Consider the following 115,343-nt stretch of genomic DNA (forward strand, 5'->3'; position numbering starts at 1 on the left):
TCGTCGTCACGGACATCGACCGAGAGCGGCGCAGGCTGACCCTCTCCCGACGACAGGTGTCACCTGACTCTCGGTGACACCTGCGCGTCACCGTCACAGGGATTCCACTACACGAGTGCCCCGTGCCCTGGGGCGAGGCCATGCCCAGCCTGGCGAACCTACGCGGTCACAGCACTGGGGGCTGTCTCCCGGAACAGTCCATGAGATCGTCGTGCCCATGATCGAGTCCTGGGTGATCGATGGTGGCAGCACCGTCCCGGTGTCGTTCGAGGTGGTGCTGAAGATTCTTCGTCCGAGGATCGGTGGAGGGCAGCTCGAGACGTGGCTGACCAGTTCGTCCGGACGGTCGTTGGCGTTCGTGACGAATACCGCGCGCGCGATGGTGATGTTGCTCGATGGAGAGGGTGACCCCGGCGAGCATGCTGTGGATCCGGGAGCCGATGGATGGAGCGAGGGATTCGTTCTCTCCAACGGGCAGCATGACGCGTACCCGGACGAAGACACCGTGCCGATCGGTGAGGCTTTCAGGATTGTGGAGCACATTGTCAGCACGGGATCTTGGCCCGCGGACGCACGCTGGGTGGCCGATCGCTGAAACCGCGGGCTGCCCCCGAACCCAGATGAGAATGGCGGCGAGGTGGCGTGCGGCCTGGTAGGCGATGGCGAGCTTGTCGGTTCACATGGCCAGGCCGCGCCACTGTTCGAGCCGGTCGACGCACCGTTCGACCGCATTGCGCTGCCCCTGTGCCTCGGCATCAAAAGCGGGCGGGCGACCGCCGGCGCGGCCTCGCCGCAGACGGTGACCGACCTGGCCGGACGGCTGAGGGATGACGGCACGGACTCCGCGCCGACGGAGATGACCGCACATCGCACGGGACGAATCCGCGCGATCAGCCAGGACGGCCTCCGGTCCGGTTCTCGGTCTTCCGAGTCCGCTTCGCGGAACCCGCACGCTTGCCATCGCGGCCTCGAAGGCCGGTGCGACACCAGCCTGGCCCGCAGTGACGTGGAGGGCCAGGGGCCGTGCCTGACTGTCGCTGGCGAGATGGACTTTCGTCCTCAGGCCGCCGCGGGAGCGTCCGAGCCCGTGATCGTCAGGTTCGGCCCGGCCCGATGAACGGCTGATCAGGCGGGCCGTGGACGGTACCTGGAGGAGGATCCTCGCCGCGGTCCCGGCAATGGCCGACCAGCAGGCCCACAAGCGCCGCAACGTGGTGGAACGACGCTTCAACCACCTCAAGCAGCGGCGCGGCAGCGCCACCCGCTACGAGAAGTCCGCCGAGTCCCACCAGGCAGCCGTCACCCTCGCGTCACTGCTGGAGTGGGCGTGCCGCGTGACGACACCGCCTAGGAAGCCGAGGCGGAGCGGGTGCCGATGATCACGTGCGCGTGCCACTCCTCCGACACCGCCACCCGCGCGGTCAGCCCGCCGCGGCTGAACGCCTCCGCCGCGAGCGGTGCCTGGCGTGCGCTCGTCTCGACGAACAGGCTGCCGCCTGGTGCCAGCCACCGCGCCGCCCCGACCGCGACCCGTCGCAGTACGTCGAGGCCGTCGGCGCCTCCGTCGAGGGCGATCGGTGGCTCGTGATCGCGGGCCTCCGCCGGCAGCAGGGCGATCTCGCCGGTGGGGACGTACGGGACATTCGCCGCGAGGATGCCGACGCGCCCGCGCAGGGTGCCGGGCAGCGCCGCGAAGAGGTCGCCCTGGTGGACGTGACCGCCGAAGGGGGCGACGTTGCGGCGGGCGCAGTGCACGGCCGCCGGGTCGACGTCGGCGGCGTGCAGTTCGGCGCCGTCCAGGCGGGCCGCCAGGGCCGCGCCGACCGCGCCCGAGCCGCAGCACAGGTCGACCACGACCGACGCTCCGGGCACGGCGGCCAGCGCCTGCTCGACGAGGAACTCGGTACGGCGCCGGGGCACGAAGACCCCTGGGGCGACGGCGATGCGCAGTCCGCTGAACTCGGCCCAGCCCAGGACGAGTTCGAGGGGCAGGCCGGACGCGCGGCGGTCCACCATGGCGGCGGCCTCGTCCGGGGTGTGGGCGGTGGACAGTATCAACTCCGCCTCGTCCTCGGCGAAGACACAGCCGGCGGATCGGAGGGCGGCGACGACAGCGGACGTCGGAAGGGGTGGCATGGTGCCGAGAGCCTTTCGGTGGGCGAAGGGCGCTCTCGCGTTGCCTACCGGCGGCGCACCGCGCCGCTCCGGGGTGAGAGCACCCGACCTGACACTGCGGTGATCGGTCCCACCTCCTCGGTGACATGACGGCTTGACGACGTGACGACTGGCCCGGCCACCCTACTGCACGACCGGTACCAATCCGCCCCCGTCCCCCGGGCCGCCTCCGTTCCAGTGCTCCTCGCCTCACCTCGGCCCGCCTCGCCTCGACCTGCGCGGCCGACCTCGCCCCCGTCCGGGTCCACGTCACTACCCGGCGCCCACCACTTCCCCCCGCGCCGCTTCGGCGGGCACTCGGGCCGTCATGAATCTGGTTCTGCGCCGCAGTACGAAGCCCAGCGTCTCGTACAGCCGGATGGCGCCGGTGTTGTCCGCGCCGGTGTGCAGGAAGGGCGTCTCACCACGTTCCCGGATGCCGTGGGCGACGGCGCGGACGAGCCGGCCGGCGAGGCCCTGGCCCCGGGCGTCGGGGTGGGTGCAGACCGCGCTGATCTCGGTCCACCCCGGCGGGTGCAGCCGCTCGCCCGCCATCGCGACGAGGACACCGCCCCGGCGTATGCCGAGGTAGGTGCCGAGCTCGACGGTGCGGGGCAGGAACGGTCCGGGCCGGGTGCGCTCCACCAGGTCGAGCATTTCGGGCACGTCGGCGGGTCCCAGCAGGACGGCCTCCGAGTCGGGCGCGGCGTCGACGCCTTCGTCGACGAGCTGGACGCCCTCGGCGTACCAGCTCAGCTCCCAGTCGTCCGGGACCGCCCCGTTGAAGCCGAGCAGCGGCACCTCGGCTCCGGGACCCGCCAGCGCGGCGAGCACGTCCCAGTCACCGGCGTCCGGCTCCTCGGGCAGGGCCACCCACGGGGTCACGTCGACGGGGTAGCGGAGGATCCGGCCGTGCCGCTCCGCGAAGCGGGCATGGGGGCCGGTCAGCGAGGTGAGGGCGGGGTGATCGAGGACGTGCGCCGGGGGGCGGCCGGCGCCGTGCGCGCGGTCCGCGACCGTGGTACGGCTCATACGGCGGCCTCGGCGACCTCGATCACGATCTTGCCCGTGGCGTGGCCCTCCTCGACCGTGCGCAGCGCCTCGGCGGCCCGGTCCAGCGGGAACGTTTCCGTGACGTACGACCGCAGTGCGCCGTCGACGACGAGCCGCACCACCTCGTCGAGCACGGCGGCGGTACGCGCGCGGGCGACCGGCGCGCCGCCGAGTTCCGCCACGATGTCCTTGCCGCCCGCGGTGATCAGCTTCGTCCGGTCGGACAGCAGCCCGGCCGCCGTCCTGAGGACGTCGCCGCCGACCAGGTCGTAGACCGCGTCCACGCCCTCCGGCGCGGCCGCCCGCACACCCGCCGCGAAGTCGGGGCCGGAGGGCACGTGCACCGCGCCGAGCGACTCGACGAGGTCCTTCTTGCCCGCGCTCGCGACACCGATCACCCGCACACCGAAGGCGCGGGCGATCTGTGCGGCGGCCACACCGACGCCGCCGCCCGCGCCCGTGACCAGGAGGGTGGCGCCGGCCGGCAGATCCAGCTGACGGACGCCGTCGTACGCCGTGGCCGCCGCGACGGGCAGGGCCGCGGCGTCCGTGAAGGACACTCCGGCGGGCTTGTGCGCGGTCACCGTGACGGGCAGCAGGGCGTACTCGGCGTATCCGCCGGCGACCGGGTTGCCGAAGACCTCGTCGCCGACGGCGAACCCGGTGACGTCAGGGCCCACCTCCTCGACGACCCCGGCGACCTCGTTGCCGAACACGGCGGGCAGTTCGCGCGCGCTCTCGCCCGGGCGGGCGTGCCCGGTGCGCTGCTTCCAGTCGACGGGGTTGACGCCCGCCGCGCGCACCGCGACGAGCAGTTGGCCGGGGCCGGGGGCAGGCCGCTCGATCTCGACGAGCGCCTCGGCCTCCGGGCCTCCGTACCGTGTGAAGACGTACGCCTTGGACATGGGCTGTGTCCCTCCCTCTCCTTCGCTTGTCACACCGTGGCCGTGGCCGGCACCAGCGGAAAGAGAGACCGCGCGCCGGCTATTCCCGTACCACCGGTGCGTTCACGAGGCCGCAATGATCATCCCAGGTGCGGGAACGGCGGAACAGCCGGGGGACGGACGGAGCACCGTCCCCCGCCGCGTACGGTGGTAGGAGTCGCACACACGATCACACCCGGCCCGCGCACCCTCCGCACGGCCGGCCTGGAGGCACCGCACCGCCATGCACGTCACCCGAGGCTTCACCGGGCGCCCACGCGTCCCCGACGCCGGACTGCCGCCCGGCCAGTACGACGCCAAGGACGACTGGCCCGTCCTGTCGGCCGAGGTCACGCCGGACCTCGCGCCCGCCGACTGGACGTTCCGGATCGACGGACTGGTGGCCGAGCCGCACACCTGGGACTGGGACGCGGCGCACGCGCTGCCCTCCTCCTCGTACGAGGGCGACATCCACTGTGTGACGGGCTGGTCGAAGTTCGGTACACGGTTCGGAGGTGTCTCCCTGGACGCCTTCCTGGATGTGGTGCGGCCCCACGCGACGGCGACCCATGCGGTGGCGTACGCACACACCGGGTACACCGCGAACCTGCCGCTCGCCGACCTCAGGGGCGGACGGGCCTGGATCGCGTTCGCGTACGACGGGAAGCCGCTGCCCGCCGAGCACGGGGGACCCGCGCGGCTGCTGGTGCCGCACCTGTACTTCTGGAAGAGCACCAAGTGGATCGCCGGCCTGCACATCCTCGACCACGACGAGCCGGGCTTCTGGGAGCGGAACGGCTACCACGCGCGCGGCAACCCCTGGGAAGAGCAGCGGTACGCAGGTGACTGAGATCGTGACCGTTCCGACGACCGCTCCCAGGACCGTTCCGGCGCCCTTCACTCCCCCGACGCGTTTCGCCGTGCCCGGGCGGATCGGCGTGAGCGAGCAGGCCGCCTCGATGTGGCAGACCGCGACGCTCACCGAGATCCGCCGGGAGACGCCGCGCGTCTCGACGTTCCGGTTCGCCGTGCCCGCCTGGGCGGGGCACCTTCCCGGCCAGCACCTGATGCTGCGGCTGACCGCCGAGGACGGTTATGTGGCCCAGCGCCACTACTCGATCGCGTCCCCGCCCGACGACACCGGGCACATCGAACTGACCCTGGACCATGTCGAGGACGGCGAGGTGTCGGGCTGGTTCCACACGGTGGCCCGGCCCGGCGACCGGATCGAGGTGCGCGGCCCGCTCAGCGGGTTCTTCGCCTGGCCGGGCGACCGGCCCGCGCTGCTGATCGGTGCCGGCTCCGGAGTCGTGCCGCTGATGTCGATGGTGCGTCACCGGCGGGCACGGAGCCTGTCCGTGCCCGTACGGCTGCTGGTGTCCGCGCGGGGGCCCGAGGACCTCATCTACGCGCGGGAGTTGGGGCCGGAGACGACGCCGGTGTTCACACGCCGTGCGCCCGCGGGTGTGCCGGTGGGACGTATGGCGGCCGCACATGTGGCGCCGCTCCTGGCCGAGCAGCCTCCCGGTGGGTGGGAGGCCTATGTGTGCGGCTCCAACGCCTTCGCCGAGCACGCCTCACGGCTTCTGGTGGAGGCGGGTCAGCCCGTGGACCGCATCCGTATCGAACGGTTCGGCTGATCCGGCCACACACCCCCGTACCCGGCCTCGGAGAACATCGGTACAGCGGCTCGGTTTCGCGGTCGCCGCGCCGGCTGCTGCCCGCCGGAGCAGCACCTTCGACCGGCGCCGCAGCCGTCCGGAGGAACCTTGCCCGGCACGGGTACCTGTGCCGCTTCCGGCGCTTGGTCCTCAGCCGGGTCGCTTGGCCATGACGACCACACCCGGCCCGGTGTCCTCATCCGCGGGGAGCCGGAGTTCGGCGACCGGGCGCAGGCCGGCCTGCTCGATCAGCTCCACGAGTTGTTCCGGCCGCCATTTGTGTGTCGTCCAACGAACGGGTACTCCTCCGTAGGCCTCGGTGCGCGCCAGGTCTCCGTCGCCGACGTGGGTCGCGGTGATGAAGTGTCCGCCCGGCTTCAACGCGCGCGCGAACATGGCCAGCACCTGAGGAAGGACGTCACGGGGGAGGTTGAACAGTGACCACCACCCGAGCACGCCGCCGAGGGACGCTTCGTCAAGATCGAGGTCGGTGGCGGAGGCGACACTGAAACGGCATTGCGGATGAAGACGGCGTGCGTTCTCGATCATGCGAGGAGAGAGATCCACTCCGGACACGTCGAGTCCGCGCTCGGCGAGGTAGGCGGTCACCGTTCCGGGTCCGCAGCCGACGTCGAGCACAGGGCCGAGTTCGCTCACGCTGTCGGCGAAGGCGTCGATCGATGCCTTGAGCCATGGATGGCAACGGATGTCGCCGATTCCCGTCGTCACCACCATGTGGACGTAGTTGTCGGCCACCCGGTCATACGACTCACGAACCACGTCGAGGTCGGCCGGGCGATCAATACCGTGTGTGTGCATCGGCCAACAATAGGACTGCGCGACGGTCTTGGGGCTGGTACAGCGGAGAAAGACGTGCAGGGTGCAGCCCTGGCCACGCCGTACGGTCACGCCTGTCACCAGCGTCGCCACGGTGGGCTGAGCCGCCGGTACCGGGCGGTCCGAGTGGAACCAGGCACGGTCGGGCCGAACCGGGCAGAGCCTGCCGGTACCGGGCAGAGCTCGGCGGAATCGGGCAGAACTCGGCCGACCCGGCGGACCGGGCCCGGGTTTCGGGGTGGTCCGGCTGGGAACTCCGGCGGCAGAGGAGGGCCGTCGCGACAGCCGCGCCGTGCAGCGCAGTGGCGCGCCGTGCAGCGCAGTGCCGTGCACTGCCCGTGCCAGGGGGCGGGTCGGCCCCGCCGTACCCACCGTACGGACGCGGCGCCGAGGAGGTGGAGGTGCTGATGCTGAGCCCGTTGCGCGGCTGGCGTTGGCGCCCCAACCCGCTGCGCCGCCGCTCGGACGTGATGGAGGCGTGGACGACTCTGGTCGTGACGGTGCTACTGGTCGTCGGCACGCCCCTCGCCGGGCTCGTCGCGGGGTGGTGGGCACACACGGACGCACAGGCCCGGGTCACCGCGGAACGGGCCGCACTACGCCGGGTGAGCGCGGTGGTACTGACCGACGCCCCGGCCGCGGTCCCCTCCGCGAACGGCGGCAGTCAGCCGGTGTTCCGGGTACAGGCGCGCTGGACGGAGCCCGCTGCGGGCACCGTGACCGGCCCGGCCCGGGTGCCGGCGGGCACACGGGCCGGTGATCTCGCCGAGGTCTGGCTGGACGGGCGGGGACGGAGCGTCGGCCCGCCGGCGACCGGGGCCGTGGTGTGGCAGCACACGCTGGCGATGGGGGCCTGCGCCGCGGGCGGCGCCGCCGTCGCCGTCCTCGCCGGGCACCTCGTGGTGCGCCGGGTCGCCCTCCGGCACCGTATGGAGGAATGGGACCGGGAGTGGGCGCGCACCGGGCCCGAGTGGGCCCGCCGCTGGGCCTGACCGGCACCTCCGGGGCGACCGGCACCCCCGGGCCGATCGGTCGACCGATTGACCGGTTGACCGGCATACAGCGCTGCTCATCGCCCGTGCACAGTCCGGGAGTCGTCCGCGCGTCCCCCATGTACCGGCCGAGCCGACGTCCCGTCTTTCCCCATGTACCGGATGTACCGGATGTACCGGCCGAGCCGACGTCCGATCTTTCCTCATGTACCGGCGAGCCGACGCCCGGCCTGTCCCCATCTACCGGCGAGCCGACGCCCGGTCATTTCCCACGCGAGGTCCGAGCCGGCGTCCGACCATTCCCCACGTACCGCCCGAGCGCCTCCCCGGTGTCCCCCGTGCACCGTCCGTGTGCCCGGGCGCGGGGTCCTGACTCTCTGGCGGCGCGCGCCCCGGCACCGTACGGTGTGATCACTCGCACCGGTCCGATTCCGAAGGTGTACACCCATGGCCCAGTTCGATCTGCCCCTCGACCAGCTTCGCGGTTATCGAAGCGCTTCAACAGAGCCCGCGGACTTCGACGCCTTCTGGACGAAGACGCTTCAGGAGGCCCGGGAGCACGAGCTCGACGCCGTCTTCACGCCCGTCGAGACGCACCTGAAGACGGTCGAGGCGTACGACGTGACCTTCGCCGGTTACGGCGGGCACCCGGTGAAGGGCTGGCTGGTCCTGCCGGCGGGGGCCGCCGCGCCACTGCCCACGGTCGTCGAGTACATCGGGTACGGCGGCGGCCGGGGTCTGCCGCACACGCATCTGCTGTGGGCTTCGGCGGGCTTCGCGCACTTCGTCATGGACACCCGCGGGCAGGGCAGCGGCTGGGCGGGCGGCGACACCCCGGACCCGGTGGGCAGCGGGCCCGCCTACCCCGGCTTCATGACCCGCGGGATCGAGGACCCGGAGACGTACTACTACCGGCGCGTGTACACGGACGCGGTACGTGCCGTGGAGGCGGCCCGCGCGCATCCGCTGACCGACGCCGCGCGGACGGCGGTCGTCGGCGCCAGCCAGGGCGGGGGCATCGCCATCGCCGTCGGCGGCCTGGTGCCGGACCTCGCCGCGGTCGCCCCGGACGTTCCCTTCCTGTGCGACTTCCCGCGCTCCACGACGCTCACGGACCGCGATCCGTACCGCGAGATCGGCAAGTACCTGAAGACCCACCGCGGCCGCACCGAGCAGGTCGGGCGCACGCTCGCCTACTTCGACGGCGTGCACTTCGCCGCTCGCGGACGGGCGCCCGCCCTGTTCTCCGCGGCGCTGGAGGACATGACGTGCCCGCCGTCGACGGTCTTCGGGGCCTTCAACGCCTGGGCGCACGACGACAAGCGGATCGAGGTCTACGACTTCAACGACCACGAGGGCGGCGGCCCGCACCAGGAGGCGGTCAGGCTGGCCTGGCTGCCGTCGCACTTCTGACTCTTCCATGCCTGCTCTTCCGTCCCTGCTCTTCCGTCCCTGCCCTTCCTCACTGTCCGACCAGTCGGTATGTTCAGGGTGCCCGGGCACGCGCCGGGCACCCTGTGCGACGAACGACCGGACAACCGGACGACGGAGGGCTCATGTCCCAGGTTCACGGCCACTGCGACCCACGTTTCGAGGCGGTGCGCACCGCGTTCGAGGAGAACTTCCGCGACCGCGACGAGCTGGGCGCGGCGGTGGCCGTGACGCTCGACGGCACGACCGTGGTGGACCTGTGGGGCGGCTGGGCCGACCCGGCGCGCACCCGGCCCTGGGAGCGGGACACCCTCGTCAACGTGTGGTCCACGTCCAAGGGGCCCACCGCGCTGTGCGCGCACATCCTGGCCGACCAGGGTCTGCTCGACCTGGACGCGCCGGTGGCCGCCTACTGGCCCGAGTTCGCGGCGGCGGGCAAGGAGGGCGTCCTCGTACGGCATCTGCTGTCGCACCGGGCGGGGCTGGCCGGGCTGCGCGAACCGCACTCCCTGGAGCAGCTGTGCGACTGGGAGCTGACGGTCCGGCGCCTCGCCGCGCAGGAACCCTGGTGGGAGCCGGGGACCCGGTCCGGGTACCACGCGCTCACGTTCGGCTTCCTGGTCGGTGAGGTGGTCCGGCGGATCACCGGCATGCTGCCGGGCGCGTTCCTGGAGCGGGAGGTCACCCGGCCGCTCGGCATCGACTTCACCATCGGGCTGCCGGAGAAGGAGTGGGGCCGGGCGGCCGAGCTGGTGGCGCCGCCGGCCGTGCGGCGCGACCCGCAGGCCGCGGTGTCCGCCGAGCCGGCACCCGTCGCGATCGCCGCCCTCGCCAACCCGGTGGTGGGCGCCGCCGGTGCGGTCTCCCCGCGGTGGCGGGCCGCCGAGGTCCCCGCCGCCAACGGCCACGGCACCGCCCGGGCGGTGGCCGAGCTGTACGGGATCCTCGCGCTGCGCGGCGCGTGGGGCGGGCGCCGGGTGCTGTCGCCCGAGGCCGCGGAACGGGTCCGCGAGGGTCAGGGAAGCTGCCGTGACCTGGTGCTCGGCGCCGGGTTCGCGCACGAGACGGAGATCGGTCTCGGGTTGTGGCTCAGCGGCCCGAACGGCAGTTACGGTTCCAATCCGAGAGCCTTCGGGCACGACGGTTACGGCGGCTCCTGCGGGCTCGCCGATCCCGAGGCCGGGGTGTCCGTGGGGTACGTCATGAACCGCATGGGCCCGCACATCGCCGACGATCCGCGGAAGATGGCGCTCGTGGAGGCCGTGTACGGCTGTCTGTGAGCCCGGCGGGGCCAGGGGGCCTCAGCCCCGGCGAGGCCCTGTGACCGTCAGCCCGGCAAGACCGTGGGACCGTCAGCCACCTGCCGGGCGAGTCGCCACGACCAGCCGGCACCGCGGGCCGCCGTCGGAGCCGCGTCCGAACTCGGGCAGCGCGTACAGATCCACGTCGAAACCGGCCCGTTCCAGCTCCGGCCGTACGAGCCCGAGCCGGAACGGCCGGTAGTACATGACGAACGGCGGGCGCCATACGGCGTTGCGCACGCGCATCGCCGTGTCGAAGCCCAGCGTGGCCCAGTACGGGAGGGAACCGGGCGGGGCGGGCGCGGGCAGCGGGAACGCGAACCGCCCGCCCGGCCGCAGCACGGAGTGGGCCTGCGCGAAGAGCGCGGGCAGTTCACGCGGCAGGAAGTGCCCGAACGCGCCGAAGCTCACGACCAGATCGAAGACGGGACCGAAGGGCAGGGCGAGGGCGTCGCCGCGCACCCAGGCGACGCGGGCCCCGGCGGCACGCGGCCCGGCGGCACGCGACTCCGCAGCGCGCGACCCAGTTGCCCGCGACCCAGTTGCCCGCGACCCCGCAGCACGCGCCCCCGCAGCACGCGGTTCCGCAGTCCGCGGCCCGGCGGGGATGCCTGCGCCCCGGCCCGGGCCGACGGCCGCGAGGCCCGACCGCTGCCTCCCCGTCGTCAGCATGCCCGCGCTGATGTCCACCCCGGTCACGCTCTCCCGGCACACCTCGCGCAGTACTTCCATCCCGGCGCCGGTGCCGCAGCACAGGTCCAGCCCGTGGTCGAACGGGCCCATGGCGGACAGTGCCCGTTCCACCGATTCCAGGATCGCATTGGGCGTACGGAACGGCGTGTGGTCGAACTTCGGCGCGAGCAGGTCGTAGCCGTGCTCGACGGACGACAGCGCCTGGACGGCGAGTTCGCGGAGGCTGGGTCCTTGAGGGGAGAACATCCCGCTCAGCTTACGGCCGGCGGGCGCGGAGGAGCAGCGGGGGTGCAGGACAGCCCTTCGCGGCGGAGCGGCGGAGCGGCGAGGTGCCGGGCGGGCCCGCGCGGCGGGGCAGCGCCGTCCGGGCACGTCGGCCTATCGTCGGCAGCATGACCACGTTCCGTCCCGCCCCCGCATGGCTGGCCGACGCCGTCTTCTACCAGATCTATCCGCAGTCGTTCGCCGACTCGAACGGCGACGGCATCGGCGACTTCAACGGCATCACCGAGCACCTCGACCACCTGGTCTGGCTGGGCGTCGACGCCGTCTGGCTGAACCCGTGCTTCGCGTCGCCGTTCCGCGACGCCGGTTACGACGTGTCGGACTACCTGAACATCGCGCCCCGCTACGGCTCGAACGACGATCTCGCCCGCCTGGTCGACGAGGCGGCCCGGCGCGGCGTCCGCGTCCTGCTCGACCTCGTCGCCGGCCACACCTCCGACGAGCACCCCTGGTTCCGCGCGTCCATGGACGACCCCGACGATCACCGCTACATCTGGGCGCCCGAGAGTTGCGGCCGCCCGGAGGGTTTCGTCGCCTCCCCCGGCACCCGCCCGGGTGCGTACCTGCCGAACTTCTTCGACTCCCAGCCCGCCCTCAACTTCGGCTACGCGCGCGACAACCCGGCCGAGCCGTGGCGGCAGCCGGTCGACGCCGAAGGGCCGCGCGCCAATCGTGAGGCACTGCGCACGATCATGGACCACTGGCTGCGCCTCGGCGTGTCCGGCTTCCGTGTCGACATGGCGTCGTCGCTGGTCAAGGATGATCCCGGCAAGGTGGAGACCGCACGCGTGTGGACGGAGCTGCGGTACTGGCTGGACGGCGCGCACCCGGACGCGGTGCTGCTGTCGGAGTGGGGCGAGCCGGAGGTGTCGGTCCCGGCCGGCTTCCACGCGGACTTCTTCCTCCAGTTCGGCGGGCCCGCCGACGGACTCGCCCTGCGCTCGCTGTGGAGCAACGGCGACGGCACGGTGAACGAGGCCTGGGACCCTCTGGACTGCTTCTTCGACGCGAGCGGCAAGGGTTCGCCCCACCTCTTCGTCCAGGCGTGGCGGCAGGCGACCGCCGCCGTCGGGGACGCCGGGTTCATCGCCCTGCCTACCGCCAATCACGACTTCTCCCGGCTCAACTGCGGTGCCCGCACCGCCGAGCAGCTCCCCGCCGCGTTCGCGTTCCAGCTGACGTGGCCCGCGCTCCCCGCGATCTACTACGGCGACGAGATCGGCATGCGCTATGTCCCGGACCTGCCCGACAAAGAGGGCAGCGTCCTCGGCCCCCGCTACAACCGGGCGGGTTCACGCACCCCCATGCAGTGGGACGACGGCCCGGGCGCCGGCTTCTCCACGGCCCCCGCCGACCGTTTCTACCTGCCGCTCGACCCCTCCCCGGACCGCCCGTCCGTCGCCGCGCAACGCGCCGACGACACCTCTCTGCTCCACCTGGTGCGCCGGCTGATCGCCCTGCGGGACAGCACTCCCGAACTGGGCTCCGGCGGTTCGGTGGAGGTGCTGCACGCGGGCTGGCCGTTCGTGTACGTACGGGGCGGGCGGTACCTCGTGGTGGTCAATCCGCGTCGGGAGGAGGCGAGCTGGCCGTTCGAGGGGAACGGTGGGGTCCTGGAGGCGTCGGGCGTGGCCCTCGGCGCCGGTACCGTCAAGGCACGGGGATTCGGTTTCGGGATCTTCGCGCTCGACCGCTGAGGAAGGTCCGGTTTCCGGCTTTTCTCAGTGGGCCCGTGCGGAAGCCGGAGCCGGAGTGGAGGCGGGCGTGGGCGCCCCCGCGCCTCCCTCCGGCTGCGGCCCGTACGCCGTCAGGAAGCGGTCACGGAAGGCGTCCATCCGCCAGACCGGAGTGTCCCGGCCGGGTTTCAGGCCGTCGGCCCAGCCCCAGCCGGCGATCCGGTCGAGCACCTCCGGATCGTGGGCGACGATGCTGACGGGCACGTCGTGGCCGGCGCCGTTGCCGCTGACCCGGGCGACGGGCTGATGGTCGCCGAGGAAGACGAGCACGGTGTCGTCGGTGCCGTAGCGCTCCACGTACTCGATGAGGCAGCGCAGCGAGTACTGGATGGACCTGCCGTACTCCCGTTTCACCTCCGTGCCGTCGGAGAAGACGTCCGCCGGATCCTTGCCCGCCTTCTCGATGTCCCGGTAGACGGATCCGTCGCCGACGTCGTCCCAGTCGAGCATCTCCGGCAGCGGCGCCCAGGGCTGGTGGCTGGAGGTGAGGATGAGCTCCGACATCAGCGGCTTGTCGTGCTTCCTGCCGTGTTCCAGGCGTTCGTACGCGGTGAGGGCGTACTGGTCCGGCATGGTCGACCAGCTGAACTTCGGCCCCCGGTAGCCGAGGTCACGGGAGTCGTAGACCCGGTCGAGGCCGTAGAAGCGGCCCTCGGGCCAGTTCTTCGTGACGCCCGGCATGACGCCGACCGTGCGCCAGGCGCCCGTGCGCCGGAAGGCGCCCGTGAGGGTCAGCCGCTCGCCGGTGGTGACGGTGCGGTAGCGGCTCTGGTTGTCGATCCAGAGTCCCGTGAGGAAGGTGGAGTGACCGAGCCAGCTGCTGCCGCCGTACGTCGCCGAGGTGAGCCAGCCACTCCTGGCGGAGTACCCGGCCTCGCGCAGGCTCGCGGTGCCCGCGTCCAGCACGGCTCCGACTCCCGGCGCGGTGGCCTCGTCCTCGATCGCGCTGCGGCCGTAGCTCTCGATGAACGCGAAGATGACGTCCTTGCCGCGCAGCGCGGTGAGCAGTTCGTCGGGCGGCACGTCCGCGAAGGCGTCCTCGCGCACCTCTCCGGCGAACTCGGCCTCGTCCCGCAGCACCGCCCGCACTCGCTGTCCCCGTTCCTCGACGAGCGCGAAGGTGTTCCTGGTGGCGACCGACGTGGCGCCGAAAAGCTGCAGCCCCAGCGCCGAGCAGGTGATCCAGACGGTTCCCGCGATGACGACCGTACGGACCGCGGTGTTCCTGTTGCGGGTCATGAGACCGGCGAGCCGGAGCACCGCCAGCGGGAACGCGACGAGCAGGGCCAGGCCCAGCACGCCGGCCCCGACCACGGCACCGAGCGCGCCCGTACGGCCGGCCGAGTCCTGGAGGTACGACACGGTGTCGTCGAGCAGTTCCCAGTCGAGCACGAGGTCGAAATCCCGTCCGAGGAACTGGTTGAACCCCATGTCGAGCAGCTTCAGGACCACCAGCAGGGCCAGGCCGACGCCCATCAGCACGGCGACGACCGCCCTCGGCCGCCGGCGCGGCAGTACGACCAGCAGCGCCGCGCCGAGGACCGCCTCGGCCGGCAGCCGCAGGAACTGCCTCGGCCGGAAGTACGCGACGTCGCCCGGCATGAGCAACGCGAACATCACGGCCACAGCGGCCAGCACACTGACCGACCGGGCGAGAACACGGGCGCCTCTCGGGTACTTGGCCCACAGACCACGCGCGACCGAGCCCCGAACAGGGACCGCACCGGGGGTCGGCTTGTCCGGTGTCTGCTTGTCCGGTGTCTGCTTGTCCGGCGTCTGCTTGTCCGGCGTCTGCTCGTCCGATGTCTGCTCGTCCGGTGTCGACTCAGCCGGGGGCGGATCGTCGTCGCGGATCGGCTCGTCTTTGCTCTGACCGTCCTTACCCGGCCCGTCTTTGCCCGGACCGTCCTCACGCGGCCCGCCTTTGCTCAGCTCGACGCGGATCGGCTCCTCTTTGATCGCCTCCTCCCGGCTCGGCTCACCCTCGGTCGACTCGATTGAGGTCGCCTCGTCCGGAGCCTCCTCCGGAACCGGGTCGTCCGAGACGGGGTCGTCCGTGGTCGCCCTGTCCGGGTCGGGCAGGTGGCGGAAGCGCGTGAAGAGCGGCACCCCGAGTGTCCTTCCGATGGGTAGCGCGGTGGCGGCACGGCGGACCGGCTCGGGAAGCCGGGGCCGCCCTTCCCTGTACGGTTCGCACGCGGCCGGAGTTCAACCGGCGGGGAGCACGTCTCGGCCGCGGATCTCCCCGCACAGCCACTCCATCCGGTGTTACAATCTGACGAGTACGCGTGTGCGCCTGGTCCAAGGCGCCGCTGCCTTCTGCATCTCCGCCCGTTGACCTTGCCGCCCGTTTAAGTCCGGCCAGGCGCAACGGCTTCCGTATCACCACGTCACACGCACGGCCGCGGGTCCGGCCGCCGCACGAGGCGCCGTACCGAGGCGTGCTCATCGCGTTCACGGCGTGGTGTCTTCCGCCGCACATAGGCGTGTCCCTTCCGCCTCCGGCAGCTCTCCAGTTCTCCAGCCCTCCAGCTCTCCTCTTCCCCTGCCCCCCTGTGCCTGTCCGCGCAGTTCCGAAAGGACGTTCCTCCATGACCACCACACTCGAAACCCCCTCCACCCCAGGGCGGCTGACGTCTCCCGTCTCCGGCGTCCTCGACATCGCGCGGGACGGCCAGGGCCATCTGCGTACCGAGGGCTGCCTGCCCTCCTCGGGCGACCCGCAGGTGCCCGCCGCGCTCATCCGCCGGTACGGCCTGCGCAAGGGCGACACCGTCGACGGTGTACGCGGCGGCGGACACACGCTCGCCGAGGTCGCGCTGATCAACGGCCGCACGCCCGGAGAGCTGCGCGACCGTCCTCGTTTCCATGACCTCACCCCGCTGCACCCGCACGACCGGCTCCGTCTGGAACACCCGGCGAGCGGTCTCATCGGACGCCTCGTCGACCTGGTCGCGCCCGTCGGCAAGGGCCAGCGCGGCCTGATCGTGGCACCGCCGAAGACCGGCAAGACGGTGCTGCTCCAGCAGCTGGCCGCCGCGATCGCCGGCAACCACCCCGAATGCCGTCTGATGGTGCTGCTGCTCGACGAACGTCCCGAGGAGGTCACGGACATGCGGCGCTCCGTACGGGGCGAGGTGTACGCCTCGACGTTCGACCGGACGCCGAAACAGCACATCGCGCTCGCCGAACTCGTCGTGGAACGCGCCAAGCGCCTCGTCGAGCAGGGCGAGGACGTCGTGATCCTGCTGGACTCGCTGACCCGGCTGTGCCGGGCCCACAACAACGCGGCCGCCGCCGGGGGCCGCACCCTGAGCGGCGGTGTCGACGCCGCCGCGCTGCACGGCCCCAAACGGCTCTTCGGCGCCGCGCGCCGCACCGAGGAGCGCGGCTCCCTCACCGTTCTGGCCACGGCGCTGGTGGAGACCGGCTCACGCGCCGACGACTTCTTCTTCGAGGAACTGAAGAGCACAGGCAACATGGAGCTCCGCCTCGACCGCGGCCTCGCGGACCGCCGTGTCTTCCCGGCCGTCGACATCGTCCCCTCCGGCACCCGCCGCGAGGAACTGCTGTTCACCGCGGGCGAATTGACCGCCGTACGAGGGCTGCGGCGCGCCCTGCGGTCGCGGGACGGCAAGACGCAGGCACCCCTCGAAACGCTGCTGGAGCGGCTGCGCGCCACCCCGGACAACGCGGCGTTCCTGCGCCAGGTCCAGCCGACGTTTCCCGCCGCCGCCTGAACGCTGGGCACGCCGCCCGGGCCTTGATGCATCCGAGTGCTCGATGCCCGCACTCGGCCACGGCACCCGGACGGGCGCGGCAGGCGTTCCTACGTTGGCGCCATGACCATCGGATTCTCGGCCCGCGCCGCCGTCTCCTGCGCCGCCGTCTGCCTCCTCGGGGCGCTGGCTTCCGCTCCGGGTGCCGCCGCGGCTCCTCCCGCGTCGGGCCCGCGCGCGACGAGATCCACGGCCCTGTCCCCGTCCCTGTCCCCGGCTCCCTCCCTGTCCCCGGCTCCCTCCCCGCCCTCGTCCCCGTCCCCGTCCTCGTCACAGCGGACGTCGCTGCACCGGCCCGGGACCCAGGTGCGGCCGCGGCCCGGGGCGCCGAAGGTCCCGGACGGGCTCTCCGCGCTGTCGTGGCTGGTGGCCGACGCCGGCACCGGCGAGGTGCTGGCCGCGCACGACGCGCACCGCAGACTGCCGCCCGCCAGCACCCTCAAGACCCTCTTCGCGCTCGCCCTGCTGCCGGCCCTGCCCCCCGGCGCCCGCCACACCGTCACCGAGAAGGAACTGGCGGACGTCGGCGCCGGCAGCAGCCTGGTCGGGGTCAAGGAGGACCGCACCTACCGGGTGGCGGACCTGTGGCGGGGTGTCTTCCTCAGCTCCGGCAACGACGCCGTGCATGTGCTGGCCGCGCTCGGCGGCGGCCGGCGGGCCGCGGCGGCCCGGATGCAGGAAACGGCCCGCGCCCTGGGCGCCCACGACACCCATGTCGTCTCCCCCGACGGCTACGACGCGCCGGGTCAGGTCTCCTCGGCGTACGACCTGGCGGTCTTCGGCCGGGCCGGGCTGCGCAACCCGGAGTTCGCGCGGTACTGCGCCACCGTCCGGGCCAGCTTCCCGGCGGACGGCTGGTCGTACGGCATCCAGAACACCAACCGGCTCCTCACCGGTGACGGCGTCGACCGGTACCCGGGACTGATCGGCATCAAGAACGGCTACACCAGCCGAGCGGGCAACACGCTCGTCGCCGCGGCCCGCCGGGACAGGCGCACCCTCGTCGTCACCGTCATGAATCCGCGGCGGGGCGGCAGCCTCGCCGTCTACGAGGAGGCGCGTTCGCTGCTCGACTGGGGCTTCCGGGCGGCGGGGCGCGTCGACCCGGTGGGCTCAGTGCTGCCACCGCGCTCCCGACCGCCGACCGGTCCCGGCTCACTGCCCGGGGCCGGAGCCGGGGCCGGGGCCGGAACCGGGGCCGATCCCGAAGCCGGACCCGCGGGCGTGACCGTGGTGAAGGGCGGGGAGACCGGTCCGGGCTGGTCGGCGGCGGCCGCCATCGCGGGCGCCGCCGTGGTCGGCGCGGGCGCGGTGGCGCTGGTGCTGCGGTTGCTGCGGCTGAAGGGCGGCCACTCCGGGCGCGGTTGACCGACGGGCAGTCCCAGCAGCAGTCCGAGTGTGATCCACACATATGTGTTGCCACCCAGGAAGCCGGCCGCTGTGTGTGGGGCGTCGACCCACAGCCAGACGACACTGGTGCACAGCAGCGCGTACGCACAGGCCGCCACCCCCACCAGCCGCCGGTGCCGCAGCAGTACGGCGAAGGACGGCAGCACCCACACCAGGTGGTGCACCCAGGTGATCGGGCTCACGAGGCAGGAGGCCAGCCCTGTCACCGCGAACGCGCCGGTCCAGTCCCCGGCCCGCGCTCCCCGGCGTGCCTGCCACGCCCACACTCCCAGGACGCACAGGACCGTCACCGCCCAGACGGCCCGGTCCGGCTCTCCGAGCCGGGCCAGGACCCCCTGGAGGGACTGGTTGGAGACGTAGTCGAGGCGGCCGATCCGGCCGGTGTCCCACAGCGCCTCGGTCCAGTAGAAGCGGGAGGCGTCCGGCGCGATCCAGGCCGCCGCCGCGGTGGCGGCCGCGGCGACGGCGGTCGCGCGCCCGGCGGCCCGCCACCGCCCGGCGATCAGAAGCAGTCCGATGAACAGCGCGGGCGTCAGCTTCACCGCCGCGGCCAGGCCGATCCCGACGCCCGCCCGCTTCTCCCGGCCGGTGGACAGCAGCCAGGCGTCACCGAGCACCACGGCCAGCAGCAGGAGGTTCACCTGCCCGAAGCTGACCGTGTCCCGGACCGGTTCGAACAGCGCGAGCAGGCACACCGCCAGCCCGGCGCCGAACCGGCCGTACCTGCGCAGCAGAGGACCGAACAGGACGTACAGCACGGCCGCCGACGCCAGGAGGTTGAGCAGCAGACAGAGCACGACGGCCGTGCCCAGTCCCACCAGTGCCAGCGGGAGCATCGCGACGGCAGCGAACGGCGGATACGTGAAGCCGTACGCCGTCCCCGGCACCCGGTAGTCGTAGAGACGGCCCCCCTGGTGCGTCCACGCGTGGACGGCGCCGTGGTACACCCGCAGGTCGAACCAGTCCCGCAGGAGGGGAACGGTGGCGGTGAAGAGCGTGACGGCGCCGACGAGGAGGAGCAGCAGCAGGAGCCGCCGCCGGTCGGTGGCTCGCGGCCCAGCTGTCATACCGGGGGATCCAGGTGTCCTACCGGGGAGTCCAGGCGTCATACCGGGGAGTCCAAGTGTCGTGCCGGGGGTCCAAGTGCCGTGCCACGTGGAAGAGGTGTCGTGCCGCGCGGTTCAGACGTCATGCCGCGCGCTCCAGCGCCGGTGGCCATGCCGTCTGGCGGGCCTGCCAGAGCACGACCAGGGCGAGGGCGCCGCCGGACACGGCGAGGGCTGTCTGCGCGGCGTCGGGCGGCCCGCCGGCGGGCAGGACGGCCAGCGCGAGGACAGCGCTGACCGCGCTGACGGCGGTGACCCGGCCTCGCGCGGAGCCCTTCGGCGCCGCCGCGGCGATGAGGAACAGTCCCCACAGCGCGTACCAGGGCCGGATCGCCGGGCCGAGCGCCGCCAGCGCGGCCAGGCTGAGCCCCAGGGCGTACACCGGACCGGGCCGCAGCCTCAGCCAGATGAACAGCACGACGACGGCGCCCGCCAGGAGTCCGGCCAGGTGCCACAGCGGCAGCGCGAGCGGCGCCAGGTCGCTGCCGAGGCGGGCGAGCAGGGCGCCGGTGGCGCGGCCGAGGAGGCTGGTGGGCGACCAGTTGCCCGGTGACACCGGGGTGCGCAGGGCGGCTATCCATCCGTGTCCCGTGCCGGTCACCGCGGTCGCCGCGGCGGTCGTGGCGAGCGCGACGGCCGCGACGGTGACGGCGGTCCGCGGCGCGCGGGCGCGCCCCCGCATCACCACGACGGCGAGCAGCCCGAGCGCCGCGGGCGCCTTGACCAGCGCGGCGAGCGTCACGAGGACGGCGCCCAGCGGATACCGGCGGCCCCGCGCGGCCACCAGGCCCATGCCGAGCAGCCCCAGCATGACGGCGTCGTTGTGCGCTCCGGCCACCAGGTGCAGCAGCACCAGCGGGTTCAGGGCGCCCAGCCACAGCGCGGCGGCCGGGTCGGCGCCGCAGTGCCGGGCGAGGCGGGGCAGCGCCACCGCCATCAGGGCCACCCCGGTGAGCGCGACCAGCCGCAGGGCGAGCAGCCCGGCCGGCAGGTCGCCGGGCAGGACACCGGACAGCCCGGCGACGATGCCGAGGAAGACGGGCCCGTACGGGGTGGTGGTGTGCCGCCACACCGGCGCGACCTCGTCGGCGAGCGGCCCGCCGAGCCGTGCGGGCCCGTGCGCGTACACGTCGATGCCCGCGTCGACCATGGCCCCCTGCGCGAGATAGCTGTAGACGTCCCGGCTGAACAGGGGCGGCGCGAGGAGCAGCGGGGCCGCCCAGACGGCCAGCGTCACCAGCAGGGCACGGGGAGCCGGCGGCCGTGGTCCGCGCACGACGCGGCCCAGCAGCACCCACGCGGCGATCAGCAGGACGACGCCGAAGTAGACGCCGACCAGACCGAGCGCCGCGCCCGCCGACGAGGGCGCGGGAAGCTCGCGGACGGGAAGGGCCCCGGCGGTCTCGCCGCCCAGCGCGAGGACGGCGGAGCCGACGAGGCCGAGCGCCCGGCAGTGGCGCAGCCGGACGGGAGAAGCCATGGCCCACACGCGGACAGGATGTCGGCGGCGGATGACCGGGAGGGGACGGGCCGCCCGCCACGGGGCGGCCTGTGCGTGACCGCCGTGTGATCAGTGCCCCGTATGCCCCCGCGCGACGGACGAGGAGAACAAGAAGCGAGAAGAAAGAGGAGGAGCCCGGTGAAGCCCGGTGAAGCTGCGCGCCCCGCCCGCACCGGCATCCGCATCCGCATATGCCCGGGGCGGCACCCCCGCCCCGTGCCGACCGTTGTCGAAGCGGACGTGGTGAGGGGGCGGGGACGGGCATCACGAAGGAAGAGAGACGTCAAAATCTTGCCCTTTTCAAGATGTTGACGTCCCGGTACAGCACGGCGTCCCGCACGGCCTGTGCGTGTTCACCGGCCAGGCCGACCATCCAGTGAGACGATCCGGAGCGCGGACGGGGTGTAAGGCGCCGTATCCGCCGCACAGCAGGCCGGAGCCGAGGTCACCGGCGGACGGCCGGACGGCCGGTGAGCCCGCGGTTTCCGGTTCCGCCGGGGGTCCGGCCGGCCGGTCACGACGGCCGGCCGCGGTGGCGGTCCCTCCGCCTGGCGGCGCATCGGCGATTTTCAGCTGTAGCTCCGTCACGGGCCAGCGGCACATGCTTGGCGGCGTCATCGGCTGTCCCGGGCACCCCTCCCGTACGAGACGAGACGGAGAACACGACTATGGCGTCCAACCTTCTCACCCCCGCCCGACTTGGGCAGCGCACCTTGATCCTCACGACGGCCGCGATCCCGTTGACCGGGTGGACCGTCCACGCCGTGGCGCTGCACCGGCGCCTGGCCGCCGCCCGCCGCGACCCGCTGACCGGGCTGCTGCGGCGCGACAGCTTCACCGCCAAGGCCCGCCAGCTGCTGCGCCGCCACGGCGACGACGTGCTGGTGGTCCTGGTCGACCAGGACCACTTCAAGACCATCAACGACACGCTGGGGCACGCGGCGGGCGACACGGTGCTCACCGCCACGGCCGCCCGGCTGCAGGCCTGGGCGGGCCCCCGCGCGGCCGTCGGCCGCCTGGGCGGCGACGAGTTCGCGATCGTCCTGCGTGTCGAGCCCGGACGGCGGGAGGTGCGGCTGGAGCAGCTGGTGCGCATGCTGCACACCCCCGTGAGCCTGGACGACGGGCAGACGGTCGACGTGGCCGCCTCGGTCGGCGCCGCCGCCCCGGACACGCTGGGTGTACGTGATCTGTCGCAGCTCCAGCGGGCGGCCGACGCCGCGCTGTACGACGGCAAGCACTCCGGCCGCGCGGTCCTCGCCCATCTCCGGCACACGCAGGTGCCGTCCATCAACGGACGCCGCGCCGGCCGCCCCGGCACCGCCGTCTGGGGACGCGCCGCATGAGCCCGGCCGCGCTCCGCCACGGTGACGGAACCCGCGGCAGCACCCTCCGGCAGCCGTGGCCCACGGCTGCCGGACACACCCCGACCTGCGCCGGAACGGCCGCGAGCAGACCGCCCGCGGCCCGTGCGCGGTCGGGGCCCGCCGTACGCGGGCCGGCGGACCGTCCTGCGGCCGGCGCGTCCGGCGCGGGCTCGCCACCGCATCACCCGGACTGACGCGCCGGGGAGGCCGGACCGGCCTCCACCACGCTTCCCGCTCCGGTCGCACGCCCGGCACGAACGTCGCCCACACGCTTCGTCCACCCACTTGGATCACCGTGAGGAGAGCCCATAATGAGCCGCATAATGAGCCGAAGAGAGGCCCGGCACCCGTCTTCCGGTCACTCTCCGTACTGCTCGTCGGGGTCGACCGACCGTTTTCAGCCGACCGCACGGCCCGGCGGCGCCGTGCATCGGCGGCAGACCGCGGGTGCGCCGGTGCACCCGGGCGAACCGTGCGGCGCCGGGGTACCCGGCGGCAGCACCGGCCCACGCCCGTGCCCCGCCCTGCCGTCGGCCGCTCCCAAACCTCACAATCTCGCCCTTGTGGTGAGCCGTGCGGGCCCGCCGCCCCTTCGCGGCGCCGCCCGCTGTCGCGGCACCACCGGCCGTACCGGCCGTCGCCGTCCCTAGGCCCACAACAGCCGGGCGAGCGCCGTCCCCACGCAGGCGGCGGCCAGTCCGACCGCCACGCTCACGGTCACGTTGGCGGCGGCCTGCCACCGGGCACCCTGCCGGGCGAGGGTCAGCGTCTCGTACGAGAACGTCGAGTACGTGGTCAGCGCGCCGCACAGCCCGGTGCCGAGGAGCAGCTGCACGCGCGAGTCCGCGGCGCCCGCGGCGACCGCGCCGGTGAGCAGCCCGAGGACGAGCGACCCGGCGACGTTGACGGTGAACGTGCCCCAGGGGAAGTCCGTGTCGTGCCGGGCCTGCACCGCGCGGTCGGTGAGATACCGCAGGGGCGCGCCGGCCATTCCGCCGAGCACGACGAGGACCCAGTTCACGACGGCGTCCCGTCCGCCCGGCCGGTGCGGGCGTTCTGACGGGACACGAGGAGCCGTCGGGTCGCCGACGACGCCGTCCAGACCGCCGTGAGGGCCGCCAGTGGGGTGGCCGCGAAGCAGGCCAGGGCGGTCACGGCGTGCCCGGCGTCGAGCAGCCGCTCGACGTCGACCGCGTACGTCGAGAACGTGGTGAACCCGCCGAGCACCCCGGTCCCGAAGAACGGCCGCACCAGCCGATGAGCCGCCCACGCCTCGGTGATCACCACCATGAACACTCCGATGACGGCGCACCCGACGACGTTCACACAGAACGTCGTCCACGGGAATCCGCCCTGCCGCGTGGGCCACAGCAGGGACGCGCCGTACCGGGCCGTCGCGCCGATGCCTCCGCCGAGGGCGACCACCGCCACTACGGATGCCTGTCCGTGCCACGGTGACGGCCGCCGTGCATACGGCTGCCGTACGGGCACCCGCACGGGCGCGTCGGGGGCCCTCTCGGGGGGCGGAACGCTCATGGGGGTGCGGCTCCTACTCGCCGGCCCGGGCGCCCCGGGCATGGTCGATCGCAAGCAGGGACCGTCGGCGGCACCGGTGCCACGGTTCGGGTACGGCGGGCCCCACCGCCGCGCCGCGGGGTCCCGCGGGCGCGGGTCACGGCCGATGCCAGGGTAACTCCTGGGGTTCCCCGGCATTCGCCCTGCCCGGCCCGCGTGCGCGGCGAGGGGTGCCGCGGCCTCCCTCAGCCTCCCTGGTGCTCCCCCGGCAGCTCGCACACCGCGACCCCGCGTTCCCACACGCTCCCCAGGACGAGACGGTCCTCGGCCCGGCACACGCTGGTGACCATGCGGAACCCGGAGCGCCGGCGCGTGAGGTCGTGGACGATCCGGCCGGTGTCGTCGACCGCGATCACCCCGGCGAACCCGCCGGGCCGGAAGGGCGCGCGGAGCGCGACCCGGGCGGCGGCACGCCGCACGGCGGCCGGGGCGGCCCGGTGCGCGGCGTCCAGGGCGGCAACGCGCGGACCGGCCAGCGCCACCCACGTCAGCCCGTCCGGGCCGCGCCACAGGTTGTCGGGCGCGCCCGGCAGGTCCTCGACGAACGGCTCGCTGCGGCCCGTGTCCGGCCCGGTGAGCCAGTACCGGGTGAGCCGCCGGGCACCGGTCTCCGCGATCACGAGGAACGATTCGTCACCCGAGAGGGCCAGCCCGTTGGCGAACTGGAGTCCGTCCAGGAGCACATCCGGCGTGTCCTTCCCGGGCGCCAGGCACAGCAGCCGTCCCGTCCCCGAGTGTTCCACCAGGTCGCCGACCCAGTGCTCCAGCGGGTAGCGGCGGCTGGAGGCGGTGAAGCAGACGGTGCCGTCCGGCAGGGCGACCGCGTTGCTGCAGAAGGCCAGCGGTTCACCGGCGACCGAGTCCGCGAGCACCCGCACGGTGCCGTCCCCGACCGCCACCCGCAGCAACCCCATCCGCGCGTCGCAGACCAGCAGGTCGCCGTCGGGCAGGAGTTCGAGCCCGAGGGGCCGGCCACCGGTCTCCGCCAGCACCTCGACCCGCGTGCGGACGGGATCGGAGATCCGGCTCAGCCGCAGGATGCGCCCGTCCTCCACACCGGTCAGCACCCTGCCCCGGTCGTCGGCGACCACGTCCTCCGGTCCCCGGCCGCCGATGCCCACGTACGCCAGCGGTACGAGCCCGCCCCGTGACCGATCCATGTCCGCCTCCCGATGCGCTGCCCGGTTACGGCGGCCCATCCTCGCGTACGGCGGGTGCGGCGACGGCCGACTCCGGCAAACCCGCCACGATCAGGCGTCGCTCGCCGCGAACCGTTTCCGCGCCGCGCACCGTTCCCTCGACGCCGTCCGTCCCCGTACGCGGCACCGTCCGTTTCATGCCTGACGCGCCCGGCGCACCGGGACCCGGAGATGTACGCCCGCACACGCGTCCGCGCCGTCCGCACCGTCAACCCTCGCGCGCCCACCGTGAGGGTGATGTTCCTTTTAGTGACCATTCACTCACTATGAGTAAGCAGACGGTCGACGGGACCGTCCGCGACCAGAGGAAAGGGCATCCGATGGAAGAGCAGAACACCCAGGCGGTCTACGAAGCTCCCGAACTGATGGAGGCCGGCGACTTCGCCGACCTCACCCTCGGAGGCTTCGGTCCCGACATCGAGACATTCACCATTTTCGGTCTTCTCTGAGGTTCGCCTGTGGTACAGGACATGACATTCGTGCTTCTGCCCGACAGCGACGTGGCCGACGGAGCGGCGCGGTCGGTGTGCGCGTCACCCGGGGTCCGGGTGATCGCCCATGCCTCCGGGCGGCCGTGGCTGGTCGGCCGCTGGCCGGCCGGCCGGGTCCGGGTGGCCGCGGCCGGGCAGGCGCGCGTGGCGGTGGCCGGGTTCTGCCCGGCCTCCGGCCAGGAGCTGACCGCGGCGGCCGGGCGCCTGCGCAGCCTGGCCGATCTCGACGCGGTGGCACGGCGGTTCGGCGGCAGCGCCCATCTGCTGGCCTCGGTCGGCGGCCGGGTCCGGGCGCAGGGCACCGCGTCCGGCGTACGGGCGGTGTTCCACGCCGAGCTGGCCGGTGTCACCGTCGCCGCCGACCGGCCCGACACGCTCGCCCGGCTGATCGGTGCCGAGGTGGACGACGAGGTGCTGGCGCTGCGCCTGCTGACCCCGTACGTGCCCCATCCGCTGCTGGACCGGCCGGTGTGGCGGGGGGTGCACCAGGTGCCCGCGGGACGCTGCCTGGTGCTGAACCGCGACGGTGTGGCGCGTACCGCGACCTGGTGGAGTCCGCCCGAGCCGGTGGTTCCGCTGCGCGAGGGGGTGCCGGCCGTCCGTGAGGCGCTGACCGACGCGGTGCGCGGCCGGGTGCGGGCCGCCGCGCGGGTGGTCAGTACCGATCTGTCCGGCGGCCTGGACTCGGGTACGGTCACCCATCTCGCGGCGGGCGCCGGCCCACGTCTGGTGACCGTGCGCATTCCGCAGCTGGACGCCGCCGGGGACGACGCGGAGTGGGCCTCCCGTACCACCGCACGGCTGCCCGGAGCCGAGCATCTGCTGCTGGAGTACGAGCAGGCGCCCACGATGTTCGCAGGACTGGACGGCGGTACCGGCCTGACCCTGGCGAGCGAGCCGCCGTTCTGGGTACGGGCCGGCGCGCGGCTCGTCGACATCGCCGGGCGCGTCGCGGCCCGCGGGTCCCGGCTCCATCTGTGCGGACACGGCGGCGACGAGGTGTTCCACGCCTCCGCCGTCTCGTTGCACACCCTGGTCCGGTCCCGGCCGTGGGCCGGCGCGCGCCTGCTGCGGGAACGCCGTGCGCTGGGACGCTGGCCGCTGGGGAGCACGGTGCGGGGCCTGGCCGACTCCCGGTCGTTCCCGGCATGGCTCGCCTGCGCCGCCGATCAGCTGCCCGGTCCGCTCCCCTCCCCGTTCACCCCGCACCTGGGCTGGACGCCGCCCTTGCGGATACCCGCCTGGGCGACTCCCGACGCGGCCGCCACGGTGCGCGATCTGCTGCGGCAGACCGCGTACGAGGAGCCGAGGCCCCTGGGCCACGGCCGCGCGGCGCACACCACCGTGGAGGCCGTCCACCGCGCCGGTGCCATGGTCCGGTACGCGGCCGGACTGACGGCCGCACACGGCGTGGACTTCGCCGCGCCCTACCTGGACGACCGGGTGATCGAGGCGGCGCTCGCCGTCCGCCTGCGCGAACGTGCCCGGCCGCGCCGCTACAAGCCGCTGCTCGCCGAGGCCGTGCGCGGCCTGGTCCCCGAGGACCTGCTGCGGCGCTCCACCAAGGGCGACTACGGGGAGGACGTCTTCGACGGGCTCCACCGCCACCGCGCGAGCCTGCTGCGGCTGTTCGACGGTTCGCTGCTCGCCCGCCGCGGCCTGGTCGACGAGGCCGCGGTCCGCGCCGTACTGAGCGCCGACCACCTCTTCACCCTGCCCCTGCAAGCCCTGGAACCCACGCTCGCCTGCGAGGTGTGGCTGCGCGCCCTGCCCGCCCCCGTCCCGCAGCGGGCCTGCGCCGAAGGAGCGCTGTGAGCACTGTGACCTTCACCCTGGCACCGGACGTGGTCCCCACCGACACCGAGCACGGAACCGTTCTCCTCGACGAGCGGCGCGGACGCTACTTCAAGCTCAACGCCACCGGCACGCTCGTCCTGCGGGCGCTCCTGGACGGCGCGAGCGGCGAGCGGGCGGCGGCGCTCCTCCAGGAGCGGTACGGCATCGACGCCGAGCGGGCGCGGGCCGATGTGTCCGCGCTGATCGACGCCGTGTGCGCCGCTCGGCTGGCCCGCGCATGAGCGCGCCGATCGCCTTCGGGGAACGGTACGACCTCCCGCCGCGCCGGCGTCTGGCCGCCCGGCTGGCGGTGGCGTCGGCGCGCGCGCTGGCGGCCCTTCCGCCACGGCGCCTCCGCGCCGCCCTCCACCTGGTCAGGACCGGCGCCCGGCCGGCCCGCGCCGCACAGACGCTGGGCGCCCGGGACGCGGTCGTGGCCGTCAGCGCCCGCTGCGCGGGCCGGCACTGCCTCCAGCGGTCCCTGGCCACCGCCCTGCTGTGCCGGATGGCCGGTACCTGGCCCACCTGGCGCACAGGGGTGCGTACCGCTCCGTTCCGCGCCCACGCCTGGGTCGAGGCCGACGGCCGGCCCATCGGGGAGCCCCATCCCGCCGGCTACTACACCCCCACCCTCACCGTCGGCCCGGCGAACCGCTGAGCCGCCCGGCCGCCGCGCCCGCGGTGTCGTCGTCCCGTGAACCGCGGGCGCGGAGGAGGGGTCCGGCCGCACACAGCGGCCGGACCCTGTCCATACGGGGGCTCCTGGACCCTGCCTGGCTCAGCGGTGGCGGAACCACTCCATCGCCGGCAGCGCCCTGTCGTCGTACCCGAACAGGGCCTGGTTCTCCCAGCCGTTGCCGGAGGTGGGATCGGCCGGGTCCCAGCCGTTGCCGGTGACGGCGGTCCAGGTGGACTCCCAGTAGAAGACACCGAGTCCACGGCCGTTGGGCACCGCCTCCACGATGCTCGCGACGTCCTTCATCCAGGCGGTCTGACCGGCCGTCGACGCCGGGTAGCCGGCGACGAGCTCACCGCTGAGGTCGATGATGTTCTCGTGGGTGTCCTCACTGTCCAGCCGGAAGGGGTAGGCGGTCTCGGCGACGTAGACCGGCTTGCCGTAGCGGGAGGCGGCGTCGTCGAGGGTGGTCTGGAAGTCGACCAGCGAGCCGTGCCAGTAGCCGTAGTACGACAGCCCGATGACGTCGAACTTCACGCCGTTCGCCACCGCGTTGTCGAACCACCAGCGGGTGCCCGCGAGGTCGCCGCCCTTGGCGAGGTGCAGGGCGACGGCGGTGGAGGAGTTCACCGCCTTGACCGCGCTGTAGCCGGAGTTGAGCAACCCGGCGAGCTGCGGCCAGTTGTCGGTGGAGCCCTCGTCCCAGAGCATGCCGCCGTTGATCTCGTTGCCGACCTGGACCATGTCGGCGGTGGTGCCCTGGGCCTTGAGCGCGCTCAGGACGTCGTACGTGTGGTTGTACACGTCCGTCTTCAACTGGCTGTAGGAGTGGCCCGCCCAGGCGGTCGGCTTGCTCTGGGCGCCCGGGTCGGCCCAGGTGTCCGAATAGTGGAAGTCGACCAGCAGCTTCATGCCCTGCGCCTTGATCCGCTTGGCCAGGGAGAGGACGCGGGCCTTGTTGTTGTAGCCGTCGGCGGGGTTCACCCACACCTTCACGCGCGCGTAGTTCTGCCCGGCGGACTTCAGGATGGCGAGCGGATCGCCCTTCGTGCCGCTGCTGGTCCGGTACGTGCCGCCGAGCGCCTCGCTCTTGGCGAGCGACGACACGTCCGAGCCCTTGACGGCGAGACCGGTGCGGCCCTTGGTGAACGTCAGGTCGTCGACGTTGATCCAGTTGCCCGCGTCGGCGTCGGAGTTGACGCTGATGGTGCACTGGTTGTTCGTCACCGCGACCGAGGCCACGATCCGGATCCAGCCGCTCGACGAGACCGGCAGGTCGGTGCGCTGCTCGGCGCCGCCGCAGTTCTTCAGGGCCAGGTAGGCCGACTTCTGGCCGCCGCCCGAGCGCACCCAGGCGGTGAGGGTGTAGTCGCCGTTGGTGAGGCCGGACAGGTACTGGTACGTCTCCACCTTGTAGGCGGAGGACGACCAGTGGGTCAGGCGGTAGCTCCCGCTGCGGCCGCCGGCCTCGGTGAACGAGGCCGCGTTCTGCCCGGCCGCCGAGTACGTCGACCAGCCGGCCGGTGTCGCGGTCCCGGTGCCGTCGGACTCGAAGCCGCCGTTGGTGAGGGTGCTCGCGGCGGAGGCACTCTGTGCGGGCAGGGCGGTGAGGGCCAGCCCGGCGGCCAGGGGCAGCAGCAGGGTCCGCAGTATGCGTCCGGAATCGCGTCCGGAATCGCGTCTGGGATGGAACATCGTCGTCCGTCGTCCCTTCGACGTGATGGAGATGGATGCCCCGGAGGTGGTCCGGGACAGGGGGTTTTCGCCCCCGCCGCCCCTACCCGATCCCGTCCCCTGGGGGCTGCCGCCCCCAGACCCCCGCTGCCGGCCTGAACGGCCTCGTCCTCGAACGCCGGACGGGCTGGGAACTTTCATCGCCGACCTGCACGATGCAGTGCTCCCGCGTCCGAGAAGCGGGCTGGGGAGCCGGCTCCCCGGCGGCGCCGGGGCGGAGCCCCCGTGGACCTGAATCCGGGGCTGCCCCCTGCACAGGTCCCGGGGGCCGACTCCGGACGGGGCCCGGGACGGTCCCCGTGGATCCAGGACCGAGGGCTGACCCCGACGGGGCCCAGGGACTCGCTCCCCCAACGGAGGTCCGGGACGGAGGAGCCCCGCGGATCCGGGACCGAAGGCAGCCCCCGAACCCGAGCGAGAGCCAAGCCCCCGTGGACCCGGGGCCGAGGGACTCCCCCGCTCAAACCCCGGAGGCTGACCCCGACGGGAATTGGGGCGAAGCCCCACGGATCCGGCCGGGGCGAAGCCCCCGAACCCGGGACCGAAGGCAGCCCCCGAACCCGAGCGGGGGCCAAGCCCCCGTGGACCCGGGGGGAGCAGGGGGCGCAGCCCCCTTGGCGGGGTTGAAGGGGCGGAGCCCCTGGGGATGGGACGGGTAGGGGCGGCGGGGGCGAAAACCGATCCGTGCTCAGCCGTCGAGTCGTACGACCCGCACGGCCCCCGCGGGCACCGCCAGGTGTCCCGCGGCGCGTTCACCCGTCAGTACCTCGGTGCCGTGCCCGTCCAACGGCACCTTGGCATCCGAGGAACTGTGGTTGATCACGAACAGATAGGTGCCCGACGCACCCGCGCGGCGGACCACCTCGACGTCCCGGGGCAGATCGGCACGCGGCGCGATCCGCGCGTCGTCGGCGGCCCAGCCCAGCAGGGCGTCCAGGCCCTGGGCGTCGAGGCGGGTCGACACGTACCAGGCGGAGCCCTCGCCGAGACGGTGCCGGGTGATGGCGGGGCGGCCGGCGGTGAGCCCGTCGGCGTACTCCCACACGGTCTCGGCGCCGCGCGGCACCACGAACTCGGTCCACACGTCGCCGGTGAGCTCGGAGCCGTCGGGCCCGGTGAGGCGGACGCCGTCACCGGCGAGCAGCGGTGAGAACTCCTCGACGGTCAGGCCCAGCACGTCGCGCAGGGCGCCGGGGTACGGGCCCTCGTGGACGGCGTCGTGCTCGTCGACGATGCCGGAGAAGTACGAGACGACGAGGGTGCCGCCGTTCTCGACGTACTCGCGCACGTTGTTCCCGGCCGCCTCCGTCATCAGGTACAGCGCGGGGACGACGACAAGGGGATATGCCGACAAGTCGGCTTCCGGGTGGGCGAAGTCGATCGTGAGGTGGCGGTCGTAGAGGGCCTCGTAGAAGGCGTCGGCGCGCTCGCGGGCGTCGTGGTCCTCGCTGGGGCGCCACTGGAGGTTCTGCGCCCACCAGGAGTGCCAGTCCCACAGGACGGCCGCGTCGGCGACGGTGCGGGTGCCGCGGATCGTGGCGAGGGAGTCGAGGGACGCGCCGAGTTCGACGACCTCGCGCCAGACCCGGGAGTCGGTGCCGGCGTGCGGCACCATCGCCGAGTGGAACTTCTCGGCGCCGCGCCGCGACTGCCGCCACTGGAAGAACATGGCGCCCTCGGAGCCCCGCGCCACGTGGGCGAGGGAGTTGCGGGCCATCTGACCGGGGGCCTTGGCGGGGTTGCGGGGCTGCCAGTTGACGCCCGAGGTGGAGTGCTCCAGGAGCAGCCAGGGGGCGCCGCCCGCGACGGAGCGCGTGAGGTCGGCGGCCATGGCGAGGTTGACGTGGGTGCGGCGGCCGTCGGTGATCAGGTAGTGGTCGTTGGTGACGAGGTCGACCTCGCGGCCCCAGGCCCAGTAGTCGATGGAGTCGCACTGGCTCAGGGCGGTCATGAAGTTGGTGGTGACCGGGACGCCCGGTGAGAGGCGGTGCAGGATGTCGCGCTCCGCCACGAAGTTCTCGCGGATGGTGGCGTCGGCGAACCGCTTGTAGTCCAGGGCCTGGCCGGGGTTGCCGACGGTGGGGGTCACGCGCGGCGGGTTGATCTGCTCGAAGTCCGTGTAGCGCTGACCCCAGAAGGCGGTGCCCCAGGCCTCGTTGACCGCCTCCACCGTGCCGTACGTGGTCGCCAGCCAGCGGCGGAAGTGCGCGGCGCACGAGTCGCAGTAGCAGGCCGACACAGGGACGCCGTACTCGTTGTGCACGTGCCACATGGCGAGGGCGGGGTGGTTCCCGTACCGCTCGGCGAGCTGTGTGGTGATGTTCGCGGCGGCAGCCCGGTAGTCGGCGTTGCTGTGGCAGATGGCACCACGTGAGCCGAACTCGTAGCGGGTGCCGTCGGCGGCCACGGGCAGCGCCTCGGGGTGGGCGCGGTAGAACCACACGGGCGGGACGACGGTCGGGGTGCCGAGGTCGGCGCGGATGCCGTTCTCGTGCAGCAGGTCCAGCAGCCGGTCCAGCCAGCCGAAGTCGTACGTCCCCGGGGCCGGTTCCAGCAGGGCCCAGGAGAAGATGCCGACGCTGACCATCGTGACGCCCGCCTCGCGCATCAGGCGGACGTCCTCGTGCCAGACGCTTTCCGGCCACTGCTCGGGGTTGTAGTCCCCACCGAAGGCGAGCCTGGTGAGGCCCTTGGGGTTGGTCTCCGGCATCGACTCCGGCATGGGTCTCTCCCGTTTAATCGATCATTTGGGAACGTGCACACACAGCGCCGACGGCGCGGAGCCAACATAACCGCACAGCAACAACCATTGACAAGTGTCGAGAGTGTTTCTCTACTGTGAACGCTCACAGAAGCATGGCAGGTTCTCGCAGCAAGGCGGGAGCCACGGTCAGGGGAGATTCGATCCATGCCCACCAACACGAAGCACCGCCGCTTTGTGGCCACCGCTGTCGCCGTGACACTCGGCGCCACCACGCTCGCGGCCTGCGGCTCGTCCGACGACGACAGTGATGCGCAGTCCGGGCCCGCGAAGCTGACGTACTGGACCTGGACGCCGGGCATGGACAAGGTCGTCGACCTGTGGAACAAGGGCCCCGGCAAGGAGCAGCAGATCACCGTCACGGTGAAGAAGCAGGCCTCCGGCGACACCCTCGTCACCAAGATCCTCACCGCGCACAAGGCGGGCAAGGGTCCCGACCTGGTGCAGGCCGAGTACCAGGCGCTGCCCACGCTGGTCAGCAATGACGCGGTCGCCGACATCGCGGGCGAGGCCGGCGAGGCGGAGGGCGACTTCGCCGAGGGCGTCTGGCAGCAGACGACGCTGGGCACGGACGCGGTCTACGCGATCCCGCAGGACATCGGGCCGATGATGTTCTACTACCGCGAGGACCTGTTCAAGGAGTACGGCCTGACGGTGCCGACGACCTGGGACGAGTTCGCCGAGACCGCGCGGAAGCTGAAGGAGGAGGCTCCCGATGTGGACCTGACCACCTTCTCCGCCAACGACTCCGGACTGTTCGCGGGCCTCGCCCAGCAGGCTGGCGCCAAGTGGTGGACCACCGAGGGCCAGAAGTGGAAGGTCGGCATCGACGACGCGGCGACGCAGAAGGTCGCCGACTTCTGGGGCGGTCTCGTCGAGGAGGGCGCCATCGACAACCAGCCGATGTACACCCCCGCCTGGAACAAGGCGCTCAACACCGGCAAGCAGATCGCCTGGGTGAGCGCCGTGTGGGCGCCGGGCACCCTGACCACCGCCGCCCCCGACACCGCGGGCAAGTGGAAGATGGCGCCGCTGCCGCAGTGGTCGAAGAGCGAGGACGTGACCGGCAGCTGGGGCGGTTCCTCCACCGCCGTGACCACGGACTCCAAGCACAAGGAGGCCGCCGCCAAGTTCGCCACCTGGCTGAACACCGACCAGGAGGCGCTGGCCGCGCTGGCCAAGGAGGGCGGCATCTACCCGGCCGCGACGACCGCGCAGCTCAGCGAGGCGTTCGCGGAGCCGCCGGCCTACTTCTCGAACCAGCCGGACTTCTACACCCGGGCCGCCGCCATCGCCAAGACCACGGCGCCGTCGGCGTGGGGTCCCAATGTGAACGTCGCGTACACCACCTTCAAGGACGCGTTCGCCGCCGCCGCGAAGGACAGGTCCGACTTCGGTGCCGCCCTGACGACGATGCAGGACGAGACGGTCGCCGACCTGGAGAAGCAGGGCTTCGAGGTCGCCGAGTGACCAGCACGCGCAAGGAGCCGTCCGGGGTCGTGGGGACCCCGGGCGGCCGCCCCACCCCGGTCGCGCGTACGTCCGGCGGCCGTCCCTCCCCCGCCCGTGCCCGCTCCCGCGGGCGCGGCGGCGCACCGTATGTCTTCCTGCTCCCGGCGACCGTCCTGTTCGCCCTCTTCTTCGCGCTGCCCATCGGCTACGCGCTCTGGCTGAGCCTGCACAAGGTCGAGGTCAAGGGCCTCGGTCTGGGCGCGGGGGCGCGGCAGGAGGTGTGGGCCGGCCTGGAGAACTACGCCGACGCCCTGACCGACTCCGAACTGCTGGCCGGCGCGCTGCGCGTGGTCGGGTACGGTGCGATCGTGGTCCCGGTGATGCTGGGCCTGGCGCTGGTGTTCGCGCTGATGCTGGACAGCGAGAAGGTCCGGCTGACCCGCTTCACCCGGCTCGCGATCTTCCTGCCGTACGCCGTCCCGGGCGTTGTCGCGGCGCTGCTGTGGGGCTTCCTCTACCTGCCGGACGTGAGCCCCTTCTACTTCGTCCTCGACGAGCTCGGGCTGCCGCAGCCGGACCTGCTGGACGGCGGGCCGCTGTACCTCGCCCTGTCGAACATCGCGGTGTGGGGCGGCACCGGCTTCAACATGATCGTCATCTACACCTCGCTCCAGTCGATCCCGAACGAGGTGTACGAGGCCGCGCGGCTGGACGGCGCCACACCGCTGCAGATCGCGCTGCGGATCAAGATCCCGATGGTGGCGCCGTCGCTGGTGCTGACCTTCTTCTTCTCGATCATCGCGACGCTCCAGGTGTTCAGCGAGCCGACCACCCTCAAGCCCCTCACCAACTCCGTCTCCACGACGTGGAGTCCGCTGATGAAGGTGTACCAGGACGCCTTCGGCAAGGGCGACATCCACGCGGCCGCCGCGGGCGCGGTGCTGATCGCCGTGGCCACGCTGGTCCTGTCCTTCGGCTTCCTGCGGGCCGCCAACTCCCGTTCCAAGCAAGAGGAAGCACGATGACCCAGCAGGAGGCAGCACGATGAGTACTCTTGCCGTCCGCAAGTCCGCACCGGCCGCGGGGACCACGCCCGGCACCGCCCAGGGCCCGCCCGCGCGCCGCCGCCGTATCGCCCTCGTCCCGACGCTCACCCTGGTGCTGGGCGCGCTGTACTGCCTGCTGCCGGTGGCCTGGGTGGTGATCGCGGCCACCAAGTCGGGCCGTGAGCTGTTCTCCACGTTCACCTTCCTGCCGGGCACCGGCTTCGCGGACAACCTGTCCGACCTGAACGCCTACCGCGACGGCGTCTACTGGAAGTGGATGGGCAACTCCGCGCTCTACGCCGGCCTCGGCGCCCTGCTGTCCACCGCCGTCTCCGCGGTCAGCGGCTACGCGCTCGCGATCTACCGTTTCCGGGGCCGCGAGACCGTCTTCAGCATCCTCATGGCGGGTGTGCTGATGCCACCGGTCATCCTCGCGATCCCGCAGTACCTGCTGCTGGCGAAGGCGGACCTGACGGACTCGTACTGGTCCGTGCTGCTGCCGCTGGTCCTCTCCCCGTACGGCGTGTACCTCGCCCGCATCTACGCAGCCGCCGCCGTGCCCGGTGACGTGGTGGAGGCCGGGCGGATGGACGGGGCGGGCGAGTGGCGGATCTTCACGCGGATCGCGCTGCCGATGATGGTGCCGGGGCTGGTGACGGTCTTCCTGTTCCAGTTCGTGGCCGTGTGGAACAACTTCCTGCTGCCGTACATCATGCTCAGCGACGACGAGAAGTTCCCGATCACGCTGGGTCTGTTCACGCTGCTGGAACAGGGATCCAACACCCCGGCGCTCTACACCCTCGTCATCACGGGCGCGCTGCTCGCGGTGCTGCCGCTGATCGCCCTGTTCCTGGCGGTCCAGCGGTTCTGGAGCCTCGACCTGCTGTCCGGGGCCGTAAAGTCATGACCATGAGCAACACGGGGGGCCGGCGCAGGCCGCCGACGATCCACGACGTGGCGCGCGAGGCCGGGGTGTCCCGGGGCACGGTGTCACGCGTCCTCAACGGCGGCCACTACGTCAGCCCCGCGGCCCAGGAGGCCGTCAACGCGGCGATCCGCAAGACGGGTTACGTCGTGAACCGGCACGCCCGCTCACTGATCACCGGGCGGTCGGACTCGGTCGGCTTCCTGCTGACGGAGCCCCAGGAGAGGTTCTTCGAGGACCCCAACTTCAACGTCCTGCTGCGGGGCTGCACCCAGGCCCTGGCCGCCCACGACATCCCGTTGCTGCTGATGCTGGCGGGCACGAAGGACGAGCGGCGGCGCATCACGCGGTACATCACCGCCGGACACGTCGACGGGGTGCTGCTGGTGTCCAGTCACTCCGGGGACCCGGTCGCCGAGGAGCTGCGCGAGGCGGGCGTGCCGCTGGTCGCGTGCGGCAAGCCCATCGGGCTCGGCTCGAAGGTCAGCTATGTGGCGGCGGACGACCGGGACGGCGCCCGCGACATGGTGCGCCATCTGCTGTCACTGGGCCGTCGCCGCATCGGCGTGGTGACCGGGCCACTGGACACCCCGGGCGGTGTCGAGCGTCTCGCGGGCTACCGGGAGGTGCTCACCGAGGCGGGCGTCGGCGTGGAAGAGCGGCTGATCGTCTCCGGCGACTACAGCCGCGCCAGCGGTGAGGCGGGGGCGGAACGGCTGCTGGCACAGGCACCGGACGTGGACGCGGTGTTCGTCGCGTCGGACCTGATGGCACAGGGCGTGCTCAGCGCGCTGCGCCGGGCCGGCCGGCGGGTCCCCGAGGACGTGGCCGTGGGAGGTTTCGACGACTCCCCCGCCGCCACGGCCGCCACCCCGGCCCTCACCACGATCCGCCAGCCCTGGGACCGGATCAGCAACGAGATGGTGCGGGTGCTGCTGGCGCAGATCGGCGGGGAGGACCCGGCGGCGGTGATCCTTCCGACGGAACTGGTGCGGCGGGACTCGACCTGAGGCCGCGGGGGCCCAGGGCCGGAAGCCGGGACCCCGCACGTCGTTGCGCACGCATTAGTTGCATGGTCAACGAACATGCCCAGGTCTGTTACCGTGCACGCATGGCAGCCAACACGGCCGGCACCCGGCTCGAGGATCGGTGGCGGGACATCCTGTCGGTGCACGCGCGCACCATGTGTGAGATCGACCGCGCGCTCCACCCGCACGGCCTCGGCGCCAGCGACTTCGAGGTGCTCGACCTCCTCGTCTCCGCCGCGGCGGAGAACTCCGGGGAGGCGTGCCGCGTACAGAACATCGCCTGCCGGGTGCATCTCAGTCAGAGCGCGCTGTCCCGGCTGATCGGCCGGCTGGAGAAGGACGGCCTCGTGGAACGCTCGATCTGCGAGGAGGACCGGCGCGGGGTGTGGGTCGCCCTCACCGAGAAGGGACGCGACCTGCACGCCCGGGTGCTGCCGCTGCAGCGCGCGGCCCTGTCCCGCACGCTGGACGGCTGACCGCGGCCGGCTCGGCCGTACGGCCTCATCAGTCGTACGGCCTGGCCAGCAGGGTGCGGACCCCCTGGGGGGTCAGCGTCAGGCCGTAGGGAGAGGTCGCGTCTATGGTGAGCGACAGATCGCCGTCGGGCCACTGCGCGGCGAGCGCGCCCAGCGGCACCAGGCGGTAGCGCTCCACGGACGGCAGCAGCCCCGCCATCTCCGTCTCCGAGGTGAAGACGGGCACCACCTGTTCGCCTCCCGGCTGCTCCAGTACGGGCAGCGCCACGACCGTCGGATCGGTGGCGTCCTCGTCACTGGCGTCGTCCGGCACGGGGATCAGTACGTCGCTGTGGGCCAGCGTGTCGAGTGCGACCGCGTCGCCGGTGTCCTCGGCGAGCGTCGTCAGCGCCCGCTGCGCCGCGGTCACGGACTCGGGCGCGATGTGGTCGTACGCGGTGTGGTCGTACGGGGGTGTGTCCATGGCGGATCCCGGGGTAGTGGCGAAACGGACCACCCGGGACGGGGTCCGTTCCGGGCGCAACGGGGGTCGCGTACCCGAGCGGGCGACGGGCATGCCTGTGCACGGCCATGAGGACGGACGGCACGCTTCCGTACAGCAGGGCGTTCCGCTCTGCAGCCGGTGACCTGTGGCTTTCGCCTCCTTGGTCAACTCTTGACTTGGCCGGGGCCGGAGCGCAGCATTCCCGTAACACAGTGAACGATAGTTCACCGAGCGAACCGAATCCTCCGGAGCCGCACCATGCCCATCACCCGCGACCTGTTCATCGGCGGCAAGGACGTCCCCGCAGCCTCCGGGCGCACCGAGGCGGACGTCAACCCCTACACCGGCGAGGTCTACGCCACCGTGGCCGCCGCCGGGCCGGAGGACGTGACGCGGGCGGTGGACGCGGCGGACGCCGCCTTCCCCGCATGGGCGGCCCTCTCCCCCTTCGCCCGCCGGGCGATCTTCCTGAAGGCGGCCGACCTGCTGGACGCGCGGAGCGGCGAGGCGGCCGACGTCATGGCGTACGAGGCGGGCGGCACCCGTCCGTGGGCGCACTTCAACGTGGCCCTTGCGGCGAACATCCTCCGTGAGGCCGCCGCGGCGGTCACCGCGCCGCGCGGCGAGGTGCTGAACGCGCAGGAGGAGGGCGTCCTCGGTCTCGCGGTGCGCGAACCGCTGGGCGTGGTCGCCGCGTTCGCGCCCTGGAACGCGCCCCTCATCCTGGGCGTACGGGCGGTCGCCGCGCCGCTGGCCGCCGGCAACACCGTGGTGGCCAAGCCCAGCGAGGACGCGCCGATCGCCTGCGGGCTGCTGATCGCGGACGTACTGCGCGAGGCCGGCCTGCCGGACGGCGTGCTCAACGTCGTCACCAACGCGCGCGAGGACGCCGCGGTGGTGGCCGAGACCCTGATCGCCGACCCGCGGGTGCGTGCGGTCAACTTCACCGGCTCCACCGGCGTGGGCCGCGTCATCGGCGAGCACGCGGCGCGTCACCTCAAGCCCGCCGTCCTGGAGCTCGGCGGCAAGAACTCCGTGATCGTGCTGGACGACGCCGATGTCGACCACGCCGTGAACGCCGCCTGCTTCAGCGTGTTCATGAACGCCGGGCAGATCTGCATGTCCGGCGACCGCATTCTCGTCCACGAGTCCCTCGCGGAGGAGTTCACCGCCAAGTTCGTCGCGAAGGCCGCCGCGCTGCAGTCCGGCGACCCGGCGGACCCGACGACCGTGGTCGGCCCCCTGGTCACCAGGAAGTCGGCCGAGCGCGTGGCCGCCCTGGTCGCGGACGCCGTCGCCAAGGGCGCGAAGGTCCTCACGGGCGGCACGGCGCCGGAGGGCGCGGTCCACCCGGCCACCGTCCTCACCGACGTACCGAAGGACGCCGACCTCTTCCGCACCGAGTCGTTCGGCCCGCTGTGCGTGCTGACGACCTTCTCGGACGACGACGCCGCGATCGCCCTCGCCAACGACACCGAGAACGGCCTGACCTGCGGCATCATCACCGAGAACGCCACCCACGGCCTGACCGTGGCACGCCGGATACACACCGGCATCGTGCACATCAACGACCAGTCCGTGGGCGACGAGCCGCACGCGCCGTTCGGCGGTGTCAAGGCGTCCGGCTACGGCCGGTTCGGCGGACGCTGGGGCATCGAGGCGTTCTCGAACACCCGTTGGGTGACCATCGCCACGCAGCAGGCGCACTACCCCTTCTGACGGTACGGCGGCATCGTCGTCACCGGACGCGGGCAGCCATGTCCGCCGGGTGAGACCGTTCGTTCGAGTCAGGGGAGCCATCGATGAGCGTGACGGACCGGCCGCTGGCGGCCACGGCGGCGGGAACCGTGCGGGGTCTCTCCGAGGACGGCCTGGCGGTCTTCCGAGGGATTCCGTTCGCCGGGCCGCCGGTCGGTCCGGCCCGTTTCCTCGCACCGCGTCCCGTGGACCGCTGGGACGGCGTACGGGAGGCGACCGCGTTCGGCCCGCCGCCCCCGCAGGAGGCCATGACACCGGGGACGCCGCCGGCCCCCGGGCGGGCGGCGGGCGGCGGTGACGACTGGCTGACCGTCAACGTCTGGACGCCCGCGCCGGACCCCGCCGCCCGCCGGCCGGTGCTGGTGTGGATCTACGGCGGTGCCTACAAGTTCGGCTCCTCGGCCGAGCCGGGCTACGACGGTGGCCGGCTGGCCCGCGACGGCGGCCTGGTCGTGGTCAGCTTCAACTACCGCGTCGGTATGGAGGGGTTCGCCCGCATCCAGGGCGCTCCGGCCAACCGCGGGCTGCTCGACCAGGTCGCCGCCCTGCGGTGGGTGCAGGAGAACATCGCGGCCTTCGGCGGCGACCCGGACGAGGTCACCGTCTTCGGCGAGTCGGCCGGTGCCGGGTCGATCGCCGCGCTGCTGGCCATGCCCCGTGCGAAGGGCCTGTTCCGGCGGGCCATCGCCCAGAGCGTGCCCGGCACGTACTTCTCGGACGCGCTGGCCGCCGACATCGCCACCGCCCTGGCCCGGGAGGCCGGCGTGCGTCCGACAGCGGCCGATCTCTCCCGCGTGGACCCGTACGAGCTTCCCGAGGCCGTGGCGGCGCTCGACATGGGCCGGCACACCGGGCGCTGGGGCACGGTCGCGCACACCCCGACGCCGTACTCGCCCGTCGTGGACGGCGACGTCCTGCCGGTCGCGCCCTGGCAGGCCCTGGCGGACGGAGCCGCCCGGGACGTCGAGCTGATCGCCGGTCACACCCGGAACGAGTACCGGCTGTTCATCGCCCTCGACGGAGACCTCGGGCAGATCGACGACGTACGGGCGGCCACGGCGCTGCGCGTCTTCGGCCCCGGCCCCGATCCGGTACGGAGTTACCGTGCCGCGTTCCCCGGCGCCTCGGCCGAGCGCCTCTACGAACTCGTCCACTCCGACTGGCTGTTCCGCATGCCCACGCTCCGGCTCGCGGAGGCGCACACCGCCGGCGGCGGCCGGGCCCACGTCTACGAGCTCACCTGGCCCGCTCCTGCGTTCGACGGCTGTCTGGGCGCCTGCCACGCGCTGGACCTCCCCCTCACCTTCGGCACCCTCGACGGCAACGAACTGCTCGGGCCGACACCGCCCGCCGAGGCCGAGAAGCTGTCGGCGCACATCCGCGCCGCCTGGACGGCCTTCGCCGCCACGGGCGACCCCGGCTGGCCCGGGTACGACACGGCGCGGCGCCTCACCCACGTCCTCGACGTCGAGCCCGTGGTGGCGGCCTACCCGGAGGAGGCGTCCCGCCGTCTCTGGGAGGGGCATGTCTTCGGGACGCTGCCGTTGACGGCGGGGTGACCTCGTCGCGGGCCTACCTTCAGAGCCATATCAGAGGTGCGGTGTGATGCCCAAAAGAGCGGGGGTTAACATGTGAGCGCCGCCTAGCTCGAAAGATATGCCTGTGACTGTCAAAGACGACTCGTTCACCAACTGGATGCGCCGCGAGGAGATCGCGGAGTCGATGATCCCGATCATCGGGAAGCTGCACCGCGAGAGGGACGTCACGGTCCTGCTCCACAGCCGCTCCTTGGTGAACAAGTCGGTGGTCAGCATCCTCAAGACCCACCGATTCGCCCGCCAGATAGCCGGTGAGGAACTGTCGGTCACCGACACCTGGCCGTTCCTGCAGGCCCTCACCACGCTCGACCTGGGCCCCTCCCAGATCGACATCGGCATGCTCGCCGCGACGTACGCGACGGACGACCGCGGCCTGACCGTGGAGCAGTTCACCGCCGAGGCCGTCGCCGGCGCCACCGGTGCCGACAGGATCGAGCGCCGCGCCCCGCGTGACGTCGTCCTCTACGGGTTCGGCCGCATCGGCCGCCTCGTGGCCCGGCTGCTCATCGAGAAGGCCGGCTCCGGCAACGGACTGCGGCTGCGCGCCATCGTGGTGCGCGGGGACGCCGCCCGGGCCGGCGGTGACCTCGTCAAGCGGGCCTCGCTGCTGCGCCGGGACTCCATCCACGGCCAGTTCCAGGGCACGATCACCGTCGACGAGGCGAACCGCACGATCGTCGCCAACGGCAACGAGATCAAGGTGATCTACGCGAACGACCCGTCCGAGGTCGACTACACCGCGTACGGCATCAAGGACGCCATCCTCATCGACAACACGGGCAAGTGGCGCGACCGCGAGGGCCTGTCCCAGCATCTGCGCCCCGGCATCGACAAGGTCGTCCTGACCGCGCCGGGCAAGGGCGACGTGCCCAACATCGTCCACGGCGTCAACCACGACACGGTCAAGCCCGACGAGCAGATCCTGTCCTGCGCGTCCTGCACCACGAACGCCATCGTCCCGCCGCTGAAGGCGATGGAGGACGAGTTCGGTGTGGTGCGGGGCCATGTGGAGACCGTCCACTCGTTCACCAACGACCAGAACCTGCTGGACAACTACCACAAGGCGGACCGCCGCGGCCGTTCCGCGCCGCTCAACATGGTCATCACCGAGACCGGTGCCGCCTCCGCCGTCGCCAAGGCGCTGCCCGACCTCAAGGCGAGGATCACCGGCAGCTCGATCCGCGTGCCCGTCCCGGACGTCTCGATCGCGATCCTCAACCTGCAGCTCGCGCGCGAGACCACCCGCGAGGAGGTCCTCGACCACCTCCGCGAGGTGTCGCTGACCTCGCCGCTCAAGCGCCAGATCGACTTCACCACCGCTCCCGACGCGGTCTCGAGCGACTTCATCGGCTCGCGCCACGCCTCGATCGTCGACGCCGGCGCCACCAAGGTCGAGGGCGACAACGCGATCCTCTACCTCTGGTACGACAACGAGTTCGGCTACTCGTGCCAGGTCATCCGGGTCGTCCAGCACGTCTCCGGGGTGGAGTACCCGACGTACCCGGCGCCGGCCGTCTGAGCCCGGCTCCCGGCGCACGTGCCGCCGGTCCGGCACCCCGCCGTCGGGCGGGGCGCCGGACCGGCGATCGCTTCACCGGGTGGCTCGCGGTCAGGCGGTGGCGCAGCTCGCCCCGTTGAGGGTGAACGCGGCCGGAGCGGTGTTCTTGGCGCTCTTGGTCGCGATGAACCCGGCGGTGACCGAGCCGCCGGCCGGGATGGTGGAGGTGTACGACGCGGGGGCGACACTCACCGCGCCGCCGTTCTGGGTCGGGGTGCCTCCCCACATGTTGCTGACGGTCTGGCCGTCGGCGAACGTGAACCCGAGCGTCCAGCCGCTGACAGCGGCCGTGCCGGTGTTGCGGATGGTGATCTCACCCTGGAAGCCGCCCGGCCACTCCCCCACGACGCTGTACTTGACGGAGCAGGACGTACCGGGGGTGCCGCCGCTCTCGTCGGTGGTGACGTTCACCGTGGCCGACCGGGCGGAACGGTTGCCCGCGGCGTCGCGCGCGTAGACGGCGAAGGTGTACGCCGTGTCGGCGGTGAGGCCGGTCACCGTGACCGTGTTGGTGGTCGCGGCGGCGACCGTGGTCTCGGAGCCGCCGCTGACGCGGACGACGTCGTAGCCGGTGACGCCGACGTTGTCGGTGGAGGCGGCCCAGGTGAGGGTCACGGACGTGGCGGCCACGGCGGAGGCGGTGGGCGTGCCGGGGGCCGTCGGGGCCTGGGTGTCACCCGGGGTGCCGCCGCCGAAGACGGTGGCCTCGCGGGCGGTCTGTGCGATGCCGTTCGCGCCGTGGAAGATGCGCTCCCCCCACGAGCTCGTCCGGCTGGGGTCGAAGTCGAGCACGAGGTCGAGGATCGGGTCGGTGTTGCCGCTCCAGGACCAGGCCAGATAGCCGAGGTCGAGCCGCTCGGCGGCGGCCATCATGGTGTCCTCGTCCGGGTCGCCGTACTGGTCGGCCGGGCCGCCGAACTCGCCGATGAGGATGGGCAGTCCGGCGGCGACGAAGGCGTCCAGGTAGTCGTTGATCTCCTGGGCCGTGTCGAACACGCTGTACATGTGGATCGAGAAGATCAGGTTGCCGGTGGGGTCGGCGTCGTAGACGGACCGGGCGTTGGCTCGCATGACGCCCTGCCAGTCCTGGCCCCAGTTGGGCGCGTCCACCATGATCGTGTGCTCGAACCCGGCGTTCCGCAGCTTCTTCACGGCCGCGATGGTGGGGTCGGTCCAGCCGGCGGGGTCGGTGTTGCCCCAGGGCTCGTTGCCGATGTTGACGATGATGTAGTCCTCTTCGCCCGCGAGGACGCCCTTCAGGCCGATCCAGTAGTCGGCCGCCTGGTCGAGCGTGGCGGCCGCGGCCTCCTCGCCGTAGCCGGTGGTGTCGTGCACCTCCAGCACGCAGATGAGGCGGTTGGCCTTGCACTGGTCGACGACGTTCGCCACGTCGGCGGCGCTGTTCGCGGCCCAGCGCTGGCCGCTGGCGAGGACGACGCGCACGGTGTTGGCACCCGTCGCCTTGATGTCGGCCAGCGACTGCGTCGTCTCGCCCTGGTACCAGGTGTGGGCGTGGTTGACGCCCCGCATGACGAAATCGTTGCCGTTGCCCTCCAGCAGGCGGCCGTCGCTGATGTGGAGGCCGGTGGCGGCGGTGCCCGGCGGATCGTCCTGGGCCTGGGCGACGGCCGGGCAGAGAGCGCCGAGGACGGCGAGGCCGAGGGCGGCGACCAGACCGGTCAGCAGGCCGGCCAGGGGGCGCTGTCGTGTCGTGCTTCTTGTAGTTCTCACTGCGACTCCTGGAAGTGAGCGCCAAGAAACATGGGCATCGGTCGGTGACGTGGATGGGAGCGCTCCCATGAACCCATCTAGGCAGGTCCACGTCAAGAGTCTTCGTGTGCTCTTCCCGGACGTGAACGACACGCCGGGCTCCCCGCCCCCATGACGGGACCGGCGCCCGCCACGAGTGCGGCGGGCGCCGGTCGCTCACTGGGCCGGGCCGGAGTCCCAGGTCAGCAGGGGTTGATGTCGAGTCGGAAGGTGGTGGTGTTGCGGATGTTCTCGGCGTTGTCGTTCATCCGCAGGCAGTTGAAGGTGGCCTCGCCCACGGCCGGTCCCTGACCGGGTTCGGGCATCTCGTTGGCCCAGACACCGATGCCGGACTTGGCGTCCCAGGCGTCCCCGCTCCGGCGGGCCCCGGTGATCGAGATGTCGGTGAGGACCGTGTCCTTGACCGGGTTCGCCGGCTGTCCGCCCACGTACTGGGTCTGGAACATGATTCCGCTGTAGGTGGGGTCGACGATGTCGACATGGCTGACCCGGATCCCCTGGAACACCTTGGATGCGGAGAACAGCCAGATGCCGGGGAAGGTCTGGTTCCCCCAGAAGTGTCCGCCGGCCCGCACGACGGAGACGTTCTCGAAGGTCGTCGGCCCGGTCCCGAAGCCGTTCATCGGGTAACCGAAGTCGAGGGACGAGATGGTGACGCCCGAGTAGACGAGGGTGTCGGCGATGTGGATGTTGCGGAAGGTGTTGTCGTAGCCGCCGTAGACGGCGACGCCCGCGGCACGCCAGGTCAGGGTCGAGGTCAGGTTCTCGTAGACGTTGTTCTTCATGTCCGCGCCGCCCGCGTCGATCGCCGAGAACAGCGCGAAGCTGTCGTCCCCGGTGGCCCGGGCGTCGTTGTTGGACACGAGGTTGTCCGTGGAGCCGTTGGTCATGTTGATGCCGTCGGCGAACATGTTCCGGATCCGGGAGTTCCTGATGGTGATCCGGTCGGTGTTGGCACCCCAGTAGAGGCAGACCATGTGCTCGTTCCATATGTCGTCGATCACTATGTCCGAGACATTGGCGAAGTCGAACACCTTGCCGGGTCCATCGATACGCGAGGTGTAGTTGCCGAAGTAGGCGAAGCCCTTGAAGAGCGAGCCCTTGGCCGAGGCTTCGGCCCGGAAGCCGACGTCGGTGTTGTCCTGCGTGGTGGGCGCGTGGAACGTCGTGTACCACGGGCCGGCGCCCACGACCTTCACCGCCTTGCCGTACACCTGGAACTTGCCCGAGGTCTGGTAGTCGCCCGGCGGCAGGTAGACACCGGCCAGCTTGCCCGTGGTGTCCATGCGCACCCGGTCGAGCGCGTTCTGCACGTCCTGGTGCGTGAAGCCGGCCGGCACGGTGTACGTGGCCGGGTCCGGGTTCGCGACCGGGGCGACCTTCTCCGTGTTGACGAAGTCGATCGCGTAATGGGCGGCACTGTTGGCGGCGTCCTTCTGCAGGCGGATCCTGCTGCCCGCGGGGATGTTCTCACCGAACATCATGTGCGCCTCGTCGTAGATGTGCCGCGGGGCACCCGCCCCCGGGCTGTTGCCGGGCGCGGTCTCGGCCCCGTACAGCCAGGCGTACTTCGACGTCAGCGGGAGCGCCTTCCTGAAGACATCGTCGACGTAGACGTTGAGGGTGGTGTCGATGCCACCGCCGCCCGGGGCGTCCGGCACGGAGAACCGGGTCACGAGGGTGTTGGTCTCGGCGCGGGTGGTGAACTCGACGTACTCGCCGGTCGCGTCGAGGGTCACCGCCTTGCGACCGGACGCCTCACCGGCGATGTCGCCGACGGTCCGGTTGGGCCCGACGACCTTCGCGCCGCCGCCGGCGGTGCCGTCCTCCGCCTCGTACATGTCGTACGGCATGTCGGCGCCGCGCCCGACGAACAGCGGCTGGGTGTGGGTGTTGTTCTCCCGCTTGACCGGCGGCTCGTCGGTGTCGGCGGCGAGGACCGTCCTGACGGTGTACGAGCCGTTGACCGCCGTCCAGGGGCCGAGGCTCACCTGGGCGGTGGCGCCCGGGGCGATGACCCCGGTGTGCTCACCGCTCAAGGTCCTGACCGTGTCTCCCTGCTCGTCGAGGAGGCTGAGTGTCACCCCGTGGCCGCCCGCCGCGGTCGGCTCGGTGCCCTGGTTCCTCACCGCGACCTTGAACGTGACGCTGTCACCGGCGGCCGGGCTGGAGGGGGAGGTCGTCACCGAGCCGGCCACCAGGTCCGAGCCGGCGACCGGCTTGACCACCAGGGCGGTGGGCCTGGTGTAGGTGTTGTTGCTCTCGTTCTGCTCGACGACCGCACCGGCCTCGTCCGCGACCGCGCTCAGCTCGTACGAGCCCGCGTCGCGGGTTCCGAGCGATGCGCTCACCTTGGTCTCGGCGCCCGCCGCCAGGGCGCCGACCTGGGCGGTGGTGACCTCGGTGCCGCCGAGGCGCAGCGCGACCCGGCTGGCCGGGGCGGCGGCCGGACCGTCGTTGCGGACGGTGGCCGACACGGTGATCTCGTCCGACTCGACCGGGGCGGCGGGCGAGGTGGTCAGATCGGTGACGACGAGGTCCGGGTTGGGTGCGGGGACACCGATGACCTGGAACTCGGCGAGCTGACCGGCCGGGGAGCCGGAGTTGGCGGTGAACCTCAGCCGGACGTCTGCGACGCGCCCGGAGACCGGGACGGTGACGGTGTTGCCGCTCGCCGGGTCGAAGGTGTAGCTCTTCGCCGCGACCAGGCTGGAGAAGCCGCTGGCGCTCTGCTCCCTGCCGAGCACCTCGATCGTCTGGGAGCGGGCGGACCACACGCTGTCCGGGTTCAGTCCGAGCACGAGCCGGTCGACGTCGGCGTTGGCGCCCAGCTCGACGGTGAGGAGGTTCGGGTAGCTGCCGCCCGCGCCCTCCCAGTAGGTGGCGGTGTTGTTGTCGTTGGCGTTCGCCGCGACGTAGGTGTGCACCGTGGAGGAGGCGTCGATCGGCTTGCCGACGGCGAGATCGGAACCGGTGCCGCCGCTGCCGTTGCGGGTCACCCGGTTGCTCTCGGCCGACCGGTTGCCGGCCGCGTCCCTGGCGCGGACGTGGTAGGTGACGGTGCCGGAGGCCGGCTGTGTGTCGGTGTAGGTGGTGGTGTTCCCGGCCACGCTGCCGCGCAGGACGTTGTTCGCGTAGATGTCGTAGCCGGTCACACCGACGTCGTCCGTCGAGGCCGTCCAGGTCAGCTTCACCTGGCCGCTCGTGGGCTCGGTGAGGGCCAGGTCCGCCGGCGCCGTCGGGGCCTGGGTGTCGCCGCCGTCGCCGATGCGGGTGACGGTGTTGCTGTCGCCGGACTGGTTGCCGGACGCGTCCTTCGCCCGTACGCGGTACGACACGGTCTCGTCGGCCGGCCGGTTGTCGGTGAAGGTGGTGACGTCACCGGCGACGCCGGTCAGCAGGGCGCCGTTGGCGTAGATGTCGTAGCCGGTCACACCGACGTCGTCGGTCGACGCCTTCCAGGTCAGCCTGATCTGGCCGGCGGCGGGCTCCGTGAGAGCCAGGTTCGCCGGCGCCGTCGGCGCCTGGATGTCGCCGCCGGTCGGCCCGTAGACCTCCAACTCGCCGATCTGGGCGGCCCGCTGGACCGAGTTCGCCGTGACCAGTACGCGTACGTACCGAGTGCCGGCGGTGTCGAGAGTGATCGTCGCGGTGTTGCTGTTCGACGCGTCGAAGGTGTGGCGCTGCTCGGCCGACAGGTCGGTGAAGTTCTTGCCGTCGGTGCTTCCCTGGATCTTCAGGGTCTGGCTGCGGCTCTCCCAGCCGGCGGGAAGGCGCAGGACGACTCGGTTGACGCCGACGGTGGCGCCGAGGTCCGCCTGGAGCCACTGCGGGAAGGAGTTACTGGCGCTCTCCCAGTAGGTGGCCCGGTTGCCGTCGTTCGCCTGGGAGGCCGTGTAGGACTGGGTGTGGCTGCTCGCGGTGAGGGTCCGCCCGGCGGCGAGGTTCGCCGAGGAGCCGTCGGCTGCGTGCACCTCCAGTTCGGAGAGCTGGGCGGCCTGCCAGCCGGTGTTGGCGGTGATGTCGACCCGGACGAACCGCGCCTGGGACGCCGGGAAGGACACGGTGACGGTGTTCCCGGAGCCCGGACTGAAGGTGTACGCGGCGGAGTTCTTGAGCGTGGTGAAGCTGGTGCCGTCCGCGCTGCCCTGCACGGACAGTGTCTGGCTGCGGCTCTCCCAGCCGGCGGGGAGCTTCAGCACGACCTCGTCGACGCGGGTGGCCGTCCCGAGGTCGGCCTGGACCCACTGGGGCAGGTTGGAACCGGCGCTCTGCCAGTACGTTCCCTGGTTGCCGTCGGTGATGTTCCGGGCGCCGTACTCGCTGTGGGAGCTGCTCGCCGACGCGGTGTCGCCGAGCGCGATGTTCGGTCCGCCCGCCGCGCGGGCGGTCACCAGCGGACCGCCCAGCATCAGCAGGCTCGTCATGACCACGGCGCACACGCCCCGTGATCTCCGGATGGGGATGGTCATCGGTCCTCGCTTCGTGGACGCGCACCCTGTCAGCGCGCGATGCGGCTCGGTGATTGCCGTCGCCGGTACGGCGGCTCGCGGAGCGGAGCAGGGCGGGCCGCCGTACCGGTGTCGAGGGGAGTCAGTCGCGCCTGATGACGAACTGCGAGCCGGGCTCGACGCAGACGTCGCTCTCCGCCGAGTCGGTGATGGTCACGTCCGTCAGGGTCGCGCTGCCCCGGGCGCCGCCCATCGCGAGGACGCCGCAGCCGTTGACCGACTTGTCGATGCGGACGTCTGTGATCTTCACGTCCGGTATCGCGCCGCCACCCGTCTTGAACTGGATGCCGTCGTAGGTCGAGTCGTGGATGTCGGTGTCCCTGATGGTGACCCCCGGGATGTCCGGCCCCTGCGCGAAGAGCGTGACGGCGCCGAACTCCTGGTCCTCGTTCCAGAAGGCGCCGCCCGTGCGGTACAGGCCGTTGTTCGTGATGAGGGTCCGGCCGGAGAAGGGCAGCGGGTCGTGGTCGGTGGCCAGCATGATCCCCGGGTAGTTCATGGTGTCGGAGACCAGGTTGTTCTCGATCGTGTTGCCGTACCCGCCGTAGACCGCGATGCCGTTGGCCCGCCAGGGCAGCTGGATCGTGTTGTTGCGGAAGTGGTTGTCGTGGCCGATGTCGACCGAGGTGTCCTTCACGTACTTGCTGGCCCACACCGCGAGCGCGTCGTCACCGGTGTTGCGGAAGGAGGAGTTGAACACGGTGGAGTCGCGGGTGCCGTTGGCGAAGTTGACGCCGTCGGCGTAGGTGTTGCGGATCCGTACGCCGCTGAACTCGACCCCGTCACCGGGGCCCCACAGCTCGGGGATGTTGGCGTAGTCGCGGCCGACCCAGGCGCCGACGTTGGCGTGCTCGATCCACACGTTGGTGATCTTCGTGTCCTTGCCGAAGCGGCCGTTGAGCGCGACGCCGCCCTCCGCGCCCCCGTCGCCGCCCCGGATGGTGCCGGAGCCGAAGATCGCGATGTCGGAGATCTTCGTGTTGTCGTCGATGTCGAAGCCGAAGTTGCCCTCGTGCGGGTGGTTGATGCCGCCGGCCTGGTGGGGCGGGGTGAGCGAGTACAGCTGCGCGTGCCACATACCGGCGCCGCGGATCGTCACGTCACGGATGCCGACCTGGTTGTACTGCCCGCGGTTCTGCGGGTCGTCGGTCAGGATCTTCCTCTCCTGGCGCCACTGGCCGGCCGGGATCCACACGCAGTCGATCTCGCCCTTCTGGTCGGCGGTGACGGCCCGCTGGATCGCGTCCGCGTCGTCGATGCCGTCGTTGGGCACGGCGCCGTACTGGGTGATCGAGGTGCACGCCGCGGGCTTGGCGGCCGGGGCGGCGACCTGCTCCAGGTCGATCAGGTCGATGACGTAGAAGGCGGCGGTGTCGCCCGCGTCCCGCTGGAGGCGGAACTCGGTGCCCGCCGGGTAGGTCTCGGTCAGCAGCGCGTTCGACTCGTCGAAGAGCCGGCGCGCGTCGCCGCCCGGGGTGTTGGTCAGGCCCTCGGGGTCGTCGGTGGTCCCGTAGAGCCAGCTGTGCCTGGACGAGAGCGTCAGCTTCCGGACGAACTCGTCGTCGGCGTAGAGGCTGATCGTGGCCTCGCGTCCGCCGCCGGTGGCCGAGTCCGGGATCGAGTTGCGTACGACGATGGAGTTGGCGGCGCCGGTGGAGGTGAACTCCACATGGTCACCGGTGTCGTCGAGACGTACCGACCGGCGGCCGGAGGACTCGGTGGCGAAGTTGGTGTGCCCGAAGGTGCGCTGCTTGTCGGCGGTGAGGAGGGTGCCGTCGTAGCGGCCGTCCTCGGCCTCGTACTCGGTGTACGGGACGGCGGCGCCGCGTCCGACGACGAGGGAGCGGGCGAAGACGTTGTTGTTCTCGTCGGTCTCCTCGACCGTGCCGGTCGCGTCGGCCGTGGCGGTCAGGGTGACGCCGCCGTTGGTGGCCTTCCAGGTTCCCTCGACGGCGACGGTGGCCGTGCCGCCCGCGGCGATGGCTTCGGTCGTGCCCTGGAGGGTGGTGCCGCCGACGGTGAGGCGGGTGACGGTGCCGGCGGGGACGGCGGTGGTGCCGCGGTTGTTCACCGCCACCGTGAAGGAGACGGACGCACCGGCCGCGGGCGACGCCGGGTCGCTGGTGATGCCGGTGACCCGCAGGTCCGGGCCCGGGCTCTGGGCGACGGTCAGCTTGTTGTCCGCGGTCCGGCTGTTGTTGCCGTTGTCCAGCTCGGCGACGGTGTCCGTCGGGTCGACGACGGCCGAGACGGTGTACGAGCCCTGCGGGCGCCTGCCGACGGGGACGGAGACGGTCGCGGACGCTCCGGCCGGGAGGGAGGCGACCGGAGCGGAACCGGCGACGGCGCCCTCGACGCTGACGTTCACCGCAGTCGCGGAGGCGGTCGCGGTGCCGGCGTTACGGACGGTGGCCTTGACCGTCACGTCGTCCTTCTCGGACGGGGCGGCCGGGGACCAGGTCAGGTCGGTGACGAGGAGGTCCGGGCTGGGCGCCGCCCTGCCGAGCACCTGGAGTTCGGCGACCTGGGCGCCGGGGGCTCCGGTGTTGGAGAAGAAGGACAGCCTCAGGTCCGCGACGCGGCCGGTCACCGGGATCACCACGGAGTTCTGGCCCGACGACGGGCTGAAGGCGTAGTCGGCCCTGGCCTTCAGGGAGGTGAAGGCGGAGGCCCCCTGCGCGCGCCCCAGGACCTCCAGGGACTGCTTCCGCGGCCCCCAGACCTGGTCCGGGTTCAGCTTGACGACGACGGCCTCGACATCCGCGTCGGCGCCGAGCTTCACGGTCAGTCCGGCCGGGAAGCCCGCCGACTCCCAGTAGGTGCCGGGGTTGGCGTCGTTGGCGTTCTTCGCCAGGTGGTTCTGCGTCGTGGACGTCGCCTCGATGGGCTTGTTCCGCGCCAGGTCGGTGCCCTCGACCGGCGGGTCGACGGGGCCCCCGCCGTCCTCGCCGTAGATCTCCAGCTCGGACAGCTGCGCCGCGTTCCAGACCGAGTTGGCGGACACCTGCACCCGGACGAACCGGGCGGTGGCGGAGGGCAGGTCGATGTTCACGGTGTTCGCCGCGGACGGATCGAACGCGCGAGCCTGCGCCCCGGCGAGCGTGGTGAAGGAACCGCCGTCGGAGCTGCCGAGGACGGCGAGCGACTGGGAGCGTCCCTCCCAGCCGGTGGGCAGCTTCAGTACGACGCGGTCCAGGTCGACCTGTGCGCCCAGGTCGACCTGCACCCACTGGGGGAAGGAGCCCGCCGGGCCCTCCCAGTACGACTGCTGGCTTCCGTCGGTGACGTTCGTCGCCGGGTAGCCGCCGTGCGCTCCGCCGGCCGTCGCCGTCCTGCCGAGCGCGAGATTGGGGTCGTCGTCCGCGGCATACGCGGGGGCGGGCAGCGGTCCGACGGCGAGCAGGCCCGCTGTCAGCAGGCCGACCCCCCATCGTCTGCCCGGATGTGTGCCTCTCATGGTGGCCTTTCCGCAAGGAGCCCGGGGAGAGAGCTGACAAGGTCATGTGCCGGGAGCCCAACATGACTCCGACAAGAACAGCGGCAGCAAGCCAACTTCTTGAGTGATTCTGTGACTTGTTTGCATTGCCGGAGTGAGAGGTTTCTACTGCGTGATGGGTTTGTCAACGGTTCCATCACGAACATGACAGGCGGTATGCCCGGAAACGCCGACGGCACCGGTATCGGCGCCGCTCGAGGCGGCGGCGATACCGGTGCCGAAGGGGTGATATGGGGTCAGCGCGCCCGGGTCAGCGCGCCCGGGTCAGCGCACCGGGGGCGGTGCGGTCGATCCGCGGACGACGAGCTCGGGCTCGAAGAGGAGCTCCCCCGGGTGGGGATGGGTCCCCTGGATCTGGGCGCACAGCAGATCGACCGCCGCGCGGCCCATCGCCTCGATAGGCTGGCGCACGGTCGACAGGGGCGGCTCCGTGCACGTCATGAAGGCCGAGTCGTCGAAGCCCACGACCGACACGTCCGCGGGAACGGAGAGCCCGCGCCGGCGGGCCGCCCTGATGGCCCCCAGCGCGAGCGGGTCACTGCCGCAGACGATGCCGGTGACGCCTTGCTCCAGGAGCCGCGCGGTCGCCGCCTGCCCGCCTTCCAGCGAGAAGATCGACCGCTGCACGAACTCGTCGGGCAGTTCCGTGCCCATCGTCTTCGCCGCCACCCGGGCGGCGTCCAGCTTGCGGCGCGACGGCACATGGTCGGCGGGCCCGACGACGAGGCCGATCCGTTCGTGCCCGAGGGAGGCGAGGTGGCGCCACGCCTGTTCGACAGCGACCGCGTCGTCGCACGCGACACACGGGAAGTCGAGGCCCTCGATCGACGCGTTGACGAGGACGACCGGGACCTTGCGCTCGGCCAGCAGATGGTAGTGCTCGTGCGGCGCGTCGGCCTGCGCGAAGAGACCGCCGGCGAAGACCACCCCGGAGACCTGCTGCTGGAGCAGCAGGTCCACGTAATCGGCCTCGGCCACGCCTCCCTTGGTCTGCGTGCAGAGCACGGGCGTGAGTCCCTGTTGCGCGAGCGCGCCCCCGATGACCTCCGCGAACGCCGGGAAGATCGGGTTCTGCAGCTCCGGCAGTACGAGACCGACGAGCCGGGCGCGCTCCCCGCGCAGCTGCGTCGGGCGCTCGTACCCGAGGACGTCCAGCGCCGTGAGCACGGACTGCCGTGTCGCCTCGGAGACACCGGGCTTGCCATTGAGGACACGGCTGACCGTGGCCTCGCTGACCCCCACCTTCTTCGCCACCTGGGCCAGTCGTCGCGTCATGTACGCAAGACTAACGCAAGACCCGCAAGTAGTTGCAGGTTCCTTCCGTCCTCATGTCAGTTCCGGGAGGCCTTGCCCGCCCCGTCCGCGTCGTACGGCGCGGACGGGGCTCAGGCAGCGCGGAGGGTGGACGGGAGGTCACGCCCGCAGCCACACGGCTGTGTCCTCCGGCAGCGTTCCGTCGGCGTGCAGGGGGCCGCTGGCGAGGAGGAGCCGCTCGTACGGCGGAAGGGCGGCGGGCGCGTCGGAGAGGTTGACGACACAGACCAGACCGTGGGTCCGCCGGAAGGCGAGGATGCCGTTCTCCGTGGGCAGCCAGGTCAGGGGGCCGTCGCCGAAGCCGGGCTCGGCACGGCGCAGGAGGAGGGCCTCGCGGTAGAGGGCGAGCATCGAATCCGGGTCGCCGCTCTGCCGGTCGACCGCGTAGCGGGCCCAGTCCGCGGGCTGGGGCAGCCAGGGTTCGGCCGCCGTCCCGAAACCGTAGGCCGGTGCGTCGGCCTCCCAGGGCAGTGGTACGCGGCAGCCGTCGCGGCCGGGGTCGGTGCCGCCGGAGCGGAAGTGCATGGGGTCCTGGATGCGGTCGAGGGGGATGTCGGCCTCGGGCAGCCCGAGTTCCTCGCCCTGGTAGAGGTAGACGGAACCGGGCAGGGCGAGGGTGAGCAGGGCGGCGGCGCGGGCGCGCCGGGTGCCGAGATCGAGGTCGGCGGGCGTGCCGAAGCGCTTGGTGGCGAAGTCGAAGGCGGTGTCGGCGCGGCCGTAGCGGGTCACGGTGCGGGTGACGTCGTGGTTGCACAGGACCCAGGTGGCGGGGGCGCCGACCGGGGCGTGGTCGGCGAGTGTGTCGTCGATGGCGCGGCGCAGCCGGCCGGGATCCCAGGGGCAGGTCAAGAAGGTGAAGTTGAAGGCCGTGTGCAGTTCGTCGGGTCGCAGGTAGCGGGCGAAGCGCTCGGCGTCGGGCAGCCACACCTCCCCGACGAACACACCGCCGTACTCGTCGGCGATCGCTCGCCAGGAGCGGTAGATGTCGTGGATCCCGTCCTGGTCGATGAAGGGCGACGGGTCGGCGCCCTCCTCGAAGTCGGGCAGGGCGGGGTCCTTGACGAGCAGGGCCGCGGAGTCGATGCGTACGCCGGCGACGCCGCGTTCGAACCAGAAGCGCAGGATGTCCTCGTGTTCCTGCCGCACCGCCGGATGGGCCCAGTTCAGGTCGGGCTGCTCGGGCGTGAACAGGTGCAGGTACCACTCGCCGTCGGGGACGCGGGTCCAGGTGGTGCCGGCGAACTGCGACGGCCAGGCGTTGGGCGGCAGTTCCCCGTTCTCGCCTCGCCCGGGCCGGAAGTGGAACAGCTCCCGCTCCGGGCTGCCCGGGCCCGCGGCGAGCGCGGCCCGGAACCAGGGGTGCCGGTCGGAGACATGGTTGGGCACGATGTCGACGATGGTGCGGATGCCGAGCTCACGGGCCTCGGCGATCAGCTTCTCGGCCTCGGCCAGGGTGCCGAAGGCCGGGTCGATGGTGCGGTAGTCGGCCACGTCGTAACCGCCGTCGACGAGCGGCGAGAGATACCAGGGGGTGAACCAGACGGCGTCGACACCGAGCTGCGCGAGATAGGGCAGTCGGGCGCGCACGCCCGCGAGGTCCCCGGTGCCGTCGCCGTCGCCGTCGGCGAAACTGCGTGGATACACCTGGTAGATGACGGCGTCGCGCCACCAGTCGTCGGTGCGGTGCGGGGTGGGGGCTGCCACGTGACGGTCCTTTCGGGCAGGGTGGATCTTCACCGTCGGCCCGGACAGCGGGGCGTCGGACGGGCCGGCGGCGAAGGCTTTCGCGGGTGAGGGGCGAGTGAGCGGTCGGGCGGCGGGGCGGTCGGACGACGGGGCGGATCAGCCCTTGAGGCCGCCCGCGGTGAGACCGCTCATGATGTTGCGCTGGAAGATCAGGAAGATCAGCAGGGTGGGCAGGGAGGCGATCGTCAGCGCGGCGATCAGCACATTGACGGGGACGCCGTTGGAGAGCGAGTAGATGCCGACGTTGAGGGTCTGTCCGGCCGGGTCGGGCAGGGTGAGCATCGGCCAGAGGAAGTCCTTCCAGACCCCGACGATCGCGAAGATCGACACCACGCCGAGGATCGGCCGCGAGATGGGCAGCACGATGGACCACAGGGTGCGCAGCGGGCTCGCCCCGTCCATGGCGGCGGCGTCCAGCAGTTCCTTCGGTATCGAGTCGAAGAACCGCTTGAGCAGGAAGATGTTGAAGGCGTTGGTGACCGAGGGCAGCCAGATCGCCCAGGGTGTGTTCAGCAGGTTCCGCTCCACGATCGGCACGTCGAGGACCGTCAGGTACTGCGGCACGACGAGCACGGTCGCGGGGATCATGAGCGTGGCGAGCATCATGCCGAGGATGACGTTGCCGAACACCGGGCGGAGCTTGGACAGCGAGTAGGCGGCGGCCACGTCGAGGACTAGTTGGAAGGCGAGGGCGCCGAAGGCGTAGTAGAGGGTGTTGCCGAGCAGTCTGGCGAGGTCCATGACCTCCCAGGCGTGGCTGTAGTTCTCGGGCGTGAAGGTTGCGGGCACCAGGGTCGGCGGTGTCCGGATCACTTCCTGCGCGTCCTTGAACCCGCTGGAGACCAGCCAGTACAGCGGTCCGAGGAAGACCAGCGTGAAACCGCCGACGACCAGGGTGAACACGATCCAGTAGAGGGCCTTGCCGCGGGGCTTGGCGAGCTGGGCCGGCGAGATGAGCGTACGCGTGGACATGATGGTCTCCCCTGGCCTACTCGTCCTCGGCGCGGCTGAGCTTCACGTACGCCGCCGAGAATCCGGCGAGCAGTACGAGCAGCAGCAGGCCGAGCGCCGCCGCGGCACCGTAGTCGTTGAAGTTGAAGGCGTACTGGTAGATCAGATAGACCACCGTCGTGGTCGAGCCCTCCGGTCCGGCGCCGCCCGTCAGCAGGAACGGCTCGACGAAGACCTGCATCGTCGAGATGATCTGCATCAGCAGCATCAGCGAGAGGATGAGGCGCGTCTGCGGAACGGTGACATGCCAGATCTTCCGGAACAGGCCGGCTCCGTCGAGTTCGGCCGCCTCGTACAGCTCGCCAGGGATGCCCTGGAGCGCGGCGAGGTAGATGAGGGCGGCGCCTCCCATGTTCATCCAGGTGGAGGCGAGGACGACGGAGAGCATCGACAGATCCGCGTCCTGGAGCCACTGCTGTTCCGGCAGATGCAGAGTTCTCAGCAGTTCGTTGAGGAGTCCGTAGCCGGGGTCGTAGAGGTATTTGAAGAGCAGCACGGAGGCGACCGGGGGCAGCATCACCGGCAGGTAGACCAGCAGCCGCAGATAGCCTTTGCCGTGGCGGAACTCGTTGATGACGATCGCCACGACGAACGGCACCGCGAATCCGAAGACCAGTGCCAGCACGGTGAACAGGAGCGTGTTGCGCCACGCCTGCCAGAAGGCCGGATCGTTGAACACCGTCCTCAGGTTGTCCAGACCGACCCAGGTGACCTCGCCGCTCTCGGTCTTCTGGAAGGCCAGGAAGAACTCCCTGACCATCGGGTACCACGAGAACACGGCGAAGCAGACGACCGCGCCGATGAGGAATCCGTGAGCCGTCAGATGGCGCCGCAGGCTCTTGGTGAAGGATCCGCCAAAGGTCGCGCGGGCTGGTTCGCGCGGCTCGGAAGGGCGGGAGGGTCCTGCCTTGCTCGGGGTCAGGCCGGTGGCCGACATCGTCGCTCCTCGGTACTGGTCTGCCATGTCTGTCGCCGGCATGTCCGTCGCCGGGGCCAGGCCGTCGCGGGGCCAGGTCGTCGCCGGGCGGGACGGCCCGGTACGGTCCGCCCCGCCCGGACCGGTCACTGGTCGGCCAGGATCTGGTTGACCTGCGACTCCGCGGTGGCGAGGAGCTCGTCGATGTCGGCGTCCTCGTTGGTGAGGATGCCGGACATCACGTTGTCGAGGACCTTGTAGACCTCCTGCGCCTTGGGCGGCTCGGCCTTGCCCGCGACGGGGTCGTCCATGAAGGCCTTGAAGTTCTCGACCGGCATGGTGGCGTGCTCGGCGCGGGCGGCGTCGTCCTTCGTCTTGGTCTCGTTCAGCCAGAAGTTGGGCTGCGGAATACCGACCGGCAGTCCGTCGGCCTTGCGGCGCGCCCAGTCGAACTGGCCCTTGTCCGCGGTGAGGGTCAGGAAGTTGAGCCAGGCGACGGCGGCCTTGACCTTGTCCGGGGATATCCCCTTCTTGATCATGTAGCTGTTGCCGCCGGCCAGGGTGTTCTGCCGGCCCGGGATCGGTCCCATGCCGAAGTTCCCGTACTTCGCGCCCAGTTGCTGGACCATGTAGGTGATGTCGTCGGGCGCGGCGAGGAACATGCCGAGCTTGTCGGTGGCGATCTGCTTCTGCAGGTCACCCCACTTCAGCAGCTGGGTCTTGCCCATGCTGTCGTCCTCCCAGCGCATGGCGTGGAGGTTCTCGGCGACCTGCTTGCCCAGCTCGTCGTTGAAGGCCGCCTTCTTGCCGCTCGCGTCGACGATCTCACCGCCGACGCTGTACATCTGGGCGGTGAAGTGCCAGCCGCCCTGGTTGCCGGCGCTGTACTCGCCGAAGCCGGCGATGCCGTCGCCGAGCCCGGCGATCTTCTTCGCCGCGGCCCGGACCTCCTCCCAGGTACGCGGGGGGTTGTCGGGATCGAGGCCGGCCTGGGTGAAGAGCTTGCGGTTGATCAGCAGGCCCATCGTGTAGTTGCTGGTGGGCAGACCGTACAGCTTGCCGTCCTGCTTGAGGGAGCTCAAAACATTGGGGTCGATGTCCTTCAGCAGCGGCACGGTCTTGTCGTTGACGTACGCGGTGATGTCCTCCGCCCCGTCGTTGTCGAGGACCTGCGGCAGGTCGGTGAAGTAGGTGTAGAAGACGTCCGGCTGGGACTTCGCCTTCAGCATGGCCGTGAAGCGCGGCGGCTCCAGGCACTGGCCCGGGGTGGAGCGGCCCTCGATCGTGACGTTCGGGTAGGTCTTGTTGAACTCCGCGACGTCCTGCTTCCACTCCTTCAGCTCGGCCGCCTTCGCCGTCGGCGGCATGCAGTCGATGGTGATCGTCACCTTCGTCTTCGGGTCCAGCGGGGCGGACGGATCCGACGAGCCGCTCCCCTGGGAAGCGCCGCCGCCGTTGTCGCTGCTGCTCGTGCCGCAGGCGGCGAGCGCGCTCAGCGTGAGAGCGGAGACGAGGGCGACCGCGCTGGCGCGGCGAGTACGGCGGAACCTGGCACTTCTCATGGGTGGTCCCCTTCGGGCATGAACGTGGAGGTCACCCCACCACCAGACGGTGGGTGCGTTGTGGGGCGCGGCACACTCAACCATCCTCAACAGATGTACGCAAGATATCGCGTTGGTTTCGTAATTCATTGACAATCCGGAGTCTGTTCGGCGTGGATCGCTCGTAGAGCACTCACGGAACACCCGGGCGTGCCCGGCTCCCGGAGGTTCCCCGCGACCGCTCCCACCGAGCCGAACGGGTGGTGCCCTCAGCCGGCTGTCCGGCTGAGGGCACCACCCGTTCGCTGATCGATGTCAGGCCGCCTCGACCACTGCCTCGGAGGCGAAGGGCACGTCGAGTTCGGCCTGCCCCGTGAAGACGGCACCCAGAGAAGTCACCCGAGAGCGCGGTGACCTACGGCTTGATGTCGTACAGGACGTTGAAAGGGTCGTCCAGCGCGGACCGGGCCACGCTGCCGAAGCCCGCCTCGGCGCACAGACCGCGCACCATCGTCTCGGGCATACCGCAGGTTCCGAGGGCGGCTCCGCCGTTCGCGAGGGACGTGGTCATGCAGTACAAGACGCTGAACCCGTAGAACATCGACGGAACAGGGCCCACATTGTCCTCGGAACGGTCCGCGCAGTTGATCTCGAGCATCAGGTAGTCGCCGTCGTCCTTGACCGCGGCCCTGATGGCGGCAAGGAGCCGCTTCGGTTCCACCGCGTCATGGATGACGTCGAAGGTGGTGACGAGGTCGTAGCGCCCGGGAAGCCCCTGGGCGGCATCGACCGTCTCGAAGGTCACCCGGTCGGCGACACCGGCCTTCTCGGCGTTCGCCCGGGCGCGTTCCACCTGGGCCGGGAAGTTGTCGAACCCCGTGAAACGGGAGCGGGGGAACTTCTCGGCGAGCATGATCAGGGCACGGCCCGCGCCGCATCCCACGTCCGCGACGTCGATACCGCGCTCCAGCCGTTCGAGCACATGGGGAAAGGTGCTCAGCCCGCCGTGCACCATCAGGCTCTCGAACCAACTGCCGGTGAAACGGCTCATGCCGTCCCACAGGATGTCCGGGTAGTCGCTCTGCCGTACGCCTCCCCCGGTCCGGAACGCCTCGATGAGTCGTTCGTACGGTGCCAGGACGGCGGGCATCAGCTGGTACACGCCGCCGAGGAACGTGGGCCCTGGTTCGTCAGCCAGAGCGGGGGCGTGCTCGGCCGGCAGTGCGAAACGCCCGGGTTCCGGTTCCTCCAGATAGCCCGCGGCGGTCAGACCGCGCAGCCACTCGCGTACATAACGCTCGTTCAGGTCCAGACGGCCCGCGAGCTCCTGGCTGCCGGCGGGGCCGCCGGCCGCCAGGTCCCGGAACAGGCCCAGCCGGTCGCCCAGGTGGCACAGACCGATCGTCATCGCCCCGCTGATGTCCCCGAGCGCCTTCTCCATGAAGGCTTCGGCCTTCGCTTCGTCCAGTTCGCGCTGCGCCGCCATGGTGTTCCTCCTGGGGGCCGATCCGCTGGGTGCGACCGCCCCGGACGCCCGGGAAGCAAAGCACTGGGCAACTCCACCCCGCCAAGCCGGGCGTTCGGGCCGATCCGCCCCACCCGATCCGGATATCGTACGCGCACCCTCGAGTTCCACGACGACTTCTCGTACATGTGGATGACGGCAGGGACCGCACGTCAGTCGGCCCCGCCGCAGATGGGCGAACAGGCGCAGAGGCGCAGCCGTACGCCGGGCCGACCCGGCTGCCGGGTGCGCACCGCCACCTCGTTTCGGGGACCGATGCCGGTCAGTCGCCGGTACGGGTGATTCCATGACCGCCCGCGTGCCACATCTGCGAGAGCGGGAACGGGTGCGATATGTTCGAAATGAGCAAATTCATGCGTGTTTTCCGTCCGGGCACGTCGACGACCCGTACTCGCCGAGCCGCCGCGGCCACCGTCTGCGCCGCAGCGTCCTGCGCGCTGCTGCTCACCGGATGCGGTGACAACGGTGGCCGGCAGCCCGCCTCCCGCTCCGAGGCCCCCGCTTCACCGGTGGGGGCCACGACGAACGGTCTGACCGAGGATCAGCGCGAACGCGAGGCGCTGATCCCCGCCGACAAGACCGGCTACCGCAAGGCCGCGAGCACCGCGGTCGACGAAGTGCCCGACGGGACGACCACCGAGATCGAACTGAAGCGGGACAACGACGACAAGCCGGTGTGGCGGGCCACGGTGGCCGCGAAGGACGGCACCGAGCACAAGGTGGACGTGGATGCCGCCACCGGCAAGGTCGTCAGCTCCCGCACCGACTCGGACCAGGACGGCGACGACAAGCGCGACCTGGCCCAGCAGGTTTCCCAGGCCGAGATCTCCTCGCAGAAGGCGGTCGACACCGCCACCAGCCGCACCAAGGGCACCGTCACCTCCGTCAAACTCGACGACACCGACGATGGCACCCCCATCTGGTCCGTCGACATCGTCACGACCGACGACTGGAACAAGACCACCTACGACGTCGACGCCACCAACGGCAAGGTCCTGCGCAAGCACGTCGACCGCGACTAGGACCCTTCTGATGGCTCTTGGTCGGACATCATCCGGCCAGTCGGCGCTACGCGGCGTGACTCGCGAGGCGTTGACTGTCTTGTCAGGCCCGCACGTAACCGCTCAGAAACGGTTTCAAGAGCCGTCAGGACGGCCTAGCGGCACGGCAAAGCGTCGGCTCCCGGCCCCGGCGGGGTCCGGGAACGCCGCCCGCACAGTGTGCAGTCCGATCCGGCCGTGCCGGCCGACCACTTCCAGGGCCGGCACGCGCCTGAACCACGGTTCCAAGCTGAGCAGCCGGTGGTATCCGGTGGAACGGTGCAGCCATGCTCGGCCAGGAGGGGGTCGGCCCTGGCGGACCACCTGGGCGGGGCCCATCCGAGGAGGGGGAACCCGAGCCCGGCCTGACCGGACGAGGCTGACCCGTACCAGGCCGATCCGGAGGGGGCGCACCTGGCACTGGCTTCCCCGAAGGCAGCCGCCCTACGGAGCCTGGTCAGCACCGAGTCAGCGCGGACGACCCGAGGGCACTCGTCGAGCGTCCGAGCGGCTCTTCCACGGTCCGTGGCCGTGCGACATCACGCGCATCCCCCGCGGCGCGGCCTCGTCAACGCGTCCACGATCAGGAGCTGGGCCGTGGCGTAGGTGAGCATGACCAGACGGGCCGGCCGGTGAAGTCGACGCCCGCCGCGCCCGGCCCCACGAGCAGGTCGACCCCGACGAAGACCACTCCGCCCCGGGCCGCTCCCCCCCGGGCCGCTCCGCCCGGGCCGCTCCCCCAGGCTGCTCTCGCGCCCCGCACGCGCGCGGTGGTGGCCATGAGCATCAGTACCAGGCTGTGAAGCGCGATCACCGGGATCATCAGCGGGCCGGGCCCGGCACGGGCGCCGCCAGGCCGGCCCCGGCGAGGACGGAACCGTGCCGCGTGCCGGTCGTCCGGCACAGGACCACCGCGAGCAGAGGGACGAGCAGCGGTTCGGTGACCCACTCGGGCGCGGGCGGATCCACGGCGACGGCCGACAGATCACGGGGACCGCCGGCAAATCACGGCGATGGTCGGCAGATCATGGCAGCGGCCGGCAGATCACGGCAGCGACCGCGCCGGACCGCAACCGCTTCGGCCTCGCCCCGGTTGCTCGTCGGTGCCCAGCCCGCCAACCCCCACTTAATGAAAGCCAAAAGAAAAGCCGCGTCCGAAACCTTGACCGCGACCTGCACGGCGGGCAAGGTTCCGGAGAGCGCTCTCCGACCGCGCTCTCCCACCCGTTCCGCGTCAAGGAGTCCCCCCATGCCCCCTGTCGGCATACCCCCGACGGCGCCGGTGCCGGTGCCGCGCAGACCCGGCCGCCGCGGCCTCGTCGGCGTCCTGGTCACCGCCCTGGCCGCCGCCCTGCTCGCCGTCGTCCCCGCCGCGCAGGCCCAGGCCGCACCCGTGCTGTTGTCCCAGGGCAAGCCGGTCACCGCCTCCAGCCAGGAGCACTACGGCACCCCGGCGACCGCGGCCGTCGACGGCGACAACGGCACCCGCTGGTCCAGCGCCGCCTCCGACCCGCAGTGGATCCGCGTCGACCTCGGCGCCTCCGCCTCCCTCAGCCAGGTCGAGCTGCGCTGGGAGGCCGCCTACGCCAAGTCGTACCGGATCGAGACGTCCCAGAACGGCACGGACTGGTCGACGGCCTACTCCACCACCACCGGCGCCGGGGGCACGGAGACCGTGAACGTCTCCGGCACCGCCCGCTACGTGCGCATGTACGGAACCGCCCGCGCCACCCAGTACGGCTACTCCCTCTGGGAGTTCAAGGTGTACGGCACCACCGGCGACGACCCCGGCCCGGTCATCCCGGGCGGCGGCGACCTCGGCCCGAACGTGCACGTCTTCGACCCGTCCACGCCCGGCATCCAGGCCAAGCTGGACCAGGTCTTCAAGGAGCAGGAGTCGGCGCAGTTCGGCTCCGGCCGGCACGCCTTCCTCTTCAAGCCGGGCACGTACGACAACCTCAACGCCCAGATCGGCTTCTACACCCAGATCGCCGGCCTCGGACTGCGCCCCGACGACACGACGATCAACGGTGACATCACCGTCGACGCCGGCTGGTTCAACGGCAACGCCACCCAGAACTTCTGGCGCGGCGCGGAGAACCTCGCCGTGAAGCCGGTCAACGGAACCAACCGCTGGGCGGTGTCCCAGGCCGCCTCCTTCCGCCGGATGCACGTCAAGGGCGGCCTCAACCTCGCGCCCAACGGCTACGGCTGGGCCAGCGGCGGCTACATCGCCGACAGCAGGATCGACGGCCAGGTCGGCAACTACTCGCAGCAGCAGTGGTACACCCGCGACAGCTCCATCGGAGGCTGGTCCAACAGCGTCTGGAACCAGGTCTTCTCAGGTGTCGAGGGCGCTCCCGCCACCGGCTTCCCCGAGCCCCGCTACACCACGCTCGACACGACGCCGATCTCCCGCGAGAAGCCCTTCCTCTACCTGGACGGCAACGAGTACAAGGTCTTCGCCCCCGCCAAGCGCACCAACGCCCGCGGCACCACCTGGGCGAACGGCACCCCGCAGGGCGAGTCGATCCCGCTGAGCAGGTTCTACGTCGTCAAGCCCGGCGCCACGGCCGCCACCATCAACGCCGCCCTCGACCAGGGCCTGCACCTGCTCTTCACCCCCGGCGTCTACCACGTCGACCGGACGATCAACGTGAACCGGGCCGACACCATCGTGCTGGGCCTCGGCCTCGCCACGATCATCCCGGACAACGGGGTGACCGCCATGAAGGTCGCCGACGTCGACGGCGTACGGCTCGCCGGCTTCCTCATCGACGCCGGACCGGTCAACTCCCCGACCCTGCTGGAGATCGGCCCGCAGGGCGCGTCCGCCGACCACACGGCCGACCCCACCACCGTGCAGGACGTCTACATCCGCATCGGCGGCGCGGGCGCGGGCAAGGCCACCACCAGCATGGTGGTCAACAGCCACGACACCATCATCGACCACACCTGGGTGTGGCGGGCCGACCACGGCGACGGCGTCGGCTGGGAGACCAACCGCGCCGACTACGGCGTCCGCGTCAACGGCGACGACGTCCTGGCCACCGGACTCTTCGTCGAGCACTTCAACAAGTACGACGTCGAGTGGTACGGCGAACGCGGCCGGACGATCTTCTACCAGAACGAGAAGGCGTACGACGCCCCGAACCAGGCCGCCATCCAGAACGGCTCGACGAAGGGGTACGCCGCCTACCGGGTCGACGACTCGGTGGACACCCATGAGGCATGGGGCCTGGGCAGCTACTGCAACTACAACGTGGACCCGGACATCCGCCAGGACCACGGCTTCAAGGCACCGGTCAAGGCAGGGGTGAAGTTCCACAGTCTGCTGGTGGTGTCACTCGGCGGCATGGGCCACTACAACCACGTCATCAACGACACCGGCGCCTCCACGGTGCCCGCCGGCACCTCGACCGTGCCGTCCACCGTCGTGTCCTACCCCTGACCCTCGACCGAGCCGCCTGTCGGCCACAGCTCCCCTCCGGGCCGGGTGACACCCCCGCGCCCCGACCCGGAGGGGCCACCACGGCCATCGAACGGTGCTCCCCCTCCTCGCCCCGTCGGCTCTCCCCAACCCGCCAGGAGCAGATGTGTCCGCAGCCCCCACGTACCCGTACCGGAGACCAGCCGGCCGCCGCGCCGTTCCCCTGCTCGCGCTCGGCGCCCTGGTGGCGTCGTCGCTCGCCCTCGCCGCTCCGCCCGCCCAGGCCGCGGAGACCCTGCTCTCCCAGGGCAGGCCCGCCACCGCCTCGTCCCAGGAAGGCGACGGCTACGCCCCCTCGGCGGCCGTCGACGGCAACCTCACCGGCACCCGCTGGGCCAGCCGGTGGAGCGACCCGCAGTGGTTCCAGGTCGATCTCGGACAGCGGTCCGGCCTCAGCCGCGTGGTGCTGACCTGGGAGGGCGCGTACGGCAAGAGCTATCAGATCCAGGCGTCCGACAACGGCACGGACTGGCGGACCCTGAAGACCGTGACCGGCGGTGACGGCGGCACGGACGAGCTCGCCGTCTCCGGCTCCGGACGCTACGTCCGCATGCTGGGCACCGAGCGTTCCGGCGGCTACGGCTACTCCCTGTGGGAGTTCCAGGTGTACGGGACCACGGACGGCACACCGCCCGCCGGAGGACCGGTCGAGGTCACCGGCTCGCAGGGGAACTGGCAACTGACCGTCGGCGGCCAGCCGTACACCGTCAAGGGCCTGACCTGGGGCCCCGCCATCGCAGACGCGCCCAAGTACATGCCCGACGTCAAGTCCATGGGCGTCAACACGATCCGCACCTGGGGCACCGACAGCTCCACCGAGCCGCTGCTGGACACCGCCGCCGCGCACGGCATCCGCGTCGTCAACGGCTTCTGGCTGCAACCCGGCGGCGGACCCGGCTCCGGCGGCTGCGTCGACTACGTCACCGACACCACGTACAAGAACAACATGCTCACCGAGTTCGCCAAGTGGGTGGAGGCATATAAGAGCCACCCGGCGACCCTCATGTGGAACGTGGGCAACGAGTCGGTCCTCGGCCTGCAGAACTGCTACAGCGGGACGGAGCTGGAGGCGCAGCGCAACGCCTACACCGGCTTCGTCAACGACGTCGCCAAGAAGATCCACAGCATCGACCCCGACCACCCCGTCACCTCGACCGACGCCTGGACGGGAGCCTGGCCGTACTACCAGCGCAACGCGCCCGACCTCGACCTGTACTCGATGAACTCCTACGGCGACGTCTGCGGCGTCCAGGAGGACTGGGAGGAGGGCGGCTACACCAAGCCGTACATCATCACCGAGGGCGGTCCGGCCGGTGAGTGGGAGGTACCCGACGACGCCAACGGCGTCCCCGACGAGCCGACCGACGTGCAGAAGGCCGAGGGGTACACCAAGGCCTGGGACTGCGTCACCGGCCACCGGGGCGTCGCGCTCGGCGCCACACTCTTCCACTACGGCGTCGAGCACGACTTCGGCGGCATCTGGTTCAACCTCATACCCGACGGGCTGAAGAGGCTGTCCTACTACGCCGTCAAGAAGGCGTACAGCGGATCGACCAGCGGTGACAACACCCCGCCCGTCATCACGGACATGGCCGTCGACCGGGCCTCATCGGCCGCGGCGGGCGGCGAGTTCACCGTCCGCGCGGGCGTGCGCGACCCCGACGGCGACCCGGTCACGTACAAGGTCTTCCTCAGCGGCAACTACGCCAACGGCGACAAGCGCCTGGTCGAGGCGGAGTGGCGGTCCACCGGCAACGGGACCTTCGCCGTGAAGGCCCCCGAGAAGCTCGGCGTGTGGAAGGTGTACCTTCAGGCCGAGGACGGCCGCGGCAACGCCGGCATCGAGACGAAGTCGGTCAAGGTCGTCGCCCCGCCGGTCACCGGCACGAACGTGGCGCTGAACAAGCCCACCACCGCCTCCTCCTTCCAGCCCTCCTACGGCGACTGCCCGTGCGAGCCCGCCAAGGCGACGGACGGCAAGGCCGACACGCGCTGGGCCAGCGACTGGAGCGACCCGCAGTGGATCCAGGTCGACCTCGGCGCCGCCACCGCCGTCCGCAGGCTCCAGCTCGTCTGGGACCCCGCCTACGCCAAGTCCTACGAGGTCCGGGTCTCGGACGACGGCAGCACCTGGCGCACGGTCCACACCACGACCGCCGGTGACGGCGACGTCGACACCATCGACGTCGCGGCGACCGCGCGTTACGTACGACTGCACCTGACGGCGCGTGGCACCGGCTGGGGCTACTCGCTGCACGAGTTCGGCATCTACAGCTGATCCACGGCTGACGGCGGAGGGCGTCCGGCGGCGCCCTCCGCACCACCCCCACCCACCTGGCACCTCAGCGGGCAGGAGGCCCCATGAGACCGCGTTCGAAGCTCCCCGCGCTGCTGGTCGGCAGCTCACTCCTCGCGAGCTCACTCGGCGTCGGCACCATCGCTACGGCGGCCGATCCCGGCAGCACCCCGGCTGCTTCGGCCTTCTCGGCCAGCGGACACACCGGTCACACCGGACACACGACGGCGGTGTCGACCCGGGCGTCCGCCGACGATCCCGACGGCGACGGGTACATACCGGCCGTTCCCCCGGTCACCGGCGTGACCCCGTCCGAGGCCACCCCGCCGCCGCGCTACCACAAGGAGTTCCAGGCCAACTGCGCCGTCACGCACACCGCGCCGGACGACCCGATCGTGTACCCGGGGCAGCCGGGCAAGTCCCACGACCACACCTTCATGGGCAACACGACGACGAACGCCGGCAGCACGACGGCGAGCCTCTACGGAGGAGACACCACCTGCAAGGCGCCGGCCGACGCCTCCGCGTACTGGATGCCGTCCCTGTACAAGGGGGACAAGAAGATCCTGCCGGTCGGCCCGCAGGTCATCTACTACAAGGCCGGTGTCACCGACTACACCAGCGTCCGGCCCTTCCCCAAGGGGCTGCGGTACGTCGTCGGCGACCCCATGCAGAGCGCTCAGGACTTCCGCGCTCACAAGGGCTTCGTCGAGGGCTGGGAATGCGGTGACAGCTTCTTCAACGTCGACTTCCCGGCCAGCTGCCCGAGCCGGCCCGACGTCCAGCTCAACATCCGTTTCCAGGCGCCCAGTTGCTGGGACGGCAAGTACCTCGACACCCCCGACCACAAGAGCCACATGGCCTACCCGGTCGTCAAGCCCGGCACCAACGACAACATGTGCCCGGCCTCCCACCCGGTCGCCCTGCCGATGATCGAGTTCAAGATGGCCTTCCCGGTCAACGGCGACATGAGCGACGTCCGCCTGGCCAGTGGCCGCGGCTACTCCTTCCACTACGACTTCTTCAACGCCTGGGAGGAGCGGACCCTCAAGGCGCTGGTCGACCACTGCATCGTGGGCGGCCTCCAGTGCGACACGCGCGGCTACGACCTGTACCACCCGGAGCGCGGCGCGGTGCTGAACGAGGACCACCGGCTGCCCTGATCCCAGGAAGTGTTCGGAATGGACGACGAGACACTCGACCGGCTCATCGGCGAGCTGGGCCTCGACCAGAAGGTGCGCCTGCTCACCGGCGCGACGACCTGGCGTACCGCCGGTGAGCCCGGGATCGGGCTGCGGGAGATGGTGACCTCGGACGGGCCCGCCGGGGTGCGTGGCGAGGCGTGGGACGAACGGCGCACCTCGGTCCTGCTGCCCTCCGCCTCCGCCCTGGGCGCGATGTGGGACGAGGAACTGGTGGAGCGGCTCGGGGGCCTGCTCGCCACCGAGGCCGCCCGCAAGGGCGTCGACGTGGTACTGGCCCCCACGCTCAACCTCCACCGGAGCCCGCTGGGCGGCCGGCACTTCGAGTGCTTCTCCGAGGACCCGGAACTGACCGGCCGTACCGGAGCCGCGCTGATCAGGGGCATCCAGGCCCTCGGGGTGGCGGCCACCGCGAAGCACTACGTCGGCAACGACTCCGAGACCGACCGGCTGACCGTCGACGTCCGGGTGTCCGAACGCACCCTGCGAGAGGTGTACCTCGCGCCCTTCGAGGCAGCCGTCGAGGCCGGGGTGTGGCTCGTCATGGCGGGCTACAACGCCGTCGGCGGCACGACCATGACGGCCAGCCCGCTCCTGGCGGAACCCCTCAAGGGGGAATGGGGGTTCGACGGGGTCGCCGTCTCCGACTGGGCGGCCGTGCGCACCACCGAGGAGACCGGTCGCGCCGCCCTCGACCTGGCGATGCCGGGCCCGGACAGTCCCTGGGGCGCGTCGCTGGTGCGGGCGGTGAAGGACGGCCTGGTCACCGAGGATGCGGTCGACGAGAAGGTGCGGCGGCTGCTCCGGCTCGCCGGCCGTGTGGGCGCGCTGGAACCCCACCGCCCGCGCCGGGTGCCGGTGGCTGCGTCCCGCGACAACCGGGCGCTGCTGCGCCGCGCCGTCAGTGCCGGTTCGGTCCTGCTGCGCAACAGCGGCGTCCTGCCGCTCGACCCCGCCGGGCTGTCCACCGTCGCGGTCGTCGGCGTGCACGCCGCGTCCCCGCGCGTCCAGGGCGGCGGCAGCGCGGGCGTCTTCTGCTCCGACGTGGTCACCCCGCTGGCGGGCGTCCGGGCCCGGCTGCGGGGGCGAACCCGGGTCGTGTACGAGCCCGGACCGGCACCGGAGTCCCCGCCCGACCCTCTCGGCATCGACCGGTGCACCGACCCGGAGTCGGGTGCCCCCGGCGTGCTCCTGCGGGTGTTGGACGCGGCGGGGCGGGAGCTGTACGCCGAACACCGGTTCTCCGGTCGGCAGCTGGAGCCCGGTCTGCCCCCCGGCGCCCACACGGTGGAGATCGGTGCGGTGCTGCACCCCCATCGGCCGGGAGAGTGGGCGTTCGGTGTCGGGGGCTTCGGGCGCATGACGCTCACCGTCGACGGCCGCACGCTCCTGGCAGGGGAGTTCCCCGGTGACACCGACGACCCGGCCGTCGTCCACGTCAACCCGCCCGTGCACGCGGCGCGGACGGTCTTGACCACCGAGCGGCCCGTGCACGTGGTGGCCCGGCGTGAACTGGTACCCGGCCGCGGACGCGCCACCGTCGTCACCGCGGCGCCACCGCAACCGGACCCGGCGACCGCGCTGGCGGACGCGGTGCGGGCGGCCCGGGACGCCGACGCCGCGATCGTGGTCGTCGGCACCACCGAGCACAGCGAGACCGAAGGGTACGACCGCACCGGTCTGTCACTCGGAGGGCACCAGGACGAGCTGGTCCGCGCGGTGGCCGCCGCGAATCCGCGCACGGTCGTGGTCGTCAACAGCGGCGGCCCGGTCGAACTGCCCTGGCGCCGGGAAGCGGGCGCCGTGCTGCTCACCTGGTTCCCGGGACAGGAGGCCGGCGCGGGGCTAGCCGACGTCCTGTTCGGCCTCGCGGAGCCCGGCGGCCGGCTCCCCACCACCTGGGCGGCGTCCCTGGCGGACGCGCCCGTCACCCGCACCCGGCCGGTCGACGGCCGGCTCGACTACGCCGAGGGACTGCACATCGGCCACCGGGCGTGGTTGCGAGCCGGACGCGAGCCCGCCTACTGGTTCGGCCACGGACTCGGCTACACGACGTGGGAGTACACGGCCGTGGAGGCTCCCGCGCACGTCGCGGCGGGCGAGCCGTTCACCGTTCGAGTGACGGTGCGCAACACGGGCACCCGCGCCGGGCGTGAGGTCGTACAGGTCTATCTGGCCCGGCCCGATTCGGCGGTGGAGCGTCCGGTGCGCTGGTTCGCCGGGTACGCGGCCGTGCGGGCGGACGCGGGCCGGACGGCGAGTGCCGAGGTGGTGGTGGGCCCGCGCGCCCTGCGGCACTGGTCGGAGGCGGACCACGGCTGGGCCACGGAGCCCGGCCCCTTCCGGCTCATGGTGGGCAGGTCGGCGGGGGACGTGCGGTGGGAGGGGCAGGTGGCGGTCGGCGGCCCCTGAGGGGCGCGGCGTTCCAGGCAGCACGTTCGCCGGGGCCGCGGCGCGTTGCCCGAAACCGCGGCGCGTGCACCGAAACCGCAGCGCGTTCGCCGAGGCCGCAGCGCCGGGCCGGGCCCGCGTGGCGCCGTGGGGAACTCCCCCGGCGCCGCGCCTTCGGCCGATGCCTGGGCATCACTTCTCCTCTCATCACCCGCAGCGGGGGCCGACTGCGCCGGGTCCATGGCACCGGACCGGACCCGAGTCCGTGGCACAGGACCCGAGATCGGCGCGTGCGCCGCTCACTGCACCGAGCGCTCCCGCAGGGCCGTCCGCCACGCCGGGTCCGGTTCCACCGGTTCGGCCTCCTCCGGCCGGCCGCCCCGCGCGAAGAAGTCGGCGAGCGGCAGGATCGCAGCGCCCACGGTGACGGCGTCCGGTCCCAGGGTGCCTAGGTCGATGCGGACGCGGGCGGCGGGATAGGTCAGGGCGTACGAGGTGGCATGGGCCGTCACCGAGTCCAGGAAGCGCCGGCCGAGCTGGAGTCCGGCCCAGCCGCCGACCAGGATGCGTTCGGGCTGGAAAAGGTTGATCAGGTCGGAGAACCCCGCGCCGAGGTACTCGGCGGTCTCCTCGAGGACGGCCAGGGCAGTGGCGTCGGGTTCCGGAACGGTCCCCGTTCCGTCCGAACCCGAACCCGAACCCGGATCCGAACCCGTACCCGGATCCGGGTACGCGGCCGCGAGCATCGCGGTCAGCGCCGTCTCCTCGTCCGCGCCCGCGGGCGGCTGCCCGCCCGCCTCCGCCCAGCGCTGGAGCAGCGCCTCCGCGCCCGCGTACGCCTCCAGGCAGCCCTGGGCGCCGCAGCGGCACCGGCGCCCGCGTACCCGTACCGTCAGGTGTCCCCACTCCACGGCCCGGCCCGGACCCATGTCGTCGCTGACGACGCAGGCGCCGACGCCGGAGCCGAAGAGCACCACCGCCGCGCTCTGCGCGCCGCGCCCGGCGCCGAACCACATCTCCGCCTGCCCGAGCGTCTTGGCGCCGTTGTCGATGTAGTACGGCACGGTGTCGGGCAGCAGGCGGGCCTCGCGCAGCAGCCGCTCCAGGGGGACGGCGTCCCAGCCGATCGTCTGGCCGTGCACGACGGCGCCGTCCTCCGGGGTCCTGGCGACGATGCCCGGCACCCCGATCCCGACGCCGAGCAGCCGCTCCGCCGCGATGCCGGCCTCGTCCAGCACCTCGGGGATGCCCTCGCGCAGATGCGTCAGGACGACGCCGACGTCGTAGCGGTCGAGGCGGTTCGGGCCGTCGGTCTCCAGCGGTTTCTCGGTCCGGGCCAGCTCGGTGAGGGCGAGGTCGAAGAGTTCGATCCGTACCCGTGTCTCGCCGATGTCGACGCCTATGAGGTAACCGCTCTGTGCGCTGATGCGCAGCAGTGTGCGGGGCCGGCCGCCGGCCGAGTCGACGCTGCCGGCCTCCTCGACCAGTCCTTCGGCGACCAGCTCGGAGACCACGTTGCTCACCGAGCCCGAACTCAGCCCGGTGGCCGGCCCCAGCGAGAACCGGCTGAGCGGCCCGTCGAAATACAACCGTTGCAATACCGCGGTGCGGTTCTCCCGTCGCAGGTCACGCACTGTACGGCCGTTGCGCACTCTCACCCCTGCCCCCTCGTTCCGAAGTCCTTCTCGCAACCTACATGGGGCGGAGCCCTTGACGCGACCTTCGCTTGAGGTTTAACTCACATCCTAAATTAAGCCGTGGGGGGCTACAGGGTCGGCATGCGGGGCGCTGCTCCGGCCTCGGCTCCCGCGGGCGATTCCGCATCCGCCACTTCCCGGAAGGCCTCTGGAGTCATGCGCAGAATCAGAGCCGCGGCCGTCGGTGCCGTCACCCTTTCGTTCGTTCTCACCGCGGCGGCCTGCGGCGGCGGGACCTCCGGCTCGGAGGGGTCCAACGAGCAGCCGAAGACGCTCACGTACTGGGCCTCCAACCAGGGCGCGAACCTGGAGGTGGACAAGAAGGTCCTCCAGCCGGAACTCGACAAGTTCGAGAAGCGGACCGGCATCGAGGTGAAGCTCGAGGTCGTGCCCTGGAGCGACCTCCTCAACCGCATCCTCACCGCCACCACCTCCGGCCAGGGCCCCGACGTCCTCAACATCGGCAACACCTGGAGTGCGTCGCTCCAGGCCAGCGGCGCCCTGCTGCCCTGGGACGCGAAGAACTTCGAGGCGATCGGCGGCAAGGACCGCTTCCTGGAGTCCGCGCTCGGCTCCACCGGCGTCGAGGGCCAGGACCCGGCCGCCGTGCCGCTGTACTCCATGGCCTACGCGCTCTACTACAACAAGAAGATGTTCGCCGACGCCGGCATCGAGAAGCCGCCGGCGACCTGGGAGGAGCTGGCCGAGACCGGAAGGAAGCTCTCCAAGGACGGCAAGTGGGGACTCGGCGCCGAGGGCTCCAACCTGTCGAACAACATCCACCAGGTCTTCGTCCTCGCCAAGCAGCACGGGGCGGACTTCTTCACCCCTGACGGCAAGGCCGACTTCACCTCCGACGGTGCCGTGGCGGCGGTGAAGCAGTACGTCGACCTGATGGCCGAGGACAAGGTCATCGCGCCGGGCAACGCCGAGTACGCGCAGAACCAGTCCCTGAGCGACTTCGCCAAGGACAAGACGGCCATGGTGCTGTGGCAGACCGCGTCGGCCACCTTCAAGACGCAGGGCATGAGCGAGGACGAGTGGGGCGTCGCTCCCGCCCCCGTGCAGTCCGGCGAGCCCGGCCGGGGCAAGGCCACCAACTCCATGGTCGCCGGCATCAACATGGCCGTCTTCAAGAACACCAAGAACATCGACGGCGCCAAGAAGTTCGTGAAGTTCATGACCAGCGACGAGGAGCAGGTCGTCCTGAACAAGGCGTACGGCTCCATACCTCCGGTCAAGGCCGCCCAGCAGGACCCGGCCTTCAGCGCCCCGGCGGTCGCCGTGCTCAGGGACACCCTCGCCACCAGTGCCACCGCACTGCCGCAGGTCCCCGAGGAGTCGCAGTTCGAGACCGTCGTCGGCACCGCCGTGAAGAACCTCTTCGCCGACGCCGCCGCCGGCCGTGCCGTGACCACCGAGTCGGTGCGGGCCGAGCTGGAGAAGGCCCAGCAGCAGATGCCCAACAAGTGAGCACGGACACCGCCATGACCACCACCACCGCTGCCCTCAGCGCAGGCGAGCGGACGGCACGGAAGGACGACCCCGGGGCGGCACCGCGCAAGCGCCGCCCGGGGCGGCTGCGCCGCGTCGGACTGCCGTACCTGCTGCTGCTCCCCGCACTGCTGCTCGAACTACTGGTCCACCTGGTGCCGATGGTGATCGGCATCGTCGTCAGCTTCAAGGAGCTGACCCAGTTCTACATCCGCGACTGGGGCACCGCGCCCTGGGCCGGCCTCGACAACTTCTCCCTGGCGGTCGACTTCGACGCCCCCGTCGGCAAGGCGCTGCTGAGTTCCTTCCTCACCACCTGCCTGTTCACCGTCCTCTCTGTCGGCCTGTGCTGGCTGCTCGGAGCGGCCGCGGCGATCTTCATGCAGGAGACCTTCCGCGGCAGAGGCATCCTGCGCACGCTCTTCCTGGTGCCGTACGCACTGCCCGTCTACGCCGCCGTCATCACCTGGGCGTTCATGTTCCAGCGGGACAACGGCCTGGTGAACCATGTGCTGCACGACCAGCTCGGCCTCACCGACAGCGCCCCGTTCTGGCTGATCGGCGACAACAGCTTCATCGCCCTGCTCGTCGTCTCGGTGTGGAAGGGCTGGCCCTTCGCCTTCCTCACCCTCATGGCCGGGCTCCAGAACATCCCGAAGGACATCTACGAGGCCGCCGCCCTCGACGGCGCGGGCGTCTGGCAGCAGGTCCGCCGCATCACCCTGCCGGCGCTGCGCCCCGTCAACCAGGTGCTCGTCCTGGTGCTGTTCCTGTGGACCTTCAACGACTTCAACACCCCCTTCGTCCTGTTCGGCAAGGCGGCGCCGGAAGCCGCGGACCTGATCTCCATCCACATCTACCAGTCCTCGTTCCAGACCTGGAACTTCGGGACGGGCTCCGCGATGTCGGTGCTGCTGCTCCTGTTCCTGCTCGTGGTGACGGGCGTCTATCTCCGGTTCACCTCCCGGGGAAGGAAGGCCGCCGATGCCTAGCCAAGCCGTCCGGCAGCCCCGCTCCCCGATGGCCGCCCCGCGGTCCTTCCTGTGGAGCCGGCGGATCTTCCTGACCCTCCTCACCGTCTTCGTGCTGCTGCCGGTGTACGTGATGATCTCCAGCTCGCTGAAGCCGCTGGAGGACGTGTCGGGGAAGTTCGCATGGCTACCCTCGAACCTCACCGTCCGTCCGTACGTCGACATCTGGGACACGGTGCCGCTGGCCGACTACTTCATGAACTCGCTGATCGTGGCCGGTGCGGCGACCGTCTGCTCCGTCACCATCGCCGTGTTCGCGGCCTACGCGGTCAGCCGCTACTCCTTCCGCGGCAAGCGCGTCTTCACGGTCACCGTCCTGTCGACGCAGATGTTCCCCGGCATCCTCTTCCTGCTGCCGCTGTTCCTCATCTACGTCAACATCGGCAACGCCACCGGCATCGCGCTCTTCGGCTCCCGCGGCGGCCTGATCCTCACCTACCTCACCTTCTCGCTGCCCTTCTCCATCTGGATGCTGATCGGCTACTTCGAGGCGGTGCCCAGAGACCTCGACGAGGCGGCCAAGGTGGACGGCTGCGGGCCGCTCGGCGCGCTGTTCCGGGTCATCGTGCCCGCGGCGGTCCCCGGCATCGTCGCCGTCGCCGTCTACTCGTTCATGACCGCCTGGGGCGAGGTCCTCTTCGCCTCCGTCATGACCAACGAGACCACCCGCACCCTCGCCGTCGGCCTGCAGGGCTACTCCACGCAGAACGACGTGTACTGGAACCAGATCATGGCCGCCTCACTCGTCGTCAGCGTGCCCGTCGTCGCCGGCTTCCTGCTCTGCCAGCGCTTCCTCGTCGCCGGCCTCACCGCCGGCGCAGTCAAGTAGCCGCCGGCACCGTCAAGTATCCGCCGGACTCCACCGGCGCCCCGGTCTCACCCACTCACTGCAGCCCGCTCACTCCGGAAAGGCCCTCCGTGTCCGCATCGCTTGACCTCGCCGCCTTCCCCGCCGACTTCGCCTGGGGCACGGCTACCTCCGCCTACCAGATCGAGGGCGCCGTCGCCGAGGACGGCCGGGCACCGTCGATCTGGGACACCTTCTCCCACACCCCGGGCAAGGTCGCAGGCGACGACCACGGCGACGTGGCCTGCGACCACTACCACCGGTGGCCCGAGGACATCGCCCTGATGAAGCGGCTCGGCACCGACGCCTACCGCATGTCCGTCGCCTGGCCCCGCGTGATGCCCGCCGGGAACGGACCGGTCAACGCGGCCGGCCTCGACTTCTACGACCGTCTCGTCGACGCCCTCCTCGACGCCGGCATCACCCCCAACATCACCCTCTACCACTGGGACCTTCCCCAGGTCCTCCAGGACCGCGGCGGCTGGACCGTACGCGACACCGCCGAACACCTCGCCGCCTACGCCTCCGTGGTCGCCGCCCGGCTCGGCGACCGCGTCACCCGGTGGGCCACCCTCAACGAACCGCTCTGCTCCGGCTGGATCGGCCACCTGGAGGGCCGCATGGCACCCGGCCTGACCGACCTGACCGCCGCCGTGCACGCCTCGTACCACCTGCTGCTCGCCCACGGCCTCACCACCCAGGCGGTCCGCGCGGCCGCCCCGGGGGCGCAGATCGGCCTCGTCACCAACCACTCCACCGTCGAGCCCGCCTCGACCCGCCCGGAGGACATCGCGGCGGCCACCCGCCTGGACGGCCACACCAACCGCTGGTGGCTCGACCCCGTCTACGGCCGCGGCTTCCCCGCCGACATGCGCGAGCTGTACGGCGTGGAGCTGCCGGAGCGGCCCGGCGACCTGGACACGATCGCCACGCCCCTCGACTGGCACGGCCTCAACTACTACTTCCCGGCGACCGTCACCGACGACCCCCGGGGTCCCGTCCCGTACGCCCGTGAGGTCCGGCTGCCCGACGCACCGCACACCGGCATGGACTGGCCGATCGACGCCGGGGGCCTGGAGTCCCTGCTGCTGCGCCTGACCGACGACTACGGAGTCCGCGAGCTGTACGTCACCGAGAACGGCTCCGCGTTCCCGGACACCGTCTCGCCCGACGGCGCCGTCCACGACCCCGGCCGGACCCGCTACCTGGAGGAGCACGTGAGCGCCTGCGCCCGGGCGGTCCGCAAGGGTGCGCCGCTGGCCGGCTACTACGTCTGGTCCCTCCTCGACAACTTCGAGTGGGCCTACGGCTACGACAAGCGCTTCGGCCTCGTCCACGTCGACTACGCGACCCAGACCCGCACCCTCAAGACCAGCGGCCTGCGCTACGCGGAGATCATCCGTGCCCACCGGGAGTCCCACGCCTGACCGCGCCGACACCGGGTGCCCTGCCGTCGGCTGCCACGAGGACACGCCCGGCGGCAGGGCCGGGCGATGTCCGCCCCCGGAGAACGCGCCGCGCCGGATCAGGCGGACCAGCCGGATCAGGCGGATCAGCCGGATCAGGCGGACTCGCGGACGACCAGTTCAGGTTCGAAGACAAGAGTGCGAGGTTCGGTACGGGTGCCCTTGACCTGCTCGCCCAGCATCCTGGCCATGGCCGCCGCCATGTCCTCCACCGGCTGGCGCACGGTGGTCAGCGGCGGCCGGCACGTCACCGCGATGCTCGAGTCGTCGAACCCGACGACGGCGACGTCCTCCGGTATGCGCCTGCCCAGTTCCCGCAGGACTTGGCAGGCGCCCTGGGCCATCAGGTCGTTGGCCGCGAACACGCCGTCCACGTCGGGGTGGTCCCGCAGCAGCGTGGCCATGGCCGTCGCCCCGCTGTCCAGCGTGAAGACGCCCTCGGCCACGGGAGGGCTGTCATGCCCGGCGCGAGCCAGGGCGTCGCGGAATCCGGCGAGGCGTTCCCGGCCGGCTCTGAGGTCCGGCGGAGCGCTGATCGCCGCGATACGGCGGCAGCCGCGGGCCAGGAGATGCTCTCCGGCCAGGCGTCCCCCCGCGTAGTGGTCCAGATCGACGCAACTGGCCGGTGTCGCCCGGGCGGGACGTGCGAACAGCACCGTGGGGACGCGGGCGGAGAGGAGCATGTCCGGCAGAGGGTCGTCCGGTTGCACGGAGACCACCAGCGCACCGTCCGCGCTGCCCTGCCGCACGTAGTCGACCACCTGCTTCCTGGCTGCCTCCGACTCGGCGAACAGCAGCACCGGTTGCATCGCGCGTGCCCGGAGATATCCCAAGGCGCCGTTGACGACGCGACCGAAGAACGGGTCGGCGAACACGCGGCCGGCGAAGGCGTCGCCCGCACCGGAGACGATGAGCGCCACCGTTCCGGTGCGTCGGGTGACCAACGCCCTCGCCGCGCGGTTCGGCGTGTAGCCCGTCCGTTCGATCGCGCTGCGGACCAGCTCCTGGATGCTGGGATCGACGTTGCGCACGCCGTTCACGACCCGCGACACAGTGGCGCGGGAGACCCCCGCCTCCCGCGCGACATCCTCCAGCGTCGGGGCCTGCCTGTTCATAGGGGGAACTCTAACGCCGGGCACTCTCACGGGCACAGAGCGGCAGACCGTCCTCCGGGGTACGCCCGACGCCGACCGAACCGGCGCAGTACCACCTGTCCCGGGGGCGAGGAAGGGAGCGACGAACAGCCTTCGGGCTGACGGGCGGCCGAACGACATGCCCGGACCCACAGGACAACGCCGACGGTGGCGATACCGGGCCCGACTGCGCCGCGCGGCAGCGGGTCTCCTCGCACCCGTCTGCCCTGGGCGAACTGTACGCAGCGCGGAGTCCCTGCGCTCGGCGGGCAGCGCGGATCCCAGGGCCTGGATCTGCTCGGTGACGCTCGACTGGGCGTAGTGCAGTTCGGCGGCGGCCCGAGTGAAGTCGAGCGTGCGTGCCACGGTCCGGAACGTCCGCGGGTGACGCGGTCCCACGGCCTCCGCCCTTCTGATCGGCTCTGCCGATGGCCGTCATCGGCAGAGCCCGCTTCTGCCGATGACGGGGGCGGTCTCCGCGGTCGTGACGGTCGCCGCCGCATGGGTCCTGGTCGTCGTCCCGACGCTCCGGAGCACGACGTCAGGATGCGGGACGTGACGATCCCGGGCCTGGTGACGAGGCCGGCCGGACTCCTGCTGGGCCGACTGGGCAGCGTCACGGATCCGCGCCGGCCGGCAGGCGACGTACCGGGCACAGAGCGCCGCAGGGAACCGGACACTGTCGGACCCGTCCGCGTGCCGCCCGCCGATGACTTCCGGCGGGCCGCACGGTCGTATCCGGTACATGCACCCGGATGCGGAGGACACCATGCCACGGAAGATCATCGCCAGCCTGTTCATCTCGCTCGACGGCGTCGTCGAGGCGCCCGACCAGTGGCACTTCCCGTACTTCGACGACGAGATGGGAGCCGCCGTCGGCGCGGGCCTGAACACCACGGAGGTCCTGCTCTTCGGCCGCAGGACGTACGACAGCTTCGCCGGCGCCTGGCCCGGGCGGGAGGCGGCGGGCGGCGAGGACGCGGGCTTCGCCAAGCAGCTCGGCGACATGCGGAAGATCGTGTTCTCACGTCGGCGGCTCGACCTGCGATGGCGGAACTCCGAGCAGGCGCAGGGCGACGTCGCCGAGGTCGCCGCCGCGCTGAAGAGCGAGCCGGGCGGTGACATTTCGCTGAGCGGCTCGGTCTCCGTCGTCCGCCAGCTGCTGGCCGCGGGCCTCCTCGACGAACTGCGCCTCCTCGTCCACCCCATCGCCGTACGCACGGGCATGCGCCTCTTCGACGAGGGCGAGCCTTCCATCCCGCTGAAGCTGCTGAAGTCGGAGACGTTCACCACGGGCGTGCTGGACCTCGTGTACGGGCCCGACACCGCGCCGCCGACGGGCGGTTACGAGGAGGCCGTCGCCACGCTCGGGAAGTGAGGGCCACCGCGGAAGACGGAGGCCGGCTGCCCCAGAGCTCCCCCGGTGCCGCCCCGCACGGTTCACCGACCGGCTCATGCTCACGAGCAGCGTCCGGTGACGCTCCCGGCAAGTGTGCCGGCCGTGGGGACGGCGCTGGCCAGGTGGGCAGCGCCACGGATCGGGGCCCCTGATGCGGCACACCCGAGAAAGTCACGAGGCGTTCCAGCTGACAGTGACATCCACCCGGTTTCTGCTACCGCAGATCTTCTTCCACCCTTGTGCAGCATCTGTGGAGACATACTCGACGCCCGCGAGAGGTTCGGTGCGATCAGTCAGCAGAACAGCCTCTCTGCGCCCGGCGCTGTTACTGCACACGACGCAGGGAGCTATATCCCGAAATGCGCATTCTCCGTCCGGGCGGAATACTCGTCCTTCCGCATGCTCGAAAAGAATGGACGGACCATGACGGAGCAGCGCACCATCACCCTCGCCGTCACCGGCGCCGGCGGTACCCGCATGGCCCGCCACGTGCTGTCCGCGCTGGAGCGCGACGACCGCGTGGCCCATGTCGACCTGCTCGTCTCGCCCAACGGGCGCAAGCTCGTCGCCCACGAGTTCGGCGGCGCCGAGGACGGTGACCCGGTGACCACCCTGCTGGGGAGGCCCACCGGCAAGGTGACCGTCTGGGACAGTGACACCTGGGAGGGCCCGCACACCTCCGGCAGCTACCCGAGTTGGGGCATGATCGTCGTACCGTGCTCGCTCGGCACGGTCGGCCGTATCGCGCAGGGACAGGCCACCGCACTGATCGAACGCGCCGCCGACATCTGCCTCAAGGAACGGCGCCCGCTGGTGCTGTGCGTGCGCGAGACCCCGTTCAATCTCATCCATCTGCGCAACATGGCCCAGGTGACGGAGGCCGGCGGCATCGTCTACCCGATGATCCCGACGTACTACAACCTGCCCGAGACCGTTGAGCAGATGTTCGAGGAGTTCACCGAGCGGCTGCTGGGCTTCGTCGGCCTGGACCAGACCGACTACTACACCTGGCAGGAAGGCGGCAGCCGGGCCTCCGTCGAGCGGGCCGCCGCCCGTACGGCGCGGGGAGCGGACGCGTGACCACCCGGCTCGTCGTCGGGATGACCGGGGCCAGCGGCGCGCCCATCGGGGTCCGGCTGCTGGAAGTTCTGCGCGGACTCGACGGAGTGGAAACCCACCTGGTGCTGTCCCGCTGGGCCCGCACCACCATCGAGCTGGAGACCCCCTACAGCGCCCGTGAGGTGGCCAAGCTCGCCGACGTGGTGTACAGCCCCGGCGACCAGGCCGCCGCCGTGTCCTCCGGCTCCTTCCCGACCGACGGCATGGTCATCGTGCCGTGCAGCATGAAGACGGTCGCCGGTATCCGCACGGGGTACGCCGACGGGCTCATCGGGCGGGCCGCCGACGTCACCCTCAAGGAGCGGCGGCGCCTGGTCCTCGTACCGCGCGAGACACCACTGAGCGAGGTCCACCTGGACAACCTGCTCGCCCTGGCCCGGATGGGCGCGGTGGTGGTGCCGCCGGTGCCCGCCTTCTACAACCGGCCCGAGACCATCGACGACCTCGTCGACCATCTCGTGGCCCGTGTCCTGGACCAGCTGGACCTCGTCACCGACCACCCCGGCCGTTGGACCGGCCTGTCCACGGCGCGCGGCGAGGCGGGCCCGGACGCCGGTGCCGTCCCGTCCTGACCTCCCCAGCGCTGCCGTTCCGTTCCGACCTGGAGTCGTGCCATGTCCGACCAGCCCGCCCCCGTCAACGACCTGCGCTCGGCCCTGGCCCTGCTGGAGCGGCACCCGGGCCAGCTGCACACCACCGACCACCCCATCGACCCCTACGGCGAACTGGCCGGCGTGTACAAACGCGTCGGCGCCGGCGGCACCGTGGAGCGGCCGACCCGGGTCGGTCCGGCCATGCTCTTCGAGAACGTCAAGGGCTACCCCGGCGCCCGCATCCTGGTCGGCCTGCTCGCCAGCCGGAACCGGGTCGGCCTGCTGCTGGACTGCCCGCCGCGCGAGCTGACCCGGCGGATGACCGACGCGGTCCGCAACCCCGTCGAGCCGGTGTTCGTCGGCGCCGACCAGTCCCCCTGCCAGGAGGTCGTGCACCGCGCCGACGCCGACGGCTTCGACCTGCGCACCCTGCTGCCCGCCCCCACCAACACCGACCAGGACGCCGGCCCCTACTTCTGCGAGGCCCTGGTCCTCGGCTCCGACCCCGACACCGGGCACACCGACGTCACCATCCACCGGCTCTGCGTGCAGGACAAGGACGAGATCTCCATCTTCTTCGCGCCCGGCCGGCACATCGACGCCTTCCGCAAGAAGGCCGAGGCCCGGGGCAAGGCCCTGCCGGTCTCCATCAACATCGGCCTCGACCCGGCCGTCTACCTCGGCACCTCCTTCGAGGCCCCCACCACACCGCTCGGCTTCGACGAGCTGACCATCGGCGGCTCCCTGCGCGGCGAGGGCGTCCAGCTCGTCGACTGCCTGACGGTCGACCAGAAGGCCATCGCCCGCGCGGAGATCGTCATCGAGGGCGAGATCCTGCCCGAGGTGCGGGTCGCCGAGGACCAGAACACCAACACCGGGCACGCCATGCCCGAGTTCCCCGGCTACGACGGGCCCGCCAACCCCTCCCTGCCGGTCATCAAGGTCAAGGCCGTCACCACCCGCAAGGACGCCATCGTGCAGACCCTGGTCGGCCCCGGCGAGGAGCATGTCTCGCTGGCGGGCATCCCCACCGAGGCGGCGGTGCTGCGCATGTGCGAGGACGAGTACCCCGGCTTCGTGCAGCAGACGTACGCCCACTCCTCCGGCGGCGGCAAGTTCCTCCAGGTCGTCCAGGTGAAGAAGACCAGCGACTTCGACGACGGGCGGGCCCGCCAGGTCGGCGTCCTCGCCCTCGGCATCTACACCGAGCTCAAACACGTCGTCCTGGTCGACGAGGACGTCGACCCCTTCGACACCGAGGACGTGCTCTGGGCGATGACCACCCGCTTCCAGGCCGACAAGGACCTGGTCGTCCTCCCCGGAGTCGCCGGACACGTCCTCGATCCCTCCCAGACCCCGCAGTACAACCCGGCCCTGCCCGCCAAGGGCGTCACCGCCAAGATGGTCTACGACGCCACCCGGCCGTACGGCCTGCGGGACATGTTCACCCGGGCCAGGTTCCGGGACGTCGACCCCAGACCCTGGTACCCCGACTACGAGGAATGACGGTCTTCCCGACCGCCCCGTCCCGGCCCGGCGGGACGGGGCGGGGCGGCCGACATCCGTCCTATCCCTTGTGCCGGGAGGCGAGCGGGTCGCCGGCCTTGCGGACGGCATCGGCGATCCAGGCCATGGCCTCGGGCACGTCGTAGTTGCCGGCGTGCGGCTGGTTCCAGGCGAGCCGGTAGTCCAGGTTCTTGACCTGCCTGTCCGCGGCGAGCGCCCGGTCCAGGTTGACCGAGACGGTGAACGCGGTGTCCCGGTCACGGGTGCCGTGGCGGACGTACCAGTTCGGCGCGGTGTCGGCGCTGGTGCCGACGAAGTCCATCGGGTTGATCAGGTGGACCTGGTCGTCGACGGTGGTGCTCTTCTTGGTGGTGTACTGCTTCCAGGTCAGCCCGGTGTCGTCGAGGCCGCTGCCGTCGCCGGCGACGTCGTTGTGGTTCCAGCTGTACTCGGTGTAGTTCAGGTACCTCTGCGCCGACGGGCCGAAGAGGTCGGTCTCGGTGCCGCTGGTGGTGTTCCCGTCGACGCCCACGGCGTCGAAGGCGGGGGTCGTCTTCAGCGTGGCCTGGGTGGCGACGAAGGCGAGGTACTTCGCCATGTCGACGGAGCGCACGGTGCGGGTGGCGGTGTCGACGTCGATCCAGTCGTTGACGTACGACTTGGTGGTGGGCGGGCCTCCGGGGCCGCCGGACGTGATCTCGAAGGTCCCGCCCAGCGGCGGAACGGTGTGGGCGGGGTCCGCCTTCAGGTAGGTCTCCGCGGACCGGACGACCTCCTGCTCGATGGTGTCGAGCATGGTGGCGGCGGTGAGCCGGGAGCCATCGGGGCTGCGCAGCCCGAGGCTCTTCTCGTACGCCCCGAACCGGGCCGCGATCTCCGCGGCCGCCTCGGGTGAGGGGTCGGAGCCGGTGGTGTCGCGGGTGCCGAGGACGTTGTACAGCCACTCGTAGGCCACGTCGGCGTTGCCGAGGTCGGTGATCGGGCAGTACGCGTTGACGGCGAAGACGTCGTCGCGCAGCGTACTGCGCCCCTTGGCGTCGACACCGGCAGCGCCGATCGCGGCGAGGTACGGGGTGTACTCGGCGCTGTTGCCGGAGGCGCCCAGGATCGACACCAGCGCGCCGCCGCCACTGGTGCCGTTGATGACGATCCGCTCCGCGCTGCCGGGCATGGCGGCGTCGTTGAGGCGCAGGTACCGCACGGCGGCCTTGGCGTCGACCACCGCCGCGGGGGCCTTGCCCGGATACGTGCCATCGGCGCCGAGCAGGCCGCGGCTGCGGTTGGCGACGTCGACGAAGACGTAGCCCGCCTTGAGTGCGGCGCCGACGTTGCTCTTCGCGCTGTCGTAGGAGGTGCCGGCGGTGACGCTCGCCCGTATGTAACTGGCCTTCCAGCCACTGTTGTTGACAGCGAAGTAGATCGGGGTCCGCTGGTCACCGAAGGCGCTCTCGGGGACGAACACGTTCATGCTCTGGTAGCCGCAGGCGGTGTTGGGGATCGTGGTGCCGCCGCCGGGGCCGCCGGGTTGCCGGGCCGCCGCGGCAACCGGGTCGGCGACGTAGCAGATCTCCTTGTACCAGCGCACGTTCATCGGCCGGCCGTCGACCGTGACGGTGATCGTCGTGTACGCGGCGGAGCCGAAGTCCAGCGCGGCGTCCTGGAGGTCCGCCGTGTGACCGCGACCGGCGGAGGGAGCCGCCACCGCGACGGAGGTCGGCACCGCGGCCGCCGCGAGAACGAGGGAACCCGCGAGCGCCACGCCTCTCAGGAGGCGGCCGCGGGTCACGGGGCGTCCTGCGCCCGCACCCCCCGGGTGAGTGAGTGCGTCATGTCCGAAAGACGCGGAGAGCCTCTGCATGGGTCTCCCTTCATCGAGCACCGAGTGCTTCGCCCAAGGCCCCGGGATCGAGGCGTGACGCACGCTACAAGATTGTCAACAATATGCCTAGCAATCTGACGGTCCTGTCTCGTAGTCCCGTGCTCCACCTCCGCCGCCCCTCACCGCTCGGGCTGTGCGCGCCCGGCTCTCCAGGCCCAGGCCCATGCGTCACCGCACGCCGCGACCGTTGACGACCTGATCCCACAAGCGGAGAGAATGACGACAGCCGCCGCGGTCGTCACACACAGCTGTCCGAGGGCCGTCACGGCGCGATCGCGGTCGGTCTCGGCGTCGAGGTCAGAACACCGGCCTCCGCCGTCGGCACTGCTCCGTGGAAACCCCACTCGGGTGGAGACCGGCTGGAGCCGCATCGGGGGCTGGAACTCGTACCGGCGCAGTCGCGACGGGTGACTCGCCGAAAAGGTCTCCCCGACCGGCCTGCTGCCCGTCGCCCGCGACGCCGGTGTGCTGAAGCCTAGTCCTCGACCAGGTGTTCGCAGGTGTCCCACACCAGCAGCAGCTCCAGGCCCATGAGGCGGCGCCAGGCTGTCCCGGACCGCTGCCCGTGTCGCCGCCAGTCGTACTCGAACCGTCATCGACAGGAGAAGCCGTACTCGCTCAGGCCGGAGCCGTACGACGACGCGCCCGATTCGCGTCCGCACTGTGCTCGTCGGCACAGTGATGAACATGAGGGAGGCCGGAAAGGCCCCGCTCACCGCCCGGACACTCGGTGGCTGATCCGAGGTCCGCGCATCCGGGCAGGATCGCGGCCATGAGAATGTTCACCCTTGATGGCGTCTGATTCCTGGGCCAGGCGATCGCACAGGACGCGCTCGACCTGGGTGAGAGGTGACGGTGTTCAACCGTGGCCGGCGCTGGCTGGCGGACAGCACGTGGGACCGAATCCAACATGCCGTCCAGGCCGACGGTTATGGGTACTGCCTAGTTCAGGGGCGTTTGCGATGCCGTTGTCGCAGCTCTTCCGGACGTGTGCGGGCCGCGTCATCTCGCCTCGTCGGCGGGGTTGCATGTGCCGGACGAGGTACTTGAGGTGGCGTGGCCCTCCATGCAGCCCCGGAACCTGCCGATGAAACACGACCGGGCAGGCCACCCGGAAGCCGTCTTCGCGGGTAACGACGTTCCGGAACCCGTCCGGTCCCATCCACGGCCCGGACCCGCGCGCCGAGTCCCTGCCTGAGCGATCCCGGCCTCGAGCCGACGGCCTTCCGGTCCGCTTCTGCGGCCCGCCGGGCCTGCCCGCCGGGCCGCTGGGCTGCCGGCACCGACCAGCGCGTGGCCGGCAGTCAATGGCAGCTGTCGCGGCGTTTCTTGAGGGTCCGTTACCTCTTCATCAGGAGATCGTTACTCATAGCGACAGTTGATCATGTCTTCCCATTAGTTCCCATTGACAGAGGGAAGACGGACTTTCCTGGAGGGGAAGTAGATGAGTGCAGTCGTTCGTCGGGGATGGGCGGCCTTCGCTGTGGCCGTCGCCGGGGCAGGGATGGTCGTCGTAGGCGCGGGATCTGCCGCCGCGTACGCTCCGGGCGGCGGTGGTTCGCTGGTGAGTGTCAAGAATCTGGAGCAGGGGCAGACGTACTCGGCCGCGAGCCCGGGAACGCGGACGAGCCGTACCTTTGTCTACCGGGACCGGTCGGCGCTCGTAGACGCGTCAAACGCGCGCCAAGGGTTCAGCGGACAAGGGATGAGCCCGGGCGTGGTCAACACGGACCGGTTCCTCGGGCTCTGAGATGCGGTGGATGACCGCGACGGCGGTCGCAGTCGTGGTGGGAATGGGATGGTGCTCCAGCGCCACCGCTCAGGACCGGGATGCTGCCGCGCCGCCGCTGGTGAACGCCGACTGCCTCGGACAAGGCGTGACGGTGACCGCGCTGCAGTCTGATCAGATGGACACTCGGCGGTATGACTGCCCGGACAGGGGCGCGGTGCTGCTGGACGCCAGTCGTGCCCTTCAGGGCATCTGGGTGGTCGTGGGAGGCCGGAACAACACCGCCGCCCAGTCCTTCGGCTGATCCGGCAGCCGCCCCGGGCCCCGGGCGACAGACAGGTGCTGACCAGTCTGTTTCCCTTCCAGCGGGCCCGGGGCGGAACCCGCTTGAACGGAGCATCGGTGGGCGCCCCGGCCGACACTCCCCGTCTGCCTCCGGGGCCTGCTCGGTCAGCACGGGGCTCCCCGGTGTGTCACCGGTCCGGCCTGAGCCGCCGCAGGCAGCGCCGGGCCAGGTCGTCGACCGTCGTGCTGTCGAAGATCTCCACGGCCGACAGGTTGCAGCCCAGCCGCTGGTTGACGATCGTCAGCAGCTCGGTGCCCATGAGGGAGTCCAGCCCCAGCTGGTCCAGCCGCCTGTCGGCAGGCACCCGGTCGGCGGTGGTCTGCAGGACCTGGCAGAGACTGTCGGTGAGGACTTCCGTCACCCGGGCGAGGGCCTCCTCCGGTGACACGGTCGCCAGCGCCTCCAACAGCGCGGTACGGCCCGTGCCGCCGGAGTCCTCGGCCGGCCGCACAGTGCCGAATCGGGCGGCGCCGAGCGTCGCGAAAGCGTGCCGGGCCGCGCCCCAGTCGATCCGGGCGACGACGGCGACCTCGTCGCCACGCGCGGCCAACACGCCCAGGGCGGTCAGCGCGTCACCCGGCGGCACCGGGTCGAGGCCCAACTGCCGCATGAAGTCGCCGATGCCCTGCCGGGCGACGTAGCCGACCTCGTCCACGGCCCCCCACGCCACCGCGAGACCTGGCAGGCCGGCTCGCCGACGTGAGCGCGCCAGGGCCTCCAGGAACAGATTGGCGCCGCTGTAGCCGGCCTGGTGCGCGGTGCCCAGCAGGGAGGTGGCGGACGAGTACAGGACGAAGAGATCCAGGTCGCGACCGCGTGTCAGACGATCGAGGACGTCCGCGCCGCCGGCTTTGGGCTCCAGGACCTGCCGCACCCGGTCGGTGGTCAGCTCGGCGAGTGGTGCGTCGTCGATGACCATGGCGGCATGCAGCACCCCCCGCAGCCGGGGCCCCGCCGCGTCCACGGCCTGCAGCACCCTCTTCATGGCCGCGGCGTCGGCCACGTCCGCCGCGTGCACGGCTACCGTCACTCCCCGCTCTCGCAGGTGCTCCAGGAGCGCCGGGGCTTCCGGCGTGCCGGCGCCGCGCCGCCCGACCAGGGTCAGGTGCCGGGCACCGCGGTCGGCGAGCCAGCGCGCGGTGGCCGCCCCGAACCCGGTGAGGCCCCCGGTGATGAGATAGGTGCCGAGCGGGTCCGGTGCGTACGGCCGCGGCACGTCCCGGAGCACCGGCGGCTCATCCAGGGAGATCACCACCTTCCCCACGTGGCGTGAGTGCTGCAGTGCTTCGAAGGCATCAGGGACCCGGTCGGCGGGGTACACGCAGTGCGGAACGGGCCGGTAGACGCCGCCTGTCACCCGTTCGGCCACCTCGGCGAACCGTGCCGCCAGCAGCCGGGGGTGGGTCTCGGCCAGGCCGGCGAGGTCGGCGGCACTGAAGGTGATGTTGTTCAGGAACGGCCGCAGCGGCATCCGGCCGTCCGCGTACAGGTCGTGCTTGCCGAGTTCCACGAAGCGCCCGCCGGGACGCAGCACCTCGAGCCCGCGCGCCATCGCCTCACCGGACAGCGAGTTGAGGACGACGTCCACGCCGTCGCCACCCGTCACCTCCATGAGGCGCTGGGCGAATCCGGGCGACCGTGAGTCGAGCACGTGCCGCACGCCGAGCAGCCGCAGCAGGTCGCGCTTGGTCGGAGTGCCGGCGGTGGCGACGACGTGGGCGCCGGCGTGCTCCGCGTACTGCAGGGCCGCCAGCCCCACGCCTCCCGCGGCGCCGTGCACCAGAACGGTCTCCCCGGGAGCCGGCCGCGCCAGGTGGTGCAGGGCGTGGTGGACGGTGAGGAAGACGGTCGGCAGCGTGGCCGCCGGGCAGAAGCCCAGGTGGTCGGGGATGCGGGCCGCGAAGGCCGCCGGGACCGCCACGTGGGAGCGGAACGTTCCGCTGCCGAACGCCATGACCCGGTCTCCGGGCGTGAAGCCGGTGACGCGGGATCCCACGGCGAGGACCGTCCCCGCGCACTCCATGCCCAAGGAGAACTCCCGCCCGCCGAGGTCGTGTTGCTGCTGTTCGAAGGGCATGGCGCCCACTGCCTGGAGCGCGTCCCGGTAGTTGAGGGCGGCGGCCTGCACGGCGATCAGCAGGTCGTCCGGTCCGGCCGTCGGCACGGGCGCCGGCGACCAGACGAGCCGGTAGGAGCGGCCCGGGTCGCGCAGGCGCAGGGCGTAGGAGGACGCGGTACCGGCCCGCAGGGGCCGGGAGAGGTCCGTCTCCTGCCGGACACGGGGCACGAAGCGACCTGACCCGGTCAGCAGGATCTCGTCCTCCGGACCCGGATCCGTCAGCTCGGCGGCCAGCCGCTCCGCGTCGATGTCCGGACCGGTGGCGTCGAGCGAGACCCGCCGGACCGTCAGGTCGGGGTAGTCGTTACCGAGGCTGCGGGCCACGCCCCAGGCACAGGCCGCCGTGGGGTGGAGCGGGCGCTCGGGTGCGGGCAGAGCCCCGGACGGCGGTGTGACGACCCACAGCCGCACCCCGGCTCCGTCCCCCTCCTCCGTGCGGCGGTGGGCGGCCCGTGCCACGCCGCGCAGGATCCCTGTGTGCCGCAGGGCCCGTTCCGTCTCCAGCCGTCCGTCGCCCGCGGCGCCCTCCGTTTCGTCCTCCCCCACCAGGAACACCACGGTGGCGGACTCCGACTGCCCGGTCAGGAGCGTCGCCCAGCGCTCGTCGTCGCCTGTCGGCGGCACGACACACACGTGCGGACCGCCTCCCGGCGCGAGTCGCTCCGCCAGGGCGGACGCCAGCGTGTCGCGGGACGCCTCGGCCACGATGATCCAGCCCGGATCCGCACCGGCCGGTTCGGGGACGGGGGGCTCCGCACCGGCCGATTCCGGGGCGGGCGGGGTCACCGGGGCCGGGCGAGGCGTCCGCCGGGCCAGCAGAGCGGAGAACTCGTCCTCGCGCGGACCGTCCGGCGGGGCCAGCCGGCCGATGTCCCGGAAGCCCTCCTCGGCCAGCAGCCGTCGCCAGCCGTCGCCGGTCAGCAACGGCCCGTCCGGGCGCAGTGCGGTGTCCTGCTGATTCCAGAAGCCGGGCAGCAGCCCGAAGATCAGCGCGAGGTCGGCCGTCGTGTGTGCCTCCACGGCCAGCAGCAGGCCGTCGTCGGCCAGCAGCCGACATACGTGGCCGAGTGCGGTGCGGAGGTCGCCGGCGGCGTGCAGCGCGTTGCCCGCCACCAGCAGGTCGCAGGCGGCTTCTTCGAAGCCCTGCTCGACCGGGTCGCGGTCGAGGTCGAGCGTGCGGTGGTCGACGAAGTCGTAGGCGCCGAAGCGTTTCCGGGCGCGGGGGAAGAACGCCGAAGATACGTCGGTGAACGTGTACCGCGTGCGGTCGGGTGGCAGTTCCGGCAGCAGGAAGGCGGTCGTACCGCCGGTTCCGGCACCGACCTCGAGAACGCGCAGTGGCCGGTCGGCCGGCCAGTCGCGCACCAGTGCGCGCACGGCGGCCCGTACCGCCCGGTTGGGGAACGTCGTCAGCCCCCCGCTCGTGTAGAACTCCTCCAGCAGGTACCGGTTGGCCTCGGACAGGAGCTGTTCCGCCGGATCGCGGTCGCCGCGCAGGAGGGCCGTCAACTGCCTCGCGCACCGGCCCAGCAGCGCCAGGTCTACGACTCGTCCGGACGGCCGGGCGACCGCGGTCCGGAAGCGCTCCTCCGGGCGCGCCGTTCCCACCAGGCGCCAGGCGCCGTCCGCCCCGTCCGGCACCGGCTCGGCCAGGCCGTGGGCCTGCGCGTTGGGCAGCAGGACACCGAGCAGCTTGGTGTACTGCGCCAGGACTCCCGCGCGGACGAGCTCTCCGATCGTGAAGGGACGTTCGCCGTGTCCGGCCTCGTGCAGCAGGTCCCGGACGGACCTCGCGGTGAAGTGCGCCGTCAGCTCACGGACCACCGCGGGGAACCCCGGATCGTCGTCCCCGTTCCACGCCGCCGTGGCGCGCCGCAGCTCGCCCGCGCACCGGCGTGCGATCGCCCCGGGCTGCGGGACCTGCGGACCCGTCGGCAGCGCCTGTCCCGCCCGCGGTGCCGCCCGCATCACCGTCGTCATGTACGGGGCGGCCGCCCGGCCACCCTCGTCGAACCGGCGCAGCCGGCATCCCTCCACGGTGACGCAGACCAGTCCGCCGGGAGCCGCCACCGTCGCGTCGAACAGCACCTCGTGCCCTGAGACGGCACGCACCCGTACCAGAAAGTGGCCGCCGGAGGGTACGCGACGCCAGGCGCGGATGCGGTCGAAGGCCACCGGCAGGTACCGGGCCTGGGCGGGCACGTGCTCCTGCACGACAGGGGAGGCCGCCTGCAACGCGCCGTCCAGCAGCGTGGGATGCGCCTCGTGACCGGAGACGGTGTCGGTCGTGCCCGTGTAGCGCATCAGCACCCGGGTGCCGTCGAAGCGGATGTCGTCCATCACGCGGAAGGCGGGGCCGTAGCGCAGGCCGCAGTGCTCGGCGTCCGCGTACAGTTCCTCGGGCGGTTTGCAGCGGGGCAGCGTGCCGGCGATGCCTTCGACGTCCAGGAGGGCCGGCAGGGCCGCGTACAGCCGCCTGACGCGGCCCCGTGCGTGGTGCCGCCAGCTCTCGTCGCGGCCGGTGCGGGAGGCGATCTGCAGGATGCCGTCGTCGCGCGACAGCGACGTCTGGATCTCCAGGTTCCCTTCGGCCTCGGCGTCGAAGGGCAGGACGAGGGCCTGCGGGATGCTCAGGTGCGTGATCTCCACCGGGCCGTCGTGCACGCGCCGCCCTGCCGCGAGGGCCATCTCGATCAGGCCGGCGGCGGGCATCACGACGGCGTCGCCGACCTTGTGGTCGGCCAGCCAGGGCACCCGGCCCGGCTCGAAGGCGCCGTGCCAGGTGGGATCGGCGACCGCCGCGCGCTCGCCGAGCAGCGGATGGTCGATCGTCCCGTCACCGTAGCCCCGCTGCCACAGCGCGGGGTCGCCGTTCCAGTGCCGTTCGCGCTGCCAGGGGTATCCGGGCAGGTCCACCACGCGCCCCGGGTGCGGGAAGAAGGCGGTGGGGTCGGTGCACACGCCTGCGGCCAGTACATGGGAGAGACAGGCGCGGACGCCTGCCGGGCCCGGGGCGTCCCGGCGCATCATCGGCACCACGCCGGGCCGCTGCTGCCCGGCCCGTGCCGCGCGACGCAGGCAACCGGCGAGCACCGGGTGCGGGCCGACCTCGACGAAGACCGCGCAGCCCGCCTCCCGCAGCGTGTCGGCCGCGGCGCCGAACAGCACCGGCTGCCGCAGATTGCGCCACCAGTAACCGGCGTCCAGCTCGGTGCCGGTCAGCAGCGTTCCGGTGGTGGCGGAGGCATAGGTCAGGTTTGCCTGACGGCCCGTCAGCCCGGTGAGTGTGTCGAGCAGTTCCTCCCTCAGCGGATCCATGACGCGGCTGTGGAAGGCGTAGCGCAGGCCCAGGTCCCGGAAGAAGACGTCCTCCCTCCGCAGCCGTTCCCCGAGGTCGGCCACGGCGGCGCGGTCACCGCTGACGGTCACGTCGCGCGGGCTGTTCACCCCGGCGATCTCCAGACGGCCCTCGTACGGCGCGAGCCACTCCTCGACCCGTTCGGCGTCCGCTCCGACGGCGGCCATGCCCCAGTCGCCCGCCGTCGACGCCTGGGCCCGCGAGCGCGCCACGACCACCCGGGCAGCCGCGTCCAGGTCCAGGGCACCGGCGGTCCAGGCTGCGGCCATCTCGCCCGCGCTGTGCCCCACCACCCCTGCCGGCCGGACGCCGTGGGCGCGCAGCACGGACACCAGACCCACCTGCACCGCGAAGAGGAGGGGCTGCGCCGCGTCGGTGGTGTCCGGGCGGCGGTCGCCCGCGTCCACGGTCAACTCGTTCAGCACCGACCAGCCGAGCAGCGGCCGCAGGGCCTCGTCGGCCTCCGCTACGCCCGCGCGGAACACCGGTTCCTCCGCCAGCAGGTCCCGCCCCATGCCCGCCCACTGCGCACCGTTCCCGGAGAACGCCAGGGCGACTGCGGCGCCGTCGGCCCCCTCCGCGAAGGCGCCGGCCGCATCCGGCTCGCCCCGTACGAGAGTGTCGAACTCCGCCGCGGCTTCCTGCGGCCCGGCGGCCAGCACCACGGCGCGGTGCTGGTGCCGCCCGCGCCGCAGGAAAGACGTGGAGGCCAGGTGGTAGTACTCCTCCGGCGGGCACTGCCGCAGGCGCCCGGCCATGCGCCGCGCCGCTTCGGCGGCCGCGCCGGGGGTACGGGCGGACACCAGCACCGGCAGCCGCTTGGCGCCGTCCGGGGAGGAGACCGGGGACGGCGAGGAGACCGGGGACTGCGTCGGCGGGCCGGCGAGGACGACGTGGGCGTTCGTGCCGCCGAACCCGAAGGAGTTGATCCCGACCACGGCCCGCTCCCCGGGCCCGCCGGACCGCAGCGGCCCGCTCTCCAGGGCCGGCGCCAGGCGCAGGCCCTCGAAGTCGATGGTCTCGTTGAGCGGGCGGGCGTACGGGCTCGCCGGTACCTGGCGGTGCCGCAGCATCAGCAGCGCTTTGCACAGGCCGGCCATGCCCGAGGCCGGCTCCAGGTGGCCCAGCACACCCTTGACCGAGCCCACCGGCAGGGGCGCGCTCGCCGGCCGGCCCACCCCCAGGGCCCGGCCCACCGCCTGGCACTCCACCGGGTCGCCCACGGGCGTGCCGGTGCCGTGCATCTCCAGATAGGCCACCTCCTCGGGACGCACACCGGCGGCCGCGTACACCTCGCGCAGCAGCGCTTCCTGCGCCTCGGCACTGGGCAGCGTCAGGCCCGGTGTGTGTCCGTCGCTGTTGACGCCGCTGCCCAGGATCACGGCCCGTACGCGGTCGCCGTCCTCCAGCGCGCGGGTGAGCGGTTTGAGGAGGACGAGCCCACCGCCCTCCGAGCGCACGTACCCGTCGGCGTCGGCGGAGAAGGGCCGGCAGCGGCCGGTGGGAGAGAGCATCGACGCCTTGGCGAAGCCCACGAACCCGGGGGGACCGAGCAGTACGTTCGCTCCGCCGGCCAGCGCTGTGCCGCAGCGGCCATGACGCAGCGCCTCGCAGGCCTGGTGCACGGCCACCAGCGCCGAGGAGCAGGCGGTGTCCACGGCCAGACTGGGCCCCCGCAGGTCCAGGGCGTACGAGATGCGGTTGGCGGTGTTGGCGGTGGCGCTGCCCGTCATGGTGTGGGCGTCGACGGTGACCGGGTCGAGCCCCTGAAGGTGGGCGAAGCTGTGGTCGGAGACCCCGACGTACACGGCCGTGTCGGAGCCGGCGAGGCGGCCGGCAGGGTACCCGGCGTCGTCGACGGCCTCCACGGCCATTTCGAGGAGCATGCGCTGCAGCGGGTCCAGGCGCGCGGCCTCGCGGGGGGACATGCTGAAGTACTCGGCGTCGAACCCCTGGACATCCGCGAGGAAACCGCCCTTCGCGACATACGTCTTCCCCGGGCGCCGCGGGTCGGGATCCAGCCACCTGCTCGCGTCGAAGCGGTCGGGTGGCACGGGACCGGTCACGTCCCGGCCCTCGACGAGGACCGGCCACAGCGCGTCCAGGGTGTCGATGCCTGCGGGCAGTCGACAGGCCGAGCCCACCACGGCGATGGGGTCACCGGAAGGGGTGGGTGGGGACAGGGGCGGAGAAGTGCGCGGCATGGAACTCTCCTCGGCTGGCTGCTCGGGCGACTGCGGCTGGGCGGGACCGCGGAGGCCTGGCAGGAGGCCAGGGAGATATCCCCACTATAGGGACGCGCTCGTCAACAGCCCAAGAGGGAGACGAAGGTTCGAACGTTCCCCCGGGCGAGTTGAGGTGTGCATGGTCCCTGGTGGCGGCGGGCAGCCCCCGGGGGGCGGGAGCGCGGAAGCGACCGGGCAGAGCTGAGCCGAGATTTCCTGGGGGGCCGCATGGAAGAGCGCTCGACCGCGAGGGGGAAACCACTCGTCCGCGGGCTGAGCGGGCGTGCTCCCCGGATCGACCCGACCGCTTTCCTCGCCCCCACCGCCGTCCTGCTGGGGACCGTTCGCGTGGGTCCTCGGGCGAGTGTCTGGTACCACTCGATCCTGCGTGCCGACTGGGACAGCATCGACATCGGCGAGGAGTCCAACGTCCAGGACGGCGCCGTCCTCCACGCCGACGTCGGGTTCCCCGTGTGGCTCGGCGCGCGCGTCACCGTCGGCCACAACGCCACCCTGCACGGCTGCCACGTGGACGACGACGTTCTGATCGGTATGGGCGCCGTCGTACTCAACGGCAGTCGCATCGGTTCCGGCTCGATTCTGGCGGCCGGCACCGTCGTCCCGGAGAACCGGCACGTTCCCGCCCGGTCGGTGGTGGCCGGGTCCTCGGCCACGCTGGTGCGCACCGCCACCCGCGCCGACCTCCACCTCGTCTCCGTGCACGCCCAGGCGAACCTCGGTCTGACCGGCCTGCACCGGCTCCCCGAGGACCCGACCGGCCCGGCCGGAGGACACCCGTGAGGCGCGGCACCGACCCGGCTCGGTACCCCTGGCTCGTCCTGGCGGTGGTGTGCACCGGCGTGTTCATGGCCATGCTCGACAACCTGGCCGTGACCAACGCGCTGCCCACCATGGGCGAGGAACTGAGCCTGGGCATCAGCGGGCTCCAGTGGGCCATGGCCTCCTACACCCTCGTTCTCGCCGCGACCCTGCTGTCCGCCGGCACCGTCGGCGACCTGATGGGACAGCGGTGGGCCTTCCTCGCCGGACTCATCGGCTTCATGGCGGGCTCCGCCATCGGCTCCGCGGCGACCACCCTGGCCACGCTGGTGGCCGGACGGGCCCTCCAGGGCCTGGGCGCCGCCGTGCTCCTGCCGGCCGGCGCCGCCCTGCTGCGCCACACCTACCCCGACGCCGCCGCACGGGCCCGCGCCCTGGGCGTGCGCGGCGCGGCCGGCGGGCTCGGCGTGGCACTCGGCCCCGCGGTCGGCGGTCCCCTGACCGAGGTGCTGGGCTGGCGCAGCGTCTTCTGGATCAACCTGCCCGTCGGTGCGGCGGCGCTGCTGGTCGCCCTGCGGGTGCTGCCACGCCCGCCCGCCACGCCCGTGCGGTGGGATCCCGCCGGACAGGTCCTGGCCGTCACCGGCCTCGGCAGCCTCGTGTACGGCCTGGTGCAGGGGCCCGTCGACGGCTGGGGCGCACCGGCGGTGGTGGCCGCCCTCGCGGTGGCGGCCGCGGCGTTGTCCGCCTTCGCCGCGGTGGAGGCGCGGGTGTCCCTGCCCCTGCTGAGCCCCGCCCACTTCCGCGACCCGGCGTCCCGGGCCACCGCGGTGGCCTGCTTCTCCTCCAGCATGGGGCTGTTCGGCGGCACCTTCTTCCTGAGCATCTACCTCCAGGACATCCTGGGCTGGTCGGCGGCCGGCGCCGGCGCGGTGTTCCTGTCGGCCTCGGCGTTCATCGCGCTCACCGCGCCCGTCGCCGCATTGCTCACCGTCCGCCGCGGCATCCGCGCCCCCCTCGTCCTGGGCCTGGCACTCAACACCCTCGTCCTGCTGGGGTTCAGCTGTTACGGCCGGGACGCCGCCTACGCGAGCTACGCGTGGCTGCTGCCCGCCCTGGGCGTCGGCACCGGGCTGCTGTTCGTCCCGACCGTCATCACACTGATCGAACACGCTCCCGCCGACCGTGCCGGCACGGCCTCAGCGGTCGTCGACACCCTGCGGGAGGTGGGTGGCGTCCTCGGCGTGGCCGCGCTCGGCTCCGTCCTCACCGCACGGATGCGCGTCGCCCTCCACGACCGCGCCACGGACGCCGGCCTCCCCCCGGACATGGCCGACCACCTGGTGCGGGCCGTCGTCACCGACGGCCCGGCCCACGGATTCACCGGAAGCTACACCGGTGCGGGCGCCCTGCGCGTGACCTCATGGGCGGAGGACTCCTTCATCGACGGCCTGCGCCTGGCCCTGCGCTGCGGTGCCGTGGTACTGGCCTGCACACTTGTGATGGTCCTCGTCCTGCTCAGGCGCGCGCCCACGAAGCGGGCCTGACCGGTACGGGAAGCCGGCCCGACCGGTACAGGGGGAGACGCTCGACCGGTACAGAGGGAGACGCTCGACCCCTGCTGACAGACATCCGCCCAGCTCCCTGAGCGTCATCGGCTCAGCGGTGAAAGCGGGACCTGCGTACAGGAGCACTGTGCCGGCCAGAAGGCCGAGGAGCGGCGGAACGGCCGCCTGGGCGGCCCCGGCTCACGTTGCTTGGTTTCGCCCAGCCGTGCACACCGAACCAGCATCTGGTCACCCACCGTCTGGGAATCACCCGTTCTCTGGGGGTTCAGCAGCTGGCGTGACTGCGATCGCCGCTGTACCACCAGACGAAGAACCTGCCACGGGAGCATCTATCCGACATCCGGAGTCACTCAGTGTGACTACGGCAGCGCTGCACCGGCTTCAAGCGCTACCACCACGCGGCCGTCGGCGAACTCACCCTCGCCTGCGAAGGGCTGGAGATGGCCGCCGCATCGGGCCTCACCCTCACCCTCTGCACCGCCGAACCCGCCTCCCCCTCCGAACAGGGCCTGCGCCCGCTCGCCAGGACCGTGCGTGAGATCCTCGCAAGGTTCGAGTGCCGGGTGAGGGTGGGGCCTGCGCCGCACCCCACCCGGCGCCCGGGGTCAGGGCTTGACGAGGACCTTCAGGCTCTTGCGGTCGGCCATGTCCTGGTAGCCGGCCGGGACCCCGTCGAGGTCGGTGGTGGCGTCGAAGACCTTCCCCGGCTCGATGGTGCCGTCGAGGATGTCGGGCATCAGTTCCTCGATGTAGGCGCGGACCGGTGCGGGGCCGCCGGCCAGGCGGATGTTGTGACGGAAGAGGCTGCCGAAGCCGATGGGTGCCTCCTCGTACTGGGGCACGCCGACGCGGCTGATCACGCCGCCGGGGCGGACGACGCCGAGGGCCTGCTCGTAGGCGGGCATGTGGCCGACCGCTTCCAGGACCACGTGCGTGCCGTGTCCGCCGGTCAGCTCACGGACAGCCTCGATGCCTTCCTCGCCGCGGGCGGAGACGACGTCGGTGGCGCCGAACGCGCGGCCCAGGTCGGTGCGCGTCCGGTGCCGGCCCATGAGGATGATCTGTTCCGCGCCGAGCCGCTTGGCCGAGAGGACCGCCAGCAGGCCGACCGCGCCGTCTCCGATCACGGTGACGCGGGTGCGCTCGTCGACACCGCCCGCGACGGCGGCGTGGTAGCCGGTGCCGAAGACGTCCGAGAGGGTCAGCAGGGACGGGACGAGGGCGGAGTCCGCCGCGACGGGCAGCTTGACCAGGGTTCCGTCGGCGAGCGGGACACGGACCGCTTCGGCCTGGCCGCCTTCTTCCGCCTCACCGTCCCAGAAGCCGGCCTGCGGGTGGGCGCAGGAGGTGTGCAGGCCCTCGCGGCAGAACGCGCAGGTGTTGTCGGAGATGGCGAACGGGGCGACGACCAGGTCGCCGCGCTTGACGGTGGTCACCTCCGAGCCGGTGTCCTCGACGATGCCGATGAACTCGTGCCCCATCCGGGCGGGACCGTCCTCGGGCTTCATCGAGCCGTACGGGTGCAGGTCACTGCCGCAGATGCAGGACGCGGTGATCCGGACCAGGGCGTCGGTCGGGTGCTTGACGACCGGGTCCGGGACGTTCTCGATACGGACGTCGCCGGCGCCGTACATGAGGGTTGCGCGCATGAGGTGCTCTCCAGTGCGGGGAATCGTGTGTTTCGGATGGTGCTGGTCAGAGGTTCATGGGCGAGTGCGCGCCCCGGCCGGTATCAAGCTTGATCGGCACGGTCGGCGGGCGCACCCGGAAGGTCCGCCGAGCCGGGCGCCGCGGCGCGGCGGTGGCGGTTCAGGGCGAGGACGGTGGTGGGGATCAGGGTCAGTGCGGCGATGGCGGTGCCGACCACGGCGGGGCCGGTGGAGCCCAGGCCGGAGTCGAGGACGCGGCCGGCGATCCCGGAGCCGATGGCGGTGCCGGCGTTGAACGCCGAGACGGTCAGGGCGGAGGCCAGGGTGGGCGCCTGACCCGCGTAGCGGACGGCCAGGGCCATCAGGACCGGGTTGGCGCCGAGGCCGAAGAAGCCGAGCAGGGCAACCAGGAGGATGGTGGCGGGGGCGGAGCCGGCGCCTCGGTGCGGTTCAAGAACCGCTACGGCATCGAGGTCGCCGGGGACCTCTACGTGCCGAAGAACGCCAGGGGCAAGCTGCCCGCCCTGGCGGTCAGCGGACCGTTCGGCGCGGTCAAGGAACAGTCCTCGGGGCTCTACGCCAACGAGTTCGCCCGCCGCGGTTACGTCGCCCTCGCCTTCGACCCCTCCTTCACCGGGGAGAGCGGCGGCACGGTGCGCGACGTGGGCTCGCCCGACATCTCCACCGAGGACTTCAGCGCCGCCGTCGACTTCCTCGGCCTGCAGAAGATCGTCGACCGCGAGCGGATCGGTCTGCAGGCCATCTGCGGCTTGAGCGGTATGGCGCTCACCGCAGCGGCTGCGGACAGCCGTATCAAGGCGGTCGCCGCGGCCTCGATGTACGACATGTCGCGCAGCATGTCCCGCGGCCACGAGGACTACTACACGCCTGAGCAGCGCCAGAAGGTCGTGGACCACCTCAGCCGGCAGCGCTGGATCGACGCCGAGAACGGCACCTGCGCGCGGCTCTCCCACGAGGTCCCCTTCGACGAGAACGGCGACGTCGCCCCCTCGAACCGCGTCCTGCCCAGAACCCTCCCGGCGGACGCCGACCCGATCACGAAGATTTTCTTCGACTACTACCGCACCGAGCGCGGCTACCACCCGCGCTCGATCAACTCCACCACCGCGTGGACCGCGACCACGCCGATGTCGTTCTTCGCCTTCCGGCAGATGACGAACATCGACATGCTGGCGCCCCGCAAGGCCCTCCTGGTGGCCGGCGCCGACGCGCACTCGCGCTACTACTCCGAGGACGTCCAGGCGATGGCCCCCGACACCGTCGACCTCCTGATCGTCCCGGGCGCGGACCACGTCGACCTGTACGACCGCAAGGACGTCATCCCCTTCGACAGGCTCGACGAGTTCTTCACCAAGAACCTCGCCTGACCGAAGATGCCCCCGCCAGGCCGGTACCGCCACCGGCCTGGCGGGGAGCCCCGACGGCGGAAGCGGCCTCTCGGAATCGTTCTCGACGCGGACGCTGCCGGCGCCGTACACGAGGGGTAAGCGCACAAGGGGCCCGGGCACCGCCGTGGCCAGGGCGGTCACGTCCAGGTCGAGTCGGCTGTCCATACCGAACTCGAACCGGCCGTAGGGGTTTACGTATGTCCAGAACAGCGGGGACACGCGCCACCCACCAGGGGTACCGGGTGGGCATCTGGTCGAAGAACGCGCGGGCCGCCGCCCGGTAGGCGGCGGAGATCGAGCAGCGGCGGGCCGAGGGCCTCGGCCGCGGTCGCGAACGGGCAAGTGATCGTGGACAGCGACGGTGTCCTCGCCCTGGCGCACTCCGCGGAACAGGACGCCACCGTGCCGCCTTGCCCGCGGTCGGCGGGGCGGCGCCCGGCCGGCCGCGGGCCGACCGGGCTCCTCGGGGTCACGCCGCGGTGGACGGGAGCCTCAGAAGGTCAGGCTCCAGCCGTCGAGGTATCCGGGGTCGACGGTGAAGATGCCGGGAGTGTTGTCGGTGACGCGCAGCTTCCACGTGCCGTTGGCGGGTACGGCCGACGCGTCCACGGTGAACGTGTCGTGGAGTTCCGTGCCGTAGTCCCAGACGAAGTCCTTCACCAGGATCACCGTGCCGTCCTCGGCGACAAGGTTGATCACCTGTCCGCCGATGAAGTCGTGGACGAGGTCGACGGTCACTTTGAGGTCGTCGGGCGCGTTGCCGGTCCGCCCCGTGACGGTGATGGGTGACTCGACGGTGACCCAGTTGGGGATGTCGACCCGGGCCGGATTGGTGAAGAAGTTCCCTCCGGAGGCCAGCACGGACCAGTCGAAGGCCAGTTCGCGGGTCTCCGAGGCGGAGTTCGTGACGGTGACGACCGTGGAGAAGTCGCCCGCCGCTGTCGGGGTTCCGCTGATGACCCCGGTGGCGGTGTCGATGCTCAGCCCGGCGGGCAGGCCGGTCACGGCGTAACCGAGAGCGCCGGGACGGGTCGAGACCGCGTCGATCCGCAGTTCGGTGGGTTGGCCCACCGCGGACTTCTGGGTGGGCGGAACGACGGCCGCGATGTTGTTGACGTACGAGGGGCCGACATTGACGGCGGCCCAGGCGTTGCCGACGGCCGTGTACGCACCGTCAGCCATGCCGAAGAGGTCGTCCGCGGCCCGGAGTGTGGCGACGCGGGCGCCCGCGTAGTCGGTGCGGCTGGTCATGTAGACCGTCAGGGCCCGGTACCAGATGGCGGCGGCGTTCTCGATGCCGATGCCGGCGACCGGGTTGCCGTCGTAGGTGGGGCTGTCGTACGCGATGCCGTTGATGGTCCTCTGGCCGCTGCCTTCGGCGAGCAGGTAGAAGAAGTGGTTGCCCACCCCGGAGCTGAAGTGGGGGTCGAGTTTCCTGGTCTCAGAGGTCCAGTAGTCCTGGGACGTCCCCTTCGCGGAGGCATCCTTGGAGGGCCGGTCCATGTACCGGATCGGCTGGCCGGTGCCGCGCAGGTCGATCAGCTCGGCCATGGTGTAGTCCGGCGTGTCCAGCGGATTGTCCGCGTAGAACTCCACGGCTGCGGCCATGATGTCGCTGGTCGCCTCGTTGAGGCCGCCCGACTCACCCGAGTAGTACAGGTTCGCGGTGGCGTAGGTGACGCCGTGGCTCATCTCGTGGGCCGCGATGTCCATGGAGGTCACGGGTCGGGCGTCGCCGATGCCGTCACCGTAGGTCATGCAGAAGCACAGGTCGTCCCAGAAGGCGTTGGCGTATCCGCTGCCGTAGTGGACGCGGGAGCGGGCTCCCGCCCCGTCGTCGGCGATGCCGTTGCGGCCGAACCGGTCCTGGTAGAAGTCCCACGTCTTCTGTGCGCCGTACGCGGCGTCCACGGCAGCCGTCTGCTCGTGGGCGGCGGTGCCGTCGCCCCAGTGGTCGTCGTCGTCGGTGAGCAGGCTCTGCGTGTTGTCCTGGGCGAACGAGTAGGTCCGGTGGTTACCGCGCGCCGGGTCGGTCAACTCGTACGCGGTGCCGTTGTGCACCGAGCCGATCTGCACGGGGCCGCTGTACTGGCTCTGGCCCTCACCGGCTCGGATCTGCTCCGCGCTGTGCAGTTGCTCGCCGGTGGTGGCATCGGTCACCACCTGGAGGCGGCTCGGGGTGCCGTCCTGCCGGACGCCCGTGACGAACGTCTCCCAGGCCAGGACGGGTTCGCCGGAGCCCGCCCAGACGACCTGGCGGGGGGCCTGCGGAGTGGCGGCCTCGGCGGTTCCCTTCTCCTTGCCCGCTGCCAGCGCCTCCTTCCTGGCGGCGCCGACGGTGACGGTGGGCTTGGTCGTGTCGACAGCGATCCGCGCCGAGGTGGCCTTGGTGACGGTCCTGGAGTCGCCGTCCTGGTGGACGACCAGGTCGCCGCCGAGCACCGGGAGCCCGGCGTAGGTGCGCTCGTAGCGGGTGTGGACGATGCCGTCCGCGTCCTTGACGACATCTCTCGGCACGAGCTTCTCGCGGTCGCCGAGCTTCAGCCGGCGGGCGGTGGCGGCACCGCCGGCGGCGGCCGACTCGAGCAGCTTCTCCCGCTCCTCCGCGGAGAGTTCGACGCTCCCGGACCCGGGCTCGGGCCGGACCTCGATCCGCCGGGGCGCCCGGTCCTTGTCCGCGGCGAAGGCGTCCGGGCCCGCAGCCGTAGTGGCCGGGAGCAGGAGCGCTCCCACGGTGAGCGCTGCGGTCAGCACCGCGCGCTTGCGCGGAGCGGCAGCGCCCCGGAGAGGGCGAGACCCGGATATCGGAGAATGTCTTAACGATGGCAGTCTGTCAGTCACTTCTGCAGCTCTCCTCGTGTCCGGCCGTACGCGCGACGGCCGGTGGCGCGGATGCCGGACGTGAGCCGGCACAACCGGCCCCAGGCAGCGATACGCACCACCTGGAACAACTCGATGCTTTCAAGGAATTAAGCAAACAGGCAGAGACGGACGGCCAGTTGTCCAAATCTCATCGACTGATCAGCCGAGCACCCAACGCACTTGAACAGAAAGCTGCTTGAGGTAACACTTTCCCACATCAAGCTTCTGACCAGCGGTTTTAGCGATGAAGTTTTGCCACGCAGACCTCTTCGCACCGCTGGAGGGCGCGCCCGCAACCCACAGGAAGCCAGGATCACCTTCGCGCCACCCTCAAATCCGCATGTCGTCTGCCGGCCATCCAGATGTAACAGAATGAAGGACTAACGGCACTAGCCTTCCCTGAGTCTCAACTACTTGAAGACAAATTAGAACCAAGGGGACATATCACTAGCCTCGATCGTTCATGAGGGGGCTGCCCGGTGGGTGGTCGGTACGCGAAAAGTGCCTCTGACCACCGTCGAGGCACTTCCCAAGTGAAGAAACGTATGGGGCCCTCTCCTCGCGTCCACATCGAGGGCGGCAGTCAGGCGGCGGTGTCCCAGGCCGGGGCCGTACTGCTGGTCGAGACGATCCGCAAGGCCGGGCATGCCCGGTCGATGTCGACGGCGCTGATGCCGTGGCAACGTCCGCGGGCGGTGCACGATCCGGGCAAGATCCTGCTGGATGGTGGTCCTGGCGGTCGCGCTGACCGGCGTCTGGACCGCGACCAGGTGGTGCTCCGTCCCGCCGACGGCTTCGGCAGCCAGGGCGAGCAGCTCTTCCACCGTGAATGCCTCCTCCGGGCCCGCCCACGTAGCGACCCCGTACCCGGTCACGCGCCCAGCCGCCGCGGCTTCCTCCGCGACAGCGAAAACGTCCCGGATCGCGTGGTGCAGGGCGGTACGGTCGCCGGGGTGGGCGCGCTCGGGATTCCGGAGCAGAACCAGGTCCAGCCGCTCGCGCCCAAACTGCTGGCGGTCGTGGGCGATCTGCCAGCGCACGTAGTCCGGGCAAGGCTGTGCCCGGCCGGGGCCTGGTCCTCGGTGAGGGCCCCGGCTTTCACGGCTTCGACACCGGTGGCCGCTGTGAGACAGCCGGCCTTCGTGGAGACCCGCAGCGGCGGATGGGCGGCCAGGGCCGGGGCGAGCAGGGTCTGCGCGCGGCCGGGCGATAACGGTCCTCATGACCTCACTGATGCCGCCGTAGATGCGGAAGACACGGTTGTCCGTATAGAGGCGGGCAATGGGGTGCTCGGGCCGGTGTCCAGAAACATGTGCAGCACGAACGCGACCAGCTCGTCGGCGGTATGCCCACCCGGCGGCTGGAGACCGTCAACCTCCCGCTCCAGGGCGCGTCGATCGCCGAAGAGCGAGCAAGTGCGCGCCTCGGCTACGACCTGCGCCGGCGCCACCTGGCCCTGGTGCTGTGGCATGCGCCCGGAATGACGGAGCAGGGCGAGCTGGAGTCGGCAGCCGATGCGATCGCCGAGGCGGCGCAGCAGGCCCCTCACTCTCGAAGCTCACCGCCTGCCTGGCCCGCTCTGAAGGCGAGCTCGCTCCTCATCCGCCCGCCGGGCCGACCTACGGCCGAGCGGTGCACGACGGCGCGGATACTCCTCGCGGAGGGCCTGGGGCTGGATGCCCCGCCGGTTCCGGCGCCGCTCGACATGTCACGCACCTGACCGCACGCTGCTACGCCCCGCCCAGAGCAGCGGGCGGGGCGTAGCACTGCTGTCAGCCCTCCTCCGTCTTCGGCCGGTCGTCGATGACGATGGTCACGGGGTCGCCTTCGCCGGTCTGTGGTTCCTCCGTGACGGCCTGCACGGTCTTCTCGATGCGCGCGTACAGGTGCCGGGCGAGGGTCCGCGTGCCGGGTAGCACGTCGGTCCGCTGCCGGACGGCGCGGAGGCTGGTGAGGGCGGCGACGAGGCTGCGCCCGGACGCCACGACCTTGACGGCGCCACGCTTCTCGGATGTGACCTTGCCGGGGACGCGGAAGTGCGGGTCCTGTCCGGCGTTCTCGACGAGGAATGCCCAGTTGTCGCGGTGGGTGTGGAGGTGGGCGGCGGAGATGCCGGCGGCGGCTCGGAGGAGCTTGTCGAGGCTGTCGTCCTGGGGTTCGTCGGGCGCCAGGTTCGCGGCCGGCCTGGACTCTTCGGCGGAGCGCGGGCCGGCGAGCTGGTGGACGTGGCCACGGATGGCGGTGTGCTCGTCGTTGATGCGGTTGAGCGGCTGCACGGTGGTGTCGCGGTGGCGGCCGAGTCCGTCACGGATGACGGTCTGCTGTCCGTGGACGCCTTCCCGGAGGGCTGTGGTGTCGCGTTGCAGCGCTTCGACCTTGTTGCGTAGCCCGTTGATGGCGTCGGCGATCTCATTCAGAGCTCTGCTGCTGATGAACGGCATGCCCCGCCCCTGTGGTCGTCAGCTGACCCGCCAAGAGTGGGGTTCGGTCGAAAAGCCGACAAGCCGCGTCCCGGCCACGGGGTAGTGCATCGGAGCGTGTGGGCGCGCACGGATCCCGTCATAGCCCGGTGGGCACGCGCACGCCACATTCCGGCCGTCGCTCACGGTTCGGTTGAATGCCTGCCCCGATGATGGCTCTTCGCAGTTGAGGGTGTAGATCCGGGCTGGCCGATGAGTGCCGTGCAGACGACAGCCACCTGCGTATGGTCCGACAGCGGCATCACGCACCAAGGCCAGCGGCGCTGGACGGTGACGATCGGCCGGTCGCGGCTGTCGCGGCTGTCGCGGCTGTCGCGGCTGTCGCGGCTGTCGCTCGAGCGGTACCTCCTCGATCGGTTCATCGGACTGGTTCGGTTTGCATCGCCTGTGTGCCCACGACGGTCAGCAGCGCGAGCTTTTCGGCGGTGTCGCCCTCGGCGCGTGGGGTGAACCAGAGCAACCGCTGGCGGCCGTCCTCGCTGAAGAGGCTGAGACAGTTGAGATCGAGCATGCCAACGGTGGGGTGGACGATCCGCTTGCGCTCGTCTCTGCGCACCTCCACGTCCTGGTCGGCCCAGAGCCCCTGGAACTCCGGCGACTGCTGCAGCAGCTCGTCCACCAGCTCGGTCGCCTCGGCGTCGCCCGGGCTGCGTCGCCCGACTGCCGCGCGCAGGTCGGCAACGAACGAGCGTGACTGCGGGGCGAGGTCCTCCTGCGGGTAGATCTGCCGCGAGGCCGGGTCGGTGAACCATCGGTAGATGAAGCTCGCCGCGCGGCCGTGGTGCGCGGACAGGTCGCCGAGCATCGCGATGGCGAGCGGGTTCTGGACCAGAACGGTGTGCAGGTCGGTGCTCACCATCGCCGGGGTCCCGTCGATTCGTGTCAGCAGGTCGAGCAGCGCGGGGTGGACGTGTGACGCCGTCCCGCCCTGGTGCGGGATCGGGCGGTTCGCCAACCGGTACAGATGGTCGCGTTCGTCGCGGCTGAGGCGCAGGGCGCGGGCGAGCGCGGCGAGCATCTGGTCGGAGGGCTGCGAGCCGGCACCGCGCTCGAGCTCGGTGTAGTACTCCACCGAGGCGCCGGCCAGAACGGCGACCTCGTCGCGACGCAGACCGGGGACGCGGCGCCGCGGGCCGGGCGCGAGCCCGACGTCCTCGGGGCGGATCCGCTCGCGTCGCGAACGCAGGAAGCCACCGAGTTCGGAGTACCTCGTGTTCGACATGGGCACAGCCTCCCTGGGCGGCGCCGTCGGCGCCAGGGGATGTCGTCCCCACCTTCGCGAGCGACTGTCACGGTCGCCTCGTGGCGTTCCGGATCGCGGCGGTCAGCTCGATGATCGTTCCGACATCGTCGACGATGAAGGCGATTCGTCGGCCGATGGGGCCGATCTGCAGTGGCTCGGCGAAGGGCGCCACACCACGTGCCTGTAAGCGGGCAAGGGCATCGTTGAGGTCCGCCACGGCCAAGAGCATGTCGGCTGCCAGTGTGATGCCGACATGGTCGTGACGAACGTCGATGGTCATGCGGCTCCCTTCGTTGGCTGACGTTTCGTCCAGCCTCTGCGCGTGTCGCCGCTGCCTGCCAGGGGACGGCGTCCCCACCTTTGGGAGCAACTGTCGCGGGCCCGCGCCGCGCCACAGAGTGGACGCCATGAACACCTCACTCACTGACACACTCACTGACTCCGGCGCATCGCCGGTCGCTGGAAAGACGGTCCTGATCACCGGTGGCACGAGCGGAATCGGCGCCGCGACCGCTCGGCTCCTGCTCGTGCGTGGCCACCGGGTCGCCGTCACCGGGCGCGACCCTGGTCGGCTCAAGGCCTTCCTCGACGAAGTCGGCTACGCGGACCGCGTCCTGGGACTGGTAGCAGATGCCTCCGACTGGGAGTCCACGAACACAGCGGTCACCAGCACGGTGGAGCGCTTCGGGTCGCTCGACGCAGCAATCGCGAACGCAGGCGGCGCGTCCGCGGATCACTTCCGGACGGGCGGTGGCGGCGTCGTCGACGGCGGCGATCCGGAGCTGTGGGCACCGATGGTACTCGCCAACGTGCTCGGCCCGGCTCTGCTGGCCAAGGCGACCCTGCCCCACCTCGAGCAGTCCCGCGGCCGGCTGGTGCTCATCGGCAGCGTGGCCGGAATCAAGAACAGCCCGGGCAACCTCTACTCCGCCACGAAGTGGGCAGTGGTCGGCTTCGCCGAGAACCTCCGCCTGCACGCCACGACCCGCGGCATCGGGGTCACGGTCGTGAACCCCGGCATGATCGACACCGCGTTCTGGCACGGCCAGGCTCCCCCCATCGCGATGAGCCCGGATTCGGTGGCCGAGGCGATCGGCTTCGCGCTCGACCAGCCGGCAGGCGTCGACCTCAACGCGGTGACGATCCGTCCGATCGGCCAGCCCGTCTGACTCCAGGCGGACAGCGCGCTCACTGGTGCACCATCCTCGTGTCAGTGATCTTCGATGGAACCGCCGGTTGTCGCGGTAGACGCGCTGCACGTCCTCGAAGCGCGTAACCGACCAGAAGCCCGGCCGGCCCTTGCCGGGCTCCGTCCGGAAGACCGGGTTCTTGGCCCGGAGCCTGCGCCACAGCTCGTATTGGTCGTAGAGCTGGAAGAACCAGGGGTCGGCCAGATCCACCGTGGTGCAGTCCTCCGGGAGTTCCCGCACACCGCTCATCTGCTTCCTCGCGTATCGCATCTTGGGCTCGATGGACACGGAGGCTAGCCCCGCGGACGGGCGCGGTTCTGTCGCCGGACTACACGCTCAAGTGCCCCTCCGGCCCAGCCCGTGGGCTCCAGCGCGGCCGGGGCCGCTACTCGTCCGCCCCCGCGGTGATGAAGCCCGACTCGTACGCCGTGATCACGGCCTGGACGCGGTCGCGCGCGCCGAGCTTCGCCAGCACTGCGCTCACGTGTGTCTTCACCGTCTCGGTGCCCAAATGCAGCTCGGCGGCGATCTCCGCGTTCGTCAGGCCGCGCGCGACGAACCGCAGCACCTGGCCCTCGCGTATGGTGAGCGCGGCCTTCTCCAGTGCGCGCCGCGCCGATTCGTTGCCGTGCGCGGCGGCGAGGGAGCGCAGCGCGGGCGGGAAGAGCAACGAATCGCCCTCGGCGACGATCCGCACCGCGTGCACGATCTCGGTGGGCCGGGCGCGCTTCAGCAGAAACCCGTCGGCGCCGGCACGCAGCGCCCCGTAGACGTACTCGTCCTCCTCGAACGTGGTGATGACGAGGATCCTCGGCGGGTCGGCGACCGTCCGCAGCACGGCCCGGGTCGCCTCTATGCCGTCCATCAGCGGCATACGCACGTCCATGGCGACGACGTCCGGCTTCACCTTCCCCACCAGGGGAATGACGGCCGCGCCGTCCGCCGCCTCACCGACGACCTCGATGTCGGGCTGTGTCTCCAGGATGGCGCGCAGCCCGGCGCGTACGAGCGCGTCGTCGTCGACGAGCAGGACGGTGATCGGCATGCCGGTCACCGTAGCGGCAGGGTGACGTGCACCCGCCACATTCCGTCGTACGGCCCGTACGTGGCCGCACCGCCGAGCAGGACGGCCCGCTCGCGCAGCCCGCGCAGCCCGGAGCCGCCGCCGCGGGACCCGCCGGACCCGGCCGGCTGCTTGTTGTGCACCTCCATCTCCAGTCGGCCGTCGAGGACTTCGATCCGCACGGTCACCGGCACCGAGCCCGCGTGCCGCAGCACGTTGGTGAGGCACTCCTGCAGCATCCGGTAGCCCTCGCGCGAGACCGGCCCGGGCACGGCGTCGAGGTCCCCGCCGATCCGGGTGGTCACGTCGGCCCCGGCCCCGCGCGCCGACTCCACCAGCCGTCCGGCCTGCGCGAGCGTGGGCCGGTGCGCCGTCGGGTCGGCGTCCTCGCGCAACAGCCGGAGCACCCGGTCCAGTTCGGACAGCGCCTCACGCCCGGTGTCCTCGATGGCGGCCAGTGCCCGGTCGGTGAACTCCGGCGTCCCGGCCGCGCGTGCCGCGCCCGCCTGCACCACGGCGATGGTGAGCGCGTGCCCGATGGTGTCGTGCAGCTCGCGGGCGAGCCGTGTGCGCTCCAGCAACCGCTCGGTCCGCTCCTCCAGTTCCGCGAGCCGCTCCGCCGGGGACGGGCCGAGCAGCCGGGGTGCGAGGTCGGCCATCAGCGCGCCGGCCCCCCATACGACGGCGACCAGCGCGGCGCCGGACACCGGGGCCAGCAGCGGGTACCACCACCCCCATCGCGCGGGCAGCAGCATGGGCGCGGGCCCGAACGGCGGCCACAGGGACGGCATCAGCAGACCCAGCGTCAGCACGATGCCGTTGAGCGTGACCACAGTGACCCCGAAGCCGAGCCACAGCCGCAGGGTCAGCCACATGAAGACCCGCCACCGGTCGCCCCACGAGCTCGAGGGCGAACCGGCGATCTCCGGCGCCGGATACTCGTGCGGCGCCTGCGGCCCGGGGTAGAGCAGCAGCCGCGCCTGCATTGTCTCGGCGACCCGGATGCCAGGAATCAACGCGGCGAGCCCGAGCAGCGGGAGCGGCACGAAGAGCAGCGGCCACATGCCCGCACCGGGGTCCTCAAGGCCCGGGAAGACCACCCCGACGACCACCACGGCGGCCACCGCGCCCATGAACAGGTGCAGCCACCGGGTGTACGTGACCGCACGCGAGACGGGCCGTAGCAGTCGATGGAGACGCTTCATGAGGGCCATGATCCCAGCGGGGTAAGGCAGTTGGCTCCCCCACGTGGGGGAGGACGTCCCCTCCGCCGGGGGAAGCGGACACGGCCCTGTGGACGGCACCGTCGTCACCATGACAGCCATCGATGTGAAGGACCTGACCAAGGTCTACGGACAGGTGCGCGCGGTCGACCGCCTCACCTTCTCCGTCCGGCCCGGCCAGGTCACCGGGTTCCTCGGCCCCAACGGCGCGGGCAAGTCCACCACCATGCGTCTCATCCTCGGCCTTGACCGCCCGAGCTCCGGCACGGCGACGATCGGCGGCCGCCCGTTCACGCGGCTCGACGAGCCGCTGCGGCATGTGGGCGCCCTCCTCGACGCCCAGGCGCCGCACGGTTCGCGCACCGCCCGCAGCCACCTCCTGGCTCTCGCCGCGAGTAACCGCATCCCCGACCGGCGGGTGGACGAGGTCCTCGAACTGACGGGCATCGCGAGCGCGGCGTCCCGCAAGGTGAGGACGTTCTCCCTCGGCATGCGCCAGCGCCTCGGCATCGCCGCGGCCCTGCTCGGCGACCCCGGGGTGTTGCTGCTCGACGAACCGTCGAACGGCCTCGACCCCGAGGGCATCATCTGGATCCGCGAGCTGATGCGCCGCCTCTCGCGGGAAAACCGCACTGTGCTGGTCTCCAGCCATCTGATGGGCGAGACTGCCTCCTTCGCCGACCACCTGATCATCCTGGGCAAGGGCAGGCTGCTCGCGGACACGCCGATGAAGGACTTCCTCGAGGCCCGCGTCAAGCCGCGTGTCCGCGTCCGGGCAACGGAGCCCGCCCGGCTGCGAGAGGTGCTGCTGCGGCATGGCCACACCCCCGTCGAGTCGGACGACGGGCGCATGCTGATCAACGACGCCGAGATCGACACCATCGGCCCGCTGGCCGCCCAGGAGGGCATCATTCTTCTCGAACTCGCCGCCGAAAAAGCCACGTTGGAGCAGGCCTACCTCGACCTCACGGCTGCCGCCACGGAATTCTCCGCACGAACCCCGCAGGAGGCCTGACCATGTCCACCGCAGCCGTGCTCCGCTCCGAGTGGATCAAAATCAGGACCCTCCGCGGCACCGCGTGGTCGCTGCTGGCCGTCTTCCTGCTGACGGCCGGCTTCGCCATCGCGGCCAACGCGGCGACCGGCGACTCCGAGGCGGACAGCGCCGACTTCGACCCGCTCTTCTCCGTCTTCCTCGGCCTCAACCTGGGCCAGATCGCGGCGATCTCCTTCGGCACGATGGCCATGTCGTCCGAGTACCAGGGGGGAGTCATCCGCGCGTCGCTGACGGCGGTGCCGAACCGGAGCCTGTTCTACGCGGCGAAGCTCGCGAACGTGGCCGGCCTCGCGCTGGCGATGGGCCTGGTGACGACGTTCGTGTCGTTCCTGGGCGGCAGCGCCTTCCTGGGCGACGCGGCGCTGAGCCTGGGCGACGGGGACGCGCTGCTCGCCTGCCTGGGCGGGGCCGTTTACCTCGCGCTGATGACGCTCTTCGCGGCCGGCCTGACGGCGGTGCTGCGCAGCGGCCTCGCCGTGCTCAGCATCCTGATCCCGTTCATCCTCATCGTCTCCATGGTCCTCGGCGAGACGTCGGGTACCGTCGCCGACTACCTCCCCGACCGCGCAGGACAGCAAATCCTGTACGTGGACCCGCCGAGTGACCTGGCGCCGTTGGCAGGCCTTGGAGTGACGGCACTATGGACGGGCGCGGCGGTGGTGGCGGGGTGGTGGTGTCTGAGGCGCAGGGACGCATAGGTCCCACGGGGCAGGAGGGTCGTGATCAGACCGACGGGTCTCCAGCAGGCCACATCCTGTGGCCGGCCAGGGGTGCCTCTTGGACTTCGACTTAACCGGTCCAACAGTCAGTTGACCTTCCGCTCATTTCCAGCCCAGTACAGAATCACCTTCCTTGTGGCCCCGCCCCCCCGACGCCGAACCCGCAGAACGCCACCAGCGCCCGCTCTTTCCCACCACCATGTTGTCAAAGGCGGCCGGATTCCCTCTGCAGCGATCCCAGGTCGAGGCGGCCCGCGCGGGTGTGATCGGCCAGGACCAGGAGGTCACGGGATGGGTCGGAGTCACAGGACTGCGGGCACCGACACCCTGCCGTTCTGGCAGGGACAGGTCAGAGTCAGCCCAGCGGTAAGGCGCTCCCATACCTGCCCGGGCCGGTTCCGGCAGGTCGATCCCAGTGATCTACGGAGCACCGACGGTCGGCAGCACCGCGGCGCGGACCGTGGCGCACAACTCCTGAGCGTGTATCCGAAAATCTTGCGCGTATCGGAGGGCGATACCGTTCGGGGCGGCAGGCGTTGACATAGCCCTCGCCGGGTGTTCGATCGAAGCGCCGGCATCGTCCGCCCACCCGGCGAGGCAGTGGTCAGTGTGCGCCCTCCCTGTATGCCAATGCGCCGGCTGCCGAACATAAGCGATTACGCGGTCTGCTGCGCGGCCGGGCCGCACAGTGGTGCGGGCGGTGATGGTGCCGCTGTCGCTGCATGGCCTGTCACCTGCGCAGATCGCGGTGCTGGCGGAGTATGACCCAGCCACGGTGCGCCGGTGGATCGGCCGTTTCGACGGCGAAGTCCACTTGGCCGCACTACACCGCCTTCCCGCTCGGCGACCAGTCCAGCCGCCCGCACCGCGACTTACGTCAACGAATCGGTAGCGCTCGCACCAGCAGCACGCCTTACGGCGTCCGAGTGGTCCGTCGTGGATCTGTCACCACAGGATGAGCATCACGAGCGTCAAGGCCGATGCGCTTCGCCTTACGCGACGCCGGCGCCTTTTCGTGGATCGAGATCGTTACCGACGACGCACCGATCCGCCTGTGCACCGTGTAACCCGAAGCCCGTTCCAGACCACCTGCCGGATCCTTACGCAACGTAGTCAGCACCAAGTCGGCACGGAAGGGGCGGGAACGGTTGATGACGTGGGTTTTTAGTCAGCACCGAACCAGCACTGGAGTCAGCACGGCGCCCCGAAATAGCCTCTGACCTGCGCATTCCTACGGTGTGGCGACACGCAACCGTCCCCGTCAACCGCCAGGAAGTGGTACCGATGTCCTCCGCCGTGACCGCTCCACCAGCTCCGTCCAACCTCCGGCGCATCGTCGCCGCGTCCCTCATCGGCACCACCTGACCCAGCACCGGCTACGGACCGCGCTGATTAACACCCGTCATGCTGATGTGGCTGAGCCCGTGAAGGGATGCCTGACACCCAATCAGTCACTACGCACCGTAAGGAACGCCTGCCAATCCCTTGAGGGGGGACAGCCCTTGGTCATGCGGACTGGTCCGTCTGATCGGTTCGGGCTCGCGCTTTCTGGGCGATCTGCTCGAACGCGTTCGGCGGCATCCCGCCGACTGCGCTGTGCTGTCGCCTGGTGTTGTAGAAGCGTCTCGGCTCTTCTCTCCCAGATGGAGATCGACTTGGTCGCCGAGCAGGGCCCAGTGACCCTCGTACGTCGGCCAGTCCCGCCCGATCAGCAGCACCTGGCCGTCCGGCGCGATAGCCACCACGTCGGCGGTGTGCGGGTGTCCTCGGAAGTTTGGGGCGCTTCGTCGGTCATCGTGCTCCTTCGCTGGTCGGACCGCCCGGCTCCCGGGTGGGGCCGTGCCGTGCCCTTCTGTGTGGGTTCGCAGCCAGCTCGAATGGCTGCAGGCACCCGTGTGGTGCTGCCTGACGGTCAGCGGTCGACGACGTCCTTGTCGAGGTCGCGGTGGACCAGGTCCACGACCAGGTGGCGGCCGGCGAACTGCTGGGCGGCGGCCAGTCCGTACACGGCGGCTTGCTCGACGTCCCCGGCGACCACGGCGCGCAGCGCCATCGCCGTGGTCGCGGCCCGGTATCGCCCGCCCGCACACTGCGTCACCACGGTGAGCGGCCCGCGCCGCCGGTGCCGCGTCCGGTCACCGGGGCCGCCGAACGACAACTGTGGCCGGGCTCAACCAAGTTGGCGGGCCGAACTGTCAGTGGGCGTCGGTACCGTCATAGGCGCACCCCTCCCTGTTCCCGCCCCCTGTGAGGACACCGCCATGCCCCACGTTTGTGGCCACTACCGCCGGGACGGCTCCTACGTCCGACCGCACTACCGCCGCTCCAGAGGATCGACCGGCACCACCGCCCCCTCCCGGCCCGCCCCCTATCCCCGCGCCACCCCGACCGTGCCCGGCCCGACCACGCGCGTGCGCAGCCACGTCCGCAGCAACGGCTCCTACGTCCGGGCCCACCGCCGCCGCATCGGCACCCCCGCCAAGGTGGCCGGGGGCGGGGGCGGCGCCGTGCTGCTCGTGCTCCTGATGCTGGGGCTGCTGAACGGCGGCGGCACGGAGTCCTCGCCGGTCCCCGACCGGCCGGAGTCCTCGGCCAGCGCGCCCGCCCGCTCCCCCCCCCTGACGGCGGGCCGTCCGCCCGCGCGCTTTCGTGGTCCCGGCTCCTCATGGTCCGGGACCACGCGCATGTCCGGGGGCCGCGAGTGACAGACGCGGACCGCCGGGAGGCGGAACAATACGGGAAGAGGATTTCCGGCAATATCGGACCGGTGTCCGAGGGGGGCACGGGTGGCCGGGGAGGGGGCTGAGGGGCATGGCCGGCGAGGCCGGGGGATGGACGTTCCTGACCAACCATGCGCGGGTGCTGCTGGCCATCGCGCGGGACCCGGACGTGTCGCTGCGGCAGGTGGCCGCCGCCTGCCGGATCAGCGAGCGCACCGCCGGGGCCATCGTGGCGGACCTGGAACGCGCGGGCTATCTGCAGCGCGAGCGGGTGGGGCGACGCAACCACTATGCGCTGCACCCGGACCGGCCGCTGAGACATCCGGCCGAGGATCATCTGCCGGTGCGCGTCCTGCTGGAGTGC

The 115,343-nt window shown here is 71.5% G+C and carries 82 protein-coding genes and 7 pseudogenes (1 of these 89 running past the window's edge); 49 read left to right on the top strand and 40 right to left on the bottom strand.

The features are described from left to right. The first annotated feature begins 217 nt into the window (after positions 1–217). On the top strand, positions 218–595 hold the full coding sequence (locus IE242_RS33015) for a hypothetical protein (protein WP_189865992.1): 378 nt from the start codon (positions 218–220) through the stop codon (positions 593–595). A gap of 3 nt (positions 596–598) precedes the next feature. On the opposite strand, the pseudogene IE242_RS33020 reads toward IE242_RS33015, so the two are convergent. After that, a pseudogene (locus IE242_RS33020) lies at positions 599–1,249 on the bottom strand (transposase family protein); the annotation flags it as partial. Between IE242_RS33020 and IE242_RS33025 the strand changes: the two are divergent. Then, complete coding sequence (locus tag IE242_RS33025) at positions 1,179–1,379, top strand: transposase (protein WP_189865994.1); 201 nt, start codon at positions 1,179–1,181, stop codon at positions 1,377–1,379. The pseudogene IE242_RS33020 and the gene IE242_RS33025 sit on opposite strands and share 71 nt — an antisense overlap. On the opposite strand, the gene IE242_RS33030 is transcribed toward IE242_RS33025, so the two are convergent. The 3 genes from IE242_RS33030 to IE242_RS33040 all read right to left on the bottom strand — a co-directional run bounded on the left by IE242_RS33030 (position 1,348) and on the right by IE242_RS33040 (position 4,112). Further along, a complete protein-coding gene (locus tag IE242_RS33030; protein WP_189865996.1) occupies positions 1,348–2,136 on the bottom strand; it encodes a putative protein N(5)-glutamine methyltransferase in 789 nt (262 codons plus the stop codon). The genes IE242_RS33025 and IE242_RS33030 overlap by 32 nt on opposite strands. A gap of 291 nt (positions 2,137–2,427) precedes the next feature. Next, positions 2,428–3,186, bottom strand: a complete 759-nt coding sequence (locus IE242_RS33035; protein ID WP_189865998.1) for a GNAT family N-acetyltransferase — start codon at positions 3,184–3,186, stop codon at positions 2,428–2,430. Then, on the bottom strand, positions 3,183–4,112 hold the full coding sequence (locus tag IE242_RS33040; protein ID WP_189865999.1) for a quinone oxidoreductase family protein: 930 nt from the start codon (positions 4,110–4,112) through the stop codon (positions 3,183–3,185). The genes IE242_RS33035 and IE242_RS33040 overlap by 4 nt, the downstream gene beginning before the upstream one ends. Before the next feature lie 262 nt (positions 4,113–4,374). Between IE242_RS33040 and IE242_RS33045 the strand changes: the two genes are divergently transcribed. After that, positions 4,375–4,980 carry a sulfite oxidase-like oxidoreductase gene (locus IE242_RS33045; RefSeq protein WP_189866001.1) on the top strand — a complete coding sequence of 202 codons (606 nt, stop codon included), beginning with the start codon at positions 4,375–4,377 and terminating at the stop codon, positions 4,978–4,980. 70 nt (positions 4,981–5,050) lie between these two features. Further along, complete coding sequence (locus IE242_RS33050) at positions 5,051–5,770, top strand: ferredoxin reductase (protein WP_189866144.1); 720 nt, start codon at positions 5,051–5,053, stop codon at positions 5,768–5,770. A 171-nt stretch (positions 5,771–5,941) separates the two neighbouring features. Here the strand turns inward: IE242_RS33050 and IE242_RS33055 are convergent, their stop codons facing one another. Then, positions 5,942–6,610, bottom strand: coding sequence for a class I SAM-dependent methyltransferase (locus IE242_RS33055; RefSeq protein ID WP_189866003.1), 669 nt, complete (start codon positions 6,608–6,610; stop codon positions 5,942–5,944). Between the two features lie 425 nt (positions 6,611–7,035). Between IE242_RS33055 and IE242_RS33060 the strand changes: the two genes are divergently transcribed. The 3 genes from IE242_RS33060 to IE242_RS33070 all read left to right on the top strand — a co-directional run bounded on the left by IE242_RS33060 (position 7,036) and on the right by IE242_RS33070 (position 10,331). Next, positions 7,036–7,620 carry an Rv1733c family protein gene (locus tag IE242_RS33060; protein WP_189866145.1) on the top strand — a complete coding sequence of 195 codons (585 nt, stop codon included), beginning with the start codon at positions 7,036–7,038 and terminating at the stop codon, positions 7,618–7,620. Between the two features lie 447 nt (positions 7,621–8,067). Continuing rightward, entirely contained in the window at positions 8,068–9,033 is a 966-nt protein-coding gene (locus tag IE242_RS33065) for an acetylxylan esterase (protein WP_189866005.1), read from the top strand. A 143-nt stretch (positions 9,034–9,176) separates the two neighbouring features. Beyond that, positions 9,177–10,331: a serine hydrolase domain-containing protein gene (locus IE242_RS33070; RefSeq protein ID WP_189866007.1), complete on the top strand. Its 1,155-nt coding sequence runs from the start codon at positions 9,177–9,179 to the stop codon at positions 10,329–10,331. Positions 10,332–10,403: 72 nt separating this feature from the next. On the opposite strand, the gene IE242_RS33075 is transcribed toward IE242_RS33070, so the two are convergent. Beyond that, a complete protein-coding gene (locus tag IE242_RS33075) occupies positions 10,404–11,291 on the bottom strand; it encodes a class I SAM-dependent methyltransferase (protein ID WP_189866009.1) in 888 nt (295 codons plus the stop codon). Between the two features lie 146 nt (positions 11,292–11,437). Here IE242_RS33075 and IE242_RS33080 point away from each other — a divergent pair, with 146 nt between their 5' ends. Next, complete coding sequence (locus IE242_RS33080; protein WP_189866011.1) at positions 11,438–13,027, top strand: alpha-amylase family glycosyl hydrolase; 1,590 nt, start codon at positions 11,438–11,440, stop codon at positions 13,025–13,027. Between the two features lie 24 nt (positions 13,028–13,051). On the opposite strand, the gene IE242_RS33085 is transcribed toward IE242_RS33080, so the two are convergent. Next, on the bottom strand, positions 13,052–15,175 hold the full coding sequence (locus IE242_RS33085) for a sulfatase (protein ID WP_189866012.1): 2,124 nt from the start codon (positions 15,173–15,175) through the stop codon (positions 13,052–13,054). 371 nt (positions 15,176–15,546) lie between these two features. On the opposite strand from IE242_RS33085, the gene rho reads away from it, so the two are divergent. Continuing rightward, the gene (gene rho, locus IE242_RS33090) at positions 15,547–16,806 is read left to right on the top strand and encodes a transcription termination factor Rho (protein WP_373299647.1); all 1,260 of its coding nucleotides are present in this window, start codon (positions 15,547–15,549) and stop codon (positions 16,804–16,806) included. A 102-nt stretch (positions 16,807–16,908) separates the two neighbouring features. After that, positions 16,909–17,853, top strand: a pseudogene (locus tag IE242_RS33095) (D-alanyl-D-alanine carboxypeptidase family protein); the annotation flags it as partial. Positions 17,854–17,891: 38 nt separating this feature from the next. Here the strand turns inward: IE242_RS33095 and IE242_RS38960 are convergent. Then, positions 17,892–19,322 (bottom strand): glycosyltransferase 87 family protein, encoded by a 1,431-nt coding sequence (locus IE242_RS38960; RefSeq protein WP_308436802.1) that lies wholly within the window; start codon positions 19,320–19,322, stop codon positions 17,892–17,894. A 121-nt stretch (positions 19,323–19,443) separates the two neighbouring features. After that, entirely contained in the window at positions 19,444–20,841 is a 1,398-nt protein-coding gene (mptB, locus tag IE242_RS33100; RefSeq protein WP_189866018.1) for a polyprenol phosphomannose-dependent alpha 1,6 mannosyltransferase MptB, read from the bottom strand. Positions 20,842–21,530: 689 nt separating this feature from the next. Here mptB and IE242_RS33105 point away from each other — a divergent pair. After that, positions 21,531–22,208: a GGDEF domain-containing protein gene (locus IE242_RS33105; protein WP_189866020.1), complete on the top strand. Its 678-nt coding sequence runs from the start codon at positions 21,531–21,533 to the stop codon at positions 22,206–22,208. A gap of 667 nt (positions 22,209–22,875) precedes the next feature. Here the strand turns inward: IE242_RS33105 and crcB (IE242_RS33110) are convergent. From crcB (IE242_RS33110) to IE242_RS33120, 3 genes are all read right to left on the bottom strand, one after another. Further along, on the bottom strand, positions 22,876–23,250 hold the full coding sequence (gene crcB, locus IE242_RS33110; RefSeq protein WP_189866022.1) for a fluoride efflux transporter CrcB: 375 nt from the start codon (positions 23,248–23,250) through the stop codon (positions 22,876–22,878). After that, positions 23,247–23,765, bottom strand: coding sequence for a fluoride efflux transporter CrcB (crcB, locus tag IE242_RS33115; RefSeq protein WP_189866024.1), 519 nt, complete (start codon positions 23,763–23,765; stop codon positions 23,247–23,249). The genes crcB (IE242_RS33110) and crcB (IE242_RS33115) overlap by 4 nt, the downstream gene beginning before the upstream one ends. A gap of 224 nt (positions 23,766–23,989) precedes the next feature. Further along, positions 23,990–24,964 carry an SMP-30/gluconolactonase/LRE family protein gene (locus IE242_RS33120; RefSeq protein ID WP_189866026.1) on the bottom strand — a complete coding sequence of 325 codons (975 nt, stop codon included), beginning with the start codon at positions 24,962–24,964 and terminating at the stop codon, positions 23,990–23,992. A gap of 359 nt (positions 24,965–25,323) precedes the next feature. On the opposite strand from IE242_RS33120, the gene IE242_RS33125 reads away from it, so the two are divergent. The 4 genes from IE242_RS33125 to IE242_RS33140 are packed head-to-tail and all read left to right on the top strand — an operon-like array spanning position 25,324 to position 27,988. After that, the gene (locus tag IE242_RS33125) at positions 25,324–25,452 is read left to right on the top strand and encodes a lasso RiPP family leader peptide-containing protein (RefSeq protein ID WP_189866028.1); all 129 of its coding nucleotides are present in this window, start codon (positions 25,324–25,326) and stop codon (positions 25,450–25,452) included. A gap of 21 nt (positions 25,453–25,473) precedes the next feature. Beyond that, entirely contained in the window at positions 25,474–27,309 is a 1,836-nt protein-coding gene (locus IE242_RS38720; RefSeq protein WP_189866030.1) for an asparagine synthase-related protein, read from the top strand. Beyond that, positions 27,306–27,572, top strand: coding sequence for a lasso peptide biosynthesis PqqD family chaperone (locus IE242_RS33135; RefSeq protein WP_308436803.1), 267 nt, complete (start codon positions 27,306–27,308; stop codon positions 27,570–27,572). Before IE242_RS38720 ends, IE242_RS33135 begins: the two co-directional genes overlap by 4 nt. Next, positions 27,569–27,988 carry a lasso peptide biosynthesis B2 protein gene (locus IE242_RS33140; RefSeq protein ID WP_189866032.1) on the top strand — a complete coding sequence of 140 codons (420 nt, stop codon included), beginning with the start codon at positions 27,569–27,571 and terminating at the stop codon, positions 27,986–27,988. Before IE242_RS33135 ends, IE242_RS33140 begins: the two co-directional genes overlap by 4 nt. 120 nt (positions 27,989–28,108) lie before the next feature. On the opposite strand, the gene IE242_RS33145 is transcribed toward IE242_RS33140, so the two are convergent. After that, positions 28,109–29,701, bottom strand: a complete 1,593-nt coding sequence (locus IE242_RS33145) for a glycoside hydrolase family 53 protein (protein WP_189866033.1) — start codon at positions 29,699–29,701, stop codon at positions 28,109–28,111. A 727-nt stretch (positions 29,702–30,428) separates the two neighbouring features. Beyond that, positions 30,429–32,450, bottom strand: coding sequence for a beta-galactosidase (locus IE242_RS33150; RefSeq protein WP_189866149.1), 2,022 nt, complete (start codon positions 32,448–32,450; stop codon positions 30,429–30,431). Positions 32,451–32,648: 198 nt separating this feature from the next. Here IE242_RS33150 and IE242_RS33155 point away from each other — a divergent pair, with 198 nt between their 5' ends. The 5 genes from IE242_RS33155 (at position 32,649) to IE242_RS33175 (ending at position 37,428) form a co-directional block, all read left to right on the top strand. Next, positions 32,649–33,971 (top strand): ABC transporter substrate-binding protein, encoded by a 1,323-nt coding sequence (locus IE242_RS33155; protein ID WP_189866036.1) that lies wholly within the window; start codon positions 32,649–32,651, stop codon positions 33,969–33,971. Between the two features lie 137 nt (positions 33,972–34,108). Continuing rightward, entirely contained in the window at positions 34,109–34,978 is an 870-nt protein-coding gene (locus tag IE242_RS33160) for a carbohydrate ABC transporter permease (RefSeq protein WP_189866151.1), read from the top strand. Between the two features lie 19 nt (positions 34,979–34,997). Continuing rightward, a complete protein-coding gene (locus IE242_RS33165; protein WP_189866038.1) occupies positions 34,998–35,906 on the top strand; it encodes a carbohydrate ABC transporter permease in 909 nt (302 codons plus the stop codon). Continuing rightward, on the top strand, positions 35,903–36,934 hold the full coding sequence (locus tag IE242_RS33170; protein ID WP_189866040.1) for a LacI family DNA-binding transcriptional regulator: 1,032 nt from the start codon (positions 35,903–35,905) through the stop codon (positions 36,932–36,934). The genes IE242_RS33165 and IE242_RS33170 overlap by 4 nt, the downstream gene beginning before the upstream one ends. Before the next feature lie 101 nt (positions 36,935–37,035). Further along, the gene (locus tag IE242_RS33175) at positions 37,036–37,428 is read left to right on the top strand and encodes a MarR family winged helix-turn-helix transcriptional regulator (protein ID WP_189866042.1); all 393 of its coding nucleotides are present in this window, start codon (positions 37,036–37,038) and stop codon (positions 37,426–37,428) included. Between the two features lie 28 nt (positions 37,429–37,456). Here IE242_RS33175 and IE242_RS33180 read toward each other — a convergent pair whose 3' ends face one another. Beyond that, positions 37,457–37,891 carry an SseB family protein gene (locus IE242_RS33180; RefSeq protein ID WP_189866044.1) on the bottom strand — a complete coding sequence of 145 codons (435 nt, stop codon included), beginning with the start codon at positions 37,889–37,891 and terminating at the stop codon, positions 37,457–37,459. A 279-nt stretch (positions 37,892–38,170) separates the two neighbouring features. Between IE242_RS33180 and IE242_RS33185 the strand changes: the two genes are divergently transcribed. The 3 genes from IE242_RS33185 (at position 38,171) to IE242_RS33195 (ending at position 42,787) form a co-directional block, all read left to right on the top strand. Further along, complete coding sequence (locus IE242_RS33185) at positions 38,171–39,631, top strand: aldehyde dehydrogenase family protein (RefSeq protein ID WP_189866046.1); 1,461 nt, start codon at positions 38,171–38,173, stop codon at positions 39,629–39,631. Between the two features lie 83 nt (positions 39,632–39,714). Beyond that, positions 39,715–41,229: a carboxylesterase/lipase family protein gene (locus IE242_RS33190; RefSeq protein ID WP_189866048.1), complete on the top strand. Its 1,515-nt coding sequence runs from the start codon at positions 39,715–39,717 to the stop codon at positions 41,227–41,229. Between the two features lie 103 nt (positions 41,230–41,332). After that, complete coding sequence (locus tag IE242_RS33195; protein WP_189866050.1) at positions 41,333–42,787, top strand: glyceraldehyde-3-phosphate dehydrogenase; 1,455 nt, start codon at positions 41,333–41,335, stop codon at positions 42,785–42,787. Between the two features lie 90 nt (positions 42,788–42,877). Here the strand turns inward: IE242_RS33195 and IE242_RS33200 are convergent, their stop codons facing one another. The 9 genes from IE242_RS33200 to IE242_RS33240 all read right to left on the bottom strand — a co-directional run bounded on the left by IE242_RS33200 (position 42,878) and on the right by IE242_RS33240 (position 60,617). Then, a complete protein-coding gene (locus IE242_RS33200) occupies positions 42,878–44,557 on the bottom strand; it encodes a cellulase family glycosylhydrolase (RefSeq protein WP_189866051.1) in 1,680 nt (559 codons plus the stop codon). A 221-nt stretch (positions 44,558–44,778) separates the two neighbouring features. Beyond that, the gene (locus IE242_RS33205) at positions 44,779–49,068 is read right to left on the bottom strand and encodes a discoidin domain-containing protein (protein WP_229859763.1); all 4,290 of its coding nucleotides are present in this window, start codon (positions 49,066–49,068) and stop codon (positions 44,779–44,781) included. A gap of 121 nt (positions 49,069–49,189) precedes the next feature. Then, positions 49,190–52,564, bottom strand: coding sequence for a CARDB domain-containing protein (locus IE242_RS33210; RefSeq protein WP_189866053.1), 3,375 nt, complete (start codon positions 52,562–52,564; stop codon positions 49,190–49,192). Between the two features lie 303 nt (positions 52,565–52,867). After that, positions 52,868–53,878, bottom strand: a complete 1,011-nt coding sequence (locus IE242_RS33215) for a LacI family DNA-binding transcriptional regulator (protein ID WP_189866055.1) — start codon at positions 53,876–53,878, stop codon at positions 52,868–52,870. A gap of 138 nt (positions 53,879–54,016) precedes the next feature. Continuing rightward, positions 54,017–55,621 (bottom strand): glycoside hydrolase family 13 protein, encoded by a 1,605-nt coding sequence (locus IE242_RS33220; protein ID WP_189866057.1) that lies wholly within the window; start codon positions 55,619–55,621, stop codon positions 54,017–54,019. Positions 55,622–55,759: 138 nt separating this feature from the next. Further along, complete coding sequence (locus IE242_RS33225; protein ID WP_189866059.1) at positions 55,760–56,635, bottom strand: carbohydrate ABC transporter permease; 876 nt, start codon at positions 56,633–56,635, stop codon at positions 55,760–55,762. A 16-nt stretch (positions 56,636–56,651) separates the two neighbouring features. Beyond that, a complete protein-coding gene (locus IE242_RS33230) occupies positions 56,652–57,611 on the bottom strand; it encodes a carbohydrate ABC transporter permease (protein WP_189866061.1) in 960 nt (319 codons plus the stop codon). A 125-nt stretch (positions 57,612–57,736) separates the two neighbouring features. Continuing rightward, positions 57,737–59,152, bottom strand: a complete 1,416-nt coding sequence (locus tag IE242_RS33235; protein WP_189866063.1) for an extracellular solute-binding protein — start codon at positions 59,150–59,152, stop codon at positions 57,737–57,739. 394 nt (positions 59,153–59,546) lie between these two features. Then, positions 59,547–60,617, bottom strand: a complete 1,071-nt coding sequence (locus IE242_RS33240; RefSeq protein WP_189866065.1) for a class I SAM-dependent methyltransferase — start codon at positions 60,615–60,617, stop codon at positions 59,547–59,549. 392 nt (positions 60,618–61,009) lie between these two features. On the opposite strand from IE242_RS33240, the gene IE242_RS33245 reads away from it, so the two are divergent. After that, complete coding sequence (locus IE242_RS33245; protein WP_189866067.1) at positions 61,010–61,678, top strand: PepSY domain-containing protein; 669 nt, start codon at positions 61,010–61,012, stop codon at positions 61,676–61,678. Between the two features lie 840 nt (positions 61,679–62,518). On the opposite strand, the gene IE242_RS33250 is transcribed toward IE242_RS33245, so the two are convergent. Next, a complete protein-coding gene (locus tag IE242_RS33250; protein WP_189866069.1) occupies positions 62,519–62,665 on the bottom strand; it encodes a hypothetical protein in 147 nt (48 codons plus the stop codon). Between the two features lie 280 nt (positions 62,666–62,945). Between IE242_RS33250 and IE242_RS33255 the strand changes: the two genes are divergently transcribed. The 4 genes from IE242_RS33255 (at position 62,946) to IE242_RS33270 (ending at position 71,096) form a co-directional block, all read left to right on the top strand. After that, positions 62,946–65,147 (top strand): discoidin domain-containing protein, encoded by a 2,202-nt coding sequence (locus IE242_RS33255; protein ID WP_189866071.1) that lies wholly within the window; start codon positions 62,946–62,948, stop codon positions 65,145–65,147. A 145-nt stretch (positions 65,148–65,292) separates the two neighbouring features. Further along, positions 65,293–67,464, top strand: coding sequence for a discoidin domain-containing protein (locus tag IE242_RS33260; RefSeq protein WP_189866073.1), 2,172 nt, complete (start codon positions 65,293–65,295; stop codon positions 67,462–67,464). A gap of 83 nt (positions 67,465–67,547) precedes the next feature. Beyond that, positions 67,548–68,645, top strand: a complete 1,098-nt coding sequence (locus IE242_RS33265; protein ID WP_189866075.1) for a DUF1996 domain-containing protein — start codon at positions 67,548–67,550, stop codon at positions 68,643–68,645. 18 nt (positions 68,646–68,663) lie between these two features. Further along, positions 68,664–71,096, top strand: a complete 2,433-nt coding sequence (locus IE242_RS33270) for a beta-glucosidase family protein (protein ID WP_189866077.1) — start codon at positions 68,664–68,666, stop codon at positions 71,094–71,096. Between the two features lie 278 nt (positions 71,097–71,374). Here IE242_RS33270 and IE242_RS33275 read toward each other — a convergent pair whose 3' ends face one another. After that, positions 71,375–72,733, bottom strand: a complete 1,359-nt coding sequence (locus tag IE242_RS33275) for an ROK family protein (protein WP_189866079.1) — start codon at positions 72,731–72,733, stop codon at positions 71,375–71,377. 195 nt (positions 72,734–72,928) lie between these two features. Between IE242_RS33275 and IE242_RS33280 the strand changes: the two genes are divergently transcribed. The 4 genes from IE242_RS33280 (at position 72,929) to IE242_RS33295 (ending at position 77,571) form a co-directional block, all read left to right on the top strand. Then, positions 72,929–74,245 (top strand): ABC transporter substrate-binding protein, encoded by a 1,317-nt coding sequence (locus IE242_RS33280; protein ID WP_189866080.1) that lies wholly within the window; start codon positions 72,929–72,931, stop codon positions 74,243–74,245. 14 nt (positions 74,246–74,259) lie between these two features. Continuing rightward, on the top strand, positions 74,260–75,258 hold the full coding sequence (locus IE242_RS33285) for a carbohydrate ABC transporter permease (protein WP_189866082.1): 999 nt from the start codon (positions 74,260–74,262) through the stop codon (positions 75,256–75,258). 28 nt (positions 75,259–75,286) lie between these two features. Beyond that, positions 75,287–76,126 (top strand): carbohydrate ABC transporter permease, encoded by an 840-nt coding sequence (locus IE242_RS33290; RefSeq protein WP_189866155.1) that lies wholly within the window; start codon positions 75,287–75,289, stop codon positions 76,124–76,126. An 89-nt stretch (positions 76,127–76,215) separates the two neighbouring features. Then, entirely contained in the window at positions 76,216–77,571 is a 1,356-nt protein-coding gene (locus IE242_RS33295; protein ID WP_189866084.1) for a GH1 family beta-glucosidase, read from the top strand. Positions 77,572–77,705: 134 nt separating this feature from the next. Here the strand turns inward: IE242_RS33295 and IE242_RS33300 are convergent, their stop codons facing one another. Then, positions 77,706–78,725, bottom strand: a complete 1,020-nt coding sequence (locus IE242_RS33300; RefSeq protein WP_229859764.1) for a LacI family DNA-binding transcriptional regulator — start codon at positions 78,723–78,725, stop codon at positions 77,706–77,708. A gap of 300 nt (positions 78,726–79,025) precedes the next feature. Next, a pseudogene (locus IE242_RS39350) lies at positions 79,026–79,142 on the bottom strand (LysR family transcriptional regulator); the annotation flags it as partial. Positions 79,143–79,512: 370 nt separating this feature from the next. Between IE242_RS39350 and IE242_RS33305 the strand changes: the two are divergent. From IE242_RS33305 to IE242_RS33320, 4 genes are all read left to right on the top strand, one after another. Further along, positions 79,513–80,121, top strand: coding sequence for a dihydrofolate reductase family protein (locus IE242_RS33305; RefSeq protein WP_189866087.1), 609 nt, complete (start codon positions 79,513–79,515; stop codon positions 80,119–80,121). A gap of 444 nt (positions 80,122–80,565) precedes the next feature. Next, a complete protein-coding gene (locus IE242_RS33310; RefSeq protein ID WP_189866089.1) occupies positions 80,566–81,222 on the top strand; it encodes a UbiX family flavin prenyltransferase in 657 nt (218 codons plus the stop codon). Positions 81,223–81,242: 20 nt separating this feature from the next. After that, positions 81,243–81,833 carry a UbiX family flavin prenyltransferase gene (locus IE242_RS33315; protein WP_189866157.1) on the top strand — a complete coding sequence of 197 codons (591 nt, stop codon included), beginning with the start codon at positions 81,243–81,245 and terminating at the stop codon, positions 81,831–81,833. Between the two features lie 42 nt (positions 81,834–81,875). Then, complete coding sequence (locus IE242_RS33320; RefSeq protein WP_189866091.1) at positions 81,876–83,360, top strand: UbiD family decarboxylase; 1,485 nt, start codon at positions 81,876–81,878, stop codon at positions 83,358–83,360. Positions 83,361–83,421: 61 nt separating this feature from the next. On the opposite strand, the gene IE242_RS33325 is transcribed toward IE242_RS33320, so the two are convergent. Beyond that, the gene (locus tag IE242_RS33325; RefSeq protein ID WP_189866092.1) at positions 83,422–85,146 is read right to left on the bottom strand and encodes a subtype B tannase; all 1,725 of its coding nucleotides are present in this window, start codon (positions 85,144–85,146) and stop codon (positions 83,422–83,424) included. Positions 85,147–86,999: 1,853 nt separating this feature from the next. On the opposite strand from IE242_RS33325, the gene IE242_RS33330 reads away from it, so the two are divergent. Then, complete coding sequence (locus IE242_RS33330) at positions 87,000–87,272, top strand: hypothetical protein (RefSeq protein ID WP_189866094.1); 273 nt, start codon at positions 87,000–87,002, stop codon at positions 87,270–87,272. A 169-nt stretch (positions 87,273–87,441) separates the two neighbouring features. Here the strand turns inward: IE242_RS33330 and IE242_RS33335 are convergent, their stop codons facing one another. Next, positions 87,442–94,995, bottom strand: a complete 7,554-nt coding sequence (locus IE242_RS33335; protein ID WP_189866096.1) for a type I polyketide synthase — start codon at positions 94,993–94,995, stop codon at positions 87,442–87,444. Positions 94,996–95,244: 249 nt separating this feature from the next. Here IE242_RS33335 and IE242_RS33340 point away from each other — a divergent pair, with 249 nt between their 5' ends. The 3 genes and pseudogenes from IE242_RS33340 to IE242_RS33350 form a co-directional block, all read left to right on the top strand. Further along, the gene (locus IE242_RS33340) at positions 95,245–95,817 is read left to right on the top strand and encodes a gamma carbonic anhydrase family protein (protein ID WP_189866098.1); all 573 of its coding nucleotides are present in this window, start codon (positions 95,245–95,247) and stop codon (positions 95,815–95,817) included. Beyond that, entirely contained in the window at positions 95,814–97,343 is a 1,530-nt protein-coding gene (locus IE242_RS33345) for an MFS transporter (RefSeq protein ID WP_189866100.1), read from the top strand. Before IE242_RS33340 ends, IE242_RS33345 begins: the two co-directional genes overlap by 4 nt. A 380-nt stretch (positions 97,344–97,723) precedes the next feature. After that, positions 97,724–97,888, top strand: a pseudogene (locus tag IE242_RS33350) (MmyB family transcriptional regulator); the annotation flags it as partial. A gap of 81 nt (positions 97,889–97,969) precedes the next feature. On the opposite strand, the gene IE242_RS33355 reads toward IE242_RS33350, so the two are convergent. Together IE242_RS33355 and IE242_RS33360 are read right to left on the bottom strand one after the other, a co-directional pair. Continuing rightward, complete coding sequence (locus IE242_RS33355; RefSeq protein ID WP_189866102.1) at positions 97,970–99,013, bottom strand: zinc-binding dehydrogenase; 1,044 nt, start codon at positions 99,011–99,013, stop codon at positions 97,970–97,972. An 83-nt stretch (positions 99,014–99,096) separates the two neighbouring features. Beyond that, positions 99,097–99,375: a hypothetical protein gene (locus tag IE242_RS33360; protein ID WP_189866165.1), complete on the bottom strand. Its 279-nt coding sequence runs from the start codon at positions 99,373–99,375 to the stop codon at positions 99,097–99,099. Between the two features lie 81 nt (positions 99,376–99,456). On the opposite strand from IE242_RS33360, the gene IE242_RS33365 reads away from it, so the two are divergent. After that, positions 99,457–100,401 carry an alpha/beta hydrolase gene (locus IE242_RS33365; protein WP_229859766.1) on the top strand — a complete coding sequence of 315 codons (945 nt, stop codon included), beginning with the start codon at positions 99,457–99,459 and terminating at the stop codon, positions 100,399–100,401. Between the two features lie 513 nt (positions 100,402–100,914). Here the strand turns inward: IE242_RS33365 and IE242_RS33370 are convergent. Next, on the bottom strand, positions 100,915–103,176 hold the full coding sequence (locus IE242_RS33370) for a M4 family metallopeptidase (RefSeq protein WP_229859768.1): 2,262 nt from the start codon (positions 103,174–103,176) through the stop codon (positions 100,915–100,917). Positions 103,177–103,817: 641 nt separating this feature from the next. On the opposite strand from IE242_RS33370, the pseudogene IE242_RS39355 reads away from it, so the two are divergent. Then, positions 103,818–104,037: pseudogene (locus IE242_RS39355) on the top strand (IS1380 family transposase); the annotation flags it as partial. 449 nt (positions 104,038–104,486) lie between these two features. Here the strand turns inward: IE242_RS39355 and IE242_RS38225 are convergent. Next, positions 104,487–104,588, bottom strand: a pseudogene (locus IE242_RS38225) (acyl-CoA dehydrogenase family protein); the annotation flags it as partial. Positions 104,589–104,596: 8 nt separating this feature from the next. Between IE242_RS38225 and IE242_RS33380 the strand changes: the two are divergent. Then, on the top strand, positions 104,597–105,004 hold the full coding sequence (locus tag IE242_RS33380; RefSeq protein ID WP_189866104.1) for a hypothetical protein: 408 nt from the start codon (positions 104,597–104,599) through the stop codon (positions 105,002–105,004). A 52-nt stretch (positions 105,005–105,056) separates the two neighbouring features. Here IE242_RS33380 and IE242_RS33385 read toward each other — a convergent pair whose 3' ends face one another. The 3 genes from IE242_RS33385 to IE242_RS33395 all read right to left on the bottom strand — a co-directional run bounded on the left by IE242_RS33385 (position 105,057) and on the right by IE242_RS33395 (position 107,287). After that, complete coding sequence (locus tag IE242_RS33385; protein ID WP_189866106.1) at positions 105,057–105,725, bottom strand: hypothetical protein; 669 nt, start codon at positions 105,723–105,725, stop codon at positions 105,057–105,059. 397 nt (positions 105,726–106,122) lie between these two features. Further along, complete coding sequence (locus IE242_RS33390) at positions 106,123–106,986, bottom strand: helix-turn-helix transcriptional regulator (protein WP_189866108.1); 864 nt, start codon at positions 106,984–106,986, stop codon at positions 106,123–106,125. Positions 106,987–107,053: 67 nt separating this feature from the next. Further along, positions 107,054–107,287, bottom strand: coding sequence for a VOC family protein (locus IE242_RS33395; protein WP_189866110.1), 234 nt, complete (start codon positions 107,285–107,287; stop codon positions 107,054–107,056). 127 nt (positions 107,288–107,414) lie between these two features. Between IE242_RS33395 and IE242_RS33400 the strand changes: the two genes are divergently transcribed. Continuing rightward, positions 107,415–108,176: an SDR family oxidoreductase gene (locus IE242_RS33400; protein ID WP_189866112.1), complete on the top strand. Its 762-nt coding sequence runs from the start codon at positions 107,415–107,417 to the stop codon at positions 108,174–108,176. 406 nt (positions 108,177–108,582) lie between these two features. Here IE242_RS33400 and IE242_RS33405 read toward each other — a convergent pair whose 3' ends face one another. Together IE242_RS33405 and IE242_RS33410 are read right to left on the bottom strand one after the other, a co-directional pair. Then, positions 108,583–109,242, bottom strand: a complete 660-nt coding sequence (locus IE242_RS33405) for a response regulator transcription factor (RefSeq protein WP_189866114.1) — start codon at positions 109,240–109,242, stop codon at positions 108,583–108,585. A 5-nt stretch (positions 109,243–109,247) separates the two neighbouring features. Then, entirely contained in the window at positions 109,248–110,465 is a 1,218-nt protein-coding gene (locus tag IE242_RS33410; RefSeq protein ID WP_189866116.1) for a sensor histidine kinase, read from the bottom strand. Between the two features lie 109 nt (positions 110,466–110,574). Here IE242_RS33410 and IE242_RS33415 point away from each other — a divergent pair, with 109 nt between their 5' ends. The 3 genes and pseudogenes from IE242_RS33415 to IE242_RS38970 all read left to right on the top strand — a co-directional run. Then, positions 110,575–111,498, top strand: coding sequence for an ATP-binding cassette domain-containing protein (locus IE242_RS33415; protein WP_189866118.1), 924 nt, complete (start codon positions 110,575–110,577; stop codon positions 111,496–111,498). 2 nt (positions 111,499–111,500) lie between these two features. Then, positions 111,501–112,238: an ABC transporter permease gene (locus IE242_RS33420; protein WP_189866120.1), complete on the top strand. Its 738-nt coding sequence runs from the start codon at positions 111,501–111,503 to the stop codon at positions 112,236–112,238. A 641-nt stretch (positions 112,239–112,879) separates the two neighbouring features. Next, positions 112,880–113,061: pseudogene (locus tag IE242_RS38970) on the top strand (IS630 family transposase); the annotation flags it as partial. A gap of 1,110 nt (positions 113,062–114,171) precedes the next feature. Here the strand turns inward: IE242_RS38970 and IE242_RS33430 are convergent. After that, positions 114,172–114,357 carry a hypothetical protein gene (locus tag IE242_RS33430; RefSeq protein ID WP_229859769.1) on the bottom strand — a complete coding sequence of 62 codons (186 nt, stop codon included), beginning with the start codon at positions 114,355–114,357 and terminating at the stop codon, positions 114,172–114,174. 163 nt (positions 114,358–114,520) lie between these two features. Here IE242_RS33430 and IE242_RS33435 point away from each other — a divergent pair, with 163 nt between their 5' ends. Further along, the gene (locus tag IE242_RS33435) at positions 114,521–114,964 is read left to right on the top strand and encodes a hypothetical protein (RefSeq protein WP_189866124.1); all 444 of its coding nucleotides are present in this window, start codon (positions 114,521–114,523) and stop codon (positions 114,962–114,964) included. Between the two features lie 106 nt (positions 114,965–115,070). Further along, positions 115,071–115,343, top strand: partial view of a helix-turn-helix transcriptional regulator gene (locus IE242_RS33440; RefSeq protein ID WP_189866126.1) — the 5' portion only. 42 nt of this gene lie beyond the right edge of the window; only the first 273 of its 315 coding nucleotides appear in the window; its start codon is at positions 115,071–115,073; the stop codon falls past the right edge of the window.

Source organism: Streptomyces poonensis, assembly GCF_014650915.1.
Classification (GTDB): domain Bacteria; phylum Actinomycetota; class Actinomycetes; order Streptomycetales; family Streptomycetaceae; genus Streptomyces; species Streptomyces poonensis.

Excerpts from the sequence above, each read along its gene's own strand:
- IE242_RS33320 (WP_189866091.1), top strand. The coding sequence starts at position 81,876 with ATGTCCGACCAGCCCGCCCCCGTCAACGACCTGCGCTCGGCCCTGGCC.
- IE242_RS33435 (WP_189866124.1), top strand. The coding sequence starts at position 114,521 with ATGCCCCACGTTTGTGGCCACTACCGCCGGGACGGCTCCTACGTCCGA.
- IE242_RS33125 (WP_189866028.1), top strand. The coding sequence starts at position 25,324 with ATGGAAGAGCAGAACACCCAGGCGGTCTACGAAGCTCCCGAACTGATG.
- IE242_RS33030 (WP_189865996.1), bottom strand. The coding sequence starts at position 2,136 with ATGCCACCCCTTCCGACGTCCGCTGTCGTCGCCGCCCTCCGATCCGCC.
- IE242_RS33025 (WP_189865994.1), top strand. The coding sequence starts at position 1,179 with ATGGCCGACCAGCAGGCCCACAAGCGCCGCAACGTGGTGGAACGACGC.
- IE242_RS33035 (WP_189865998.1), bottom strand. The coding sequence starts at position 3,186 with ATGAGCCGTACCACGGTCGCGGACCGCGCGCACGGCGCCGGCCGCCCC.
- IE242_RS33240 (WP_189866065.1), bottom strand. The coding sequence starts at position 60,617 with ATGGCGGCGCAGCGCGAACTGGACGAAGCGAAGGCCGAAGCCTTCATG.
- IE242_RS33395 (WP_189866110.1), bottom strand. The coding sequence starts at position 107,287 with ATGACCATCGACGTTCGTCACGACCATGTCGGCATCACACTGGCAGCC.
- IE242_RS33055 (WP_189866003.1), bottom strand. The coding sequence starts at position 6,610 with ATGCACACACACGGTATTGATCGCCCGGCCGACCTCGACGTGGTTCGT.
- IE242_RS33280 (WP_189866080.1), top strand. The coding sequence starts at position 72,929 with ATGCGCAGAATCAGAGCCGCGGCCGTCGGTGCCGTCACCCTTTCGTTC.
- IE242_RS33355 (WP_189866102.1), bottom strand. The coding sequence starts at position 99,013 with ATGCGCGCAACCCTCATGTACGGCGCCGGCGACGTCCGTATCGAGAAC.
- IE242_RS33245 (WP_189866067.1), top strand. The coding sequence starts at position 61,010 with ATGCGTGTTTTCCGTCCGGGCACGTCGACGACCCGTACTCGCCGAGCC.
- IE242_RS33300 (WP_229859764.1), bottom strand. The coding sequence starts at position 78,725 with ATGAACAGGCAGGCCCCGACGCTGGAGGATGTCGCGCGGGAGGCGGGG.
- IE242_RS33105 (WP_189866020.1), top strand. The coding sequence starts at position 21,531 with ATGGCGTCCAACCTTCTCACCCCCGCCCGACTTGGGCAGCGCACCTTG.
- IE242_RS33210 (WP_189866053.1), bottom strand. The coding sequence starts at position 52,564 with ATGAGAGGCACACATCCGGGCAGACGATGGGGGGTCGGCCTGCTGACA.
- IE242_RS33410 (WP_189866116.1), bottom strand. The coding sequence starts at position 110,465 with ATGAAGCGTCTCCATCGACTGCTACGGCCCGTCTCGCGTGCGGTCACG.
- IE242_RS33330 (WP_189866094.1), top strand. The coding sequence starts at position 87,000 with ATGACCGCGACGGCGGTCGCAGTCGTGGTGGGAATGGGATGGTGCTCC.
- IE242_RS33170 (WP_189866040.1), top strand. The coding sequence starts at position 35,903 with ATGACCATGAGCAACACGGGGGGCCGGCGCAGGCCGCCGACGATCCAC.
- IE242_RS33075 (WP_189866009.1), bottom strand. The coding sequence starts at position 11,291 with ATGTTCTCCCCTCAAGGACCCAGCCTCCGCGAACTCGCCGTCCAGGCG.
- IE242_RS33015 (WP_189865992.1), top strand. The coding sequence starts at position 218 with ATGATCGAGTCCTGGGTGATCGATGGTGGCAGCACCGTCCCGGTGTCG.
- IE242_RS33310 (WP_189866089.1), top strand. The coding sequence starts at position 80,566 with ATGACGGAGCAGCGCACCATCACCCTCGCCGTCACCGGCGCCGGCGGT.
- IE242_RS33145 (WP_189866033.1), bottom strand. The coding sequence starts at position 29,701 with ATGTTCCATCCCAGACGCGATTCCGGACGCGATTCCGGACGCATACTG.
- IE242_RS33045 (WP_189866001.1), top strand. The coding sequence starts at position 4,375 with ATGCACGTCACCCGAGGCTTCACCGGGCGCCCACGCGTCCCCGACGCC.
- IE242_RS33140 (WP_189866032.1), top strand. The coding sequence starts at position 27,569 with ATGAGCGCGCCGATCGCCTTCGGGGAACGGTACGACCTCCCGCCGCGC.
- IE242_RS33305 (WP_189866087.1), top strand. The coding sequence starts at position 79,513 with ATGCCACGGAAGATCATCGCCAGCCTGTTCATCTCGCTCGACGGCGTC.
- IE242_RS33405 (WP_189866114.1), bottom strand. The coding sequence starts at position 109,242 with ATGCCGATCACCGTCCTGCTCGTCGACGACGACGCGCTCGTACGCGCC.
- IE242_RS33205 (WP_229859763.1), bottom strand. The coding sequence starts at position 49,068 with ATGACCATCCCCATCCGGAGATCACGGGGCGTGTGCGCCGTGGTCATG.
- IE242_RS33255 (WP_189866071.1), top strand. The coding sequence starts at position 62,946 with ATGCCCCCTGTCGGCATACCCCCGACGGCGCCGGTGCCGGTGCCGCGC.
- IE242_RS33070 (WP_189866007.1), top strand. The coding sequence starts at position 9,177 with ATGTCCCAGGTTCACGGCCACTGCGACCCACGTTTCGAGGCGGTGCGC.
- IE242_RS33235 (WP_189866063.1), bottom strand. The coding sequence starts at position 59,152 with ATGAGAAGTGCCAGGTTCCGCCGTACTCGCCGCGCCAGCGCGGTCGCC.
- IE242_RS33230 (WP_189866061.1), bottom strand. The coding sequence starts at position 57,611 with ATGTCGGCCACCGGCCTGACCCCGAGCAAGGCAGGACCCTCCCGCCCT.
- IE242_RS33180 (WP_189866044.1), bottom strand. The coding sequence starts at position 37,891 with ATGGACACACCCCCGTACGACCACACCGCGTACGACCACATCGCGCCC.
- IE242_RS33390 (WP_189866108.1), bottom strand. The coding sequence starts at position 106,986 with ATGTCGAACACGAGGTACTCCGAACTCGGTGGCTTCCTGCGTTCGCGA.
- IE242_RS38960 (WP_308436802.1), bottom strand. The coding sequence starts at position 19,322 with ATGACAGCTGGGCCGCGAGCCACCGACCGGCGGCGGCTCCTGCTGCTG.
- IE242_RS33400 (WP_189866112.1), top strand. The coding sequence starts at position 107,415 with ATGAACACCTCACTCACTGACACACTCACTGACTCCGGCGCATCGCCG.
- IE242_RS33040 (WP_189865999.1), bottom strand. The coding sequence starts at position 4,112 with ATGTCCAAGGCGTACGTCTTCACACGGTACGGAGGCCCGGAGGCCGAG.
- IE242_RS33185 (WP_189866046.1), top strand. The coding sequence starts at position 38,171 with ATGCCCATCACCCGCGACCTGTTCATCGGCGGCAAGGACGTCCCCGCA.
- IE242_RS33290 (WP_189866155.1), top strand. The coding sequence starts at position 75,287 with ATGGCCGCCCCGCGGTCCTTCCTGTGGAGCCGGCGGATCTTCCTGACC.
- IE242_RS33335 (WP_189866096.1), bottom strand. The coding sequence starts at position 94,995 with ATGCCGCGCACTTCTCCGCCCCTGTCCCCACCCACCCCTTCCGGTGAC.
- IE242_RS33190 (WP_189866048.1), top strand. The coding sequence starts at position 39,715 with ATGAGCGTGACGGACCGGCCGCTGGCGGCCACGGCGGCGGGAACCGTG.
- IE242_RS33080 (WP_189866011.1), top strand. The coding sequence starts at position 11,438 with ATGACCACGTTCCGTCCCGCCCCCGCATGGCTGGCCGACGCCGTCTTC.
- IE242_RS33265 (WP_189866075.1), top strand. The coding sequence starts at position 67,548 with ATGAGACCGCGTTCGAAGCTCCCCGCGCTGCTGGTCGGCAGCTCACTC.
- IE242_RS33315 (WP_189866157.1), top strand. The coding sequence starts at position 81,243 with ATGACCGGGGCCAGCGGCGCGCCCATCGGGGTCCGGCTGCTGGAAGTT.
- IE242_RS33060 (WP_189866145.1), top strand. The coding sequence starts at position 7,036 with ATGCTGAGCCCGTTGCGCGGCTGGCGTTGGCGCCCCAACCCGCTGCGC.
- crcB (WP_189866024.1), bottom strand. The coding sequence starts at position 23,765 with ATGAGCGTTCCGCCCCCCGAGAGGGCCCCCGACGCGCCCGTGCGGGTG.
- IE242_RS33270 (WP_189866077.1), top strand. The coding sequence starts at position 68,664 with ATGGACGACGAGACACTCGACCGGCTCATCGGCGAGCTGGGCCTCGAC.
- IE242_RS33165 (WP_189866038.1), top strand. The coding sequence starts at position 34,998 with ATGAGTACTCTTGCCGTCCGCAAGTCCGCACCGGCCGCGGGGACCACG.
- mptB (WP_189866018.1), bottom strand. The coding sequence starts at position 20,841 with ATGGCTTCTCCCGTCCGGCTGCGCCACTGCCGGGCGCTCGGCCTCGTC.
- IE242_RS33360 (WP_189866165.1), bottom strand. The coding sequence starts at position 99,375 with ATGGCCCTGGCCGTCCGCTACGCGGGTCAGGCGCCCACCCTGGCCTCC.
- IE242_RS33415 (WP_189866118.1), top strand. The coding sequence starts at position 110,575 with ATGACAGCCATCGATGTGAAGGACCTGACCAAGGTCTACGGACAGGTG.
- IE242_RS33215 (WP_189866055.1), bottom strand. The coding sequence starts at position 53,878 with ATGACGCGACGACTGGCCCAGGTGGCGAAGAAGGTGGGGGTCAGCGAG.
- IE242_RS33385 (WP_189866106.1), bottom strand. The coding sequence starts at position 105,725 with ATGCCGTTCATCAGCAGCAGAGCTCTGAATGAGATCGCCGACGCCATC.
- IE242_RS33120 (WP_189866026.1), bottom strand. The coding sequence starts at position 24,964 with ATGGATCGGTCACGGGGCGGGCTCGTACCGCTGGCGTACGTGGGCATC.
- IE242_RS33155 (WP_189866036.1), top strand. The coding sequence starts at position 32,649 with ATGCCCACCAACACGAAGCACCGCCGCTTTGTGGCCACCGCTGTCGCC.
- IE242_RS33285 (WP_189866082.1), top strand. The coding sequence starts at position 74,260 with ATGACCACCACCACCGCTGCCCTCAGCGCAGGCGAGCGGACGGCACGG.
- IE242_RS33150 (WP_189866149.1), bottom strand. The coding sequence starts at position 32,450 with ATGCCGGAGACCAACCCCAAGGGCCTCACCAGGCTCGCCTTCGGTGGG.
- IE242_RS33420 (WP_189866120.1), top strand. The coding sequence starts at position 111,501 with ATGTCCACCGCAGCCGTGCTCCGCTCCGAGTGGATCAAAATCAGGACC.
- IE242_RS33225 (WP_189866059.1), bottom strand. The coding sequence starts at position 56,635 with ATGTCCACGCGTACGCTCATCTCGCCGGCCCAGCTCGCCAAGCCCCGC.
- IE242_RS38720 (WP_189866030.1), top strand. The coding sequence starts at position 25,474 with ATGACATTCGTGCTTCTGCCCGACAGCGACGTGGCCGACGGAGCGGCG.
- IE242_RS33340 (WP_189866098.1), top strand. The coding sequence starts at position 95,245 with ATGGAAGAGCGCTCGACCGCGAGGGGGAAACCACTCGTCCGCGGGCTG.
- IE242_RS33175 (WP_189866042.1), top strand. The coding sequence starts at position 37,036 with ATGGCAGCCAACACGGCCGGCACCCGGCTCGAGGATCGGTGGCGGGAC.
- IE242_RS33065 (WP_189866005.1), top strand. The coding sequence starts at position 8,068 with ATGGCCCAGTTCGATCTGCCCCTCGACCAGCTTCGCGGTTATCGAAGC.